The following is a 115,343-nucleotide window of genomic DNA, read 5'->3' as shown; positions in this document are numbered from 1 at the left end:
CTGCTGGTCGACGCCCAGGACGGCCCTATGCCGCAAACCCGCTTCGTGACCAAGAAAGCGTTCGAAGCCGGCCTCAAGCCGATCGTCGTGATCAACAAGGTCGACCGTCCGGGCGCGCGTCCTGACTGGGTTCTGGACCAGATCTTCGACCTGTTCGACAACCTCGGTGCCACCGACGAACAACTGGACTTCCAGGTCGTCTACGCCTCGGCCCTGAACGGCATTGCCGGTCTGGACCACACCGACATGGCTGAAGACATGACCCCGCTGTACCAGTCGATCGTCGACAACGTACCCGCACCGGCCGTTGACCGTGACGGTCCGTTCCAGATGCAGATCTCGGCCCTGGACTACAACAGCTTCCTGGGTGTGATCGGTGTTGGCCGTATCGCCCGTGGTCGCGTCAAGCCGAACACCCCGGTCGTCGCCATCGACGTCGACGGCAAGAAACGCAACGGCCGTATCCTGAAGCTGATGGGGCACCACGGTCTGCACCGTGTGGACGTCGAAGAAGCGGCTGCCGGCGACATCGTCTGCATCAGCGGCTTCGAAGAGCTGTTCATCTCCGACACCCTGTGCGACCCGAACGTTGTCGAGGCGATGAAGCCACTGACCGTCGACGAACCGACTGTTTCCATGACCTTCCAGGTCAACGACTCGCCATTCTGCGGTAAGGAAGGCAAGTTCGTGACCTCCCGTAACATCAAGGAGCGTCTGGACAAGGAGCTGCTGTACAACGTGGCACTGCGCGTTGAAGAAGGCGACTCGGCCGACAAGTTCAAGGTCTCCGGCCGTGGTGAGCTGCACCTTTCGGTACTGATCGAAACCATGCGTCGCGAAGGCTTCGAAATGGCGGTAGGTCGTCCGGAAGTGATCATCCGTGTCGTCGACGGCGTGAAGCAGGAACCGTTCGAGAACGTCACCATCGACATCCCTGAAGAATCCCAGGGCAAGGTCATGGAAGAAATGGGCCTGCGTAAGGGCGACCTGACCAACATGTCCCCGGATGGCAAAGGGCGTGTGCGCCTGGAGTACAACATCCCGGCTCGTGGCCTGATCGGTTTCCGTAACCAGTTCCTGACCCTGACCAACGGTGCTGGCATCCTGACCTCGATCTTCGATCGCTACGACACCATGAAATCCGGCCACATGTCCGGCCGTCAGAACGGCGTCCTGGTATCGGTAGAAACCGGCAAGGCGCTGACCTACTCCCTGGAAACCCTCCAGGCGCGTGGCAAGCTGTTCGTCGAGCACGGCCAGGAAATCTACAACGGTCAGATCGTAGGTCTGAACAGCCGTGACAACGACCTGGGCGTCAACCCTACCAAGGGCAAGAAGCTCGACAACATGCGTGCTTCGGGTAAAGACGAAACCATCGCCCTGGTTCCACCTGTTCGCTTCACCCTGGAACAGGCACTGGAGTTCATCCAGGACGACGAATTGTGCGAAGTGACTCCGAAGTCGATTCGCCTGCGCAAGAAGATCCTGGACGAAGGCGAGCGTACCCGCGCTGCCAAGAAAGCCAAGGCTTGATCGTTTAGCCCCGGCTGAATGAAAAACGCCCCCGGTCGTGAGACCGGGGGCGTTTTTTTATGCATGGAGTTTATGCAGTGACCGGCAGGCCGCTTTCGCGAGCAAGCCCGCTCCCACAGGCTCAGCGCTGTCCTTGTGGGAGGCGAAAACGGTAGGTCAGGCGCTAAATAGTCAAAACCGATCCAACGTCCGCGGATTACGCTCGCGCTCCACTTCCTTGGGCTTGTACGCACAGTATCCCGGCCGTGGCCCGACCCGTGGATGATTGCGGCAGGTGTCCGGGCGTTTCTCGTAAATGGTGCACAGCCGGCTCTTGCGGTCCAGATAAAGGCAATCGTTGTTGCTCATGCGCTGGAGCGTGAAGATCTCCGACTTCTGGTTGTAACGCTCGACGATCCCTTCCTTTTGCAGGCGCTTGGCGATGTTTTTCGGCGGGTCGCCCAGTTCGAACTCGTCGACGATGCCGATCCGGATCAGGTCCTTGATCTTGACCTCGACCGGGAGCGTGCAGCAGCTCGACACGCAGGAACCGCACATCGGGGCGGAGTACTTGGCCCAGGTATCGAGTCGGTCGATCTCCGCGGCGGCGATCAGGTTGGGCTTCATCATTCTAGGTATACCGGCATGCATCAGGGCGCGCGATCATACCGGGACTGGTGAAATTTTGAACGACCATCCGCCGGTTTTTTTTCGCTCCGGCAAACCCCCTCCTTGGGCGGCATGGCCCCTGCATTCATTCATCCATTGGCAATTTCCTGGCGGCAATTCTCCGGCATCGGGGGAAAACCACCGAACCAAGAGCCTTCGCCGTCTGTCAGACCGTCTAGGCTCAGACAATTCCATGCTCGTTCGAGGTCTTATTCATGACTCAAGAACCACTTGTTCGCGAAGCTGAAGTGGCCGCATTTCGCGACGCTGTGTTGACCAAACTCACTTATGCCGTCGGCAAGGACCCGGATCATGCGTTTGATCACGATTGGTTCGAAGCCATTGCCCTTGCAGCCCGCGACCACATGGTCGAACACTGGATGGATCACACGCGACAGATCTATCGCAAGGGCCAGAAGCGGGTCTACTACCTCTCCCTGGAATTCCTCATCGGGCGCTTGCTCTACGACAGCCTGAGCAACCTCGGCCTGCTGGACACCGCCCGCGAAGCCCTGACCGAACTGGGCGTCGACCTGGAGCGCATCCGCTTGCTCGAGCCTGACGCGGCGCTGGGCAACGGCGGCCTCGGTCGGTTGGCGGCGTGCTTCATGGAGAGCATGTCCACTCTGGGCATCGCCGGCCACGGCTACGGCATTCGTTACGAGCACGGCCTGTTTCGTCAGGCGATCGTCGATGGCTGGCAACAGGAGCAGACCGAGCACTGGCTGGATTTCGGCAACCCCTGGGAGTTCGAGCGGCCGGAGGTGGTCTACCCGATCGGCTTCGGCGGTAGTGTCGAGACTGTCACCGACGACACCGGCAAGACCCGTCAGGTCTGGTCCCCGGCTGAAACCGTGCGGGCCATTGCCTATGACACCCCAGTGGTGGGCTGGCGGGGTGCCAGTGTGAACACCTTGCGCCTATGGCGTGCGCGAGCCGTGGAAGACCTGCATCTGGAGCGCTTCAATGCCGGCGACCACCTCGGTGCCGTGGCCGAGGTAGCCCGGGCCGAAAGTATTTCCCGTGTGCTCTACCCGGCCGATAGCACCGAAGCCGGCCAGGAACTGCGCCTGCGCCAGGAATATTTCTTCGTTGCCGCCTCGTTGCAGGACCTGCTGCGCCGCCATCGCAACATGCATACCTCGGTCCTGACCCTGGGCGATCACGCGGCGATCCAGCTCAACGACACCCACCCGTCCATCGCCGTGGCCGAGCTGATGCGTCAACTGGTGGACGTCTACGACGTGGCCTGGGACGCCGCCTGGCAGATCACCCAAGACACGCTGTCGTACACCAACCATACGTTGCTGCCCGAAGCCCTGGAAACCTGGCCAGTTGGCTTGATGGAACGCATGCTGCCGCGGCATATGCAGATCATCTATCTGATCAACGCTCAGCACATCGATTCGCTGCGGGCCAAGGGGGTACACGACTTCGACGTGCTGCGCTCGGTGTCGCTGATCGAAGAAGACAACGGCCGCCGGGTGCGCATGGGCAACCTCGCGTTCCTCGGCTCCCATAGCGTCAACGGCGTTTCCGGGTTGCACACGCAGCTGATGCGCAGCACGGTGTTCTCGGAACTGCACAAGCTCTACCCGGAGCGGATCAACAACAAGACCAACGGCGTCACCTTCCGCCGCTGGTTGTTCCAGGCCAACTCGGAATTGACCTCGATGATGGTCGATGCCCTGGGCCCGAGCGTGCTCGACAACCCTGAGGAACGCCTGATCGAGCTGGAGCCGTTCGCCGACAAGCAGGCATTTCGCAAACTGTTCGCCGAGCAGCGCCTGCACAGCAAGAAGGCCCTGGCCTACCTGATCCATGAGCGTTTGGGCATTGCCGTGAACCCGGCGGCGATGTTCGACGTGCAGGTCAAGCGGATCCATGAGTACAAGCGCCAGCTGCTCAACCTGATGCACACCGTGGCGCTGTACCAGGCGATTCGCGCCGAGCCGGAGGTGGACTGGGTGCCGCGGGTGAAGATCTTCGCCGGCAAAGCCGCCGCCAGCTATCACCAGGCCAAGCTGATCATCAAGCTGACCAACGACATCGCCCGGGTGGTGAACAACGACCCGACCGTGCGCGGCCTGCTCAAAGTGGTGTTCCTGCCCAACTACAACGTCAGCCTGGCCGAAAGCATCATCCCGGCGGCAGACCTGTCGGAGCAGATCTCCACGGCCGGTTTCGAAGCGTCGGGCACCAGCAACATGAAGTTCGGCCTCAACGGCGCGTTGACCATCGGCACCATGGACGGCGCCAACGTGGAAATGCATGAGCGGGTGGGAGGTGAGCACATGTTCATCTTCGGCCTGACGGCCGAACAGGTGGAAGCGCGCAAGCGCAACGGTGAATTCAGCGCCGCGCCGGACATCGCCGCGTCCCATCGCCTCAGCGATGTGTTGCAGGCGATCCGTGGCGGGGTATTCTCCCCGGACGATCCGATGCGCTACACCGGCCTGGTGGATGCGCTGGTGGACTATGACCGCTTCCTGGTCTGCGCCGATTTCGACGCCTACTGGAATGCCCAGGCCAAGGTCGAGGAGCGTTGGCACGATTCCAAGCAGTGGTGGCGGTCGGCAGTACTCAACACTGCACGCATGGGCTGGTTCTCCTCTGACCGGACCATCCGCGAATATGCCACCGACATCTGGAAAGCTCTGGAATAGCATCTGTAAGAAATGTGAGCGAAGCCCAACGGCAAGTGGGCTTCGTCGATATACTGAGCGCCAGTTTCGCCGGGCTCCGATGCCATGGCTCAGTCAAAAGTACCCCCTGTGGGAGCGAGCCTGCTCGCGACAACGGTCTGTCAGTTAACGGAAATGTCGACTGATAGGGCGCTATCGCAAGCAGGCTCGCTCCCTCAGGGTGTGGGGTTGTTCCGCTAGACTGAGCCATACACCGCATCACCCGGTTATGCCCGCAATGGGCCGCTCAGGGATATCAACCATGCAATGGATTTTGACGCTGTTGGGCCTGGCAATCGGCTGGGTGGTGGATGAGTCATTCGCCGATGCGCTGATAGGCGCATTGTCGGGGCTCGGCATCGCTCTGGTCTTGCGGCTGCGCCGTCTCGGGGCCCAGGCCAGCAAACAGCAGAGTCTGCTGGAGGCGACCCAGCAAAACCTGCTGACGCTGGAGGCACGTCTTGCCGTGCTTGAGAGCGGCACGGTGTCCGCGCCGGTGTCTGCCCCCGCACCCGAGATCGTAGTGGCCCAGGCCCCGCAGCCCGAAGCTCGCAGCGAAGCAGCACCAGAGCCCGAACTGGATTTGGTCTGGGAGCTACCGCCTGACCTGGCGCCGGCCCCGGCGATGGTCACGCAAGCCAGTCAACCGCTACCCGACGACATCTGGACCCCTGCACCAGCCACCTCCCGCCGCGAGGCCCGCGCAGCCGAGCCGCTGGAGCCGATTGTCACGCCGCCTGCCCCTCGCGGCCCCGGCTTCATCGAGCGTGCCGTGGCCGTTGCGCGCAACTGGCTGTTCGGTGGCAATACCGTATTGCGGGTTGGCGTGTTGCTGTTGTTTCTCGGCCTGGCGTTTCTATTGCGCTATGCCACCGAAGGCATGGTGGTGCCGATCGAACTGCGTTACGCCGGTGTTGCGGCCAGTGCGTTGGGCCTGCTGGGCCTGGGCTGGTGGCTGCGCCAACGCAACAACAGTTATGCGCTGATGCTCCAGGGCACCGGTATCGCCGTGTTGTATCTGACGGTGTTCGCCGCCATGCGCCTGCACCCGCTGCTCGATGCGAAGGCCGCGTTGGGGTTGCTGGTGGCGGTCACGGTGTTCTCGGCGATCCTGGCGGTGACCCAGAACGCCCTGGGGCTGGCGGCTGCCGCGGCCCTGGGCGGCTTTGCCGCGCCGATCCTGACCTCTACCGGCAGCGGTAACCATGTCGCGCTGTTCAGCTATTTCATCCTGCTCAATACCGGCATCCTCGCGATCGCCTGGTTCAAGGCCTGGCGCCTGCTCAACCTGATCGGTTTTGTCGGCACCTTCGGCATCGGTATCGCCTGGGGCCTGCGGTCATATACACCGGCACTGTTTTTCAGTACCGAGCCGTTCCTGATCGTCTTCTTCCTCATGTACTTGGCGATTGGCTTGTTGTTCACCCGGCGCAAACTGCTGGAGATGAGCGACGGCCCCGAGGATGACAGCCGTGAAGCGCTGCTGCGCTGGTCGGCGCGCAAGGGTGATTATGTGGACGGCACAATGCTGTTCGGTCCGCCGTTGGTGGGCTTCGGCTTGCAGCTCACGCTGGTGATGTTCCTGGATCTGGCCGCGGCGTTCAGTGCCCTGGTCCTGGGCATGATCTACATGGGCCTGGCCCGTGTGTTGATGAAGGGGCGCGCCCTGTTGCTGGCCGAAACCTGCCTGGCGCTGGGGGTGATTTTTACCAGCCTGGCGATTCCCCTGGGCCTCGATGCCCGTTGGACCACGGCCGCATGGGCGGTGGAAGGCGCGGGGATTTTCTGGCTGGGCCTGCGTCAGCAGCGACCATTGGCGCGTGCGTTTGCTTTGTTGCTGCAGCTGGGCGCGGCGCGGGCTTTCTTCGGTGAATTGCAGATCGGCCAAAGCAGCCTGCTTCAGGGCGCTCCATTGGGTGCGTTGATGCTTGGCGGGGCCTTGCTGTTCAGCTTCTATCAATTGCGCAAGGCGCCGCCCGAGCACACCGCGAGCTGGGAGCGCCAGGTGCTACCGGCGCTGGCTGTGTTGGGCCTGGGCTCGCTCTATCTGCTGGCGCCGCTGTTTTTCTTCACCCACGGTACCGCTATCGCCTGGGCGCTGGCCGGCCTGGCGACGCTGTTCGTCGGCCTGCGCCTGCAATCTCGCGCCTTCCTGTTCACGGCGTTCGGCGTGCAGCTGCTGGGGGGCGCGCTGTTCTTGATGCGCTTGCGCGGCGCTGAAGGGGATTCGGCGGCGGTGTTCGCTGCCGGCTGGAGCGGCTTGCTCAGTGCTTCGTTGATCGGCCTGGCATTGATTGGCGGCATGTTGCTGGCCGCTCGCGACGAGATGGTGCGCAACGACGTTCGGTTGCTGCGCGGTTTGTCGGTGGTATTGCCGGCGGGGCTGGCGTTGATCAACCTCGCTGTGTTGTTCGTCCTGCCCTGGCAAACGGCGAGCGGCGTGTGGGCCGCCAGTGGCCTGTTGATCATCTGGTTGAGCCTGTACCTGAAACAACGCATGAGCTTCGTGTTCGGCCTGCTCCTGCAATTGCTGGGCGGTGCGGCATTCCTGGTGGCGGGGCCGGCCTTGCTGGGCCCGCTCGACGGCGAGGGGCTGCGGCCCCTGGCCCACAGTGGTTTCTGGACGCCGATGGTGCTGGGGCTGGCGGCGCTGGTGGGTGCGTGGCGACTGCAGCGAGGCCATCCGGCGGCGGTATTCGAGGCCCTGGGCCTGCAGCGTTTGTCCGAGCTGCTGCTGATCTGGGGCGCCGGTTGGTGGGCACTGACCTGGGTCAGCGAAGTGCTGCGCTTCGCACCGGTCCATCTGCAGGGCAGCTTGTTGCTGATTGTCGCGGCGCTCAGTGTCGCGGCGTGGACGATTTTGGCGCTGCGTTTGCGGTGGCCGGCGCTGGGATTGCTGTGCACCTTGCTGATTCCTGCGGGGGGCTGTGTGCTGGTCGCGACCTGGCACAGCCGTTACCACCCGGCGGCGGATTTCGGCTGGCTGGCCTGGCTGATCCTGTTCGGTGTGCATTTCCTGTCGCTCAAGCGCTTGGCTTCGATGCTCCCGGATCCGGTCCGCAGCACCGCCCATGTGCTCGGTTGTTGGTTGTTGATCGGCGTGTTGGCGTTGGAGCTGCGTTATGGCCTGCTACTGTTGTCCGAGCAATACAACGCCTGGCGTTGGCTGGGTTGGGCGATCCTGCCGAGCCTGTACCTGGTGCTGATGGCTGCGCCGCGGGCCTGGCCGTGGCCTGTGTCGGACCAGCAGCGGGAGTACCGCGTCTACGCGGCGGCGCCCCTGGCCGTGTTGATGCTGGGGTGGTTCTGGCTGGCCAACACCTTCAGCAATGGCGTCGCCGAGCCGCTGCCGTATGTGCCGCTGCTCAACCCGTTGGAGCTGGGCTTGCTGTTTGCCTTGTTCGGTGTCTACGTATGGGCGCGCAGTGCGGTGACGCAGTTGGCGATCCGTTGGGCCCATGCCGAACACGTCGCCCAGTTGGTCGCCGGGGTCTCGCTGTTCTCGTTCTTCACCGCCCTGGTGATGCGCAGCGCCCACCATTGGCTGGACGTGCCGTTCGAACTCGATGCGCTGCTCGAATCCATGTTCGTGCAGGCCGGGTTGTCCCTGGTCTGGACCTTGATCGCCCTGGGTCTGATGATCGGCGGACACCTGCGGCATCGCCGCGAGGTATGGCTGATCGGTGCCGCGCTGATTGCCGTGGTGGTGGCCAAGCTGTTCTTTGTCGAATTGAGTAACCGCGGTGGCCTGGCCCGGATCGTGTCGTTTATCGGCGTGGGTGTATTGCTGCTGGTGGTGGGCTACTTCGCACCGCTGCCGCCCAAACGTCCGGAAACGGTTGCGGAGGCCGAACCGTCGATGCCTGTCAGTGAGGGAGTGTCATCTTGAGTCGCAAGTTGAGTCGGATCGGCCTGGGAGTGGTCGGGTTGTGGGTGGCATTGTCGGCTACGGCCCAGGAGAAACCGACGGACTTCGCCCACCAGGTGCCGTTGACCTTGAGTGGTGAAGGACCGTGGTATCGTCTGCCATTGCCGCTGGAGGTCCAGCTGCAGGCGCGGCAGACCGACCTGAGCGACCTGCGGGTCTTCAACGCGGCCGGGCAGCCCCAGGCGTATGCGCTGGTCCGCGAGACAGCGCAGAGCCGGGAACAGCGCACCGTCACCGACGTGAAATGGTTCCCGTTGTACAACGCGGCCGATGACAACGAGCGCGCCCCCAGCGTGCGGGTGCAGTCGAACGCCAACGGCACACTGGTGGAAGTCCAGCCGGCCAGTCGGCTCGAGGCAGGTGAGGAAGAACTGCGCGGCTGGCTGCTGGACGCCAGTGCGATCAAGGCCCCCTTGCAGCAGTTGATCCTCGACTGGACCAGCGAGCGCGACGGCTTCCAGCGTTTTACCATCGAAGCCAGCGACGACCTGCAGAACTGGCAGGCGTGGGGCGAAGGTCAGGTGGCACGCCTGACCTTCGCCGATGAGCGGGTCGAGCAGCATGAAGTCAGCCTGCCGGGACAGTCGGCGCGTTACCTGCGGTTGTTGTGGGATTCGCCGTCTTCCGCGCCGGTGCTGACTTCAGCCCAATTGCAGAGCGCCAGCCGCGAAAGCCTGCCGTTGCCGCTGGCCTGGTCGCAACCATTGGCCGGCAGCACCACGAAGGCCGGCGAATACACCTGGCAGTTGCCCATGGGGTTGAATCTCGAAGAAGTGCAGGTGGAACTGAGCCAGGCCAACAGCCTGGCGCCGGTGACCCTGGCCGGCCGACGTGAGAGCAGTCATCCGTGGCAACCGATGGGCAGTGGTTTGTTGTATCGGCTCACTCAGAATGGTCAGGATGTGGTGCAGAACCAACTGCAGTTGTCCGGTCAGACCGTTCAGCAATTGAGGTTGACGGTGGACGAGCGCGGCGGTGGCCTTGGTACCGAAGCGCCGTCCCTGCGCTTTGCAGTGCGTCCGACCCAAGTGGTGTTCCTCGCGCGTGGCGAAGGGCCCTACAGCCTGGCGCTGGGCAGCGCGACGGTGAAGGCGGCCAGCCTGCCGCTGACGACGCTGGTGCCCGATTACCGTCCATCGCGCCTGGCGACCCTGGGGGCGGCGACAGTGAATGGGCCTACGACTTCAACACCGGCGGCCGAAACCGCGCCGGCCGTCGTCGGGACCAACTGGAAAAAAATCGGTCTGTGGGCGGTGCTGGTGCTCAGCGTGTTGTTCCTTGGCTCGATGGCATTCAGCCTGCTGCGCAAGCCGCCGGTCAAATCCTGAAAGCGGGTGTTTTGCACCCATCGCGAGCAGGCTCGCTCCCACATTGGATTGTGTTTCCCCTGACAGAATCCGATCAAGTGTGGGAGCGAGCCTGCTCGCGATGACGCCACTCTGTGAACTCAATCTTCCATTCCCCGTCTCATAGGAGGAATTAAGTCCCGACACGCGCTAAACTGCGCTGGTTTTTCCGTCCCCTATTCTTCGGAGCCGTCCATGTCTCGCGTTACCTTGAGTCGCTATTTGATTGAGCAGACCCGCAGCAACAATACCCCTGCCGATCTGCGCTTTTTGATCGAAGTGGTGGCGCGTGCCTGCAAGGAAATCAGCCACGCCGTATCCAAAGGCGCGCTGGGTGGTGTCCTGGGCAGCATGGGCACCGAAAACGTGCAAGGCGAAGTGCAGAAGAAACTCGACGTGATCTCCAACGAGATCCTGCTCGAAGCCAACGAATGGGGCGGTCACCTGGCCGGCATGGCGTCCGAGGAAATGGACAATGCCTACCAGATCCCGGGCAAATACCCCAAGGGTGCCTACCTGCTGGTATTCGACCCCCTGGACGGTTCGTCGAACATCGATATCAACGCCCCGGTCGGCACCATCTTCTCGGTATTGCGTTGCCCGAACGAGTACCTGAGCCAGAACGAAGCCCTGAACGAAAAGGCCTTCCTGCAGCCAGGCACCCAGCAAGTGGCCGCCGGCTATGCCATCTACGGTCCGCAGACCATGCTGGTGCTGACCTTGGGCGACGGCGTCAAGGGCTTCACCCTGGACCGTGAAATGGGCAGCTTCGTGCTGACCCACGAGAACATCACCATTCCTGAAACCACCCAGGAATTCGCCATCAACATGTCCAACCAGCGCCACTGGGAAGCCCCGGTACAGCGCTATGTCAGCGAGTTGCTGGCCGGTGAAGAAGGCCCGTTGAAAAAGAACTACAACATGCGCTGGGTGGCCGCGATGGTTGCCGACGTCCACCGCATCCTGAACCGCGGCGGCCTGTTCATGTACCCACGCGACAGCCGCGAGCCGACCAAGCCGGGCAAACTGCGCCTGATGTACGAAGCCAACCCGATGTCGTTCCTGGTGGAACAGGCCGGCGGCGCTTCCACCGATGGTCACCAGCGCATCCTCGACATCAAGCCTGAAGGTCTGCACCAGCGCGTGGCGGTGTTCCTCGGTTCGAAGGAAGAAGTGGCGCGCGCCACGGCCTATCACAAGGAATAAATCATGGCCGAGCCTTGGCAGCCGTTGCTTGATTGGTGGTTCGGTTCAGCCGAGACGCCGGACGAAATAGCGGCTGAAAAGAACAAGCTGTGGTTCGGCAAACACCATGATCGTCAGGCGCGTGAGCGTTTTGGCGATCAGGTCGATCAGGCACTGGCCGGTGGATTGACCGACTGGGCGCAGCACCCGGAAGGTTGGCTGGCCCTGGTGATACTGCTCGACCAGTTCCCGCGGATGATCTTTCGCGACACACCCAAGGCCTTCTCCGGCGATCTCCGCGCCCAAGCGTTGGTGGCCCAGGGGCTGGCGGCGGGTTTCGACCGGCAGCTCAAACCCATCCAGCGCGTATTCATCTACCTGGTGCTCGAGCACTGCGAAAACCTCGCCGTGCAGAACGAGGCCGTGTCCCGGTTTATCGACCTGGTGCGAGAGCAGCCGGAAGCGGATCGGGCGGTGTTCGAAAGCAACCTGGACTATGCCGAACGGCATCAGAAAATCATTGCCCGGTTTGGACGGTTTCCCCATCGCAACGGGGTGTTGGGGCGCGAGTCTACGGCTGAGGAAGTGGAGTTTTTGAACAGGCCTGGGTCGCGTTTTTAGTGGCTGTTTATTGATTGCCTCGAAGCAACCGTTTCATGAGTAGCGCGGGCAGGCTTTTGCGGCTATCGGCAATGATGTGGATGTAGATCGTTTTGCCTCGCACTTCATAAATGATCCTGTTCATTCCTGACAGGACCTGCCGATACTGCCCAAGATTCAGCTTTTCTATTTCGTCTGGGATCGACCCCGCGTAAGGGAGTGTCGCCAAATGACGAATCGCAACCTTAAGACTGGTATGGGTGCTTTGCCAGGTCTGAACAGAAAATCGTTCGATCAGATAAGTGCGCAGTTCTTTGAGATCGGTCTCAGCCGATTGGAGGATTACGATCTTCAAACTCATCGTTCGTCGGCCGCGTCCAGTTCTGCGAAGACATCTTCGACATCTCGGTACTTACCTTCCTCGATTTCCTTATTACCCATAGCCAACAGCTTTAATAGCGCCATGGTGTCTTCTTGCTCTTCGAAGCTTTTCACATCCATGACCACGAGCTTGGCTTCGCCATTTTGAGTGATGACTAATGGCTCCCTGGTTTCTGTGATGCTCTTTACGACTTCGGCGGTATGGCTTTTCAAATAGCTGATAGGTTTGATTTGGGATGACAGCTTCATGATGGGACCTCTCAAAACTGAGTGGACTGAGTTTAGTCCTAATTCAGTCCTGCGTCAGGTCGTGTTGACTAAACGGTCCCCAGCGGGATAGGTCCTACCGCGAGCCGGCTCGCGATAGGACCTATCCCGGCGATTAAATCCGGAAGCTGCCCACCAATTGTTTCAACCGCGCCGCCTGCTGTTCAAGGTCGGTACAGGCCCGCAACGTGGCTTGCAGGTTTTCTACGCCTTCCTGGTTCAGCGTGTTGATTTCATTGATGTCGACGTTGATCGACTCCACCACGGCGGTCTGCTCTTCGGTGGCGGTGGCCACGGACTGGTTCATGCCGTCGATCTCGCCGATGCGCTGGGTCACGCTGCCCAGGCGCTCGCCGGCCTGGTTGGCGATGCCGACGCTGCTTTCACTCTGGCGCTGGCTGTCGGTCATGGTCAGCACCGCTTCCCGTGCGCCGACTTGCAACTCTTCGATCATTTTCTGCACTTGCTGCGCCGAATCCTGGGTACGGTGGGCCAGGTTGCGCACTTCATCGGCCACCACGGCAAATCCGCGCCCGGCTTCACCTGCGCGGGCTGCTTCGATGGCTGCGTTGAGGGCGAGCAGGTTGGTCTGCTGGGAAATGCTGGTGATGACTTCGAGGATCTGGCCGATGTTCACCGTGTTGCTGTTCAGGGTTTCGATATTGCCGCACGAATCGCTGATCTTGGCCGACAGCTGCTGCATGGCAGCGATGGTTTTATCCACCACCTGCTGACCGTCTTCGGCCAGATTACGGGCTTCGCTGGAGTGTTGCGAGGCGAGGGCGGCGTTCTGGGCGATTTCCTGGGCAGCGGCGCCGAGCTGATTGATGGCCGCCGCTACGCTGCTGGTGCGTGAGGCTTGCTGGTCGGAATTGAACATCGACGAGTTGGAGGCGCTGACCACGCGCAGCGCCACTTCGTTGACCTGGCCGGTGGCCGAGGCCACTTCTCGGATCGAGGTGTGGATGCGCTCGACGAAACGGTTGAAGGACGTACCCAGGGCGCCGAATTCATCCTGGCCGTGAATGGTCAGGCGGCGGGTCAGGTCGCCTTCGCCTTCGGCGATGTCATGCATCGCACGGCCCATGGTCAACAGCGGTTGCATCAGCACGCGGATCAACATGCCCAGCAGGGCAATGATGAAGACCACGGCAATGGCCATGGCGATCAGCGCCGAGGTACGGAACTCGCTGAGCATGGCCAGCGCAGTGTCCTTGTCGAGCACCAGTGCCACGTACCAGTCTGCGCCCGGCACGCCATTGACCCGGGTAAAGGAGATGAACTGGGTCTTGCCGTCGAGTTCGACTTCCTTCATGCCCGGGCTGACTTGAGGGGCACCGTTTGGGTAGGCCTCGGCCAGGGTCTTGAGGATGCGGTTGCTGTCGGGATGGATCAGGATCTTGCCATCGGCGCTGACGATGAACGCATGGCCGTGGCCACCGAAGTTCAGCGAGTTGATGATGGCGCTGACGCTCGACAGGTCGATGTCCGCACCCGCCACGCCGATCATCTGGCCCTGACGTTGTACCGGGGTCGCGACGGTAATTACCAGTTTGCCCGACGAGGCGGCAATATAGGGTTCGGTGACAATGGTCTGCTGCGCGCTGTTGGCGGCCTTATACCAGCCACGGGCGCGGGGGTCGTAGTCGGGGGCGCGATTACCGGCCGGCACCGAGAACATCACGCCGTCGACGCCACCGAAGTAGCTGAGCTGGAAGTTGCCGGTATAGGCGGGCAGGTCGATGGCCCGCTTGAGGCTGGCAGCGCTGTTGCCGTCGATGGCGACCTGCTGGGCCAGCGATTGCAGTAACTGGATACGCCCTTCGACCCACGTCTGAATGTTGCGGCTGGTCAGGTTGCCGAGTTCCTGCATGGACGTTTCGGTGCTGTTGTGCAGGCTTTGACGCTGACGGTAGTCGTTGAACAGGATGAAACAGGCGAACGCAACGGCTACCACAAGGGCTGCGGCCAGCAGGATTTTGTGGCTGAATTTCATGTTTCTGGTCATTAAGAGCGCTATCGCATAGGAGCTGGTCAGGAAGGGGCGTCAATTTGCCATACGGCAGGGTTTCGCGCTGTTCTTTTTATCGGCCCGCAACCGCCAGAGTTCAGGCGCCAGAGCGGCAAACCCGACGAAATGCACGACGCTGTCACAAACTGGTTGATTTACCGACGAACTACCCACTTTTACCCCAATAAATACTGGGTTCCCCGGGGAACCAGATAGGGGTTTTCTCTTCTAAGCTTCAGGTTGGCACCCTGCCACCTCCTTTCCGCTCCAGGAGTTCACGATGTCCCTGCGATCTATCGCGATGTTGTCTTTGTGTGTCTTGTTGACCGCATGCAGCAAGGTCAACCAGGAAAACTATTCGAAGCTGTCAGCCGGCATGTCCAAGGCCGAAGTCGAAACGTTACTGGGAAAACCGACCGACTGTTCGGGCGCGCTCGGCATGTCCAGTTGCACTTGGGGCGACCAGAAAAGCTTTATCAGCGTGCAATATGCCGGTGAGAAGGTGTTGATGTTTTCCGGCCAAGGCCTGAAGTAATCCGGGGCGACGTGCCCACGGGAGAAAAATAATGATGCGGTTATTGTTAGTGCTTTTAGCCGGCCTGGTATTGGCTGGCTGTGCCACTTCTGGCGAAGACCCGTTGGCGCCCAAGACCGTCAACAGCGTCAATCTCAAGCGTTACCAAGGGACCTGGTACGAGTTGGCCCGCCTGCCAATGTATTTCCAGCGCAACTGTGCGCAATCGGAAGCCCATTACACCCTCAAGCCTGACGGCAACATGGGTGTGTTCAATCGCTGCCTGACCTCTGACTGGAAGTGGGAAGAGGCCAAGGGTACCGCTACGCCACAGGTACCGGGCAAGACCGACAAACTCTGGGTCGAGTTCGACACCTGGGTCTCGCGGATCCTGCCGGGCGTCTCGAAGGGACAATATTGGGTGTTGTACGTCAGCGATGACTACAAGACCGCCATTGTCGGCGACCCTAGCCGGCGCTACATGTGGTTGTTGTCCCGTACGCCGACGGTCAACAGTGTGGTGCGCGAAGAACTGCTGAGCAAGGCACGCCAGCAGGGCTATGACACGACACGACTGATCTGGCGTGCCTCGGATCGGCAGATGGCCAAGACCTCGGATTGACCAGCCACTGAGATCAATAATGTGGAAGCGGGCTTGCTCGCGAAAGCGGTGGGCCAGTTGCATTAATGCTTGCTGACACCCCCCTTCGCGAGCAAGCCCGCTCCCACATTTTTTTGCTCGGCGTCAGCCCAGAAGTTCGCGCAATACCTGGGTAAACGCCCGGGCGCTGTCCTCTTCCGCGGCGTGATGCCCGTTACGCACCACCCACTTGCCGCCCACCATGACATCTCGCACCTGGCGATCACCGCCGGCAAACAGCCAGCGATTGAGGATGCCGTCGCCCTGGGCCGTGGCCAGGTAAGGGTCGTTACCGTCGAGTACCAGCCAGTCGGCACGCTTGCCTATTTCGAGGGCGCCGATGGGTTGCCCCAATGCCTGGGCGCCACCTTCCAGCGCCGCATCGAACAACGTGCGGCCGACCATCGGTTGATCTGTCCGATACAGACGATTACGTCGTTGATCCCGCAGGCGCTGGCCGTATTCCAGCCAACGCAACTCTTCCACCACGCTTAATGACACGTGGCTGTCGGAGCCAATACCCAGGCGCCCACCTTGGGCGAGGTAGTCCACCGCCGGGAAAATACCGTCGCCCAGGTTGGCTTCGGTGGTCAGGCACAGTCCGGCAATCGCCCGGCTCCTGGCCATGAGGCTGACTTCGTGGGCATTGGCGTGGGTGGCGTGGACCAGGCACCAGCGCTGATCCACCTCGGTGTTTTCATACAACCATTGCAGCGGACGGGCACCGCACCAGCTCAGGCAATCGTCGACTTCCTTCTGCTGCTCGGCGATGTGGATATGCACCGGGCAGTGGGCGTCGCTGGCGGCCAGTACCTCCTGGATCTGTCCGGGCGTGACGGCGCGCAGGGAGTGGAAACACAACCCCAACGCCTGCTGCGGCTGCCCGGTCAGGATCGGTTGCAAGCGAGACTGAAGCTTCAAATAGTTTTCGGTGCTGTTGATGAACCGACGCTGCCCGTCATTGGGCGCCTGGCCACCAAAACCTGAATGGCTGTAGAGCACCGGTAGCAGCGTCAGCCCGATACCGGCGGTGTTGGCGGCGTGGCTGATGCGCAAGGCCAGCTCCGCCGGGTCGGCGTAGGGCGTGCCGTCGGTGTCGTGGTGTACGTAATGGAATTCGGCGACCGAGGTGTAACCGGCCTTGAGCATTTCGATGTACAGCTGTCGGGCAATGATGCCGAGTTGGTCGGGGCTGATTTTTCCGACCAGGCGGTACATCAGGTCGCGCCAGGTCCAGAAACTGTCGTTGGGATTGCCCGCCACTTCCGCCAGGCCGGCCATGGCCCGCTGGAACGCGTGGGAGTGCAGGTTCGGCATGCCCGGCAATAGCGGACCGTCCAGCCGTTCGGCGCCGTCTGCCTGGGAACCGGCCTGGATATGGGTCAGGACGCCTTGGGCGTCGACTTCAAGACGTACATCATTGGCCCATCCACTAGGCAGCAGCGCGCGTTCGGCAAAGAAGGCGGACATGGTTCAACCTCATCGTGCGTAATTTGTATATACATATACAGACGTTTGCCTGCCCGGTAAACTCCGGCAAGCTAGCAATCTTTATAAGCAGAACAGGGAACCGCCGTGCCGACTCCGCCTGCCAAACCGCCGCTGGCCTCAAACCTGGGTGACAGTCCGGCACCCTTGTATGCCCGCGTCAAACAGATGATCACCCAGCAAATCGACAGTGGAAACTGGCCGCCGCATTACCGCGTGCCGTCGGAAAGCGAACTGGTCAATCAGCTGGGCTTCAGCCGCATGACCATCAACCGTGCCCTGCGGGAAATGACCGCCGACGGCCTGTTGGTGCGCATGCAGGGCGTCGGCACGTTCGTGGCCGAGCCCAAGAGCCAGTCCGCGCTGTTCGAAGTGCACAACATCGCCGACGAGATCGCCTCCCGTGGTCACCGCCACACGTGCAAGGTCATCACCCTCGAAGAAGAGGCTGCCGGTTCCGAGCGCGCCCTGGCCCTGGACATGCGCGAAGGGCAAAAGGTCTTTCATTCGCTGATCGTGCATTTTGAAAATGATATCCCCGTGCAGATCGAGGACCGTTTCGTCAACGCGCTGGTGGCGCCCGAGTACCTCAAGCAGGACTTCACCCTGCAAACGCCCTACGCCTATTTGAACCAGGTCGCGCCGCTGACTGAGGGTGAGCACGTGGTTGAAGCGATCCTGGCCGAGCCGAGCGAATGCAAGCTGCTACAGATTGAAAGAGGCGAGCCGTGCCTGTTGATCCGTCGTCGGACCTGGTCCGGGCGTCAGCCAGTGACCGCCGCCCGCCTGATCCACCCCGGTTCCCGTCATAGCCTCGAAGGTCGGTTTCATAAATGATGAGTCAGATAAAGGTCCTGCGCGCCGCTGATTACCCACGCATGCCCTGGAAAAATGGTGGCGGCAGCACCGAGGAAATCACCCGCGACGCCGGCACCGGCCTGGAGGGTTTCGGTTGGCGGCTGTCGATTGCCGATATCGGCGAGTCGGGCGGTTTTTCCACCTTCGCCGGTTACGAGCGCGTCATCAGCGTGTTGCAGGGCGATGGCATGACGCTCAATGTCGATGGTCGGACCACGCGGGCGCTGCATCCGCTGGATGCCTTTGCGTTCAGCGGCGAGAGCCATGTGCACTGCACGTTGCTGGGCGGGCCGATTCGCGACTTCAACCTGATCTATGCACCGCAACGTTACCGTGCACGGGTGCAATGGCTGAAGGATGAGCAGCGGTTTTTCAGTGAGGCGGGGACGGTGCTGGTGTTCAGTGCGGCTGCATCGCTACACGCCAAGGTTGGCGAGCCTGACGTGGACCTGGGCCTCTACGACTGTCTGCAATTGAGCGGTAACACAGGACTGTTGGAGATTTCCACGGACGGCCAGTGCTGCGTGATCGAACTGACTGCCCGCTAGTTTCAGCGGTACATCCTTGTGGCGAGGGGATTTATCCCCGCTGGGTCGCGGAGCGACCCAAATCAGTTGGTTCCGAAGCTGTTGAATTGGCACCAAGAGGGGCCGCTTCGCAGCCCAGCGGGGATAAATCCCCTCGCCACAAAAGCACGCCTTACTGTTTCTTCAGCTGCACCAATTTGTTACCGAATGCCCCAGTGTGGCGCAACACCACGCTTCTGTCCCGCCCATCCTCACCTCTGTAACTCCTCCTCCGAAAATTTAATCCCCTTCGCCAGCCCTTCAATTCCGTGCTTTCCAGCCGTTTCCAGGAAGATTCCTGAACGAGCTTCCAACAAGTTGGCCGCTTGATTGCATATGCTTGTACATACAAGTAAAGACGTATGCGTATGAGTTACCGAGATTCAACGCAACGTTCGCTAAATCACTGCCCGCTGCCCGGGCTGGTCTGGATTGATCGCTGAGGAGTTTTTGCTGTGACCGACGCTACCCGCAAACCCGAAAAATACCGTGACGTTGAAATTCGCGCCCCTCGCGGTAATACGCTGACCGCCAAAAGCTGGCTGACTGAAGCGCCACTGCGCATGCTGATGAACAACCTCGACCCGCAAGTGGCCGAGAATCCCAAGGAACTGGTGGTCTACGGTGGCATCGGCCGCGCGGCGCGCAACTGGGAGTGCTACGACAAGATCGTCGAAAGCCTGACCAACCTGAACGACGACGAGACCCTGCTGGTGCAATCCGGCAAGCCGGTGGGCGTGTTCAAGACCCACACGAATGCTCCCCGCGTGCTGATCGCCAACTCCAACCTGGTGCCGCACTGGGCCAGTTGGGAACACTTCAACGAACTCGACGCCAAGGGCCTGGCCATGTACGGCCAGATGACCGCCGGCAGCTGGATCTACATCGGCAGCCAGGGCATCGTGCAGGGTACTTATGAAACCTTCGTCGAAGCCGGTCGCCAGCATTACGACTCCAACCTCAAGGGCCGCTGGGTCCTGACCGCCGGCCTGGGCGGCATGGGCGGCGCACAACCGCTGGCCGCGACGCTGGCCGGTGCCTGCTCGCTGAACATCGAGTGCCAGCAGGTCAGTATCGATTTCCGTCTCAAGACCCGTTACGTCGACGAACAGGCCACCGACCTGGACGACGCCTTGGCCCGTATCGAGAAATACACCGCCGAAGGCAAGGCGATTTCCATCGCACTGTGTGGGAACGCTGCCGAAATCCTGCCGGAAATGGTCCGCCGTGGCGTGCGCCCGGACATGGTCACCGACCAGACCAGCGCCCACGATCCGCTCAACGGCTATCTGCCGGCCGGCTGGACCTGGGACGAATACCGTGCCCGCGCCAAGACCGAACCCGCCGCCGTGGTGAAAGCCGCCAAGCAATCGATGGCGGTGCACGTGAAAGCCATGCTGGCCTTCCAGAAAATGGGCGTGCCGACCTTTGACTACGGCAACAACATCCGTCAGATGGCCCAGGAAGAAGGCGTCGAGAATGCCTTCGACTTCCCAGGCTTTGTGCCGGCGTATATCCGTCCACTGTTTTGCCGTGGCATCGGTCCGTTCCGCTGGGCGGCGCTGTCGGGTGACCCGCAGGACATCTACAAGACCGACGCCAAGGTCAAGGAACTGATTCCCGACGACGCTCACCTGCACAACTGGTTGGACATGGCTCGCGAGCGCATCAGCTTCCAGGGTCTGCCGGCGCGTATCTGCTGGGTCGGCCTGGGCCAACGCGCCAAGCTGGGCCTGGCGTTCAACGAAATGGTGCGCAGCGGTGAGCTGTCGGCGCCGATCGTGATCGGTCGCGACCACCTGGACTCCGGTTCCGTGGCCAGCCCCAACCGTGAAACCGAATCCATGCAGGACGGTTCTGACGCGGTCTCCGACTGGCCGTTGCTCAACGCCTTGCTCAACACCGCCAGCGGCGCGACCTGGGTGTCGTTGCACCACGGTGGCGGCGTCGGCATGGGCTTCTCCCAGCACTCGGGCATGGTGATTGTTTGTGACGGTACCGATGAGGCGGCCGAGCGTATCGCCCGCGTACTGCACAACGACCCGGGCACCGGGGTGATGCGTCATGCCGATGCCGGTTACCAGATTGCGATCGATTGCGCCAAGGAACAGGGGCTGAACTTGCCGATGATCACTGGCAAGTAACGCAAATCCCTGTGGGAGCGGGCTTGCTCCGGGCGGCGATCCGACGAATGCGGTGTGTCATTCAACACATGTGTCGAATGTGAAACAGCTTTCGCGAGCAAGCCCGCTCCCACAGGAACGCAGCAGCGCAATGAACTCCAGAACAATCCACAGAGGTTGAACCATGGCCGTCACCAGCACACGCGCAAGCAGCAAACCGTTGATCGAAAAGCGCTCGATCGACTACATCCCGGAAGCGGAGCGGCACGGCCGTTTGTTGAGCCAGTTCACCCTCTGGATGGGGGCCAACCTGCAGATCACTGCCATTGTCACCGGTGCATTGGCGGTGGTGCTGGGCGGTGATGTGTTCTGGTCGTTGATCGGTTTGCTGATCGGCCAAGTGCTCGGCGGTGGCGTCATGGCCTTGCATGCCGCGCAAGGGCCCAAGCTTGGCCTGCCGCAGATGATCTCCAGTCGGGTGCAGTTCGGTGTGTATGGCGCGGCCATCCCGATCGTGCTGGTGTGCCTGATGTACCTGGGGTTCACCGCGACGGGCACCGTGCTTTCCGGCCAGGCGCTGGGCCAGTTGTTTGGCGTCAGCGACAGTGCCGGCATTCTTATCTTCGCCAGTGTCATCGTGCTGGTCACGGTGCTCGGTTATCGGGTGATCCACTTCATTGGCCGTGTCGCCAGCATTATTGGGGTGATTGCCTTCGTTTACCTGTTCGCTCGCCTGATCGGTCAGACGGACGTGGGCGCACTCCTGCAGATCCGCCATTTCAGCTGGAGCAGCTTCCTGCTCGCGGTGTCGCTGGCGGCATCCTGGCAAATCGCCTTCGGCCCCTACGTGGCTGACTATTCGCGTTACCTGCCGAGCAAGACGTCTTCGCTGAAAACCTTCTTTGCCGCGGGCGCCGGTTCGGTCATCGGCGCACAGGTGGCGATGATCCTCGGTGTATTTGCCGCTGCCTCGGCCAATGGGCAGTTCGCGGGTCACGAAGTGGCCTACATCGTTGGCCTGGGTGGCACTGGGGCCACCGCTGCGCTGCTGTACTTCAGCATCGCGTTCGGCAAGGTCACCATTTCCACGCTGAACTCCTACGGCAGCTTCATGTGCATTGCCACCATCATCAGCGGTTTCCGTGGCCAGTTGAACGTCACGCGCTTGCAGCGTCTGCTGTTCGTACTGGTCATTGTCGGCGCGGCGACCTTGATCGCGCTGCTTGGCCAGCACTCGTTCCTCGGTGCGTTCAAGTCTTTCATCCTGTTCTTGCTGGCGTTCTTTACGCCCTGGAGCGCGATCAACCTGGTGGACTACTACTGCATCACTCGCGAGCGCTACGACGTGCCGGCACTGGTTGACCCGAACGGTCGCTACGGTCGTTGGAACGCCCTGGGCATCAGCGTTTATACGCTGGGTGTGCTGGTTCAATTGCCGTTCATCTCCACCAAGTTCTATACCGGACCACTGGTGGCAGCGATGGGGGATGTGGATATCTCGTGGATTATCGGCCTGGTGGTGCCGGCGGCGTTGTATTACGTCGCGGCGAAGAAGTGGCACAGCGCTGTACCCGATCAATTGATCCTGCCGCTCGAGCAGGACGCGGTTGACGCACAACCGAGCAGGGCGGGCCGCATCCAAGCGGTCTGATGGGACGTTGACAGGGCTGGATGCCTCTTGACTGCCGTAAGCCAATTCACTGATTAGGAGCGTCACACAATGAAATCGAACAAGACCCTACTGACCACGTTGCTTTCCATGGGCTTGCTGGCCAGCGCCGGCGCCACCCAGGCGGCGGGTTGGTGCGAGTCGGGCAAACCGGTGAAATTCGCCGGCCTGAACTGGGAAAGCGCCATGCTGTTGACCGACGTCCTGCAAGTGGTGTTGGAAAAAGGCTACGACTGCAAGACCGACAACCTGCCGGGCAATTCCATCACCATGGAGAACGCCCTGAGCAGTAATGACATCCAGGTGTTTGCCGAAGAATGGGTCGGCCGCAGCGAGGTCTGGAACAAGGCCGAGAAGGCCGGCAAAGTGGTCGGCGTCGGCGCGCCGGTGGTGGGCGCCATCGAAGGCTGGTACGTGCCGCGCTACGTGGTTGAAGGCGACGCCAAGCGCAAGCTCGAAGCCAAAGCCCCGGGGCTGAAGAACATCGCCGACCTGGGCCAGTACGCCGCCGTGTTCAAGGATCCGGAAGAACCGTCCAAGGGCCGTTTCTATAACTGCCCGGCCGGTTGGACCTGTGAGCTGGACAACAGCGAGATGCTGAAAAGCTACGGCTTGGAAAAAACCTACACCAACTTCCGTCCAGGCACCGGCCCGGCCCTGGATGCCGCAGTGCTGTCGAGCTACAAGCGTGGCGAGCCGATCCTGTTCTACTACTGGTCGCCAACGCCACTGATGGGGCAGGTGGACTTGGTGAAACTGGAAGAAAAACCGGGTGTGGATAAAAGCGTGAGTATCAAGGTCGGCCTGTCCAAGACCTTCCACGACGAAGCCCCGGAACTGGTGGCGGTGCTGGAAAAGGTCAACCTGCCGATCGATATCCTGAACCAGAACCTCGGGCGCATGGCCAAAGAGCGGATCGAGTCGCCGAAACTGGCGAAGATCTTTCTGAAGGAACATCCTGAAGTCTGGCACGCCTGGGTAAGCGCAGACGCTGCCAAGAAAATCGACGCGGCCCTGTAGGTCGAATACTTCCCGGCCAACCTTGAGCTGGCCGGGACATTCACCGCATCCCCCTGATCGAGAGTCCCTTATGTTTCCCGAAAGCTTTACCTTTTCCATCGCCGACTGGGTCAACGGTTGGGTCGACGCCCTGGTGACGAATTATGGCGATGTGTTCCGGCACATCTCCGACACCCTGCTGTGGGCCATCGTCAATCTCGAAGGCCTGCTGCGTATGGCACCCTGGTGGTTGATGCTGGCCATCGTCGGTGGCGTGGCCTGGCACGCGACCCGCAAGGTCGTGGCCACGGCGGTGATCGTCGGCCTGCTGTTTCTGGTGGGCGCGGTGGGCCTGTGGGACAAACTGATGCAGACCCTCGCGCTGATGCTGGTGGCGACGCTGATCTCGGTGTTGATCGGCATCCCGCTGGGCATCCTCTCGGCACGCAGCAATCGCTTGCGTTCGGTGCTGATGCCGTTGCTGGACATCATGCAGACGATGCCGAGCTTCGTGTACCTGATTCCGGTGTTGATGCTGTTCGGCCTGGGCAAGGTCCCGGCGATTTTCGCCACGGTGATCTACGCCGCGCCGCCGTTGATCCGTCTGACCGACCTGGGCATCCGCCAGGTGGATGGCGAAGTGATGGAGGCCATCAATGCTTTCGGTGCGAACCGCTGGCAACAGCTGTTCGGCGTGCAACTGCCCCTGGCCTTGCCGAGCATCATGGCCGGGATCAACCAGACCACCATGATGGCCCTGTCGATGGTGGTCATCGCCTCGATGATCGGCGCCCGTGGCCTGGGCGAGGATGTGCTGGTGGGCATCCAGACCCTCAACGTCGGACGCGGCCTGGAAGCCGGGCTGGCGATCGTGATTCTCGCCGTGGTCATCGACCGCATTACCCAGGCTTATGGTCGTCCTCGGCATGAGGTGAGCAAATGAACAACGCAACTGTCAGCAAAATCGAAGTCAAGAACGTCTTCAAGATTTTCGGCAATCGGTCCAAGGACGCCCTGGATCTGATCCGTCAGAACAAGACCAAGGACCAGGTGCTGGCCGAAACCGGTTGCGTGGTCGGCGTGAACGACCTGTCGCTGAGCATCGGCACCGGCGAGATCTTCGTGATCATGGGCCTGTCCGGCTCGGGCAAATCCACCCTGGTGCGGCACTTCAACCGCCTGATCGACCCCACCAGCGGGGCGATCCTGGTGGACGGCGAAGACATCCTGCAACTGGACATGGACGCCCTGCGTGAATTTCGTCGGCACAAGATCAGCATGGTGTTCCAGAGCTTCGGCCTGCTGCCCCACAAGAGCGTGCTGGACAATGTCGCCTACGGCTTGAAAGTCCGCGGCGAGAGCAAACAGGTGTGCGCCGAGCGCGCGCAGCACTGGATCAACACCGTCGGTCTGAAGGGTTACGAAAACAAATACCCGCATCAGCTTTCCGGCGGCATGCGCCAGCGTGTGGGCCTGGCTCGTGCCTTGGCGGCGGACACCGACATCATCTTGATGGACGAAGCCTTCAGTGCCCTTGACCCGCTGATCCGCGCCGAGATGCAGGACCAGTTGCTGGAGCTGCAGAAGACCCTGCACAAGACGATCGTCTTCATCACCCACGACCTCGACGAGGCCGTGCGCATCGGCAACCGCATTGCGATTCTCAAGGATGGCAAGCTGATCCAGGTCGGCACGCCCCGGGAGATCCTGCACTCGCCGGCGGATGAGTATGTTGATCGGTTTGTGCAGCGCAGGGCTGCGGTGGTTTAGAGAACTCTGGTGACTGGGCGGGCCTCTTCGCGAGCAAGCCCGCTCCCACAGAGGACCGCATTCCAATGTGGGAGCGGGCTTGCTCGCGAAGGCGTCAGTAAAGCTGCATCAATGTTCAAGTTGTAAGCATGAGGTTAAAGATGTCCCAGGCTGAAAAAATCATCATCGCCGACGCCCCCCTGCGTTGGCAGGACGTAGTCGCTGTCGCCCGCTTCGGTGCCGGGCTCGAGCTGTCGGCCCAGGCCTGGGCGCGGATCGACAATGCCCAGGCCATCGTCCAGCGCATCGTCGAAAGCGGCGAGCGCGCCTATGGCGTCAATACCGGCCTGGGGGCCTTGTGCAATGTCTCGCTCAAGGACGAACAACTCAGCCAGCTGTCGCGCAACACGTTGCTCAGCCATGCCTGTGGCGTCGGCACGCCGTTGGCCGATGAGCAGGTTCGGGCGATTCTCTGCGCCGCCATCCTCAACTACAGCCAGGGCAAGTCCGGCATTCATCGCCGGGTGGTCGAGGCCTTGCTGGCGCTGCTCAATCGCGGCATCACCCCGCAAGTGCCGTCCCAGGGCTCGGTGGGTTACCTGACCCACATGGCCCACATCGGCATTGCACTGCTGGGTGTCGGCCAGGTCAGCTATCGCGGCCAGATCGTTGCGGCGCAACAGGCCCTGGCCGCAGAAGGCCTGCAACCGGTTCAATTGGGGGCAAAGGACGGCCTGTGCCTGGTCAACGGCACGCCATGCATGACCGGCCTCAGTTGCCTGGCCCTGGCGGATGCGACGCGGCTGGTGCAATGGGCGGACGTGATCGGTGCCATGAGTTTCGAGGCCCAGCGAGGACAGATCGCGGCGTTCGACGCCGAGATCATCGCGCTCAAACCGCACCCTGGCATGCAACAAGTCGGGGCCAATCTGCGTGCCTTGCTCGACGGCAGCGAAGTCATTGCCTCGAGCCTGGGCATTCGCACCCAGGATGCCTTGAGTATCCGCTCCATTCCCCAGGTGCACGGCGCCGCTCGCGATCAATTGACCCATGCCCGGCAACAGATCGAAACCGAACTCAACGCCGCCACCGATAACCCGCTGCTGCTGGGTACACCGGATAACTTCCGGGTCATGTCCCAGGCCAATCCCCACGGCCAATCGGTGGCTCTGGCGGCGGATCTGCTGGCGATTGCCATGGCGGAAATCGGCTCCATCGCCGAGCGTCGTCTCGACCGGTTGATCAACCCGCATGTCAGCGGACTGCCGGCCTTCCTGGTAGCCAACCCCGGTGTGAACTCGGGGATGATGATCGTGCAGTACGTCGCCGCCTCCTTATGCGCGGAAAATCGCCAATTGGCGCAACCGGCGGTACTCGATAATTACGTGACCTCGGGCTTGCAGGAAGATCACTTGAGCATGGGCACCAACGCGGCCCTGAAGCTGCACAGGGCGTTGGACAACTGCACGCAGATTCTCGCCATCGAATACCTGCTGGCGGCCCAGGCCTTTGAATTTCTCAAGGCGCAGCGCTTCGGCGCCGGCACCGGGCTTGCCTGGAAGCTGCTGCGCGAGCACGTGGCTGCCTATGACCAGGACCGCTGGCTGGCGCCGGACATTGCCAGCGTCGCCGGGCTGCTTAAAGACCCGAACCTGTTGGATAGCGTGTTACCGAATTTGAATTGATCAAAAAAGCGCCAGCGTGCCAAGGCACCTCTTGCCCTAAAGCATCGCTCAAAAAGCGGGGGTGACGGATAACGGAACATTCCGGAGCGACTGGCGAGTTAGAAAACAAAACTCTCAAAAGGAGCAATAAATGACTGCCTTAAACCTGATTCCCGGTCAATTGAGCCTGGCTCAATTGCGTGACATCTATCAGCAACCCGTGACCCTGAGCCTCGACGCCAGTGCCTCGGCGCAGATCGAAGCCAGCGTGGCGTGCGTGGAGCAGATCCTCGCCGAGAACCGCACCGCCTACGGCATCAATACCGGTTTCGGCCTGCTGGCTTCGACCCGTATCGCCAGCGAAGACCTGGAAAACCTGCAGCGCTCTCTGGTGCTGTCCCATGCCGCTGGAGTGGGCGAGCCGATCAGCGATGCGCTGGTGCGCTTGATCATGGTGCTCAAGGTCAACAGCCTGAGCCGGGGCTTTTCCGGTATTCGCCGGCAGGTGATCGATGCGTTGATCGCCCTGGTGAATGCCGAGGTCTATCCGCATATTCCACTCAAGGGTTCGGTCGGGGCTTCCGGCGACCTGGCACCGTTGGCCCACATGTCCCTGGTGCTGCTGGGCGAAGGCAAGGCTCGTTACAAAGGCGAGTGGCTGCCGGCGGTCGACGCGTTGAAAGTCGCCGGCCTCGCGCCGCTGACCCTGGCCGCCAAAGAAGGCCTGGCGCTGCTCAACGGCACCCAGGTGTCCACCGCATTTGCCTTGCGCGGCCTGTTCGAGGGTGAAGACCTGTTTGCCGGTGCCCTGGCCCTGGGCAGCCTCACGGTGGAAGCCGTGCTTGGCTCCCGCTCGCCATTCGATGCGCGTATTCACGCCGCCCGTGGCCAGAAAGGTCAGATCGATGCTGCCGCCGCGTACCGCGATCTGCTGGGCGAGCGCAGCGAAGTGTCCGCTTCGCACCAGAACTGCGACAAGGTTCAGGATCCGTATTCCCTGCGTTGCCAGCCGCAAGTGATGGGCGCCTGCCTGACCCAGTTCCGCCAGGCGGCCGAAGTGCTGGTGATCGAGGCCAACGCCGTGTCGGATAACCCATTGGTGTTCGCCGCCGAAGGTGATGTGATTTCCGGTGGCAACTTCCACGCCGAGCCCGTGGCGATGGCCGCTGACAACATGGCCCTGGCGATTGCCGAAATCGGTTCCCTGAGCGAGCGTCGCATTTCCCTGATGATGGACAAGCACATGTCGCAGTTGCCACCGTTCCTGGTGGGTAACGGCGGGGTCAACTCCGGCTTCATGATCGCCCAGGTCACTGCCGCTGCCCTGGCCAGTGAGAACAAGGCGCTGTCCCATCCTCATTCGGTGGACAGCCTGCCGACCTCCGCCAACCAGGAAGACCACGTGTCCATGGCCCCGGCTGCCGGCAAGCGCCTGTGGGAAATGGCCGAGAACACCCGTGGCATCCTGGCGGTGGAATGGCTGGCGGCGTGTCAGGGCCTGGACCTGCGCGGCGGCTTGAAGACTTCGCCGAAGCTGGAACAGGCTCGCGGTCTCCTGCGTGCCGAAGTGCGGTTCTATGAGAAGGACCGGTTCTTTGCCCCGGACATCAATGCCGCGAGTGAGCTGTTGGCGAGCCGTTGCCTGAACGAGCTGGTCATGGCGAACCTGTTGCCGAGCCTGTGAGGGCCTCATCGCGAGCAGGCTCGCTCCCACATTGGAATGCGTACCCTGTGGGAGCGAGCCTGCTCGCGATTCGATTCTGAATGAGACGAGGAAACCCGGGATGAAAACCCTCTGGCAAAACTGCCACGCCGCCACCATGGCCCAGGGCGTCTACTCGATCATCGAAGACGCCGCCATCATCACCCAGGGCGAACACATCCACTGGATCGGCCCGCGCGCAGAACTGCCGGCCGGTGACTATCCGACAGTCAACGACCTCAAGGGCGCCTGGGTCACCCCAGGCCTGGTCGACTGCCACACCCACGCGGTGTTCGGCGGTAACCGCAGCGGTGAATTCGAACAGCGCCTGCAAGGCGTCAGCTACGCCGAGATCGCTGCAGCGGGTGGCGGTATCGCCAGTACCGTGCGCGCCACCCGAGCCGCCAGTGAAGACGAACTGTTCAGCAGCGCCGCCAAACGCCTGAACAGCCTGATGCGCGACGGCGTGACCACGGTGGAAATCAAGTCCGGTTACGGCCTGGACCTGGCCAACGAACGCAAGATGTTGCGGGTCGCCCGCCGTCTCGCTGCCGAACTGCCGATCAGTGTGCGCAGTACCTGCCTGGCGGCCCACGCCTTGCCACCGGAGTACAAGGATCGCGCCGATGACTACATCGAGCACATCTGCACCGAGATGTTGCCAGCCCTGGCGGCCGAAGGGCTGGTGGATGCGGTGGATGCCTTCTGCGAGTACCTGGCGTTTTCCCCGGCGCAGGTCGAGCGGGTGTTCATCACCGCGCAACGACTGGGGTTGCCGGTGAAGCTGCACGCCGAACAATTGTCGTCTCTGCACGGTTCCAGCCTGGCGGCGCGTTACCAGGCGCTGTCGGCCGATCACCTGGAATTCATGACCGAGGACGACGCCAAGGCCATGGCCGCTTCCGACACCGTGGCGGTATTGCTGCCGGGGGCGTTTTATTTCCTGCGGGAAACTCAACTGCCGCCCATGGATGCCTTGCGCAAGCACGGGGTGAAAATCGCCGTGGCCAGCGACCTCAATCCCGGCACCTCGCCGGCGCTGTCGCTGCGCTTGATGTTGAACATGGCCTGCACCTGTTTCCGCATGACGCCGGAAGAAGCCCTGGCAGGGGCGACGATTCATGCGGCCCAGGCCTTGGGCATGGCGCAAACCCATGGTTCGCTGGAGGTCGGCAAAGTCGCGGATTTTGTCGCTTGGCACATCGACCGCCCGGCCGACCTGGCGTACTGGCTTGGTGGCGATCTGGAAAAACGCGTCGTGCGTCACGGCGTTGAAATCGATTGAGGAGAATGGTTGTGGAGAAGGTCCTGAATTTCAAGCAAGGGAGCGTGCCGCTGCTAGTCAGCATGCCCCACGCCGGCCTGCGCCTGACCCCGGCAGTGAAGGCCGGGTTGATTCCCGAGGCCCAGAGCCTACCGGACACCGACTGGCACATTCCCAAGCTCTATGAATTCGCCAATGAGCTGGGCGCCAGCACCCTGGCCGCCGAATACTCACGGTTCGTCGTCGACCTGAACCGACCCTCCGACGACACACCGATGTACGTCGGCGCCACCACCGGCCTGTACCCGGCGACGCTGTTCGATGGTGTACCGCTGTTTCGCGAAGGGCTGACACCCTCTGCAGAGGAACGGGCGACGTACCTGCAGCAGATATGGATGCCGTATCACCAGGCTTTGCAACAGGAGCTGGCGCGGCTCAAGGCCGAGTTCGGCTACGCCTTGCTGTTCGACGCCCATTCGATTCGTTCGGTAATCCCTCATTTGTTCGACGGCAAGCTGCCGGACTTCAACCTCGGCACCTTCAACGGCGCCAGCTGCGACCCGGTGCTGGCGAGCCAGCTCGAAGCCATCTGCGCCCGTCACGATACCTTCACCCATGTGCTCAACGGGCGCTTCAAGGGCGGACACATCACCCGGCATTACGGCAACCCGGCCGAGAACATCCATGCGGTGCAGCTGGAGCTGTGCCAGAGCACCTACATGGAAGAGTTCGAACCGTTCAACTACCGTGCGGACCTGGCGGAGCCGACCCAGGTAGTACTCCGGGAACTGCTTGAAGGTCTGTTGGCGTGGGGACGACAGACCTACAAGCGCTGAGTCGCTTATCGCAGATCGGTTGGAACAAAGGGGCCGGTCACATCAAACACTCCCTTGATGTTGAAAGTCTCAGCGTTTGGGGCTTTCACATTGAAGTCGAATATGGCGCCCCAGCGTTGAGGGGTTAGAAAAGGTACGAAGAAAATCTTTCCTTGAGTGCAAGGGAACTCATACGCCGCATCCACTTCGTTATCGTCATCGTCAGGGCTGTCTTCCAGCTTGTAGTAGCCAGCACTGTTTGGAGCGATCTGCGGCAGGACCTTGGGCGGTATCAGGTCCAGCATCACGGGACGGTCGGTTTTGCTCAGGTAGAACTGCAGGGTATTGATCTCCGTACTCTGGGTCTCTGGATTGATGGTGTCTTCGAACCCTTTAATGGCCCAGAACGTGCCCGACTGGGTAAGGAACTCCTGCAGTTTTACCCGATTAGCCGAGAAATGTTCCAGGTGGTCCTTGAATGTCAGGGTGGCTGTAAACGTGTTCAGTGGGGCCGTGGCTGCGTTATTCATGGTGCGGTTCCTCTGATGCTCCCCCAGGGAAAGGGGGGCTCAGGCCATTAACAAGGCTTTGCGGAATGTGAACTACTGTCGGAATCGACAGTTTTTTGTAGTTTTTCGCGATAAATAAAAATGTACTGATTCGAAGTCATTTTCGGGCGTCATCCTGTCGTAGCCGATAGAGATTTCTGCAGACAGGTCGTTGGCGTCACAGGGGGGCATGCCCATCAAGGCGATTCGGGTTTATGATGCCGGACGGCAGATTAAATAGAAGTCCCTACAGGGATGACTCGACCCCTTACGGAGCGCCCAATGCAGACTTTGTACCCGCAGATCAAACCCCATGCCCGGCACGATCTGGCTGTCGATGACACCCACACGCTCTATGTCGATGAAAGCGGCTCTCCGGAAGGCCTGCCGGTGGTGTTCATTCATGGTGGTCCGGGTGCGGGTTGCGACGCGCAGAGCCGTCGCTACTTCGATCCGAACCTGTATCGCATTGTTACTTTCGATCAGCGCGGCTGTGGTCGTTCCACGCCCCATGCCAGCCTGGAAAACAACACCACCTGGGATCTGGTCGAAGACCTGGAGCGCATCCGCAAGCATCTGGGCATCGAGAAATGGGTACTGTTCGGCGGCTCCTGGGGCTCGACCCTGGCCCTGGCCTACGCCCAGACCCATCCGGAGCGGGTCCATGGCCTGATCCTGCGTGGGATCTTTCTCTGCCGCCCGCAGGAGATCGAGTGGTTCTATCAGGCTGGCGCCAGTCGCCTGTTCCCCGATTACTGGCAGGATTACATTGCGCCCATTCCCCTGGATGAGCGTGACGATCTGCTCAGCGCCTTCCACAAGCGCCTGACCGGCAATGACCAGATCGCCCAGATGCACGCGGCCAAGGCCTGGTCGATCTGGGAGGGGCGTACAGCGACCCTGCGTCCGAACCCGCTGGTGGTCGACCGCTTCTCCGAGCCGCAGCGTGCGCTGTCGATCGCTCGGATCGAATGCCATTACTTCACCAACAACGCCTTCCTCGAACCCAACCAGTTGATTCGCAACATGGGCAAGATCGCCCATTTGCCGGGCGTCATCGTGCATGGCCGCTATGACGTGATCTGCCCGCTGGACAATGCCTGGGAACTGCATCAGAACTGGCCCAACAGCGAACTGCAGGTGATCCGCGATGCGGGACATGCCGCCTCGGAGCCGGGTATTACCGACGCACTGGTGCGCGCCGCCGGGCAAATGGCCCGGCGCTTGCTCGACCTGCCGCCCGAAGAAGCATGAAAGGGCTGTTGCAACGGGTCCGTGGGGCCCGGGTCGAGGTCGCGGGGGATATCGTGGGGGCCGTGGACCAGGGGTTGCTGGTCCTGGTGGCGGTCGAACCCGAGGATACCCGGGCCAGCGCCGACAAGCTCTTGCACAAGCTGCTTAACTACAGAGTGTTCAGTGATGCCGACGGCAAGATGAACCTGTCGCTGGCGGACGTCGGGGGTGGCTTGTTGCTGGTGTCACAATTCACCCTGGCGGCCGACACCAAAAGTGGCCTGCGCCCGAGTTTTTCGACGGCCGCGCCTCCGGCATTGGGAGAGGAACTGTTCAGCTACCTGATCGGTCAAGCGAAAGAGGTGCATGGCACTGTGGCATCAGGTAGATTCGGCGCCGACATGCAAGTGCATCTGGTCAATGATGGCCCGGTAACCTTTCTGTTACAGGTCTGAAAGCGTTTGAAACACCTTTTCGGTTCTGTTTCGAGGTTAAACAGGGAGTTTTCTCGATAAATACTTCGTTGCCCCTGATGCGTTGTCACGCGGCCTGCTAGATAATCGCGCGCTACGGGGGATCGGCATTCGCTGGTCCATTTGACTTAGGTAGAGACTTGTCCTGAGCCGTTTGGGGAATCATTTTGCCCCATCGGAGTCGGAACAATGCTCGCCAACTTGGCAAGAGTGCTCCGCAAGGTCGGTTTTTCTATGCCGTTACCAAGCGGATACTTTATCTGGCCGTTGGTTTTTTGATCTGTTTTCGGCGAGGGTTGCTCGTGATTGTTAGTCCCTGTAATGCACCAAAAATGTCTGCCAAACGGTTTAGAAGCGCTCTGGTAGCGGGTTCGGCGCTGCTGTGCCTGCTCGGTGCGGGTCAACTGTGGGCATTCAGCCTGGATGATGTATCGGCGAAGGCTAAAGAACTGGCCGGGCAAAAATTCGAAGCCCCGCGCAGCAATCTGCCGAACGAATTTCGCGACATGAAATTCGGCGACTATCAAAAAATCCGTTTCCGCACTGAAAAAGCCGAGTGGGCCGACCAGAAGACGCCGTTCCGGCTGTCGTTCTATCACCAGGGCATGCACTTCGATACGCCGGTGAAAATCAACGAAATTACCGCGACCAACGTCGAAGAAATCAAATACGACCCGACGCACTTCGACTTCGGCGACGTGCAGTTCGACCCCAAGGCTACCGAGCAATTGGGCTACGCGGGTTTCCGCGTGCTGTACCCGATCAATAAGGCCGACAAGCAGGACGAAATCATGACCATGCTGGGCGCGAGCTATTTCCGCGTCATCGGCAAGGGCCAGACCTACGGCTTGTCCGCCCGCGGCATGGCGATCGATACCGCGTTGCCGTCCGGTGAAGAATTCCCGCGGTTCCGCGAGTTCTGGATCCAGCGCCCGAAACCGACCGACAAGCACCTGGTGATCTTCGCCCTGCTGGATTCGCCTCGGGCCACCGGCGCCTACCGCCTGACCCTGCGCCCTGGCACCGACACCGTCGTCGACGTGAAGGCGCGCATGTTCCTGCGCGATCGCGTCAACAAGCTGGGCGTCGCCCCGCTGACCAGCATGTTCCTGTTCGGCGCGAACCAGCCGTCCAAGGTGTTGAACTACCGTCGCGAGCTGCACGATTCCAGCGGCCTGTCGATCCATGCCGGCAACGGCGAGTGGATCTGGCGTCCGCTGAACAACCCGAAACACCTGGCCGTGAGCAATTTCTCGGTGGAAAACCCACGTGGTTTCGGCCTGCTGCAACGTGGTCGTGACTTCAGTCACTACGAAGACCTGGACGACCGCTATGACAAGCGTCCGAGCGCCTGGATCGAACCGAAAGGCGACTGGGGCAAGGGTTCTGTCGATCTGGTGGAAATCCCGACCGCCGATGAAACCAACGACAACATCGTTGCCTTCTGGAGCCCGGAAAAACTGCCCGAGCCAGGCCAGCCGCTGGACTTCGGCTACCGCCTGCACTGGACACTCGACGAAGCCAGCCTGCACTCGCCTGACAGCGCCTGGGTCAAGCAGACCCTGCGCTCCACCGGTGACGTGAAGCAGTCAAATCTGATTCGCCAGCCGGACGGCAGTGTGGCCTACCTGGTGGATTTCGAAGGCCCGTCCCTGCAGGCGCTGCCGGAAGACGCCGAAGTGCGTAGCCAGGTGAGCGTCGGCGATAACGCCGAGATCGTCGAGAACAGTGTGCGCTACAACCCTGAAACCAAGGGCTGGCGCCTGACCTTGCGCTTGAAGATCAAGGATGCGAAGCAGGCCACCGAAATGCGTGCCGCGCTGGTCCGTCCGTTGACGCCTGTCGAAGCGCCGGCCGCGTCGCACTCCGTGACCGCCACCTTGGCCAAGGCCGACAAGATCGCCAAGCAACAAGGCGAAAAAGAAGCAGAAAAAGCAAACGAACAAGCCAAAGAAGAAGCCAAGGCCGTCAAGGCATCCGAGGCTGCTGAGGCGACCCCAACCCCGCAGGAACCGGAACCGACTGAACAAGTCCTGACCGAGACCTGGAGCTATCAGTTGCCAGCCGATGAGTAATACGCCAGTACCGCCAGAGACGCTCAGCGAATATCTGGCCCATTTGCCAATGACCGACCAGCAGCGCGCCGAGTTGGCGGGCTGCAAGTCCTTCAGCGAATTGCATGAACGTCTCTCGTCTTCGACCTTCGACGGTCCCACCGAGGCGGCGCAAGCCTCGGTCGGTCGTCGGCTGGTCCTGAGCACTGCCGAAGAGCTCGAAGATGCAGAGATGCTGGGGCTCGACTCCAGCGGTCGTGTGCGCCTGAAAGCCACGCCGCCGATTCGTCGGACCAAAGTCGTGCCGGAGCCATGGCGCACCAACATCCTGGTGCGCGCCTGGCGAAGGATGACCGGCCGCACCAACCCGCCGAAGCCGCCCAAGGATGAGCGGGTGCTGCCCCATGCCCGCTGGCGAACCGTAGGCTCGATCCGCCGCTATATCCTGCTGATTCTCATGCTCGGCCAGACCATCGTCGCCGGCTGGTACATGAAAGGCATCATGCCGTACCAGGGTTGGTCGTTCGTGGACCTGGATGAAGTCCTGCACCAGCCATTGCTGCAGACCGCCACGCAAGTGCTGCCGTATGCCTTGCAAACCAGCATCCTGATCATGTTCGGGATCCTGTTCTGCTGGGTTTCGGCCGGTTTCTGGACCGCGCTGATGGGCTTTCTGGAATTGCTCACCGGTCACGACAAGTACCGCATTTCCGGCGCCAGCGCCGGCAACGAGCCGATCCCCAAGGACGCTCGCACCGCACTGGTGATGCCGATCTGCAACGAAGACGTCCCCCGGGTCTTCGCCGGCTTGCGCGCGACTTTCGAGTCGGTGAAGGCCACCGGTGATCTGGATCGTTTCGACTTCTTCGTGCTCAGCGACAGTAACGAAACCGATATCTGTGTTGCCGAGCAGCAGGCCTGGCTGGACGTCTGCCGGGAAGCCGGCGGCCTGGGCAAGATCTTCTATCGTCGTCGCCGTCGTCGCGTGAAGCGCAAGAGCGGCAACCTCGACGACTTCTGCCGTCGTTGGGGCAGCGATTACAAGTACATGGTCGTGCTCGACGCTGACAGCGTCATGAGTGGCGAATGCCTGACCAGCCTGGTACGCCTGATGGAAGCCACGCCGGACGCGGGGATCATCCAGACCGCGCCAAAGGCCTCGGGCATGGATACGCTGTATGCGCGCATGCAGCAGTTCGCGACCCGGGTGTACGGTCCGTTGTTCACCGCCGGCCTGCACTTCTGGCAGTTGGGGGAATCCCACTACTGGGGCCACAACGCGATCATCCGCATGAAACCGTTCATCGAGCACTGCGCCCTGGCGCCGCTGCCGGGCAAAGGCGCGTTCGCCGGTGCGATCCTGTCCCACGACTTTGTCGAAGCCGCACTGATGCGCCGTGCCGGCTGGGGCGTGTGGATTGCCTATGACCTGCCGGGCAGCTACGAAGAGTTGCCGCCGAACCTGCTGGACGAGCTCAAGCGTGACCGTCGCTGGTGCCACGGCAACCTGATGAACTTCCGGCTGTTCCTGGTCAAGGGCATGCACCCGGTGCACCGTGCGGTGTTCCTGACCGGGGTGATGTCCTACCTGTCGGCGCCCTTGTGGTTCTTCTTCCTGGTGCTGTCCACTGCGCTGCTGGCGGTGAACACACTGATGGAGCCGCAGTACTTCCTCGAGCCGCGCCAGCTGTATCCGCTCTGGCCGCAATGGCATCCGGAGAAGGCCATCGCCCTGTTCTCCACCACCATCGTGCTGCTGTTCCTGCCCAAGCTGTTGAGCGTCATCCTGATCTGGGCCAAGGGTGCGAAGGAGTTCGGTGGCAAGTTCAAGGTAACGGTGTCGATGCTGCTGGAGATGTTGTTCTCCATGTTGCTGGCGCCGGTGCGGATGATTTTCCACACCCGTTTCGTGCTCGCCGCGTTCCTGGGCTGGGCCGCAACCTGGAACTCGCCGCAACGTGACGACGACTCGACGCCCTGGAGCGAAGCGGTCAAGCGTCATGGTCCGCAGACCCTGCTGGGCTTCTTCTGGGCACTGCTGGTGATCTGGTTGAACCCGAGCTTCCTGTGGTGGCTGGTACCGATCGTCGGTTCGCTGATGCTGTCGATTCCGGTGTCGGTGATCTCCAGCCGTGTCGGCCTGGGCTTGAAGTCCCGTGATGAAAGCCTGTTCCTGATCCCTGAGGAATACGCACCACCCCAAGAGCTGGTGTCGACTGACCAGTACACCCACGAGAACCGTTGGCATGCATTGAACGACGGCTTCATTCGCGCGGTGGTCGACCCACAGCAAAACGCCCTGGCGTATGCGTTGGCGACTTCCCGGCACGGCCAGGCCGAGCCGATCGAATGGTTGCGGGTCGAACGTGTTCGTCATGCCTTGAAGGTCGGCCCGGCCGGGCTCAACAACGGCGAGCGACTGGCGCTACTGAGTGATCCGGTGGCCCTGTCCCGACTGCATGAGCAGATCTGGAGTGAAAGCCACCCCGAATGGCTGGCGGCATGGCGTGCATCGGTCAAGGCTGATCCCCATGCACCGCTGCTACCGCTTCAGCCGGTGAGCGGACAGATTCAAGTAGCCTGATGTACAAAAAGCCCCGCTTCCCAAAAGGAAGCGGGGCTTTTTGTTGGGTACGATTCTTGTGGACACCATACCCTGTGGCGAGGGGATTTATCCTCGCTGGACGCGTAGCGTCCCTGAACCTGACAACCCGCAATCCTGATCAGGTGAGTTGAGACTCTGGGGCTGCCACGCAGCCCAGCGGGGATAAATCCCCTCGCCACAACATCACTCGGCCTCAGCTCGTGGGTCGACCCGATCCAGCGCCCGGTCCGCCAGCAAACCACTCAACTCGATCAACTGCTGAAGGCCCAAGGCAAAATGCCGCCGGGGTCCATCCAGCTCGAACGCCAGGTCGCTGGCCATGACATTGGCCGAAGCCAGGGTCTCGCTGAGGTTGGCCAGCAGGCATTCGGTGTCGATATCGTCTACAACGGTGAAGAGCTGGCCAGGGGGTGGCGCTTTATCGGGTTCGGCGTGTTTCGGTTTCAGGTAGAAATCCAATGCCCGCTCGGTGGCTTCCTGGAGTTTTTCGGGGTCGAGGCTGGTGTAGGAAGAGGTTGGGTCCGTTTCCGGAGGATTGGGTGTGATTTTGAACATGGTGATGCTCCTTGATTGATGGAGCCGCCACGATTCGCTGCGAAACGAAGGGAGGGTGGCAGCTGTACGCAGGTTCGCAGACCGGGAATCAAGGAACCCGGCATACCCGAAGGTATCCCGCGCACAGCCGCCATGACGATCCAGTAGACGAAGCAGCGCCCACTGAAAGGAAACGGTGGCGCAAGGCGCCTTGATAATTCCAGGCTGCGAAACCTGATCGCTACAGGATGCAACGACCCGCAAACGATAGAACCCAGACCCCAAGCGCACAAGCCGGCGGATTCTGGCGCAGTTGTAGGCAATGGCGCAAGACGATGTAGCCCTGCTCACAACTTTCCACAACAGCTCCTCATTCTGTGGGAGCGAGCCTGCTCGCGATGAACGGTAACGGGGCCTGACTGGGGAACGCTGGCATGCTCTTGGTCACTAATCAGCCCGTTCTGAAAATTCACGGACACAAAAAAACCGCCCTAAAGAGGCGGTTTCTTTGACACTTTACTTTCACAGAAGAGGGTATTAGCCCTGTCGCCTGGGTAGAGTTCTGCTCTCTTTGCCAGACCATGTATGTGGATGGTATTGGCCGTTGGCGCTGGTGTCAACTCGTCTGGCCTGTTAGATATCCTCGGTTTCGGTCTCATCGGCAGCATCCAGATTCCGCTGGAATTCTAGTTCTTCCTCGAACACAAGCCCCATGTCCACTGCCCACCTTTCGGCCAGATGCTGAACAGGAACAAGTCTTTCCAAGGCCCCGTCTCGGGCTTTCAGATCAGCTTTCAGTTGATCAATGATCTCCTGCAGCTGGTCAACTTTAAGCTGTGTTTGCAGCACATCATTGTAAGGAACATAACCGGAAGCGCCCACTGCATGAATTAGGGAGGCTTTCAGCTGTTTTGTCTCAGTACCACTGAGGGCCACGGTGTACTTTACATTTCTACCCGTATTCTTTCCCTCGCTGAAGTAGCTGACCGGTGGCAGGACTCTTTGGATCGATACACATTCGAGCATGCTGCAAAGTACGTAGCAATCTTTGCCGCTGTTTTGGTACCGCGGCATTCTGTTCAAGGTTGTTCACCGTTTCGAGATAACGAACAATGATCGTCTCCATATGCGTCCTTGTGAGTTGATGAACATCGTGCGTTTGATGCTCAGAAAGCGTAATTAATCGACAGAGCCCTCAAACAATAGAAGCCAGACCCCCAGGCGCACAAGCCGGCGGATTCGGGTGCAGTTGTAGGCAATGGCGCAGGACGCTGTGGCCTCCTGCTCAACTTCCGTTCTGTGGGAGCCGAGCTTGCTCGCGATGGCGACGTGTCAGCTTGCATCTATGTTGGATGTAACGCCGCCATCGCGAGCAGGCTCGCTCCCACAGTTTTTGCGGGGTTCATGGATTGGGTGTTTGTCGCTGGCCTTTTCTGTGGGAGCGAGCCTGCTCGCGAAGCGGTGGGACGGCTTGCAGCGATGTCGACTGTAATGCCGTTATCGCGAGCAAGCTCTGCTCCCACCGGGGAGGGGGTGTTGTCTAGACCTTGAACCGCCCCACCAACGTCTGCAAATGAACGCCGAGACGTGCCAGTTCGGCGCTGGAGGCGGCGGTTTCTTCGCTGGCGGCGGAGGTCTGTTCGGAGACGTCGCGCACGTTCAATACGCTGCGGTTGATCTCTTCAGCCGTGGCGCTCTGCTGTTCGGCCGCGGCGGCGATCTGCTGGTTCATCGACTGGATGGCCGAGACCGTGCGGGTGATGTTTTCCAGCGAACCGCCAGCCCGGCGGGTGAGTTCGACGCTGCTGGCGGTCAGGCCGCGGCTGCTGTCCATGATGCTCGCGACCCTTTCAGTTCCGCTTTGCAGTCCGAGGATGAGTTCCTCGATCTCTTCGGTGGATTTCTGGGTGCGTTGGGCCAGGCTGCGGACCTCGTCGGCCACCACGGCGAAACCACGCCCGGCCTCACCGGCGCGGGCGGCTTCGATAGCGGCGTTGAGCGCCAGCAGGTTGGTTTGCTGGGCCACGGACTTGATTACGTCCAGCACGCTGCCGATCTTGTCGCTCTCGTGCTTCAAGTCACCCATGGCGGCGGTGGAGTTGCTGACTTCGTTGGCCAGGCGCTCGATCTGAGCGATGGCTTCGCCCACCACTCGCTCACCCTCGCGGGCTTGCTGGTCGGCGGCAACGGCAGCCTCGGAGGCTTCCTCGGCGTTGCGCGCCACATCCTGCACCGTGGCGGTCATTTCGTGCATGGCGGTGGCGACCTGATCGGTCTCGATCTTCTGGCTGTTGACCCCGGCACTGGTCTGTTCGGTCACGGCCGACAGCTGTTCAGCGGCGCTGGCGATCTGGGTGACACCTTCGCTGATGCCACCGATCAATTGCCGCAGGCTCACGGTCATGCGTTGCAGGCTACCTTGCAGTTGGCCCATTTCGTCACGGCGGGCGACCACAAGGTCATGGCTGAGGTCACCCGAGGCGACACGTTCGACCGCGCTCAAGGTCTGTTGCAGGGGAGCAACGATCTGCCGGGTGATGATCCATGCCGCCAGCAGACCAAAGGCTAACGCCAGGACGGCGACGATGATCAAGGTTTCCTTGGCTTGTCCGGTTTCCTGATCGCGTTTCTCGATCTGCGAAACTGTCATTCGATTATTGAGCTCACTCAAGTGGCTCTCTTGCTCCAGCATTTTCTTGAAGGCCGAGGCGCTGACCACCTGCGAGTCGCGGAACTGGCTGACAGCGGCACGATAGGCCTTCATCGATTCGGCGGCTTGCTGCAGATTGGCGGTGTGCTGTTCCGGCAATTTGCCGGGCAGGTCTTGAAGGTTCTTCAGGACGTTTTCGATGGCATCCAGGGCGGGTTGTTCGGCGTCGGCCTTGCCGCTGTAGGTGTAGCCGCGCACTTGATAGCGGGCCTGCTGGAGCAGTTTGCTCAGCTCGACCACGTTATTGAATTGCGCGACGCTGTCGCCTTGTCGCAGGGCGTTTTCGACTTCCGTCACCTTCGCCACGGCATTGTCGGCGTTGGCCCCCAGCTTGGATCGGGCCGATTCGCGGTTCTGTGTCGCCTGGGTCAGGTCGCTAAAGCTGCGTTTGTAATCATCGAGGATAGCCAGTTGCTGATTGAGCAGTTCCTGGTCGGTCGGTCGTACAAACCGTTTGAGAGCAGTCTGTATGCTTTCCTGCAGCTTGCCTACCAGGTCGCTGACGGCAGTTGGTCCTTGTTCGCCGCGCCGCATCTCGTAGTCGAGGCTGGCAATTCGTAAATCCTTGGCCAATTCATTGAGACTGGCAATGGACGCCTGTTTGTCCGAGCGACTGATCACGCTGCTCAGGCTGCTCCAGCCGGCGAAGGTGCTCAGGAGAGTCATCAGCAAGACCAGGCCAAAACCGAACCCCAGCTTGCGATTGACACTTACGTTTCCCAGCTTTTCGGTTAGCCAACTGAACATGCTGATACTCCCACGGACCTTTTTGTAGGTCTTATGAGGAGAGTATCGACCATGCCATGCAGATCTGTAGGAAATAGGTGAGGGACTGGACAGGAGGGCGCTTGCTCTTGTTCGGTTACGAATCAGTCGCACGTCCATCCAGGGCGTAGCCGGCTTGCCCAGGCGAGAGCAAGCGCTCCCGCCTCGGGTTTCTTGTAGTCGTTTTTGAGCGCTTAGACCTTGAAGCGCCCCACCAGCGTCTGCAAATGAACGCCGAGACGTGCCAGCTCGGCACTGGAACTGGCGGTCTGTTCGCTGGCGGCGGAGGTTTGTTCGGAGACGTCGCGCACGTTCAATACGCTGCGGTTGATCTCTTCGGCGGTGGCGCTCTGCTGCTCGGCCGCGGCGGCGATCTGCTGGTTCATCGACTGGATGGCCGAGACCGTGCGGGTGATGTTCTCCAGCGAACCACCAGCCCGGCGGGTGAGTTCGACGCTGCTGTCGGTCAGGCCGCGGCTGTTGTCCATGATGGTCGCGACCTGTTCGGTACCGTTTTGCAGGCCAACGATCAGTTCCTCGATCTCCTCGGTGGACTTCTGAGTGCGCTGGGCCAGGCTGCGGACTTCGTCGGCGACCACGGCGAAACCACGCCCGGCTTCACCGGCCCGCGCGGCCTCGATGGCGGCGTTGAGAGCCAACAGGTTGGTCTGCTGGGCGACAGACTTGATCACGTCCAGGACGCTGCCGATTTTGTCACTCTCGCGCTTCAAATCGCTCATGGCGTTGATGGAGTGGCCCACTTCCTCGGCCAGGCGCTCGATCTGGGCGATGGCTTCGCCAACCACTCGCTCACCCTCGCGGGCCTGCTGGTCGGCGGCAACGGCAGCCTCGGAGGCTTCTTCGGCGTTGCGCGCCACTTCCTGCACCGTGGCGGTCATTTCGTGCATGGCGGTAGCCACTTGATCGGTCTCGACCTTCTGACTGTTGACCCCGGCGCTGGTCTGCTCGGTCACGGCTGAAAGCTGTTCGGCGGCGCTGGCGATCTGGGTGACACCTTCGCTGATGCCACCGATCAATTGCCGCAGGCTCACGGTCATGCTTTGCATGGCGCGTTGCAGTTGGCCCATTTCGTCGCGACGCTCGGAGGTCAGGTTGTGGCTCAGGTCGCCGGCGGCTACCCGTTCGGCGACCTGGAGGGTCTGGCCGAGCGGGACAACGATCTGCCGGGTGATGAGCAGGGCGGCAATGACGCCGAACAACAGGGCCAGCGCGGCGGCAACGATCAGGACGGTCTTGGCCTGGGCGACGTCGTGGTCACGCTTGGCTGTCTGGGACACGGTCAGCTTCTGGCTGGAGTCGATCAGCACCTGGCCTTGCTCGGTCATGCGCTGGAGGGCGGCGCCGTTCTCGATCTGCGAGTCACGGAACTGGGCGACCGCCGCGCGGTACAGATTGAACGAATCGCTAGCCTGTTGCAGATTGGCGGCATGTTCCTGGGGCAGTTGGTCCGGCAGGCGTGCCAGCAGCTTGAGCACGGTATCGATGGCTTCCAGGGCTGGCTGCTGGGCTTCGCTCTTGCCGCTATAGGTGTAGCCGCGAACCTGGTAACGCGCTTGCTGAACTGCTTTGCTCAGGGTTACCGCGCTGTTGAACAGGGTGACGTCGCCGCCTTGCAACAGTGACTGTTCTACCTCGGCGACCCGGGCCACGGCGTTGTCGGCGCTGGCGCCGAGTTTACTGCGGGCATCTTCGCGGTTGACGGTGGCGCGGGTCATTCCGGCAAAGGCGCTTTTGTATTCGGTCACGGCGGCCAATTGCTTGTCGATCATGGCCACATCGGCCGGCTGTTCGAGCAACTGGCGAGCATCCTTCAGCCCGGCCTCAAGCTTGCCCAGCAGATCGTTGACCTGTTGTGGCCCTTTCTCGCCCCGCGTGGCGTTGTAGTCGATGCTGGCCAGGCTCAAGTCCTTGCTCAAGTCGTTCAGGCTGGCAATGAATCCCAGCTTGTCGCCCCGACTGATGACGTTGCCCAAGCCGGACCAACCGGTGAAGGCGATCATCAAAGTGAGAAACAGCACCAGGCCGAAGCCGAAGCCGAGTTTGCGATTGACGCTTACGTTTCCCAGAGCCTGGGCAAACCACCGGAACATGCTGATACTCCCTTGAGGGACCAATTGGTTTTATGGGGAGCTATATCGGCAGCTTGGGCAGAATCTGAAGGACTTTTGCGGCGAGGGGATCAGAACAGCCTTGCGAGCAATGCCGTAACGGCGGTCTCGACCCGCAGGATTCGTTCGCCAAGCTGCACCGGTTGCAGGCCGGCCTTGCCCAGCAGGTCGATCTCGTAGGGAATCCAACCGCCTTCGGGGCCAATCGCCAGGGTGACCGGTTCCGTCAATGCCCGTGGGCAGGGCGGGTGGTCGCCAGGGTGACCGACCAGGCCCAGGGTGCCACTGACGATGGCCGGCAAGCGATCTTCAACGAAGGGCTTGAAGCGTTTTTCGATGATGATCTCCGGCAGCACACTGTCCCGCGCCTGTTCCAGGCCGAGGATCAGTTGTTCGCGAATGGCCTCGGGCTCAAGGAAGGGTGTCTGCCAGAAGCTCTTCTCGACGCGATAGCTGTTGACCAGTACCACACGGGGCACGCCCATGGTGGCGATGGTCTGGAACACCCGCCGGAGCATCTTCGGCCGCGGCAGGGCCAGTACCAGTGTCAGCGGCAGCTTGGCCGGTGGCGGCTGGTCGAGGGTTACTTGCAGTTCGGCTTCGCGAGCTTCCAGGCGCAGTACCTGGGCCGTGCCCATCAATCCGCCGACGCACCCGACCCGCAGGCTGTCGCCGACGGCGCTGCGGTGGACTTCCTGCATATGGGTCAGCCGGCGATCGCTCAGGACGACCCGGTCAGGACCAACGAAATCGGCCTCTTCGAGCAGCAGCAGGTTCACGGTTGGGTCGCAGGCGGCTGGTCGTTGTGATCGTCGGCCGTTTCAGCTTCCGGCTCTTCGCTACGTTTACGCACCAGGCCGCCGAACAGCACGCCGATCTCGAACAGCAACCACATCGGTACCGCCAGCAGGGTCTGGGAGAAGATGTCCGGCGGGGTGAGGATCATGCCGACCACGAAGCAACCGATGATCACGTACGGACGGATCTTCTTCAGGTATGCGACATCGACCACACCGATCCACACCAGCAACACCACCGCCACGGGAATTTCGAATGCCACGCCGAAGGCGAAGAACAGCGTCATGACGAAATCCAGGTAGCTGGTGATGTCGGTCATCATCTCCACGCCGGCCGGGGTGGCGGCGGCGAAGAACTTGAAGATCAGCGGGAACACCAGGAAATAGGCGAAGGCCATGCCGGTGTAGAACAGCAGGATGCTGGAAACCAGCAGCGGCACGGCGATGCGTTTTTCATGCTTGTACAGGCCCGGTGCGATGAAGCCCCAGATCTGGTGCAGGATCACCGGAATCGCCAGGAACAGCGAGACCATCATCGTCAGCTTCAGCGGGGTCAGGAACGGCGACGACACGTCGGTGGCGATCATGGTCGCGCCCGCCGGCAGATATTGGCGCAGGGGCGTGGAGACGAAGGTGTAGATCTGCTGGGTGAAGGCGAACAGCCCGGCGAAGATGATGAAAATCGCCGCCACGCAACGCAGCAGGCGGGTGCGCAACTCGGTGAGGTGCGATACCAGCGGCATCGGCTGATCGTTCTCTGGGATATTGCTCATGATGCTCGCGGTGGCTGTGTTGGGTCGTGGGGGGCCGGTGTCGGCGCCGTTGGGGCTGTCGCTGCCGGTTTGACTGACTCGGCCGGTACCGCTGCGGGTTCGTCCACCGGTACCGGGGACGCCGTTGCCTGTTCGGCCGGGGGCTGGACCGGCGTCGGCTCCTGCTGGGTCGGTGCGAGGATTTTCCGCGCCTCCTGCTCCAGGGACAGGATGTGTTCGTTGTGAAGTTGCCGACGGATCTCGTCGGCACCGATTTCACGCTCGACTTCCTGTTTGATCGCATTGAAGCTGCGCTTCAGGCGCCCGATCCAGAGACCGGCGGTGCGCGCAGCACCCGGCAGGCGCTCGGGGCCCAGCACCAGCAGGGCGACGAGGCCGACGAGCAGCAGTTCAGTGAAGCTGATCCCAAACATTAGTCAGTGCTCACGGGTCTTTACGGGTCGGCTCTTCGACTTTCTGTGCCTGCACATCGATGGTGTGCGGTGTACTCACAGGCTGCGTGGCCTGAGGCTGTACGGGTGGGGCCGGTTGCGCAGGCTGGGCAGGGGCTGCCGTCGGATCGGCCGGTTTCTCGTCGTCATTCATGGCCTTGCGAAAGCCCTTGATCGATTCGCCGACATCGGTACCTAGGTTCTTCAACTTCTTGGTCCCGAATACCAGCACCACGACAACCAGGATGACGATCCAGTGTTTCCAGTCAAAAATACCCATGTGGCTATTCCTCTCGATAATTGATCAGGCGGACGGGCGCGAGGCTTTCTCGACATGCCCGGACAGACCGAAGCGACGGTCCAGTTCATCCAGTACAGCCTGCGGGTGCTGCCCCAGTTGAGCCAGCATGACCAGGCTGTGGAACCACAGATCGGCGGTCTCGTAGATCACGTCGCTGCAGTCACCGCTGACAGCGGCGTCCTTGGCGGCGATGATGGTCTCGACCGATTCCTCGCCGACTTTCTCCAGAATCTTGTTCAGGCCCTTGTGGTACAGGCTCGCGACATAGGAACTGTCGGCCGCTGCGCCTTTGCGCTCTTCCAGCACCTGGGCCAGGCGGGTCAGGGTATCACTCATGGGTATGTCCTGAATAAATGGCATGCGGGTCCTTGAGCACCGGATCGACGGTTTTCCAGTCGCCGTTCTCGAAGACGCGATAGAAGCAGCTTTGACGGCCGGTGTGACAGGCGATTTCTCCGATCTGTTCGACCATCAGGATGATGACGTCGCCATCGCAGTCCAGGCGCATTTCATGCAGATGCTGCACGTGGCCGGACTCTTCGCCCTTGCGCCACAGCTTGCCACGGGAACGTGACCAATAGATGGCGCGGTTCTCGCTGGCGGTCAGGGCCAGGGCTTCGCGGTTCATCCAGGCCATCATCAGCACGCGCCCGGTTTTGTGATCCTGGGCGATGGCCGGCACCAGGCCTTCAGCGTCCCATTTGATTTCGTCCTGCCAGTTTTTCATCTTCGACTCCGACCATGGGCCTTGCACCTCAAGTCGGTGGGCCCAGCGTTGAAACAGTGTGCCAGTGCGAACCGGTGCTGGCTATCGACGAACGACCAGATACAAACCGACGATCACCATCACGGCGGCGGGCCAATGCCCCAGTTCGCTCAACGGTCCGCCGGCCGCCAGTACCGCGCCGCCACCCAGATGCGCAGCGCCGAGCAGGCGCAGCAACCAGTCGTCATTGCGGCGTTTCCATGGCGGTGCGGGGTCCTGGGCGTGGGGCTGGGACATGCGTTCGAGCAGGTCCCGGGTCATATTGGCCAGGTGCGGGATCTGCTCGAACTGGCTCTGCACATTGCCCAGCAGGGCCTTGGGGCTGACGCGCTCGCGCATCCAGCGTTCGAGGAAGGGCTGGGCGGTGTTCCACAGGTCCAGGTCCGGGTACAACTGGCGACCCAGGCCCTCGATGTTCAGCAGGGTTTTCTGCAACAGCACCAGCTGCGGCTGAACCTCCATGTTGAAGCGACGCGCGGTCTGGAACAGGCGCATCAGCACCTGGCCGAAGGAAATATCTTTTAACGGTTTTTCGAAGATCGGCTCGCACACGGTGCGGATCGCCGCTTCGAATTCGTTGAGCTTGGTCTCGGCCGGCACCCAGCCTGAATCGATGTGCAGTTGCGCGACGCGACGGTAGTCGCGCTTGAAGAACGCGAACAGGTTGCGGGCCAGGTAATCCTGGTCTTCGGGCGTCAGGCTGCCGACGATGCCACAGTCGATAGCGATGTATTGCGGGCTCCACGGCTGCACGGTGCTGACGAAGATGTTGCCGGGGTGCATGTCGGCGTGGAAGAAGCTGTCGCGGAACACCTGGGTGAAAAAGATTTCCACTCCGCGCTCGGCGAGCATCTTCATGTCGGTACGCTGGTCGGCCAGGGTTGCCAGGTCGGTGACCTGGATGCCGTAGATGCGCTCCATCACCAGGACCTTGGGCCGGCACCAGTCCCAATAGACCTGCGGCACATACAGCAACGGCGAGCCTTCGAAGTTGCGGCGCAACTGGCTGGCGTTGGCGGCCTCGCGCAGCAGGTCGAGTTCGTCGTAGATGGTCTTCTCGTAATCCAGCACCACGTCGACCGGGTGCAGCAGGCGTGCATCGGCGGACAGTCGCTCGGCGGCGCGGGCAAGGATGAACAGCCACGCCAGGTCCTGGGCGATGACCGGCTTGAGGCCTGGGCGAATGACCTTGACCACCACTTCTTCGCCACTCTTGAGCTGTGCGGCGTGAACCTGAGCCACGGAGGCCGAAGCCAGGGGCTCGACATCGAAACGGCTGAAGACTTCGTTGATCTTCCTGCCCAGTTGTTCCTCGATCAAGGCCACAGACAGTCTGGAGTCGAACGGTGGCACACGGTCCTGCAGCAGCATCAACTCATCGGCGATGTCTTCGGGCAGCAGATCGCGGCGGGTCGAGAGGATCTGCCCGAACTTGATGAAGATCGGCCCCAGGTCCTGCAAGGCCAGGCGCAGGCGGGCGCCGCGACTCAGGTCCAGCGTTCGCCGGGGGAACCAGCGCCACGGCAGCGCGAAGCGCAGTGCCAGCAGAAACCAGGGCAGTGGCAGGGCGAACAGCAGGTCATCGAGGCGGTAACGGATCACGACGCGCTGGATGCGCAACAAACGGCGGACGGCAAGCAGCTTCATGCGTTATCGCTTGGTTTCAAGGGATCGGGAAAGGCGCTCGAAACGCGCCTCGAGACGTTCCAGATCAAGTTTGATCCGGTCCAGTTCACTAAAACGGGCTTCGGCTTCGCGTTTGCCTACGAGCGTACGCGATTCTTCGGCCAGGTATTCACTCAGATTCTGCCCCAGGGTGGCGAACCCCTGCCGATACCAGCGCGTACGACTGCGCAAATGGCCGCTGATCAACTGGGTGGCCACCGGGCCGAGCCAGCGAGACAGCTCATATTCCCAGTCCAGCTCCAGATCCTGCAGGATGGCCGCGAGGTCCAGCAGCACACCGCTGTCGCCTTCGAGTTCGACGTCGGGGCTGTGCAGCACCGCAGTCTTGTCCTTGCTCAAGGCCAGGTTCAACAAGCTCGAGGCCGGGGCGCGCAGGGTGCAATCCGCCTCGGCTTCCCAATGAGAGGCGAGCATCAGGCCTTCGTCGCTGGGCAGGATAAACAACTGCAGCGCCGGGCTGCGGCAGTCGACGGCAATCACCTTGCCGCCCAGATGTGCCAGGCGCGCCAGCGCCGTGCTGTCCAGGCGCAATACCCGGTTGATGCCGAGTTCGACGCTGGCGAGCAGGCCGGCGAACAACATCAGGGTTTGATTCCGCGGTGCAGGGCCACGATACCTGAGGTCATGTTGTGGTAGGTCACGCGGTCGAAACCGGCTTCGACCATCATCGACTTCAGGGTCTCCTGGTCCGGGTGCATGCGGATCGATTCGGCCAGGTAGCGATAACTTTCCGCATCGTTGGTGATCAGCTTGCCCATCAGCGGCATGAAGGCGAACGAGTAGGCGTCGTAGGCCTTGGACATCAGCGCGTTGGTGGGCTTGGAGAACTCCAGCACCAGCAGGCGACCACCGGGCTTGAGCACCCGCAGCATCGAGCGCAGGGCATCTTCCTTGTGGGTGACGTTGCGCAGGCCGAAGGCGATGGTCACGCAATCGAAATGGTTGTCCGGGAACGGCAGTTTCTCAGCGTCGGCCTGAACGAACTCGACATTGCCGGCGACACCCAGGTCCAACAGGCGGTCGCGCCCGACCTTGAGCATGGATTCGTTAATGTCGGCCAGCACCACATGGCCGGTCGGGCCAACGATGTGGGAGAATTTCTTCGTCAGGTCGCCCGTACCGCCGGCGATGTCCAGCACGCGGTTGCCGCTGCGCACGCCCGACAACTCGATTGCGAAGCGCTTCCAGAGGCGGTGCATGCCGCCGGAGAGCAGATCGTTCATCAAGTCATATTTGGCGGCTACCGAGTGGAAAACCTCAGCGACTTTTTCCGCCTTCTGGCTTTCCGGCACGTTCTTGAAGCCGAAGTGAGTGGTGGGTTCGGCATCGCTGCCTTTGCGCTGATCAGTCATATCGCTGTCACCAAAAAAGAATGCGGGACATTCTAATCCCGGTGGAGGGCTTTGTCTTGGCAAGGCTGAAGGTAAGATGAACCACCGCCGGGACGTTTTGACGCAGTCCGGGCAATTGTCGATATAACAGGAGTCAGCGAATGGCCAAAATCAGTGTTGAGCGTACCCATGACCTGGGCAAGGAAGCGGCCCGCGCGAAGGCCGACCAGTTGGCGCAGAAATTATCCGACAGTTATGGCCTGAAGCCGCAATGGGTCGGCGACACGCTGGAGTTCAAGGGTTCCGGAGTCGAGGGCACGGTGGACGTTGGCGAGGACTTGATTCGCGTCGACGTGAAGCTGGGTCTGTTGATGTCGGCCATGAGCGGAATGATCAAGACGGAAATCGAAAAGGCGTTGGATAAGGCATTGGCTTGATCGATCGAAAGTGTGGGGTGGAACACATCCAGGTTCACTACCTACTCCTGTGGGAGCGGGCTTGCTCGCGAAAGCGGTGGATCAGTCGACATCAATAGTGAATGGTCCACCGCATTCGCGAGCAAGCCCGCTCCCACATGAAGTCATCGCCTTCAGTGTTGTGTCAGTTGTTAGGGTGCCGTTTCTAATTATTCTCCCTACTTTGTGCCTGAGCCCGTGCGCATGCGGGCAGTTCCTCGAACCTGTTTTCAAGTGAGGTGCACCATGGCCAAAGTTATTCTGAAGAAAAAAACCGACGTTGAATCTTCCACGCTCGGCGGCGTAAAAACGTACGCGCGCAAGATCTGGCTGGCGGGCCTGGGCGCCTACACCAAGGTCGGCCAGGAAGGCAGCGAGTACTTCCAGGAGTTGGTCAAGGCTGGTGAAGTCGTTGAAACCAAAGGTAAAAAGAACATTGCCGGAAAACTTGAAGCGGCCAACAGCGAACTGATTGAAGCCAGGGCCGACGTCAATACGTTCAAGGCCCGGGTCGAAATACAACTCGATAAAGTCGAGAAGGTATTCGACGCCCGTGTTGCAAGTGCCTTGAATCGTATCGGCATTCCGTCTAAACATGACGTTGAGGCACTCTCTGCCAAGCTCGATGAGCTGACGGCACTGCTCGAACGTGTGACGCGTAAACATTAAGGAGAACGGGATGGCTGGCAAAAAAACAACTGAAAAAGAAAGCAGCTCGTGGGCCGGGAAGATTGAAAAATATTCCCGCAAAATCTGGCTTGCTGGTTTAGGCGTGTACTCGAAGATCGACACTGACGGCAGCAAACTCTTCGAGTCCCTGGTTAAGGACGGCGAGAAGGCCGAAAAACTCACCAAGACGGCGGTCGGCAAACAAGTCGATGCGGCCAAGGACTCTGCCGAGTCCGCCAAGTCGCGAATGAGCGGCGTGAAGGATCGTGCACTGGGCAAGTGGGACGAACTGGAAGGAGCTTTCGACAAGCGCCTGAACAGCGCGATCTCCCGCCTGGGCGTGCCAAGCCGCAATGAAGTCAAGGCACTGCACAGCAAGGTCGACACCCTGACCAAGCAGATCGAAAAACTCACCGGCGCCAAGGTCGCACCGGTGGCGGCCAAGACTGCAGCGGCCAAGCCGGCCACCAAAACAGCAGCCAAGCCATTGGTCAAGGCAGCGGCAAAAACCGTCGCCAAACCTGCGGTGAAAGCCGCGGCCAAGCCTGTGGCAAAAACCGCTGCGGCCAAGCCTGCAGTCAAGGCGGCGGCCAAGCCGGTAGCGGCCAAAGCGGCAGCCAAGCCTGCCGCCAAGGCTGCGGCGAAACCTGCGGCAAAAACCGCGGCGGCCAAACCGGCAGCGAAGCCGGCGGCCAAGCCAGCAGTCAAGGCAGCGGCCAAGCCGGCAACAAAAGCGGCAGCCAAGCCTGCCGCCGCGAAGAAGCCTGCCGTGAAGAAAGCGGCAGCGCCAAAAGCAGCTGCACCCAAGGCACCGGCAGCCGTCGCAAATCCGGCTACCCCGACGAGTACGGCAAATTCCGTCTCGGCGCCGACCCCGGTGGTCAACCCGACTCCAGCGCCAGCTCCATCGACGCTTACCAGTCAGTCCTGATTTTTCAGGGCACACAAGAAAACGCCCGGCCTGCAAAGGTCGGGCGTTTTTTGATGGGTAGCAAAAGACCCTTGTGGGAGCGGGCTTGCTCGCGAAGGCGGTGTTCCAGTCACTATGATGTCGGCTGAGATATCGCTTTCGCGAGCAAGCCCGCTCCCACAGTTTGTTATTCGTGGTCTTCCAGATACCGCAACGCCAATCGTTCGGTCGCTACCTTGGCCGCCGGCAGCAGATGCGGGGCCACCAGCATCATGATCTGATAGACCACCAGCCGGCCCTCCCCTTCGCGATCAAGGATCCGCTGGTAGTCCAGCGAGAACAGCAACGTCAGGGTGATCTGTTCCACCAATTGCCCCAAGGCCTGGGTACCGCTGACCAGGAATCCCTGGGATTTGAGTTGCGCCAGCAGGGACGCCAGGGTCCGCTTCAGGGCATTGAGCAACTGGCGGATACCCTTGGCCAGTTTCGGTAGGCGCCCGGCCAGGTTCGACAGGTCCTGGAACAGGAACCGGTACTGGGCCAGGCGTTCGACAATCAGGTGCAGGAACAGCCAGTAATCTTCCGGTGCCAGTTGTGCGTCGGCGGGGGGATCCAGCAGCGGTGACAATTCTGCCTGGAAGCGCTCGAACAGCCCAAGGACAAGGGGTTCCTTGCCATGGAAGTGGTAATAGAGATTGCCGGGGCTGATGCCCATTTCATTGGCAATCTCCAGGGTAGAGACGTTCGGTTCGCCCTTTTCATTGAACAGATGCAGGGCGCATTCAAGGATGCGGTCGCGGGTTTTCATCCGGTTGTCTTAATGATGGAGTCGTGCCACGGCCGAGGGCTCGACCGTGGAGTGAGCGCTTCAGCGCACGCGTACATAGGTTCCGGGCGCGGCCTCCAGCGGTGGGTATTTGGCATTGCCCAGGGCCATCTGGGTTTCACGTCGGGTACCGGAGCGCGCCTGAATCCAGTCCAGCCACTGAGGCCACCAGCTGCCATCGACATGCTTGCCGTCGTAGTACCAGGCCCGTGGGTCGCCGCTCAGTTGCGGGTTCTCGACGTAATTGGCCTTGGGGTTGCCCGGTGGGTTGATGATGCTCTGGATATGGCCGCTGTTGGAGAGCACGAAGCGTCGCTCACCTCCTAATAGCAGCGTCGAACGATACACCGCGTCCCACGGGGTGATGTGGTCGTTTATACCGGCCACGCTGAAGCTGTCCACCGTCACCTTCTGCAGGTCGATCGGCGTGCCGCACACTTCCAGCGCCCCGGGGCGGGTCAGTGGGTTGTGCTTGAAGAGATCCAGCAGCTCGCCGTGATAGGCCGCCGGCAGTCGGGTGGAGTCGTTGTTCCAGTAGAGGATGTCAAAGGCTGGCGGCTCCTTGCCCAGCAGGTAGTTATTGATGAAGTAGTTCCACACCAGGTCGTTGGGCCGCATCCAGGCGAATACCCGGGCCATGTCACGGCCATCGAGGATGCCTTTCTGGTAGGACCGGCGCTTGGCGGCTTCGAGGGCCTGCTCGTCGAGGAACAGGGTGGCCGCGCTGTCGATCTCGCAGTCCAGCAGGCTCACCAGGTACGTAGCGCTGGCGACCCGGCGCAGTTGGCGTTTGGCTTGCAGATGGCCCTGCAGGGCAGCGATGGTCGTGCCGCCGGCACAGGCGCCCATCAGGTTGACCTCGCGGGCGCCGGTGATCGCCCGGCAGACGTTCATGGCTTCTTCGGTGGCCTCCACGTAGCTGGACAGGCCCCATTCGCGGTGGCGCACGTCCGGGTTGCGCCAACTGATGATGAACACCTGCAGGCCATTCTTCAGGGCGTATTGGACGACGCTGTTGGAAGGGGTCAGGTCGAAAACGTAGAACTTGTTGATCTGCGGCGGCACGATCAGCAACGGCTTGGCGTATTGTTTTTCGCTCATGGGGCGGTATTGGATCAGCTCCAGCAGTTCATTGCGGAACACCACCGCACCGGGCGTGATTGCCAGGGTCTTGCCGACCTCGAAGGCATGGGGCGTGATCTGCCGCGGCATTCCATCGTTGTGCAGCAGGTCGTCGACCAGGTGACTGATGCCGCGGATCAGGCTGGTGCCGCCGGAGTTGAAGAACTCCTTGACCGCCAGCGGGTTGAGCAAGGTGTTCGAGGGCGCCATGGCGTCGTTGAGCAAGGAGAAGGCGAAGTGCGCGCGTGCATGATCATCAGGGGTCATGTCGCAATCGTCGATCCAGCTCCTGACCTGTTTCTGCCAGGCCAGGTAGGCCTGCAGGCCGCGACGGTAGAAGGGGTTGAGCTCCCAGGTGGGATCGGCGAAGCGCTTATCCTTGGGATTGGTCGGGTGCAGGGTTTCCCCCAGCAGCACACGGCCCAATTGGCCGCCAAACTTCAACGCGTGGCGGGCACTGTTCACCGGATTGCGCAAACCGTAGGCGGCAACGTCGCGCAAGGTGGACAACAGGTCCTTGCCGCGCAGGCCGGTGACCGCACTTTGCACACTGATGAAGCTGGCAGGGGCGGGCGTGGAACCCTTCACCGGTTTGTCGCGCATGAGTCAACTCCTTCATCATCAGGCTAAAAACAAACACACCGAACCAGACAACATAGTCGCTGTTTCGGAAGTTGCGCGTTCCGGCTTCCTGCCAGGCGCGATGAAGCTGTCAGCCGCTACCCTGCGGCGTAGGGCGCGGATGCATGACCGCACGCTGACGTTCCTCTTCCAGGAATTTCATGATGATGGGCGCCACGGCCTCGGCCCTGGTGATCAGGAAGAGGTGGCCGTCATCAATGATGTGCAACTGGGAGTTGGGAATGCGCCAGGCCAGCATGCGCATGTTGATCAATGGAATCAGCGGATCGTCGTCGCCGGCCAGGATCAGGGTCGGCTGATGGATCTTGTGCAGCCAGTGGATACTGGTCCAGCCCAGGCCGGCAAACAGTTGCCAGTAATACCCGAGCTTGCCCGCCGAGCGGACCCGGGCCGCATGGCTCGTCGCCAGGCTCGGGTCGCGGCGGAACGAGCCGCCATAGATCAGCGGCGCGATGCGCAGCACATGGGAGGGCTGCACGTAGCGCCGGGGGCTGGCCATCATCCACAGGACTTTCGGCTTGCCCGGCACCATCACCGCTCCGGCGGCCGTGGCCGCCAATATCAGCTTCTTGCAGCGCTCCGGGTAATCGTGGGCGAACTGCTGGGCCAGGGCACCGCCCCAAGACACACCGACCACGCTGACCTGCCCGTAGTCGAGGTAATCGAGCATGCGCGCGGCAAGCTTTGCCAGGCCGGGAAAGCGATAGGGACGGCTGGGTGTCGATGAACCGCCGACGCCGGGCACGTCGAAGGCGATGACTTCCAGGTCCGGGTCCAGGGCCTCGATGAACGGGAACACCAGCTCCAGGTTGGCGCCGATGCCGTTGAAAATCAGCAAGGGCGTCAAGTGAGGCTTGCCTGGGCGTACCGCGGTGCGCAAGGTCTGGCCATCCAGATCGACGGTACGGAAGATGTACGGTTGCGGCATGCTTCAAGCCCTAAGAGAGAGGGAGCGACAAGTTATGAGCTGCAAGCTGCAAGCTACAGGCGGCAGATCAGGCCGCTTGCAGCTTGGGGCTTGCAACTTGCAGCTATCGTTCATGCACGTAAGTACCGGGCGCCGCTTCACCTGCCACGTAGGTCTTGTTGCCCAGCACGGTAGGCGCCTTTTTCAGTTTGCCCGAGCGCTCGGCCTGCCAGGCTTGCCAGTGCAGCCACCAGGAGTCGGTGTGCTTGGTTGAGTTTTCCTGCCAGTCCTCGGCCTTGGCGGGCATGTCTTCACTGGTCATGTAGCGCGACTTGGGGTTGCCCGGCGGGTTGAGGATGCTCTGGATATGACCGCTGCTCGATAGCACGAAATCCACTTTGCCGCCGAACAGTTGCGCCGACTTGTAGCAGGACTTCCACGGCGTGATGTGATCGTTGGTGCCCGCGAGGGCAAAGATGTCGGCGGTGACCTGCTTGAGATCGATCGGTGTGCCGCACACTTCCAGTGCATTGGGCCGCGTCAACGGGTTGGTCTTGAACATTTCGATGAGATCGCCGTGGAACGCCGCCGGAAGCCTCGTGGTGTCGTTGTTCCAGAAGAGGATGTCGAATACCGGTGGCTCGTTGCCCAGCAGGTAGTTGTTGACCCAATAGTTCCAGATCAGGTCGTTGGGGCGCATCCAGGCGAAGACCTTCGCCATGTCGCGGCCTTCGAGCACACCCGCCTGGTAGGAATGACGCTTGGCGGCTTCGAGGGTCTGCTCGTCGACGAACAGCGCAACATCGGTGTCCAGGGTAGTGTCGAGCACGCTTACCAACAGGGTCAGGGCATTGACTTTCTTCTCGCCGAGCGCGGCGTAATGGCCCAGCAGCGCGGTGCAGGTGATGCCACCCGAGCAGGCCCCCAGCATGTTCACGTCCTTGCTGCCGGTGATGGCCGTGACCACGTCCACCGCTTCCTTGAGCGCCTCGATGTAGGTCGACAGGCCCCATTCGCGTTGCTCCTTGGTGGGATTGCGCCAGCTGATGATGAAGGTCTGCACATTGCTGCGCAGGCAGAAGCGCGCCAGGCTCTTGTCCGGGCTCAGGTCGAATACGTAGAACTTGTTGATCTGCGGCGGGACCACCAGCAGCGGCCGTTCATGGACCTGCTCGGTGATGGGGCGGTACTGGATCAGCTCCAGCACATCGTTGCGAAACACCACGGCGCCTTCGGTCACGCCCAGGCTCTTGCCGACTTCGAACGCGCCCATATCCACCTGGCTCGGCATTCCGCCGTTGTGTACCAGGTCCTTGGCCAGGTGGGACAGGCCGTCCAGCAGGCTTTTGCCGCCGGTTTCGAAGAAGCGTTTGACCGCCGCCGGGTTGGCCGCCGAGTTGGTCGGTGACATGGCCTCGGTCATCAGGTTGATCACGAAATGCCCACGGCTGATGTCCTGGGGAGGCAGATTGCTGTCATCGATCCAGGCGTGCAGTTCCTTGCGCCAGGCCAGGTAGGTCTGCATGTAGCGCTTGTAGAGCGGGTTCTGGCTCCACGCCGGATCGTTGAAGCGGCGGTCATCGGCGGCGGGTTGCAGCGCGGACTTGCCAAACAGGACGTTCTTGAGTTCGGCACCGAAATGGGCCACATGCCTGGCACTGTGCAGCGGTTGCTTGAGGGTCTGGGTCAGCACCATGCGAGCAGAGGCCAGCAGGTCTTTTCTGCGCAAGCCGACGACAGGATTCAACCCCAGGGTATTTTCCGAGGCCTGGTACTTCAGGTCATCGTTGTTCTTGTTGCTCATCTACGACGCTCCATTGTCAGACGAGTACCGGGGCCGTGCCATGACGCCACACAGCCAATACCAGGTACGCTGCTCGGGTGACCGTTAATTCCGCATCGTGGCCAATGAGGAAACATGTGCAAGGGAACTCGCAGGTTCCTTTGCAGGGAACTTGCCAGCTCCATTGGTTACCCGAGTTTAATTTTTTTCGCAAGCAGGCCAGTCATTGACCTTGCCGGGCGGACATTCAAGCAGATGAATCTAGAAAGTTCGCCCTAACGCGCCAACCCTTGAGCTAGAGCATCAGCTTGACGACGGACTCACTGGGGTCGCGGGTTTTTCCGGCGGCCTTGAGCTCGGCAAGATAATCGTTCCACAGTTCGTCCTGGCGCACGGCCAACTGGTACAGGTACTCCCAGGTGAACAGGCCACTGTCATGACCGTCGTCGAAGGTCAGTTTCAGTGCGTACTGGCCGGCGGGTTCGATCTTGGACAAACCGACGTTGAGCTTGCCGTACTGCAGGATGGGCTTGCCGTGGCCCTGGACCTCGGCGGAAGGCGAATGCACCCGCAGGAATTCAGCGGGCAGGTGGTACTCCTCGTCCGGCGCGTATTTCAGCGTCAGGGTCTTCGAGGCTTTGTGCAGGTTGATGGCGCTGGGGAGTTTGGTCATGAAAGCAGCTTAAAGCTACAAGCTACAAGCTACAAGCGGGAGCTAACCGACTTGCAGCTTGCAGCTCGAGGCTCACAGCTTCAGAGGATATACCGCGACAGATCTTCGTTCTGCGCCAATTCACCCAGGTGGCTGTTGACGTACTCGGCGTCGATGAGGATCGGCGCTTCGTCGTGTTTGCTCGCCAGGTCGCCGGCGCTGAACGACACTTCTTCGAGCAGGCGCTCAAGCAGCGTGTGCAGGCGGCGAGCACCGATGTTCTCGGTCTTCTCATTGACCTGCCAGGCGATCTGCGCCAGGCGCTTGATGCCTTCGGGCGTGAACTCGATGTTCAGGCCTTCGGTCTTGAGCAGCGCGCAGTATTGTTCGGTCAGGGAGGCATGGGGCTCGCTCAGGATGCGTTCGAAGTCTTCCGGCGACAGTGCCTTGAGCTCCACACGGATCGGCAGGCGACCTTGCAGTTCCGGCACCAGATCACTGGGCTTGCTCAGGTGGAACGCACCGGAGGCGATGAACAGGATGTGGTCGGTTTTGACCATGCCCAGCTTGGTGTTGACCGTGCAACCTTCGATCAGTGGCAGCAGGTCCCGTTGCACGCCCTCACGGGAGACGTCGGCACCGCCGACATTACCGCGCTTGGCAACCTTGTCGATTTCGTCGATGAACACGATGCCGTGCTGTTCGACGGCTTCCAGGGCCTTGGCCTTCAATTCTTCCTCGTTGACCAGACGGCTGGCTTCTTCATCACGCACCAGTTTCAGCGCTTCCTTGACCTTGAGCTTGCGGCTTTTCTTCTTGCCCTTGCCCATGTTGGCGAACAGGTTCTGCAGCTGGTTGGTCATCTCTTCCATGCCTGGCGGCGCGGAAATATCGACACCGGCCATTTCGGCCACCTCGATCTCGATTTCCTTGTCGTCCAACTGGCCTTCGCGCAGGCGTTTGCGGAACAGCTGGCGGGTGTTGGAGTCCTGGGTCGCGGCGGAATCGGCATTGAAGCCCATGCGCGCCGGTGGCAACAGGGCATCGAGGATGCGTTCTTCGGCCGCGTCTTCGGCGCGGTGGCGGACCTTGGTGATTTCCTGTTCGCGCAGCAGCTTGATGGCCGCGTCGGCCAGGTCGCGGATGATCGACTCGACGTCACGGCCGACATAGCCGACTTCGGTGAACTTGGTGGCCTCGACCTTGATGAACGGTGCGTTGGCGAGTTTCGCCAGGCGACGGGCGATCTCGGTTTTACCGACACCGGTCGGGCCGATCATCAGGATGTTCTTGGGGGTCACTTCGACGCGCAGCTCTTCGGGCAGCTGCATCCGCCGCCAGCGGTTACGCAGGGCGATGGCGACGGCGCGCTTGGCATCGTCCTGGCCGATAATGTGGCGGTTGAGTTCGTGGACGATTTCGCGGGGAGTCATGGACATAGTAATTGGCGGTCCTCAAGCAAGAATGAGCCGGGGTACGGGCTTCATTCCGCGAGATCCTGCTCCTCAATGGTTTGGGTGTGGTTGGTGAAGACGCAGATATCGGCGGCGATGCCCAGGGCGGTCTCGACGATTTCGCGGGCCGACAGCTCGGTCTTTTTCAGCAGGGCACTGGCGGCGGCTTGGGCGTAGGCGCCCCCGGACCCCATGGCGATCAGGCCATCTTCGGGCTCGACCACATCACCGTTGCCAGTGATGATCAGCGAGGCGTCCTTGTTGGCGACCGCGAGCATGGCTTCGAGGCGGCTGAGGGAGCGGTCGGTGCGCCATTCCTTGGCCAGTTCCACGGCGGCACGGATCAGATGGCCCTGGTGTTTTTCCAGCTGACCTTCGAAACGTTCGAACAGGGTAAACGCGTCGGCAGTGGCCCCGGCGAAGCCGGCGATGACCTGGCCGTGATATAGGCGGCGGACTTTCTTCGCATTGCCTTTCATCACGGTATTGCCCAGTGAAACCTGGCCGTCACCGCCCATGACGACTTTGCCGTGACGGCGGACTGAAACGATGGTGGTCAAGGGAAGAGTCTCCACGCAGCGGGGCGAAAATGCCCGGATGAAAACTCATATGGGGGTGGCGTGGGGTTTTTCAACTGTGGGGTGGGGTAGGGGACGAGCGGCATCTGGCCGTTTGTACTGATCGTTCCCACGCTCCGCGTGGGCATGCAGCCCGTGACGCTCCGCGTCACTGGACGCGGAGCGTCCCCTGAGGCGTTCCCACGCGGAGCGTGGGAACGATCAGTAAGCCACTAGCGGCTCTGGCGTTGTTGTAACAACAGGTTGCTGAAGCCGCTGCTGGCCAGTTGTTTCTGCGCCTTGGTCAGTTCCTCGCGGTTGCTGAACGGACCGACCATGACTCTGTACCAGGTTTCGTCCTTCACGGTTCCGGACTCCACCGACACGGATTGGCCCTGCAGGATGATCTGCGCCCGGACCTTATCGGCGTCGGCTTCCTTGCGGAACGAGCCGGCCTGCAGGAAGAACTTCGTCACCGGTGCAGCTTTCTGCACCGGTGGCGCCGGTGGCGGCGTGATCCCAGCCAGGGCGGCCTGGGCGCGGGCAGTGTCGATCTTCGCGGCTTCGGCCGGGGTGACCGGCGTGGCGGGCACTTGTGGCGTCGGCAGGGTCTTTTCCGGTACCGCATCGGGCGGCACGATGACTTCCGATTCCGGCAGCAGGGTATAGAAGTCGTATTTCGGCTTCACCGGTTGCGCCGGGCTCGGCGGGGTCTTGTTGGCCTCGGCGATGCGTGTGGCTTTCTGCTGCTCTTGCTTGACACGCTTGACGTCATCGCCCTGGCCCGGCTCCAGTTTCATCAGAAACACGATGAAGGCGCCGACGCTCAGGCCGATCGCCATCCACAACCAGCCCGGAATCGGTTTCTTGGCCGGGGGCTGGTAACGACTGGCGCCGCGTTTGGGTGCAGGTTTTTTCTTGGCGGCCAACTTACATGCGCTCCAGCGTTTCCAGGCCCAGCAGTTCCAGGCCTTGCTTGAGTGTGCGTCCGGTCAGCGCGGCGAGGCGCAGGCGGCTCTGCATTTGCTCCGGGGTGTCGGCGCTGAGGATCGGGCAGTTCTCGTAGAAGCTGGAGAACAGCCCGGCCACGTCATACAGATAGGCGCACAGGGTGTGGGGTGTGCCCTTGTCGGCGACGTTGTTCAGCACTTCGCCGAACTGCGCCAGCCGCGCGGCCAGTTCCTGTTCGTGAGCGGCCTGCAGGACAATCCGGCCCTCCACTTCCTCGAAGCTTTTGCCAAGCTTGCGGAACACACCGGCCACGCGGGTGTACGCATACAGCAGGTACGGCGCGGTATTGCCTTCGAAATTGAGCATCAGGTCGAAGTTGAAGCTGTAGTCACTGGTGCGGTGCTTGGACAGGTCGGCGTATTTCACCGCGTCGATGCCCACGACCTTGGCGATCTGGCGCAGCTCTTCCTCGGCCAGGTCCGGGTTCTTGCCCTTGACCAAGGTGTAAGCACGTTCCTGGGCCTCGGTCAGCAGGTCAATCAGCTTCACGGTGCCGCCGTCGCGGGTCTTGAACGGACGGCCATCGGCGCCGTTCATGGTGCCGAAGCCCATGTGCTCCATTTCCATCGGGCGCGGCACGAAGCCGGCCAGGCGGGCCACTTCGAACACTTGCTGGAAGTGCAGGGCCTGGCGCTGGTCGACGAAGTACAGGACCCGATCCGCCTTCAGCACGCCGTTGCGATAGCGCACGGCCGCCAGGTCGGTGGTGGCGTAGAGGTAGCCGCCGTCGGCCTTGACGATGATCACCGGCAGCGGTTCGCCGTCGGCGGTCTTGAACTGGTCGAGGAACACGCACTGGGCGCCATTGCTCTCTACCAGCATGCCCTTGGCCCGAAGGTCGTTGACCACGTTGATCAGGTCGTCGTTGTAGGCACTTTCGCCCATCACGTCGGCCATGGTCAGCTTGACGTTCAGCAACTCGTAGATTTTCTGGCAGTGGGACAGGGAGATGTCCTTGAACCTGGTCCACAGGGCCATGCATTCGGCATCGCCGGCCTGCAGCTTGACCACCAGGCCGCGGGCGCGGTCGGCGAACTCCGGCGATTCATCGAAGCGTTGCTTGGCGGCGCGGTAGAAATTCTCCAGGTCCGACAGTTCGTCGCTGGTAATCGGGTTTTCCTGCAGATAGGCCATCAGCATGCCGAACTGGGTGCCCCAGTCGCCGACGTGGTTCTGTCGGATCACGGTGTCGCCGAGGAATTCCAGGACCCGGGCCACGCCATCGCCAATGATGGTCGAGCGCAGGTGGCCGACGTGCATTTCCTTGGCGAGGTTCGGCGCGGACAGGTCGACCACGGTGCGCTGCAACGGGCCGGCCTTGCGTACGCCGAGGCGTGCATCGGCCAGGGCAGCGTCCAGGCGCGAGGCCAGGGCCTGGGTGTTCTGGAAAAAGTTGATGAACCCGGGGCCGGCGATGTCTGCCTTGGTGACGTTTTCGTCAGCCGGTAGCGCGGCGATGATCTTCTCGGCCAGGTCCCGTGGTTTCATGCCGGCCGGCTTGGCCAGCATCATCGCGATGTTGCTGGCGAAGTCGCCGTGGGTCTTGTCGCGGGTATTTTCGACCTGAATCGCCGGCGACAGGCCTTCTGGCAACACACCTTCAGCGACGAGTTGGGTGATGGCTTGCTGGATGAGCTGGCGAATGGTGTCTTTCATGGTCTTCTCTTTCAACCGCAGGCGCGGCGGCGCTTCGATGCGCTGGTGGAAAAACTGGGCATTATCCGTGGGGAAGACGGGCTTGCCAACTGTAGCGGGTCGGTTGGGGCGTGCGGTGACCATTCTTGCTGGCCTGGATGTATGCGATCCACCTGTGGGAGCGGGCTTGCCCGGGAAGGCGGTGGGTCAGTTGTGGTGATGTTGGCTGTGCCGCCGCTTTCGCGAGCAAGCCCGCTCCCACAGGGGGCAAAGCTTGCGATCTGATCAATACAAATCCACCGGGTCCACATCCAGCGACCAACGTACCGCTCGTCCGCTGGGCATCTGTTCCAGTACCAGCAGCCAGGCGCTCAGCAGGCGATGCAGCGGCGCCCGGGCATTGGCTTGTAACAAGAGTTGCGCCCGATAACGCCCCGCTCGCCGTTCCATCGGAGCCGGTACCGGGCCCAGTAGCTCGATTCCGCTCAGGTTCTGCTCGGCCAGCAAACGTTCGGCCTCGCTGCAGGCATCGTCAAGAAAGCCTTCGGCCTGCCCCGGCTTGTGGGCCTCGGCCCGCAACAGTGCCAGATGGGCAAACGGCGGCAAACCGGCGCTGCGGCGTTCGCTCAAGGCCTGCTCGGCGAAGGCGAAGTAGCCTTGCTCGGTCAGTTGTATCAGCAGCGGATGGTCCGCCAGGTGGGTCTGGATAATCACCTTGCCCGGTTCCTCGGCCCGTCCGGCCCGACCGGCGACCTGGACGATCAACTGAGCCATGCGTTCGCTGGCGCGGAAGTCGCCGGAGAACAGCCCGCCGTCGGCATCCAGGATCGACACCAGCGTGACCCGGGGAAAGTGGTGTCCCTTGGCGAGCATCTGCGTGCCCACCAGGATGCAGGGCTGGCCCTTCTGGATCGTGGCGAACAGCTGGTTCATCGCGTCCTTGCGCGAGGTGCTGTCGCGATCCACCCGCAGTACCGGGTAATCGGGAAAGAGAATGCCCAGCCGTTCTTCGGCGCGTTCGGTGCCGGCGCCCACCGGGCGCAGGTCTACTTTGCCGCACTGCGGGCAGTGCCTCGGCACCCGCTCGGTGTGGCCGCAGTGATGGCAGCGCAGCTCGCCGTAGCGTTGATGCACGGTCATCCGCGCGTCGCAGCGTTCGCAGCCGGACATCCAGCCGCAGTCATGGCACAGCAGGGTCGGGGCGAAGCCTCGGCGGTTGAGAAACACCAGAACCTGCTGGCCGGCAGCCAACGTCTGGCCGATGGCTTGTTGCATCGGCCCGGAAATGCCGCTGTCCAGTGGGCGGCTCTTCACGTCCAGGCGCAGGAACCGCGGCTGTTTGGCGCCGCCGGCCCGTTCGTTCAGGCGCAGGAGCCCGTAGCGGCCGGTGTAGGCGTTGTGCAGGCTCTCCAGGGAGGGCGTCGCCGAGCCGAGGACAATGGGAATGTCCTCTTGGCGGGCCCGTACCAGGGCCAGGTCGCGGGCGTGGTAGCGCAAGCCTTCTTGCTGTTTATACGAGCCGTCGTGTTCTTCGTCGATGATGATCAGGCCGGGGTTCTTCATCGGCGTAAACAGGGCTGAGCGGGTGCCGATGATGATATCGGCTTCGCCGTCTCGGGCGGCCAGCCAGGCTTCCAGGCGTTCGCGGTCATTGACCGCCGAATGCACCAGGGCGATGCGGGCGTTGAAACGTTGTTCGAAACGCGCGAGGGTCTGTGGGCCGAGGTTGATTTCCGGAATCAGCACCAGGGCCTGCTTGCCTGCTTCCAGGGTCTGGCGGATGAGCTGGAGATAGACTTCGGTCTTGCCGCTGCCGGTGACGCCTGCCAGCAGGAAGGCGTGATAACTGTCGAAGCCTGCGCGGATCGCTTCGCAAGCCGCTCGTTGTTCGGCGTTGAGCGGCAGTTCCGGCTGGGCCGGCCAATGTTCGTGACGAGCGCCCGGGGCATGCCGGCGGACTTCCACCTGGACCAGGCCCTTGGCCAACAGCAGGTCGAGGCTGTCCTTGCTGAGCATCAGCTTGCTCAGCAACTGATGCGCCACGCCATGGGGATGCTGGGCAAGTGTCGTCAGGGCTTCGCGCTGGCGCGGGGCGCGGGCGATGCGCGGGTCATCCAGCGAAGCCCCCGGCGCCACCGACCAGAACCGCTCCTGGCGTGCTTCGGCCGGTTCGCCCTGGCGCAGCAACACCGGCAATGCCCAGCTCAGGGTATCGCCGAGGCTGTGCTGGTAATACTGGGCGGTCCACAGGCATAGCTTGAACAACGAGGCCGGCAGCGGTGGCGTGGCATCGAGCAACGCCAGGGCCGGTTTGAGCTTGTCGGCCGGGACCTCGCTGTGGTCGGTGACTTCCACCAGGATGCCGATCATCTCCCGCCGACCGAAGGGCACCCGCAAGCGCATGCCCGGTTGCAGCCGGGCACGCGGGACTCCGGCCGGGGCGCGGTAGTCGAACAGGCGGCGCAGGGGCGAAGGCAGGGCGAGGCGCAGGATGGCGTCGGGCACGCGGGGATCTCAATGACAGGCATGTTCAAAAGGCTGGGCGCAATCCCTGTGGGAGCGGGCTTGCTCGCGAAAGCGGTGGCACAGTCGGCATTACTGCAAACTGATTCACCGCCTTCGCGAGCAAGCCCGCTCCCACATTGGCATCGTGCATGAGGCCGGGAGCCTAGCAGACGGTTGGTACAAGGCATAGCTTGCGTCATCGTCGATGTCTGGTAGAATTCGCGCCCTAATTACGTGCGGTATTCAACAATAGTGTTGGATGGCGGCACGCTAGCCTGAGGAAAACACCATGAAAGCCGATATCCATCCGGAATACCCAGCCGTTGCTGTAACCTGCAGCTGCGGCAACAAGTTCGAAACCCGTTCGACCTACGGCAAAGCCCTGGCGATCGACGTTTGCAACGAATGCCACCCGTTCTACACCGGTAAGCAAAAGACTCTGGATACCGGTGGTCGCGTTCAGAAGTTCGCCGACCGTTTCGGTGCTTTCGGCGCCAAGAAGGCCTGAGACTGATCATTTTGACGGGTCGTTTCGACGGCTGCGAAGTGATGAAGAAGGCGTCCCTTGCGGGCGCCTTTTTTGTGTCCGCGATTTGGCTGACCGGCGCCCAGGCTTTTTGCCCGGCACCGACGGGCGCGACCGAGGTGACGGTCCGGCGGGTGGTGGATGGCGATACCCTGCGCCTGGCAGATGGTCGCAGCGTGCGCTTGATCGGGCTCAATACACCTGAGCTGGGTCGGCAGGGGCGTTCCGACGAGCCTTTTGCCGTTGTGGCCCGCCGTCGCCTGGAGGCCTTGGTGGCTGCCAGTGACAGGCGTGTAGGGCTGGTTCCCGGCAAGGAAAGCAAGGATCGCTATGGTCGGACACTGGCCCATGCCTACGGTGTCGATGGCCGCAACCTCGAGGCGCAGATGCTCGCTGAGGGCCTGGGTTTCCAGGTGGCGGTGGCACCGAATGTCGACCTGGCGGATTGCCAGCGATCAGCCGAACGCCAGGCGCGCAAGGCGCGTCTGGGGCTGTGGGGGCGTTCACCCGTGCTCAAGGCCGGGCAGGTCAAAGCGTCCGGTTTCGCCGTGCTGAGCGGCCGTGTCAACGCGGTCAGGCGCAATCGTGGCGGTGTTTGGCTGCAATTGGACGATTCGGTTGTATTGCGCGTTGCGCCCAATCTGCTGGATCGCTTCGATGTGGCTTCCCTTGAGCGCCTTGTCGGCAGACAGATCGAGGCACGGGGCTGGGTGATCGACCGTTCGCGACGTGGGAGCACCGGGCAGGGGCAAGGCCGATGGTTACTGCCATTGACCGATCCAATGATGCTGAGTCCCTTGCCCGGATAATAAATTGTCGACATTTTTTCTGTTGATTGTATGCATTGAGCCCTTGTGTTTCGTGGCCCTTGGCCCAAAGTCGTAGGGCAGGGCGCTTGACAGCGGTGACCGGTCAGTCTTGTAGGGACTTTGCGAGGCGCGTATCCTCGGCGGTCCGTCTGTCCAACACAGTAAAAAGCGGAATGCCCACATGTCTGATCTGAAAACTGCCGCTCTCGAATATCACGCTAATCCTCGTCCAGGAAAGCTGAGTGTCGAGCTCACCAAGGCCACCGCTACTGCCCGCGATCTGTCGCTGGCCTACAGCCCCGGCGTAGCCGAACCAGTCCGCGAAATCGCTCGCGACCCTGAACTGGCCTACCGATACACGGGCAAGGGCAACCTGGTTGCAGTCATTTCCGATGGCACCGCGATTCTCGGCCTGGGTGACCTGGGGCCATTGGCCTCCAAGCCGGTCATGGAAGGCAAGGGTGTGCTGTTCAAGCGTTTCGCCGGTATCGACGTGTTCGACATCGAAGTCGACTCCGAAAGCCCGCAAGCCTTCATCGACACCGTCAAGCGCATCTCCATCACCTTCGGTGGCATCAACCTGGAAGACATCAAGGCACCTGAGTGCTTTGAAATCGAACGCGCCCTGATCGAGCAGTGCGACATTCCGGTGTTCCACGATGACCAGCACGGTACCGCAATCGTGACTGCGGCCGGCATGATCAACGCCCTGGAAATCGCTGGCAAAACCTTGCCGGAAGCCAAGATCGTCTGCCTGGGCGCTGGTGCTGCGGCCATTTCCTGCATGAAATTGCTGGTGAGCATGGGCGCGAAGATCGAAAACATCTTCATGATCGACCGTACCGGCGTGATCCATTCCGGTCGTAGCGACCTGAACCAGTACAAGGCTGTCTTCGCCCACGCGACCGACAAGCGCACCCTGGCGGACGCACTGGACGGCGCCGACGTGTTCGTCGGTCTGTCGGGCCCGAACCTGCTGAGCCCGGAGAACCTGCTGCGCATGGCGCCGAACCCGATTGTGTTCGCTTGCTCGAACCCGGATCCGGAAATCGCCCCGGAACTGGCTCACGCCACCCGCAGCGACGTGATCATGGCCACCGGCCGTTCGGACTACCCGAACCAGGTCAACAACGTGCTGGGTTTCCCATTCATCTTCCGCGGTGCCCTGGACGTTCGCGCCAAGCGCATCAACGAAGAGATGAAAGTCGCGGCCGCCAACGCCCTGCGCGAACTGGCCAAGCTGCCGGTGCCTCAGGAAGTGTGCGACGCCTACGGTGGCATCAAGCTGGAATTCGGTCGTGAGTACATCATTCCGAAGCCAATGGACGCCCGCCTGATCACCCTGATCTCCGACGCCGTGGCCAAGGCTGCGATCGAGACTGGCGTGGCAACCCTGCCGTATCCGAAGAACTACCCGCTCAAGAGCGTGGATGACGTGTTCAACGGTTAAAAGCAGTCGCCCATAAAAAAACCTGGCCTCGGCCAGGTTTTTTTATGGGCTTCGAGCGGCAAGCTTCAAGCTGCAAGTTAGAAGCGAGGCATACCGCGCTTGCTTTGGCTTTACTTGAAGCTTGCGGCTTGAAGCTCGCCGCTGCTTTCCTAGAACAAATCGATCGGCGCCGCTTCATCCGCCGGCAGCGGGCTGCCCGGCGCAACGCCGTTGCCCAGTTCATTGACTGACGGCGGGGTGTCTTCGCTCTTGAACAGTTCGAAGTAGGCGCCGGGGGTGCCTGGAGTGGCCGCGCGACCGCTGACCGGGTCGACCCGCAGGCTGAGGATGCCTTCCGGTTCCGGCTGGGTGTGCGGCGGTTTGTCCTTGAGGGCGGCACCCATGTAGCTCATCCAGATCGGCAGTGCCACGGTACCGCCGAACTCACGGCGACCCAGGCTCTCGGGCTGGTCGAAACCGGTCCAGACGGTGGTCACGTAGTCGCCGTTGTAGCCGGAGAACCAGGCGTCCTTGGATTCGTTGGTGGTACCGGTCTTGCCTGCCAGGTCGGTACGGCCCAGGGCCAGTGCGCGACGGCCGGTGCCGAGCTTGATCACGTCTTCCAGCATGCTGTTGAGAATGTAGGTGGTGCGCCCGTCAACGATGCGTTCGGCGACAGCAGGTGCCTGGGTCGCTGGAGTGGCGGTGGTGGCTTCGCCCGGCGTCGGATTCACCGTGAACGTCTCGGCGGACGGTGCGGCGATGCCGTCGCTGGCTTGCTCGCCGGTAGGCACCCGCGGCGGGTTGGCCACGAACAGTGTCTCGCCGTTGCGGCTCTCGATCTTGTCGATGATGTACGGGGTGATCTTGTACCCGCCATTGGCGAACGTGCTCCAGCCTGTGGCGATTTCCATCGGGGTCAGGGTCGCGGTGCCCAGGGCCAGGGACAGGTTGCGGGGCAGGTCCTGCTTGTTGAAGCCGAACCGGGCGATGTAGTCGATGGTGCGATCCACCCCCAGCGCCTGCAACAGGCGGATCGACACCAGGTTGCGCGATTTGTACAGCGCCTCGCGCAAACGGATCGGACCGAGGAAGGTGTTGGTGTCGTTCTTCGGTCGCCAGACCTTGTCCAGGTACTCGTCGACAAACACGATCGGCGCGTCGTTCACCAGGCTGGCCGCGGTATAGCCATTATCCAGGGCGGCGCTGTAGACGAACGGCTTGAAACTCGAGCCCGGCTGGCGCTTGGCCTGCAATGCACGATTGTAGTTGCTCTGTTCGAAGGCGAAGCCGCCCACCAGGGAACGGATCGCACCGTCCTGCGGGTCGAGGGATACCAGTGCGCCCTGGGCGGCCGGGATCTGGCTGAACTTGAGAGTGTTGTCCGGCTGGCGCTGCACCCGGATCAGGTCGCCGACCTGGGCCACGTCCGACGGCTGCCGGGGGGCGGCCCCCATGCTGTTGGTGTTGAGGAACGGACGGGCCCATTTCATGGTGTCCCATTTCACGTGTTCCTCAAGCTCACCATTGCGCGTCAGGACCTTGATGCCGTCCTTGTCCACCTGGGTGACAATCGCCGGTTCCAGGCTGCTGATGGTGCGCTGCTTGGTCAGTTCAAGGGCCCAGGCCTCCTTGGTCTTGCCCGGCAGGCGCGACTCGGGGCCGCGGTAGCCGTGGCGCTGATCGTAAGTCATCAGGCCTTCGTGCAACGCGGTATTGGCCATTTCCTGCAGGTTGCTCGGCACTGTGGTGGTGACGCGGAACCCTTCCGTATAGGCGTCGCTGCCGTAGCGTCCGACCATCTCGGCCCGAGCCATTTCGGCGATGTACGGGGCGTTCACTTCCGGTGTCGGCACGTGATAGCTGGCGTTCAACGGCTCATTGATCGCAGCGGTGTAGTCGGCTTCGCTGATCTTGCCGAGCTTGTACATGCGCCCCAGGATCCAGTCGCGCCGCTCCTTGCTGCGCGCCGGGTTGGCCAGCGGGTTGAAGCGCGATGGCGCCTTCGGCAGGCCGGCGATCATCGCCATTTGCGCCAGGCTCACATCACGGATCGACTTGCCGTAGTACACCTGGGCCGCCGCCTCGATGCCATAGGCGCGGTTGCCCAGGTAGATCTTGTTCACGTACAGCTCGAGGATTTCATCCTTGGTCAGCTGCCGTTCGATCTGCAGGGCCAGGAGGATCTCGGTGGTCTTGCGCGAGAAGCTGCGCTCGCTGGTCAGGAAGAAGTTCTTGGCCACCTGCATGGTGATGGTGCTGCCGCCGGACTGGATGTGCCCGCTCTTGACCAACTGGCTGGCGGCACGCATCAGGCTGCCTGGATCGACGCCATAGTGGTTGGCGAAATTGTCGTCTTCGGCACTGAGTAACGCATTGATAAAGTTGGGCGGGATGTCGGCGAAACGGATCGGTGTGCGGCGCATCTCGCCAAATTCGGCGATCAGCTTGTTGTCGCTGCTGTACACCCGCAAAGGAATCTGCAACTGAATACTTCTCAGCGCCTCCACGGATGGCAAACCCGGACTAAGGTAAAGAAACGCACCGCTCAGACCCAGGAGCAGTCCGCAGAAAACGGCGATGACGGACCATCCGAAAAATTTCAGCAGACGAATCAAGGCTTTTGGATATCCAGGCAAAGAATGAAAAAGGCGTCAGGTGCAGGGAAGGACCCGTGCTTGCAGCAAAGCGAAAAAGCGCTGCGCATTATAAGCATTTTTTTCCGTCGGAAACGCCATCCGGACGTCCGTCGGGCTGGGGTGATTGAACGCAATGCGTATTAGAGAGTCCGTAACTCACGGATAGTCATAGGGAATTGGTAGTGCTACGACTCTTCAATAAAAAAGCCCATACGCTTTTGGGCATCGACATCAGCTCCACATCGGTGAAGCTGCTCGAGTTGAGCCGCCAGGGCGACCGTTACCGTGTCGAGTCCTACGCGGTCGAACCGTTGCCGGCCAATGCCGTGATCGAGAAGAACATCGCCGAGCTCGAGGGGGTCGGGCAGGCGCTGTCCCGGGTCCTGGTCAAGGCCAGGACGCCTTTGCGCAGCGTCGCGGTAGCCGTAGCGGGCTCGGCGGTGATCACCAAGACCATCGAGATGGACGCCGGGCTGTCCGACGACGAGATGGAGAACCAGCTCAAGATCGAGGCGGACCAGTACATTCCTTATCCGCTGGATGAAGTGGCCATCGATTTCGAGGTCCTGGGTGTGTCGCCGCGCAACAGCGAGCGGGTCGAGGTGCTGTTGGCGGCCTGTCGCAAGGAAAACGTCGAGGTGCGCGAGGCGGCGCTGGCATTGGCGGGGCTGACGGCCCGGGTGGTCGACGTGGAAGCCTATGCGTTGGAGCGCGCCTTCGGCCTGCTCGCCACGCAACTGGCCGCCTCCCAGGAGCGGCTGACCGTCGCGGTGATCGATATCGGCGCCACCATGACCACCCTGAGCGTGCTGCACAACGGACGCATCATCTATACCCGCGAGCAATTGTTCGGCGGTCGCCAGCTCACCGAGGAAATCCAGCGGCGCTACGGCCTGACCCTCGAACAGGCCGGCCTGGCAAAGAAGCAGGGCGGCCTGCCGGACGATTACCTCAGCGAGGTGTTGCAGCCCTTTCGCGAGGCGTTGGTGCAGCAGGTTTCGCGGTCCCTGCAGTTTTTCTTCGCTTCGGGCCAGTACTGTGCAGTGGACCACATCCTGTTGGCGGGGGGCACGGCGTCTGTGGCCGGGCTGGACCGGCTGATCGAACAGCGCCTGGGCACGCCGACCCAGGTGGCCAACCCGTTTTCCAACATGGCCCTGGGCAGCAAGGTCAATGCCGGTGCCCTGGCCAGTGATGCGCCGGCGCTGATGATCGCCTGCGGGCTGGCCCTCAGGAGTTTCGACTGATGGCACGGATCAACCTTCTTCCCTGGCGCGAAGAGTTGCGCGAAGAGCGCCGCAAGCGCTTCCTGCTGGCGTTGGTGGGGGCGCTGGTCGGTGCGGTAGGGGTGACCTTGATCGGGGTGCAATACCTGCACGGCGCCATCAACCACCAACTGGCGCGTAACGGACATATTTCCGAGCAGATAGCGGTACTGGACGAGCGAATCAAGCAGATCAGCGAGCTGAAGGCCCGGCGCCAACAATTGTTGGAGCGCATGCGCATCATCCAGGACCTGCAGGGCAACCGCCCGGTCAGCGGGCGTATCTTCGATCAATTGGTGCGGACGTTGCCGGACGGGGTGTATTTCACCGAGGTGAAAATGGAAGACCGGACGCTCTCCATCAAGGGCGCGGCGGAGTCCAACCATCGGGTCTCGGACCTGATGCGCAACCTGGACGCGTCGGATCTGTTCGACGCGCCCAGCCTGACCGAAGTCAAGGCCACGACGGCTGGGCAGCTCGACCAGGCCAACGTGTTCCAGCTGACGGTCCGCCAGACCCAGCCGGCCGACGCGGAGGACGCCCAATGAAACCGGGGGAGTGGTTCGACGCGCTGCGCAAGGTCGACTTCAGCGACCTGGACACCAATAACGTCGGCTCCTGGCCGATGCCGGTCAAATGGCTGGCCGGCGTCCTGCTGGTCGTCCTGGTCCTGGGGTTGGGCTATAACTTCGCCGTGAGCGATCTGGAGGATCAGTTGCAGCAGGTGCGCGAGGAAGAAAATACCCTCAAGGCGCAATTCGCGGGCAAGGCCCACATGGCCGCGAACCTGGAGCGCTACATCGAGCAGATGAAGCAGATGGAAACCTCCTTTGGTGTGCTGTTGCGGCAATTGCCCAGCGACACCGAGGTACCTGGCCTGTTGGAAGACATCACTCGCACCGGCCTGGGCAGCGGACTGGAGTTCGAGGAAATCAAACTGCTGCCCGAAGTGACCCAGCCGTTTTACATCGAACTGCCGATCCAGATCACCGTGACCGGTGGCTACCATGACCTGGCGACATTCGTCAGCGGGGTTGCCGGGCTGCCCCGCATTGTCACGTTGCACGATTTTGATATCGCCCCCGCGGATCCCGAAGGGGGATCGAAGCTGCGCATGAGCATCCAGGCCAAAACCTACCGGTACAACGAGCAGGGGACGCAGCCATGAAGCCGCTCCACTGCATGGGCCTGCTGGCGGGGCTGGTGGTGCTGACCGGCTGTAACAACGACACTGGCTTCGAGGACCTGGACGCCTACATGAATGAAGTGCGGTTGCGTCCGCCCGGCAAGATCGAGCCGACGCCGACCTTCAGGCCAAACGAAACCTTCACCTACAACGCATCCGACCTGCGCAGCCCGTTCTCACGGCAGGTCCGGGTGGATCAGGCTGAGCGGCAAAAAGGTTCGCGCAATGTCCAGCCCGATCCGAACCGGGTCAAGCAATACCTCGAAGGCTTCAACATCGAACAGTTTGAAATGGTTGGCACGATCGCCAATGCCAGTGGCGCCTATGCGCTGCTGCGCGGTGCGGGCGGGGTGCACCGGCTCAAGGTCGGTGACTACCTGGGGCGCAATGACGGGCGAATCGTCGCCATCGGTGCCACCCAGGTCGATGTGGTCGAAATCGTTCCCGATGGCGAAGGTGCCTGGCTGGAGCGACCACGGACCATTCCTTTGAAAGAGCACTCAGTGGAACTCGAACAATGAACAGGATTTTTACCGCCTTCGGTGTTTCGCTATGGATGGCGCTGATGTCACCGATGGTGCTTGGGGCGAGCCTGAAGACGCTGGATGTCGCGGCTTTGCCGGGGGGCCGGGTCGAGTTGAAGCTCACTTTCGACGGGCCACCCCCCACCCCGCGGGGCTATACCACCGAACAACCGGCCCGGATCGCCCTGGACCTGCCAGGGGTGACCAACCAGTTGGCGCGCAAGACCCAGGACCTTGGCAGCGGCAATGCGCGCAACGCCACGGTGGTCGAGGCGGGGAACCGCACCCGGTTGATCATCGGCCTCACCCAATTGGTGCCGTATAACGCTCGGGTCGAGGGCAATAATCTGTTCGTGGTGGTCGGCAAGGGCGCGGAGCCCAGGAGTGCCGCCCAGGCCCCGCGCCCGGCGGCGGCCGGGGTGGTGCCTGCCAGGAGCAACGCGCCGGTGGGCAGGGCCATCCGTGGCGTGGACTTTCAGCGCGGGACCCAGGGTGAAGGCAATGTAGTGATCGACCTGTCGGACCCCTCCATCGCACCGGATATCCAGGAGAGGGAAGGCAAGATCATTCTCAACTTCGCCAGAACCCAATTGCCTGAACCACTGCGGGTGCGCCTGGACGTCAAGGACTTCGCCACCCCGGTGCAGTTCGTCAACGCCAGCGCCGGCTCCGACCGGGCCACCATCAGCATCGAGCCCGGCGGTACCTTCGATTATTCGACCTACCAGACCGACAACAAACTGACCGTCAGCGTCCGGCCCATGACGGTCGAGGACTTGCGCAAGCGCGACACTGACCGTGCCGCCTACAACGGTGAAAAGCTGTCCCTGAATTTCCAGGACATCGAAGTGCGCTCGGTCCTGCAACTGATTGCCGACTTCACCAACCTGAACCTGGTGGCAAGCGACACGGTGCAGGGCGGTATCACCTTGCGGTTGCAGAATGTTCCGTGGGACCAGGCGCTGGACCTGGTGCTGAAGACCAAGGGGCTGGACAAGCGCAAGGTCGGCAATGTGTTGCTGGTCGCCCCCGCCGATGAGATTGCGGCCCGCGAGCGCCAGGAACTGGAGTCCCAGAAGCAGATTGCCGACCTGGCGCCGCTGCGGCGGGAGCTGTTGCAAGTCAACTATGCGAAGGCGGCGGACATCGCCAAGCTGTTCCAGTCGGTGACCAGCGCCGAGGCGAAAGCCGATGAACGCGGCACGATCACGGTGGATGAGCGAACCAACAACATCATTGCCTACCAGACCCAGGACCGCCTCGACGAATTGCGCCGTATCGTGGCGCAGCTGGATATTCCGGTGCGCCAGGTGATGATCGAGGCTCGGATCGTCGAGGCCAACGTCGATTACGACAAGAGTCTGGGCGTGCGTTGGGGCGGCTCGGTGCAGAACCAGGGCAACTGGAACTCTTCCGGTGTGACCACCGGCAGCTCCACCACTATCGGCACGCCGGGCAGTACCAGCACCAACCAGCCATTCGTCGACATGGGCGCGACGGGCAATACCTCGAGCATTGGCATTGCGTTCATCACCGACAACGTATTGCTGGACCTGGAGCTGACGGCCATGGAGAAAACCGGCAATGGGGAAATCGTTTCCCAGCCCAAGGTGGTGACGTCGGACAAGGAGACTGCAAAAATCCTCAAGGGCACGGAAATCCCCTACCAGGAAGCCAGTTCCAGTGGGGCCACTTCGGTGTCGTTCAAGGAAGCCTCGTTGTCGCTGGAGGTGACCCCGCAGATCACCCCGGACAACCGCATCATCATGGAGGTCAAGGTCACCAAGGATGAACCGGACTACCTGAACAAGGTGCAGGAGGTGCCACCGATCAAGAAGAACGAAGTCAACGCCAAGGTGCTGGTCAATGACGGCGAGACCATTGTGATTGGCGGGGTTTTCTCAAATACTCAGAGCAAGGTTGTAGATAAGGTGCCATTTCTTGGCGATGTGCCGTATCTTGGCCGCCTTTTCCGGCGTGATCTGGTTTCGGAGAAAAAATCCGAGCTGCTGGTATTCCTCACTCCGCGTATCATGAACAACCAGGCGATTGCTGTGAGTCGTTGATTCTGTGCGAAATTTGATTCTTGTTGGGCCGATGGGCGCTGGAAAAAGCACCATCGGCCGTTTGCTGGCCAAAGAGCTGCGCCTGCCGTTCAAAGATTCCGACAAGGAAATTGAATTGCGCACGGGCGCGAATATCCCGTGGATTTTCGACAAGGAAGGCGAACCAGGCTTTCGTGATCGCGAGCAGGCGATGATCGCTGAGCTGTGCGCATTCGAAGGTGTGGTGCTGGCCACTGGCGGCGGCGCCGTGATGCGCGAAGCCAACCGTCGGGAATTGCATGCCGGCGGACGGGTGGTCTACCTGCACGCCTCCGTCGAACAGCAGGTCGGTCGTACCGCCCGGGACCGCAACCGTCCGCTGCTGCGTACCGCCGATCCGGCCAAGACCCTGCGGGACCTGCTGGAGCTGCGTGATCCGCTGTACCGGGAGATCGCCGATCTGGTGGTGGAAACCGACGAACGGCCCCCGAGGATGGTAGTGCTGGAGATTCTCGAACGTCTGCAGCAACTGCCTCCCCGTTAATGCACCACGGGAAATGCGCTATCCTCGGCGTCTCGCCGTCATCCGCCCGGATGTAGCAGATGGCCGTCGAGTGGCGTCAGAGCAGACACCGTGGACTTTTCGTTAACTGCAGGCAGGACGCCTGATTCCATCTTTGACCGTGGGGACACATGCAGACACTAAAGGTTGACCTGGGCGAGCGCAGCTACCCGATTCACATTGGCGAAGGCTTGCTGGACCAGCCACAACTGCTGGTGCCGCATATCGCCGGGCGGCAAGTGGCGATCATCTCCAACGAAACCGTCGCCCCTTTGTATCTGGAGCGCCTGACCCGCAGTCTGTCGGCCTTCTCGGTCATTTCCGTGGTGTTGCCAGACGGCGAGGCGTTCAAGAACTGGGAAACCCTGCAACTGATTTTCGACGGCCTGCTGACCGCGCGGCATGACCGGCGCACCACGGTGGTGGCCTTGGGCGGTGGGGTGATCGGCGACATGGCCGGTTTTGCCGCGGCCTGCTACCAGCGCGGCGTCGACTTCATCCAGATCCCTACCACGTTGCTGTCCCAGGTCGACTCGTCAGTGGGCGGCAAGACCGGGATCAACCATCCGCTGGGCAAGAACATGGTCGGCGCTTTCTATCAGCCCAACGTGGTGCTGATCGATACCGCTACCCTCAATACCTTGCCGTCCCGTGAGCTGTCCGCAGGGCTCGCTGAGGTCATCAAGTATGGGCTGATCTGCGACGAGCCGTTCCTGGGCTGGCTCGAAGAGAACGTCGATCGCCTGCGGGCGCTGGACCAGGCAGCCCTGACCTACGCCATCGAGCGCTCCTGCGCGGCCAAAGCCGCGGTGGTCGGAGCCGATGAGCGGGAGTCGGGTGTACGGGCCACGCTCAACCTGGGCCACACCTTTGGGCACGCCATCGAGACCCACATGGGGTATGGTGTCTGGCTACATGGCGAGGCGGTAGCGGCCGGTACGGTCATGGCCCTGGAAATGTCCGCGCGCCTGGGCTGGATCAGCGAGCAAGAGCGTGATCGCGGCATTCGTCTCTTCCAGCGCGCCGGGCTGCCGGTGGTGCCTCCCGAGGAAATGACCGAGGCCGATTTCCTCGAACACATGGCAATCGACAAGAAAGTGATCGATGGTCGTCTGCGTCTGGTGCTGCTGCGCCGCATGGGCGAAGCGGTGGTGACCGACGATTATCCGAAAGAGGTTCTACAGGCCACGCTGGGCGCGGATTACCACGCCCTGGCTCAGCTTAAAGGTTAATGAGATTCCGATGACTAGTTTGCATGCCGACGAGGCTTTCCTCGGCCATTTCCAATTGAGTCACGACCCCTTCGCTCCACGGGTCCCCGGCTTCAAGTTTTTCCCGGCCCAGCGCAAACCGGTGCTGGGTCAGTTGCATCACCTGGCGCGCTACAGCCAATTGCTGCTGGTCGTCACCGGTCCTCAGGGCAGTGGCAAGACCTTGCTGCGCCAGGCGCTGGTGGCCAGCACCAACAAACAGTCGGTGCAAAGCGTGGTGGTCTCGGCCCGTGGTGCCGGAGATGCCGCCGGTGTGTTGCGCCAGGTCGCACAGGCGCTGAACCTGGCCCAGGCCGAAGTGGGCGCGATTCTCGACCAGATCGTCCAGTTGGCGCTGACCGGGCAGGAGGTCTATCTGCTGGTGGATGACGCCGAGCAGCTCGACGAGTCGGCCCTGGAGGCCCTGCTGGCGCTGGCGGCCGGTGCGCCTGAAGGGCGTCCCCATGTGTTCCTGTTTGGCGAGTCGTCGCTGATCGCCGATCTGGACCAGCTGGAGCTCGAGGAAGAGCGCTTCCATATCATCGAGCTGGCGCCCTACACCGAAGAAGAGACCCGCGAATACCTGGATCAGCGTCTTGAAGGCGCGGGTCGGGGTATCGAACTTTTTACCGCCGATCAGATCTCTGAGATTCACGAAGGTTCCGGCGGCTGGCCTGGCAACATCAACCAGGTCGCTCGTGATGCCTTGATCGAAGTCATGATTGCCAGCCGCTCAGCGGTGAAGCGTCCAACCATGGGGTTCAACATGCCGAAGAAACACGTATTGGCGATTTCCGCCGTCGTCGTGGTCGCGGTCGTCGCGGCCTGGCTGATGCCGGGTCGCAACAAGGCGCCGACGACCGGCGCGCCTGCCAACGAACAGGCACAACTGCCCCTCGGCCAGGGGGCGCCGAAGCCCAATGGCGGTGCGCCAGCGGTGGAATTTGCCGGCAGCACCCAGCCGATGCCGCTGCCGCTGGTCGGCCAGTCGCAACCGGTCATGCGCGGGCCATTGGCTGAAGCCGCCGGTGGAATCACCGAGGGCGACGATGGCGCGGCGCCACCGATCGACGACGGCGACACGCCGCCGACCGTGACCACCACGGCGCCGCCTGAGGGCGTGCCTGCCGGTCCGGCTCCGACACCCACGCCTGCTCCGGCCGCCAAGCCGACCCCGGCGCCGACCCAGGTGGCGACGGCCAAGCCTGCCCCGGCGCCGGCCGCCAAGCCGACACCTGCCCCGGCGGCCAAGCCTGCAGCACCGGCCAAGGCCGCGGGTGGCAACTGGTATGCCGGTCAGGCACCGGGCAACTACGTCGTACAGATTCTCGGCACCAGCTCCGAAGCCACCGCGCAGAACTTCGTCAAGGAGCAGGGCGGCGAGTATCGTTATTTCAAGAAAGTCCTCAACGGCAAGCCACTGTATGTCATCACTTATGGCAGTTTTGCCAACCGTGATGCAGCTGTTTCCGCTATCAAGGCCTTGCCAGCGAAGGTTCAGGCTGGTAAACCTTGGCCTCGCACTGTCGCCAGCGTCCAACAGGAACTGGCTGCAACCCGCTGAAGATTCGGCGGCCTTACCCAGGCCGCCTCTCCCGGCAACCTCAACATTTCCGCAAGAGCGAGCGACCTGTCAGGCCGCGCGCCTTGTGGTGTCTGCGTCACAGTAGCGTTTGAGTCGTAGCGGTCGAACCCAAAAAAGTTTTGACTAGCACAGCATATAGCTTTAAACCTTTCACAAATGCGACATGAATTTGCGACGTTTCGTCGTCAAATTTGTGGGCGTCTGTGTCGGCATGTACAATGACCTCCCTTTTGCCCCCGCAAAGCCGGCGTACGTTCGGCGCGACATGCAACTGGCTGAATTGAAAAGAAATTTGTCTCGAAAAGAGGCAGCCTGGTGAGAAAGTGTCTATGAAAGCAGGTCTGTACCAACCAGATGAATTCAAGGATAACTGTGGTTTTGGCCTGATAGCCCACATGCAGGGCGAGCCTAGCCATACCCTTTTGCAAACGGCCATTGAGGCCCTGACCTGCATGACCCACCGTGGTGGGATCAACGCCGACGGCAAGACTGGTGACGGTTGTGGCTTGCTGATTCAAAAGCCTGATGAGTTCCTGCGTGCCATTGCCCAGGAAACGTTCGGCGTCACCCTGCCCAAGCAGTACGCCGTAGGCATGGTGTTCTTCAACCAGGACCCGGTGAAGGCCCAGGCCGCTCGCGAGAATATGGACCGCGAGATCCTGGCCGCCGGTCTGCAACTGGTCGGCTGGCGCAAAGTGCCGATCGACACCAGTGTCCTCGGTAGCCTGGCCCTGGCGCGCCTGCCGCAGATCGAACAAGTGTTCATCGCCGGCGAAGGCCTGAGCGACCAGGAAATGGCGATCAAGCTGTTCAGCTCCCGTCGTCGCTCGTCCGTGGCCAACGCCGCCGACACCGACCACTACATCTGCAGCTTTTCCAACAAGACCATCATCTATAAAGGCCTGATGATGCCGGCGGACCTCACCGCCTTCTATCCGGACCTGAGCGACGAGCGCCTGAAAACCGCGATCTGCGTGTTCCACCAGCGCTTCTCCACCAATACCCTGCCGAAATGGCCGTTGGCGCAGCCATTCCGCTTCCTCGCCCACAACGGCGAGATCAACACCATCACCGGCAACCGTAACTGGGCTCTGGCCCGTCGCACCAAGTTCGCCAACGACCTGATGCCCGACCTCGAGGAGCTCGGCCCGCTGGTCAACCGCGTGGGCTCGGACTCCTCGAGCATGGACAACATGCTCGAACTGATGGTGACCGGTGGCATCGACCTGTTCCGTGGCGTGCGCATGCTGGTTCCACCAGCGTGGCAGAACGTCGAGACCATGGACCCGGACCTGCGGGCGTTCTACGAATACAACTCCATGCACATGGAGCCGTGGGACGGCCCGGCCGGTATCGTCATGACCGATGGTCGCTATGCCGTGTGCCTGCTGGACCGTAACGGTCTGCGCCCGGCGCGCTGGGTCACCACCACCAACGGTTTCATCACCCTGGCTTCGGAAATCGGCGTTTGGAACTACCAGCCCGAAGACGTTATTGCCAAGGGCCGCGTGGGCCCGGGCCAGATCTTTGCCGTGGACACCGAAACCGGCCAGATCCTTGACACCGACGCCATCGACAACCGCCTCAAGTCCCGTCATCCATACAAGCAATGGCTGCGCAAGAACGCCCTGCGCATCCAGGCGACCATGGAAGACAACGACCACGGCTCGGCTTTCTACGACGTCGATCAGCTCAAGCAGTACATGAAGATGTACCAGGTGACGTTCGAAGAGCGTGACCAAGTGCTGCGTCCGTTGGGTGAGCAGGGCTACGAAGCGGTCGGCTCGATGGGTGACGACACGCCGATGGCGGTGCTGTCGCAGCGCGTGCGCACGCCATACGACTATTTCCGCCAGCAGTTCGCCCAGGTGACCAACCCGCCGATCGACCCGCTGCGCGAAGCGATCGTGATGTCGTTGGAAATCTGCCTGGGCGCTGAACGCAACATTTTCCAGGAGTCGCCGGAGCACGCCTCGCGGGTGATCCTCAGCTCGCCGGTCATTTCCCCGGCCAAGTGGCGTTCGCTGACCAACCTTGACCGTCCGGGCTTCGCGCGTCAGGTCATCGACCTGAACTACGACGAAAGCGTCGGCCTCGAAGCGGCCATCCGCAATGTGGCCGATCAGGCTGAAGAAGCCGCGCGCGCCGGTCGCACCCAGATCGTGCTCAGCGACCGTCACATTGCGCCGGGCAAGTTGCCGATCCATGCATCCCTGGCTACGGGGGCGGTGCATCATCGCCTGACCGAGAAAGGCCTGCGCTGCGATTCCAACATCCTTGTCGAAACCGCCACCGCCCGCGATCCACATCATTTCGCGGTACTGATCGGTTTCGGTGCCTCGGCGGTGTATCCGTTCCTGGCCTACGAAGTGCTCGGCGACCTGATCCGTACCGGTGAAGTGCTGGGCGATCTCTACGAGGTGTTCAAGAACTACCGCCGGGGTATCACCAAGGGCCTGCTCAAGATCCTCTCGAAAATGGGCATCTCGACCATCGCCTCGTACCGCGGTGCGCAACTGTTCGAGGCCATCGGCCTGTCCGAAGAAGTCTGCGAGCTGAGCTTCCGTGGCGTGCCGAGCCGCATCAAGGGGGCGCGTTTCGTTGACATCGAAGCCGAGCAGAAAGCCCTGGCCGCCGAAGCCTGGAGTCCGCGCAAGCCGATCCAGCAAGGTGGCCTGCTGAAGTTCGTCCACGGCGGCGAATACCACGCCTACAACCCGGATGTTGTGAACACCCTGCAAGCCGCTGTGCAGCAGGGTGACTACGGCAAGTTCAAGGAATACACGGCGCTGGTGGACAATCGCCCGGTGTCGATGATTCGCGACCTGCTCAAGGTCAAGACCCTCGATACCCCGCTGGACATCAGCGAAGTGGAACCGCTGGAATCGGTGCTCAAGCGCTTCGACTCCGCCGGTATTTCCCTTGGCGCCCTGTCCCCGGAAGCCCACGAAGCCCTGGCCGAAGCCATGAACCGCCTAGGTGCGCGTTCCAACTCCGGTGAAGGCGGCGAGGATCCGGCGCGCTACGGCACCATCAAGAGCTCGAAAATCAAACAGGTTGCCACCGGCCGCTTCGGTGTGACGCCGGAGTACCTGGTCAACGCCGAGGTGCTGCAGATCAAGGTCGCCCAGGGCGCCAAGCCTGGTGAAGGCGGCCAACTGCCCGGCGGCAAGGTCAACGGTCTGATCGCCAAGCTGCGCTACGCGGTTCCCGGCGTGACTCTGATTTCGCCACCGCCCCATCACGACATCTACTCGATCGAAGACTTGTCGCAACTGATCTTCGACCTCAAGCAGGTGAACCCGCAGGCACTGGTCTCGGTGAAGCTGGTCGCGGAAGCCGGCGTGGGCACCATCGCCGCCGGTGTGGCGAAGGCCTATGCCGACCTGATCACGATTTCCGGCTATGACGGTGGCACCGGCGCTTCGCCGCTGACGTCTATCAAGTACGCCGGCGCACCGTGGGAACTGGGCCTGGCGGAAACCCACCAGACCCTGCGCGGCAACGACTTGCGCGGCAAGGTCCGGGTGCAGACCGACGGTGGCCTGAAAACCGGTCTCGACGTGATCAAGGCAGCCATCCTCGGCGCCGAGAGCTTCGGCTTCGGCACCGCGCCGATGATTGCCCTGGGCTGCAAGTACCTGCGCATCTGCCACCTGAACAACTGCGCCACCGGCGTGGCGACCCAGAACGAGAAGCTGCGCAAGGACCACTACATCGGTACCGTGGACATGGTGGTGAATTTCTTCACCTACGTGGCCGAAGAAACCCGCGAGTGGCTGGCGAAGCTGGGCGTGCGCTCCCTCGAAGAGCTGATCGGCCGTACCGATCTGCTGGAAGTGATCGAAGGCCAGACCGCCAAGCAGCATCACCTGGACCTGACTCCGCTACTGGGCAGCGACCTGATCCCGGCAGACAAGCCGCAGTTCTGCCAGGTCGACCGCAACCCGCCGTTCGACAAGGGCGAGCTGGCCGAGAAGATGGTCGACATGGCCGCTTCGGCGATCAACGACCTGAGCGGTGCCGAGTTCAGCCTGGACATCTGCAACTGCGACCGTTCCATCGGCGCGCGGATCTCCGGCGAAATCGCCCGCAAGCACGGCAACCAGGGCATGGCCCAGGCGCCGATCACATTCCGCTTCAAGGGCACTGCCGGTCAGAGCTTCGGCGTCTGGAACGCCGGCGGCTTGAACATGTACCTGGAAGGCGATGCCAACGACTACGTGGGCAAAGGCATGACCGGCGGCAAACTGGTCATCGTTCCGCCCAAGGGCAGCGTCTACAAGACCCAGAACAGTGCCATCATCGGCAACACCTGCCTGTACGGCGCCACGGGTGGCAAGCTGTTCGCCGCCGGCACCGCGGGCGAGCGTTTTGCCGTGCGTAACTCCGGGGCCCACACCGTGGTGGAAGGCACCGGCGATCACTGCTGCGAATACATGACTGGTGGTTTTGTCTGCGTGCTGGGCAAGACCGGTTACAACTTCGGCTCTGGCATGACCGGCGGTTTCGCCTACGTGCTCGACCAGGACAACAGCTTCGTTGACCGGGTTAACCACGAGTTGGTGGAAATCCAGCGGATCAGCGGCGAGGCGATGGAAGCCTACCGCAGCCACCTGCAACGCGTGCTGGATGAGTACGTCGAGGAAACCGACAGCGAGTGGGGTCGTGAACTTGCGGAAAACCTCGATGACTACGTGCGTCGTTTCTGGCTGGTCAAGCCGAAGGCTGCCAACCTGAAGTCGTTGCTTTCCAGCACTCGTGCCAACCCGCAGTAAACGACGCAGCTGCAAGCGGCAAGCTACAAGCCGCAAGCTAACAGCAGTGCGCGATGTGCCTGCACAGTGATTTTCTTGCAGCTTGAAGCTCGTAGCTTGAAGCTGCTGTGATGAGGTTTTAACAATGGCTGAACGTCTGAATAACGACTTCCAGTTCATCGATGTCGGGCGCAAGGATCCGAAGAAGAAACTGTTGCGTCAACGCAAGAAAGAGTTCGTCGAGATCTACGAGCCTTTCAAACCCCAGCAGTCGGCCGACCAGGCCCACCGCTGCCTGGGGTGCGGTAACCCGTATTGCGAATGGAAGTGCCCGGTGCACAACTTCATTCCCAACTGGCTGAAGCTAGTGGCCGAGGGCAACATCCTCCAGGCCGCCGAGTTGTCCCACCAGACCAACACCCTGCCGGAAGTCTGCGGCCGGGTGTGCCCGCAGGATCGCCTGTGCGAAGGCGCCTGCACCCTGAACGACGGTTTTGGCGCGGTGACCATCGGTTCGGTGGAGAAGTACATCACCGACACCGCGTTCGCCATGGGCTGGCGCCCGGACATGTCCAAGGTCAAGCCAACCGGTAAGCGTGTGGCCATCATCGGTGCGGGCCCGGCGGGCCTGGGTTGCGCCGACGTGCTGGTGCGCGGCGGCGTGACCCCGGTGGTGTTCGACAAGAACCCGGAAATCGGTGGTCTGCTGACGTTCGGCATCCCCGAGTTCAAGCTGGAAAAGACCGTGCTGAGCAACCGTCGCGAAGTCTTCACCGGCATGGGCATCGAGTTCCGCCTGAACACCGAAGTGGGCAAGGACGTGACCATGGAGCAACTGCTCGAAGAATACGACGCCGTGTTCATGGGCATGGGCACCTACACCTACATGAAGGGCGGTTTTGCCGGTGAGGACCTGCCGGGCGTGTATGACGCGCTGGACTTCCTGATCGCCAACGTCAACCGCAACCTGGGCTTTGAAAAGTCGCCGGAAGATTTCGTCGACATGAAGGGCAAGAAGGTGGTGGTGCTCGGTGGTGGCGATACGGCGATGGACTGTAACCGTACTTCGATCCGCCAGGGTGCCAAGTCGGTGACCTGTGCCTACCGTCGTGACGAAGCCAACATGCCCGGCTCGCGCAAAGAGGTGAAGAATGCCAAGGAAGAAGGCGTGAAGTTCCTCTACAACCGCCAGCCGATTGCCATCGTGGGTGAAGACAAGGTCGAAGGCGTGAAAGTGGTCGAGACCCGTCTTGGCGAGCCGGACGCCCGTGGCCGCCGCAGCCCCGAGCCGATCCCCGGCTCCGAAGAGATCATCCCGGCCGACGCCGTGGTCATCGCCTTCGGCTTCCGTCCAAGCCCGGCGCCATGGTTCGAGCAGTTCAGCATCCAGACCGACAGCCAGGGCCGCGTCGTTGCCCCGGAACAAGGCCAGTACAAGCACCAGACCAGCAACCCGAAGATCTTCGCCGGTGGCGACATGGTCCGTGGTTCCGACCTGGTGGTGACGGCGATCTTCGAAGGCCGCAATGCGGCGGAAGGGATCCTGGATTATCTGGGGGTCTAAAGACCCCAGCGGCAAGCTGCAAGCTGCAAGATTGAAGCTCTCTTGCTTTTAACTTGCGGCTTGTAGCTTGCCGCTTGCCGCTGTCTTTTGAGACCATGCCCGCACTTTTTTTCCGGATGCCGACATGACTGCCCTGAAGAACGACCGTTTCCTGCGCGCCCTGCTCAAGCAACCCGTAGACGTTACCCCTGTGTGGATGATGCGCCAGGCCGGCCGCTACCTGCCGGAGTACCGCGCCAGCCGCGCCAAGGCCGGTGACTTCATGAGCCTGTGCATGAACGCCCAGTTCGCCTGCGAAGTGACCATGCAACCGCTGGATCGCTACCCGCAGCTGGACGCGGCCATCCTGTTCTCCGACATCCTCACCATTCCCGACGCCATGGGGCAGGGCCTGTACTTCGAGACGGGCGAGGGTCCGCGTTTCAAGAAAGTCGTCAGCACCCTGGCCGATATCGAAGCGCTGCCGATTCCCGATCCGCAGAAGGACCTGGGCTATGTCATGGACGCGGTCAGTACCATCCGCCGCGAACTCAACGGTCGCGTGCCGCTGATCGGCTTCTCCGGCAGCCCGTGGACCCTGGCCACCTACATGGTCGAAGGCGGCTCGTCGAAGGATTTCCGCAAGACCAAGGCCATGCTCTACGACAATCCGCAAGCCATGCACCTGTTGCTGGACAAGCTGGCGCAGTCGGTGACGGCCTACCTCAACGGCCAGATCCTGGCCGGTGCACAAGCGGTGCAGATCTTCGATACCTGGGGCGGCAACCTGTCGGCGGCGGCATACCAGGAATTTTCCCTGGCTTACATGCGCAAGATCGTCAGCGGCCTGATCCGCGAGCATGAGGGTCGCAAAGTCCCGGTGATCCTGTTCACCAAGAACGGCGGCCTGTGGCTGGAAAGCATCGCCGAGGCCGGTGCCGACGCCTTGGGCCTGGATTGGACCTGCGACATCGGCAATGCCCGCGAGCGTGTCGGTCACAAGGTCGCCCTGCAAGGCAACATGGACCCCACCGTGCTCTACGCCAAGCCTGAAGCCATCCGCGCTGAAGTCGGGCGTATCCTCGCCAGTTATGGCAAGGGCAGCGGTCATGTGTTCAACCTCGGCCATGGCATTACCCCGGAAGTCGATCCGGAACATGCTGGTGCATTCCTGCGGGCGGTGCATGAGTTGTCGGCGCAATATCACGCCTAGCAGCCTGCGCGGATCCCGCCCAAAAGCCTGTCCGGCCCTGTGTCGGACAGGCTTTTTTTGTGTGTGCTGTTTATCTATTCAACGTCAACTAGCCGGTTATTAAAGCCAGCGTGTTTGTTGTTTATGCTGGTTAGCGTCTTATGTGTAAGAAGTTTCTTTCGCCATGTAAGAAAAACAGATTCAGAGATCCTTCCTTCTATCTAGAGAGATTTACCCTACATAGCAAGTTTTAAGTTTTCGATAAGGTTCGGCGCTTGAGAGGTACGGTGCTGAGCACTCCTGCTTGCCTTTCAAGACGACGGTGATACGTCTTTCCCAATCTCGAATGACTAGTCTGGAACTTATATGAAAAACAACTTCAACAAGAGCACGATACTAAAGGGATGTGCTTCTTCCTTAGTTCTCCTATCAAGCTTGATGGTGTCCCAGGGAACGCTTGCCCATGGCTTCCTTGAGGTTCCGCCTTCGCGTGCTCTGTTGTGCCAGAAAGGTGAAAACCAGAACTGCGGTGGTGCGCAATTCGAGCCCCAGAGCACGGGTGAAACCTTCAAGGGATTCCCCAACGGAGCGGGCGGTGCTCCCCTGCAAGGGCCCATCGACGGAAAAATTGCCAGCGGTGGTCACCCGCTGTTTTCCGCCCTCGATGCGCAGTCGGCCACGCGTTGGCACCTGACCGAGATCCGCGATCGCAACATCGCTTTCCAGTGGCAATATACCGCCGTACACCCGGCGACCCGGCATGAATACTTCATTACCCGCGATGGCTGGAACCCGAACGAAGCGCTCAAGCGTGCTTCGTTCGACAGTACGCCGTTCTGTACCGTGGATGGCGGCAACCAGACCCCGAAGCCGGGTGACAGGCACAACTGCGTCATACCCGACAGCAAGACGGGACATCATGTAATCCTGGCGGTCTGGACGGTGGGGGACACTGACAATGCATTCTACGACCCGGCGGATGTGAACATCCTCGCCGAAGCCGCGCTGCCGGGCGGTTGGTCGCCGGTGGGCAGCATTGCGTCGTCGACCCCATTGCTGGTGGGTGACAAGGTCAAGGCGCGGGCGTTCTCCGCCACTGGCGAAAATCCCCCCTACAGCGTGACTATCGGCATTGACTCCGCCGAGGAAGGCCGGCCTGAGAACTGGTCGTTCAAACTGGCCGAAGCGATCAACACGGCCCATCCGCTGATTCGTGCGGGTATTCGCGACGATGAGGGCAATATCACCCCGGTTCGAGGTACCAACAATCTGTATGCCCAGAAAGAAAGCGGCGTAAGCCGGTATGAAGTGCAACTGGATATGCAGGAAGACGCTGGCGCCAGCATGACGATTGCTTCCCTGCAACCGGAATATGTACTCGACAAGGGCCGCGTCAACATGACGTTCGCTGCGCAGACAAACCGCAGGATGAACCTGGAAGCCACGTTGCTCGATGAGAAGAACAAGCCGGTCGGGGTTGTGAGCCAATCCGCAGGTGAAGGCAACACCGGGCTGAGCATGGACGTGCGCAGTGCCCCGGGTGTCCACACCCTGACGCTGGTGGGTACCACCGAGGACGGGCGGACCACGCGCCAGGAGACTCGCAGTGTCACCCTGACCGGCGAGGGCGCAGACGTCGAATACGATTTCGTATTCCCTGAAAACCTCGGTGAATACACCGCCGGTACCAAGGTGCTGCAGCCCAAGACCAACGAGGTCTTCGAGTGCAAGCCGTTCCCCGCGTCCGGTTACTGCAAGCAGTACAGCCCGACGGCGAACGGTTTCGAGCCCGGGGTCGGTGCTTCCTGGCAGAGCGCCTGGGACAAGCTGTAAGTCCTGACAGGACGACGCCAGGCAATCCGTAGGGGTTGCCTGGCGTCTTCAAGCGAGAGCGCGGTGATGCATTCAAGTTATTTTTTCGCACGGCACGCACTGTGGCTCGTGCCGCTGTTGCATGGCGTATTCCTGGCCGGGCAGGAGTGGCGTTTTCGCCAGGCATTGGATCATGAAGTACCGGTGGTCGCCGAGTCGCCGGCCGTTCCGGTTGACCGCTCGCCCAACGTCCAAGCCGTGGCGACCGTGCTCGGCCTCACGCCTGCAGGCGTCCATGCACCCAGCACCGAGACGATGACCTTGCAAGCCAGTTTTGTCGTCGCCCAGGGCTTGTCGCGGGCGTTGCTGGCTGACGCTGCGGGCGCGCGCATCTACCGGGTGGGCGAGCGCCTGCCCAGTGGCAGCGTGCTGCGCCGGGTGGAGGCCGATCATGTGACGTTGTGGCGCAACGGGCGTGAAGAACGCCTGGCCCTGAAACAAGAGGCAAAGCCTTGGCTGCGCCGGGTGGGTCTCGAAGATGAGCGCCCTGCAACAGCCTATTCCTCGCAATACATACGCCCGGTGGCCGGGCATTCAGAGTGATCGAATTGATGAACAGCGTTATCCGCAGCCGTGTTTCCCACGTGTTGCTCTGTCTTGTCGTGTCCTGTCCGTGGGTGTTTGCCGACGTGGCGCGGGCCGAGGAGGCGCGTTGGCAATTGGCGATGAACAATGCCGAATTGCGCGACGTGGTCGAAGAAATATCCGCAATCCTGGGCAAGACCGTAGTGCTCGATCCGAGGGTGTCAGGGCGCATCTCCGTCATGTCTCGTGAAGCCTTGGATCGCGAAGGCGTGCGGCGGTTGTTTTATTCGGTACTCGATGCCCACAACTTCACCGTGATCGATGAAGGCGAGCGGATCCTGATCACTCCGGTTGCCGATGGCAGGACCCGGGCCGGTGCCGACGATACGAAGGACCCGGCACCCTCGCAGTTCGTCACTCGGGTCATCGACTTGCAGTCGACCGTTGCGGCCGACGTTGCCGGACTGATCCGCCCGCTGGTATCGGGCGCGGGCTACATCGGGCCTTCGGTTTCCTCCAACGCGCTGGTGGTAACCGACACGGCCGCCAATGTGCAGCGCATCACCCGGGTCGCGCAGCAGCTGGACTCGGGACGCAACCGCAATCATGAGGTGGTGCAGTTGCGTCATGCCAGGGCGGGGGATGTCGCGTCGATCCTGGAAGCTTCCGGCAGTAAGCGCGAGGGCGATACCGCCGGCTCGGTGATTGCCGACGCGCGCGGCAATCGCCTGGTGATCATCGGCGCACCGCGGGTGCGTCAGCGCCTGTCCGAGCTGGCCCGGACCCTGGACGTTCCGGCCTCTGTAGCCGAGGACACTGCGCGGGTCATCCGCCTGCGCCACAGCGATGCCAAGCAATTGGCCGAGGTGCTGGAAGGCGTCGGGCAAGACAAGAAGGCCGCACCGACCCAGGCCGGTCTCCGGGAAAGCACTGCCGCCAACCCGTTCATGATCAAGGCCGACGAAAGCCAGAATGCCCTGGTGTTGATCGCCGAACCGGCCCAGGTCCGCACCATCGAAAATATCGTCCGGGAGTTGGACCAACCCCGGGCCCAGGTGCTCATCCATGCCGCCATCGTTGAAATTTCCGGAGACATAGCCGAAGCGCTGGGGGTGCAGTGGGGGATCAAGAGTGGCAGCGCGGAGGGGGTCATCAATTTTTCGGGAACCAACACTCCGATCATCGGCGAGCTGAACCCCAAGGACGTCGATGGCGTACTCCTGCGGTTGGGCGGCGATCGCTTCAGTGCGCTGATATCGGCCCTGGCGAGCAATACCCGCAGCAACCTGCTGTCTACGCCCAGCCTGCTGACTCTGGATAACCAGGAGGCGGAGATCATGGTCGGCAAGAACGTGCCGTTCAAGACCGGCTCTTACTCCACCAGCGGTAGCGGTGCGGACAATCCCTTTACCACGGTGGAGCGCAAGGACGTCGGCATCAGCCTCAAGATCAAGCCCTACATCAACCAGGGTTCCTCCTTGCGTCTCGAGGTCCAGCAGGAAGTCTCGGACATCGCCCCGTCTGTTGCTGGCGTGGATTCCTCGGACTTGATCACCAACAAGCGTGCCCTGAAGAGCACGATCCTGGCGGACGACGGCGAGATCATCGTGATCGGCGGTCTGATCCGCGACGATGTCCGCTCCCAGGAAAGCGGCGTTCCGCTGTTGCGCAGCATTCCGTACCTGGGTGCGCTGTTTCGCTGGACCCGCGACACCCAGACCAAAAGCAACCTGATGGTGTTTCTGCGGCCGACCATCGTGCGCGGCAAGGAAGACCTCGCGGATGTCAGTCGCCAGCGCTACGACGCGCTTCGGGAATTGAGCAAGCCGGGCGCGCGGCAGAATAATTCGCTGTTGCTGCCCCGCGACGCTCGCCAGCTGTTCGAGTCCTCCATGGAGCCGTCGTCGACAGATCCGCTGCTGCAGAATCGGGGGAATCTGTGAGCGAGTCCCTGGCCCCGCTGCCCTTTGGTTTTGCCCGGCGCCACGGCGTGCTGCTGGACGGCGAAGGGGCGACCGCGAGTCTGGTGATGCGTTGCGATACGCCGCTGACTGCGCTGGCTGAGGTTCGCCGGCGATGTGGTCGGGAACTGCCGATCCAGGTGCTGGAACCTGCGCAATTCGCCACGCGCCTGGCCTGTGTCTATCGCCAGGGCCAGAGCGCTGCCGAACAGGTGGCTCAAGGGCTGGACGAGGAACTGGACTTGCTCAGCCTGGCTGATCAGCTGCCACAGACCGCCGATTTGCTGGAGCAGCAGGGCGATGCACCGATCATCCGCTTGATCAACGCACTGCTCAGCGAAGCGGTCCGCGAACAGGCGTCGGACGTGCATCTGGAAACCTACGAGCAATACCTGTCGGTCCGCATGCGGGTCGACGGCCAACTGCGGGAAATGCTGCGTCCGCGCCGTGAGCTGGCCAGCCTGCTGGTCTCGCGGATCAAGGTCATGGCGCACTTGGATATCGCTGAAAAACGCCTGCCTCAGGACGGTCGGATGGCGTTGCGGCTGGCCGGGCATGAGGTCGATGTACGGGTCTCGACGCTGCCGTCGGCCCATGGCGAGCGAGTGGTGTTGCGCCTGCTCGACAAGCAGGCCGGGCGCCTGGATCTGCCACGCCTGGGCCTGCCGGACGATACCCTGGCGAGCCTGCGTCGGTTGCTCGCCAAACCCCACGGTATCGTGTTGGTGACCGGCCCCACGGGCTCGGGGAAAACCACCAGCCTGTACGCGGCGCTCAGCAGCCTCAACCACCAGAGCCGCAACATCCTCACCGTCGAAGACCCGATCGAATACCACTTGCCGGGCATCGGCCAGATGCCGGTCAATCAGAAGGTCGACATGACCTTCGCCCGTGGCCTGCGAGCCATTTTGCGCCAGGACCCGGATGTGGTGATGGTGGGCGAGATCCGTGACCGCGAGACGGCCGAAATCGCGGTCCAGGCTTCCCTGACCGGTCACCTGGTGTTGTCGACCCTGCATACCAACAGCGCCGTCGGCGCGATCACGCGGCTGGTGGACATGGGCGTGGACGCCTACCTGCTGGCCTCGTCCCTGGCCGGTATTGTCGCTCAACGGTTGTTGCGAGCCCTGTGTCCATCCTGCAAGACGCCCTATGTCGCCGATGCCGCCACCTGTCGGCGCCTCGGGCTCGAGGCCGAGGCTGGACCTCGGCTGTTCAGGGCCCGGGGGTGCGATGAATGCCAGGCAGGTTACCGGGGGCGTTTCGGCATTTATGAGCTGGTCAGTGTCAGCGGCCCGTTGTCGCAACTGATTCACCAGGGGGCTGCCGAACCGGCGCTGGCGGCCGAGGCGCGCAAGACCTCCCGCAGCCTGTTCCAGGACGGGCGCCAGCGGGTCCTGGAAGGCCTGACCAGTGTCGATGAACTGCTACGCATCACTCAGGAGGATTAGCGCGATGCCGACTTTCGACTATCGGGCCGAGGATGCCCAAGGGCGGCGCTGCAAGGGGCGGGTGGAGGCCGATAGTGCCCGTCATGCCCGTCAGTTATTGCGCGAACGCGGGTTGCTGCCTTGGGAGCTGCGCGAGGGCGAGGCGCAAGCCACCCTGGGCGCGGGCTTCGTCGGAGGGCGTCTGAGCTCGGCCGACCTGGCGTTGTTGACGTTGCAGCTCTCCACGCTGATCCAGGCCGGGCTACCCCTCGAAGAGTCCCTGCGGGCCGTGGCGCAACAGAGCCAGAAGCGTCGCGTCGTCCACCTGTTGTCGGCGGTGCGCACGCGGGTAATGGAAGGCCACGCATTGGCCACGGCACTGAAAGCGTTTCCCCAGGCATTTCCTGAACTGTTCTGCGCCACCGTCGCGGCGGGCGAACAGTCCGGTCATCTGGGTCAGGTGCTGGAGCAGCTGGCGACTTATACCCAGGCGCGCCAGGCGTCTCGCCAGCGCATTCAGTTGGCGCTGGTGTATCCGCTGATTCTGCTGCTGGCCTGCGTTGCGATTGTCGCTTTCCTGCTGGGCTATGTGGTGCCGGACGTGGTGAAGATTTTCATCGACAGTGGCCAGCGATTGCCCTGGCTCACCCAGACGCTGATCGCGGTGAGCGATGGGTTGCGCCGCTATGGGGCGCTGATGTTCATGGCCCTGGTCGGAGGGCTCGGGTTGTGGCGCTGGAGCCTGCGCCAACCGCTGTGGCGCCTGCGCTGGCATCGTCTGCTGCTCAGGTTGCCGTTGTTGGGCGACGGGTTACGGGCGATGGAAGCCGCCCGATTCGCCAGCACCCTGGCGATTCTGAGCCAAAGCGCCGTGCCCCTGGTCGAGGCCTTGCACATCGCCGCACAGGTCATCGGCAACCTGACTATCCGCGCCCGCATGGCCGATGTCGCCCGTTCGGTGCGTGAGGGCGGAACCCTGACCCGAGGCCTGGAACTCGGCGGTGATATTCCGCCGCTGATGCTGCACATGATCGCCAGCGGTGAACGGGTCGGCGAACTGGATCGCATGCTGGCCCGTGCCGCCGAACAACAGGAGGCCAGCCTCGCGGCGCGGATCGCGCTGGTGGTGAGCCTTTTCGAACCGGCCATGTTGGTGGTGATGGGCGGCGTTGTGCTGCTGATCGTCATGGCCATTCTCCTGCCTATCTTGAGCCTCAACCAATTGGTGAACTGATCGATGAAACTTCAAAACAACCGGTCCGCACGGCTACAACGCGGCTTTACGCTGATCGAAATCATGGTGGTGGTGGTCATCATCGGCGTGCTGGGCGCCATGGTGGTGCCACAATTCATGAGCCGACCCGATCAAGCCAAGGTCACGGCCGCCCGCACCGATATCCAGGCGATTTCCACCGCGCTGGAAATGTACCGGCTCGACAACTTCCATTATCCCTCGACCCGGCAGGGTCTGGAGGCACTGAGTAAACGTCCGTCCGGCACGCCGGCGGCAAGAAACTGGAACCCCCAGGGCTATCTGAAAAGCCTGCCGATCGATCCCTGGGGCACGCCCTATCAGTATCTCAACCCTGGTCTCAAGGCCGCCGATGGCAGCTACGACCTGTACTCGCTGGGGGCCGATGGCGAACCGGGCGGTGACGGCGCGGCGGCCGACATCGGCAACTGGAGCGAATGAGCATGCACCGTCGCTGTCGGGGTTTCACCCTGCTGGAGTTGATGGTGGTCATCGTCCTGATCGGCGTGTTGGCGGGCATGGTCAGCCTCGCCATCGGGCCGAGCCCGGCGCGTGAGGCCCGGCAGCAAGCCCAGGACTTCATTGGTGTGGTGCAGCAGTTGCGCGAGCGGGCGGTATTGGATGGGTTGGAATACGGTGTGCGGGTACAGCCTCGTGGCTATCAGGCATTGCGACTCGATGCCCGGAGCTGGACCGCGGTGGCGCCCATGCACCGGTTACCTGAAGGCATGACATTCGGGTTGGAGCAGGACGGCCACGCCTGGGGCCTCGACGAGACATCAGGCGCACCGCAATTGCTGATGCTCAGCAGCGATGAGATCAGCCCGTTCAGGTTGCTGGTTAAAGTCGCCGGTCAGCGGATTGCGCGGGTGTCGAGCGATGGACTGGCGGAGCCGTCGATCGATGAGTGAGATTCGCGGACCGGCCGCTTGCAAGGGATTTACCTTGCTGGAGGTCATGATCGCCCTGACGATTTTTGCCACGGTGGCAGCTGCAGCGCTGTCGGCCAGCCAATTCGTGCTCAGACAAAGTGTCGCGCTCGAGGACCGTCTGTTCGGTGCCTGGCTGGCCGACAACCAGTTGAGCGAGCTGCGCCTGCAAGCCGCCACTGCACCGGGCCGACAGCAGCTGACCCGGTCTCTGGATCGTCGCGACTGGACGCTGCAACAGCGCATTGTCCCGGTCCGCGACCCGCGTCTGCTTCAAGTCGAGATCCAGGTCAGTTGCGCCGGCGGCTCGTCCGCCGTACATCAAATGACCGGGTGGATCCGCAATCGTCATGAATAGACAGTCGGGGTTCACCTTGTTTGAACTGGTCATCGCCATCGCTCTCTTTGCGCTGCTCGGCCTCGCCGGTTGGCGTCTGTTCGACACCGTCGTGCGTACTCAGCAAGGGGCTGGTCAGCATGAGCGGGACATCAGGGCGTTGCAGCGCGCCGTGGGCGTGATCGAGCGCGATGTATGGCAGGCCGTGGCCGGGTCCGTCGTGCTCGCGCCGGGGCAACTGCAATTGCAGCGTAGCCATTGGCGCAATCCGCTGGACCAGCCCCGCAGCGAACGGCAGATGGTGAGCTATCGACTCGAAGACGCAGCGTTGTGGCGCGACAGCTTTGGCGAGGGAGCGGCCACCGTGCAGCGGCAGAAACTGCTCGATGATGTACGCAGTTTGAGCTGGCGCCTGTTTGACCCGCAACGGGGTTGGCACGGCGAAACCGCGGGCGACGACTGGCCGCTGGCATTGGAACTGAATGTATCGGCAGGGCGCTTCGAACAGATCCGTCGGGTGCTGCTGTTGCCGGGAGTGTTGCCATGACGCATCAACGTGGGGTGGCATTGATCAGTATGCTGCTGGTGTTGAGTCTGGCGTTGCTGCTGGTCGGTGGAATGCTGCGCAGCCATCGCCTGTTGTTGAGCAGCAGCGCGCAGCAGTTGCAGCAGGTCCAGTTGCGCCAATTGGGCCTGGCCGCTGAGGCCTGGGCGCACGCAGTGCTGGAAGACAGCGTGAACACCCAGGCCGGGCACATTGGCCTGAGCCAGGACTGGGCCCGGCTGGCGCCTGTCCTGACGCTGGACGACGCCGGGATCGAGGTCGATATCGAAGACCTGTCCGGGCGCCTGAACCTCAGTCCATTGTTGGCCCGCGGGCAAGTCGATCAAGTGACCTTGGGACGCTGGGCCCGGTTGCTCAGCCTGCTGGATTTACCGGAGCTGTTGTTGCCCCAGGTCGGCGCCGTTCAGGAGTTGAGTCAGTTGCGTCTGTTGCCGGGTATCGACGGTCAGACCCTGCAACGCCTGGAACCTTGGGTGGCGGTGTTGCCCATGGACGCGCAGCTGAATATCAATACCGCACCGCAGCGTGTCCTGATGACCCTGGACGGCATGGATGCCGGCGCTGCAAACGCCGTGATTGCGCGGCGTGCCGACACTCCCTACACGAGTGTCCAGGCCTTCACCAGTGACCCGTTGTTGTCCGGCCTGGGCCTGAGCAGCCATGGCCTGGGTGTGAGCAGCCGCTGGTTCCGGATCACCGTGAGCGTGACTCACGCGGACCGTCACCTGCGCCTGGCCTCGGACATCGAACGCGATCCCGTGACGGGGCAGTGGAATATTCGTCAGCGCCGTTTCTTACCCATCAACTCCAGTGAGCTTCCTTGATGAAAACCTGGCTTTACCTGACCGCCGAAGGCATGGGCATCCCAAGTGCGAATTGGCGTTGTTGTGTGTGGTCGCCCTCGGGTGAACGCCGTTGCCTGCCTTTGCACGAAGCCGCTCGCGAGTTGAGCGGGCGGCTCGTCGATGTCCTGTTGCCGATGGAAATGTGCAGCTGGATGCGCAGCGATCCCTGGCCCTCTCGACGCCAGCCCCGATCTCAGGCCCTGGCATTCGCCATCGAAGAGCAGTTGAGCGAGAACCTGGAGGTGCTGCACATCGGCATCGGTCTACGGGACCGTCAGCAGCGCTATCCGCTGCTGGTGATCCAGCGGGCCCGGTTCCAGGCGCTGCTGGCGTTGCTCGACGAACATGGCATCGATGCACGAGCGATACATGTCGATGCCGAGCTGATCGCCGAGGACAAGGCTTTCGGGGTGCGCTGGTTCGGCCGCTGGCTGTTGGGCGGGGCGTTGCCGGCGCGGATGGCGCTGTCGGCCCAAGCCTTGGCAACACTCAAGCCGAGCCTGTCCGCAGACATCCACTGGCTGGACGAGGCCACCGACCGCCCTGGCATCGACGAGTGGCTACTGAGCAACGAGGGGCATCCCATCGATCTGCTGCAGGGCGAGTTCCGGCGGCGTCAGCGTCTACCCTGGCGCGGTGCGGCGGCGGCCGCGCTGGGCATGTTCCTGCTTGCCTGGGCGTTCACTGAAGTTCGCATCGGTTTTCTGCAAAACGAAACCCGCCGTCTGCATGTGCAAGCCGAACAGCAATTCAAGTCGCTGTATCCCGGACAGGATCCTGTCGTTGACCTGGCAGCTCAGTTCCAGGCATTGCAGCAGCGCCGTGTTGAGAATCCGCTCACCCAGGTCGCTCGGCTGGTCCGCCTGACGGAACAGGTGGTTGGCGCCAGCCATGTCGAGGTACAGCACATTGAGTTTCGCGAGCAAGAAGGCTGGAAAATCCAGCTGACCGCCAACAGCTTCATCGAACTTGAGCAACTGCGTGAGCGCGGGCAGCAAAACGGTCTGCCGCTCACCTTGGGCAGCGCCAGCAAGCACAACAACCGGGTACAGGCGACGCTTACCCTGGAGGACAGTTGATGAGCCTCAATGGATGGACACACCTGAAGCAGGCCTGGGAAAGCATGTCCTGCCGCGAGCAACGGTTGTTGCTGGGCCTCGCCGGGCTGGTCCTGGTGGTCGTGGGTTATACCTCGGTCTGGCAACCCACCCGTCAACGCCTGGAGATCGCTGAGCGACAGTACCGCCAACAGGTGCAACTGACTGCACGAATCCAGCGCGCCGAGCCCGACCGGGATGCCGGCGCCGCGCTGCGTCCGTTGTCGGTACGAGTCAACGACAGTGCGACCGCGGCGGGCTTGGAAATAGCCGAAATGGAGATCGAGGGCGATGCGTTGCGGCTGACCGTCACGGGCGATGCCAATCCATTGCTCCATTGGTTGGATCGTCACGAGCGGGACGGCGCGGTCGTGCGATCGCTGGCCTTGGAAACCCGTGATGGCGTGCTGGAAGCGCGGGTGATGTTGCGTCAATGATTGGCTGGACAGGTGTCCATCATATCCCTTCACCACAGGGGTCAGACTTGGGTGTTACCTGGCAACACCGGCAACTTCGCCAGTTTTAGCGCCACCGACAACGCCACCAGCAGCAACGCGCCGATGAACAGGCCGACACCGTTCCATCCACCCAGGTGCCAGGCCACGCCGCCAGCGGTGCCGGCCACGCTCGAGCCAGCGTAATAGCTGAACAGATAAAGCGACGATGCCTGCCCCTTGGCGGTCAGGGCGCGACGGCCGATCCAGCTGCTGGCGACCGAGTGGGCGCCGAAGAACCCGAACGTGAAGACCAGCATGCCCGGGATCACCAGCACCAGGGGTGTGGCCATGGTCAGGGCGAGCCCGGCGAGCATCAGTGCGATGGTGGCCCAGAGCATCTTGCGTCGGCCAAGCTTGTCAGCCAGTGCGCCGACTTTGGCCGAGCTGTAGATGCCCGACAGGTACACCACCGACAGCAGTCCAACGAAGGCCTGATCCAGATGATAAGGCTCGGCCAGCAGGCGATAGCCGATGTAATTGAACAGCGTCACGAAGGCGCCCATCAGCACGAAGGCTTCGAGGAACAGCAATGGTAAGCCAGCATCGCGAAAGTGCCGGGTGAAGCCGTCCAGCAAGCTGCGTGGGTGCAGCGAGCGCGGGCGGAAGTTGCGCGACTCGGGCAGGATCCTCCAGAACACCGCCGCGGCAATCAGGGCGAGGCCGCCAATCACCAGCATCGCGGTGTGCCAGCTGACGAAATCGATCAGCACGCCGGTGATCAGGCGTCCGCACATGCCACCGATGGCATTGCCGGCGATGTACAGACCCATCGCCAGGCCGATGTGCTTGGGATGGATCTCTTCACTCAGGTAGGTCATCGCGACGGCGGCCAATCCACTCAAAGACAGCCCCACCAAGGCCCGGAGCAGTAGTACGCCATGCCAAGTCGGCATCATGGCGCTGGCCACCGTGCACAATGCGGCGGCGAACAGTGCGGTGACCATCACCGACTTGCGGCCGATGCGATCGGATATCGGTCCGGTGATCAACAGGCCGACGGCGAGTAGGCCAGTGGCCACCGACAGGATCAGGCTGCTTTGCGCCGCATTGACGGAAAACTCCCTGGACAGCAACGGCATCATCGGTTGCACGCAATACAACAGGGCAAAGGTCGCAAAACCACCGCAGAACAACGCCAGGACCGTACGCGTGAACATCGGCGTGCCTTTCTCGATGTAGATGTCCTTCAATTCGGTAACGACGTCGCCCTGCACGCGGGGTGGTATTTCATGGGCCAGTGGCGCGACAGCAGTTTTCACGATGGACCTCGCAGGAGCACGATCAGGGCAGGCAGTGAAAAAAGCATATAGCCGGCTAATGTTTCTATCCAATATATTGTTCGACCTGTTTAAGACGTTCTTCGACCTATTGGGTAGCCTATGGAATTGCGTCACCTGCGTTACTTCATCGCCGTGGCTGAGGAGCTGCATTTCGGCCGCGCGGCGCTGGCGTTGGGGATTTCCCAGCCGCCTCTGAGCCAGCAGATCCAGGCGCTGGAACAGGAGATCGGCGCACGTCTGTTTGAACGTACCAATCGTCGGGTCGAGTTGAGCCAAGCCGGGCGGCTGTTCCTCGAAGAGGCCCGGCGGGTACTGGCCCAGGTTGACAAGGCCGCCGACGTGGCTCGTCGTGCCCAACAGGGGGAGCTGGGTGAGCTGAAGATCGGTTTCACCTCTTCGGCGCCGTTCAACTCCACCATTCCCCAGGCGATCTTTGCGTTCCGTCAGCGGTTCCCGGCCGTGCACTTGAACCTGCGGGAAATGAGCAGTACCCAGGTGGCCGATGCGTTGCTGGACGAAACAATCGAGATCGGCATCATGCGGCCCCTGCCGCTGCCCGATGCCTTGGCCGAAATCGAACTCAGCCGCGAACCGCTGGTGGCGGTGCTCAGTTCCAAGCACGCTCTGGCGCAGGGCAGTGGCGAGGGACTGTTTCTCTCGGCACTGGCCCAGGAGCCATTCGTGTTCTTCCCCCGCAGCTACGGCAGCGGTCTCTATGCGCAACTACTGAGCCTGGCCCGCGATGCCGGTTTCAGTCCCCACTTTGCCCAGGAAGCCGGCGAAGCCATGACCATCATCGGTCTGGTGGCGGCGGGGCTGGGCGTCTCGGTACTGCCGGCGTCCTATCAGCGGATACGGGTCGATGGCGTGGTCTACCGGCCATTGCTCGATCCGGCGGCGGTGTCGGCGGTGTGGCTGGTGCAGCGTAAGGACCAGCGTTCGCCGATGGCGAAGGCGTTTGTGGAGTTATTGGCTAAAAATACGGGTATTTCCGGTTCTGGAAGGACGGCTTGAAAAAGGGTGCCTTTCGGCTAATGCCGATCAGTTAAGCCATAAACCTGTGGGAGCAAGCTTTACTCCCACAGGGTTTGTGCCGTTTGATCTTTAACTGACTGGCATTATTCGCCTTTCGGCGCCCTTTTTCTTAGCCTTCCCAAACCGTTGCTGGGCCATTGGCGTGGTAATCGTAGAACCCTCGGAGTATCCAGCTATCGCCCTCGCGTTCAAACGCGGCGCGCCATGCGCCTTTGCCTCCTCCTGGAGTCAGTTGGGCCATGGTGTACCAGTAATATCGGTTGATCTTCTTGGTGGTGACCCTTCCCGCGCGGATATCTTCCGTGATGACTCCGATTCTGGTTTTAGCCGCCTCCGAGAAGCTGGCGTATGACATCTGGGCTTCGGCCAATGGGCTGTTGGTGACGGTGAACTTGTCCGGTGCCGGCGATGGGGTGGGTAGAGTCGGGGGAGTAACGGTGGGCAGGGTACCTTCCACTTTGTGGGTTCGAGCCTGGGTCACGATCTCGATATCGAACGGTTCGTAGTTGGCGAGTGTACGGCTGAAGTTCGTGATGTCTTCGCCGGTGAGCAACATGACGTTGCGTTGGGTCCGGCCTTTGTTGGCGATGATGTAGGGCACTCGATTGTTTCTGATCTCCGTCAGCAGCCCGGGCTTGTGCCGGCGCTGTTTTTCCTCCCGAAGAGCAGCGATCAACTCGTCATAGCATTCGTCCGAGGCCAGGTATTTTTTCCGGGCGGCCTTTGCTTCTGGCTCATTACCCGGGAATAGCGCCTGTGCCTTGGCAGCCAGCTTGGCCTCCACGGCATTGAGCATTTCCCGGGTGTCTTGCGCGATCTTGTCCATGGCCACCTTCTTCCTGCTGCCTTTGGAGGTGAAAGCCATGAATACGGCGCCAGTGATGTTATCCGTGATGATCGTTGTATTGACCCGAATCCGGTCTTCGGTAAAGAACATGCTCCTGTGTGAGAGTATCGTGTCGTAGATTTTTATTTTCTGAATGTCGTTCAGGGTAACGTTGAATACGTTTGCTTCGATATCCTTACTGCTAAGGGCCACGATGCTCCACGTGTTCATCTTGTCCAATAATTCCTGCTGGAAGGCTTTGCGCCTGGACAGGTTGCCTCGCCCCTGAGTCCAATCGAGTATTTGGGTGTGGTAGCGGTTTATGTCGAGTGCACCTATATCCGCCATGCTCTCGCGAAGAAGGCGTTCGGCCAGTGCTTCAGGCATGGACTGGAAAATGTCCCTGGCGGTATTGACTGCTTCGAGGGAGGGGTAGCGATTCATGACCAGCACGCCCTCCACCAACGCATTGCAGGTTCGTTGTTGCGGGGTTTCCGGAGACCGGCCGAGCAGGCTCTGGATCGCACCGCCTCCGCGTAACCGATACCGCTCTTCAACGCGCCAGCCGTCATTTTCCCAAGTGACTGTCCGCTGGTCCGTGCGATTGTTCGGTGAGTAAATGATTTGCTCGCCTGCCTGGACCGCCGTTTTGTAGTAACCCTTGCCCAGCTTCAGGTAGCCCTGTCCGCTTGCGTCGCGGTAGCGGTGGCGTCCCTCGGCTATCAATTCATGTCCGTCAAACCCTTTGAGACGATAGGGCTCCAGCTCTGGATCCGGCATGCGGGGAAGGGAAGACAGGGCCGGGCGTGCTTGCCTGCGGCGACGTCCCGCGCGGGCCATGATCAGATCCTGTCCGGCCTCGGCCATGACCTCTCCCAGCCCGCTGAGGAAATCAGACGTCCACTGGCGAAGGCTGCCATTTTCATCATTTATCGCCGACACCGCGGCACCGCCCGCCATTGTCGGCAGGATCGCGCGACCCAACAGACCGCCCAAACGCCCTACCGGGAACATCGACATGGCGCCGGTCAACAGCATGACCCCGTTTCGGCGTCCCTCCTGCGCGGCAGCGCTGTCGCGCTCGGCATTGCTCACCGTCAGCATTTCCGTGGTTTTAATTGCGTGGGTTATCTGGGTTTCATGCAGCACCTGGAGCAGGTTCGCTTCAACCGCGGGTGAAGCGATCTTCCTGGCGAAATCGTTCTGAGCCCGGTCCTTCACCCAGGCGAAGACGGACTGCGCGACTTTCTTGATCTTCTGCTCGAATGTCAGGTCTTCCGACAGCGGTACCAGGCTCGCGAACTGCTCGGCCTGTTCCAGTAATGGCAACTGCGAGATGAGCCAGCGGGTCATCTCCGGGGTGGCGGTAAGCGTCTGCACCAGGGTGGCTTCCAAGGTCCGGCTGCTGGTCGCATCCACGTCACGGAACGTTTTGCCGTCCGGCGCGCCCGGCGTGTACAGCGTCAGCGAGGGGCGGCTCGCCAGGGCCTTGACTCCAAACGCCAGTATTTCTTTCAGTACGCTATCGCCCCAGTGCAGTTGATGGACCACCACTTCGTGCCCGCCGACCTTGCCGCGGCCTGTCGCCGTGGGGCTGTCCAACGCCGCCAGCACCAGTTTCAGCCCGGTATTGTCACGGTCGTGCCGCAGGTCGCCGGAGATGTGGGCCGCCCACACCTGGGCTCGCATCTGTTGTGCTTTCAGGGTCATCCATTGCGCCTGCGTTTGCCGGGCGACAGCCTGCAGCTCGGTCGGCAGCCGGGCGCCGACATTGGCCCTTTCGATGATCTCTACAATCTGCGCAAAACTCATCGGCCCTTCTACGGTGGGCCGAGAGGCATTGCGTTCATCCAGCGTCAGGTTGGACATCGCCCACTCTGTCAGGGAGCGACGGTCATCGATGACCCCCCTCACGCTGCCTTGGGATATCCCGGAGCCAAACGGCGAACCGCCGGTGGGGGCATGCGGATCGATCACCTGTTTTCTGATACTCAATGACACGTCTTCAGGGTCGACCGGTAGGTATTTCTCGCGGATGACGCCGGCCAACAAGGTGCGGGTCCGGGCATGCAGCGCATCCGGGGTCGCCAGCGCCACGGGGTCTTGCGCGGGAACCGTTTCCGCCATGGTCGTCTGCAATGCCCGGGTCGCCTCCCACCACGCCAGACGGTCGCTGCCGGTGACGTGGCGGTTGGCGTGCAACCAATCATCGAGTTTTTTCAGGCCCAGCCGCAGTTCGCGTTCATCCAGGGCGGCCGCCAGATCCAGCCGATTCGCCAATTTCGCCGTCGCATCCAGCCTGCTCACCCAGGCGTCGATTTCCTCCGTTTCTGCAGGACCATAGAGAAAGACGCCACCTACGGCGTTCTTTTGCGCGGTCCGTAGTTCGCTGACCAAGCGCATGAGAAAGTGCTCGGTGATCGGTGCCGTTTCGATCTCGTCTCCCGGGTCGCCGTCTTCTTGCAGGCTGGCCTTGAGCGCAGCAAGGTCCTCGTGGATGTACAGCGGTTCGCCCGGACGGTACAGCACTGCGCCTCCCGAATGGCTGGCATCGTCATGCTGGGTCAGCGCCACGCACATCGGTACCGGCACGCTGACGGCCCACCCCTGGGGAATCACGCTCAAGCCATGGACGCCGGGTCGCTGGTAATGCGCCATCCGCGCGCGAGACGCCGCGTCTGGCGCCGACAAGACGCGCTCCACCAAGGCCTTATGCATCGACGGGCTCAACGTGCCGTCCAGCTTGTGGAGGTCTGCCTGGGCCTTGAGTTGTACGGCCAATTCTTCGGTCAGCCAGATGCTGACGCTGCGTCCCTGGCTGAAATCGGCAGGCCCGGTCCAGAAGTCATCCAGCGCCAGGGCCAACAGTTGTTTGCACGCGGCTGGCGTGATGCTTAACAGCTGCTTGAGTTCGTGCTTCGCATCGCTGCTATTCAGGGCAGCTGGCATGTCCGTGGCGTCATTCTGATGAATGACGAGGTTAATGTTGCCAGGCTCGTCGAAGAACTCGCGCACGTTCAACTTACCCGCAATCGCTCGCCAGAAAAGCGTGTCCAGGCGGGTCGTGGTCCTGCCCTTTTCCTTTCGCCTGCACACGAATATTTCCTTGGCAATGACGTTGTCAGGCAGGGCGGGGAAGGTTCTGTTGAACCAGTCATCAAGATGCTCCTCCAGCACCCTGGAGGCACGTGGGAAGGCACCGTTCAGGCGGATCATCTGTTGCTGCGAAGTTTCCAGCAGGTTTAACAGTGGGGTACTCGGGTTTGTCGGGCTATCAGTCCGTGAGGGGGTGTTCTCCAACATGTGCTCTTCCTGAGAGGTTTTCGGAAGAACAACCTATTGGAGATAGGAGATGACTGGGTGGTAGATAGATACCGCACGTGGCGGTGTCGGGCAGGGTAGGAGGGACAGTGGATCGTTGTGGAACCGAGCTTGCTCGCTCCCACAGTGGATTCTCAGTGGGCCAAACGCCTGAGCCGGGCACAGAACCCGTGTGGGAGCGAGCCTGCTCGCGATGGCGGCAGGCCAGGCTACATCAATGCCGGAAGGCTCACTGCACCTTCGACAGATCCCCTTTCAATGCCACCCCCGCCATGATCGCACCGGCATGGCATTCATAGGTTGTAGCGTCCTTGCGCTCGTTGCTCTTGTAGAAGCTGACGATGTTGGTCACGGCGTTGGCGCCAGCATTCTTGGCCGCCTGGTGCAGACTGATCAGCGCCGATTGCAGCACCCATTCGCAGGCCGCTTCGTCGGACTTGTTGAAGGCATTGGTTTTCTTGTTGGTCACCGCCCCGGGACTGATCACGGTGACGTTGCCGGCCGGCTTGTTGCCCGCCAGGTAGAACTTCACGCTGCCATCGATCTTGCCGGTGCGGATGGCTTCGGCGACGACCTTGTCGAAAGGCAGGTACAGCGCGGTATCACGGGCCTGGCTGAGGGTCGGCAGGGTGCTGAGCAACAGGGCGGCGCAAACAGCGATTTTCTTCAGCGACATCATGGTCTCCTTGACCAGAGGGAAGGGAAGTCAGTGCCAGCGACGGAAGATCAACGAAGTGTTGACCCCGCCAAAGGCGAAGTTGTTATTCATCACATACTCGTTGCTCATCGACCGGAACTCGTTGCGCAGATAATCGAGCTGGCCGCATTGAGGGTCGATTTCGTCGAGATTGCAGGTATGCACATACCGGTCGCGGTTCATCATCTCGATGCTGAACCAGGACTCCAATGCCCCGCAAGCACCCAAGGTATGGCCCAGGAAGCTTTTCTGCGAACTGATGGGCATGTGTTCACCGAACAGGCTGCTGGTGGCCAGGGTTTCGGCAATGTCGCCCTGTTCGGTGGCGGTGCCGTGCCCGTTGACGTAGCCGATGGCAGAGGGTTCGAGGCCCGCATCTTCCAGGGCCAGCTCCATGGCCCGGCGCATGGTGACCAGCTCGGGACGGGTGGCATGCTGGCCATCGGCGTTGCTGCCGAAGCCGACGATCTCGGCGTGGATTCGCGCGCCGCGAGCCAGGGCATGTTCCAGTTCTTCAAGGACCAGCATGCCGGCACCTTCGCCGATCACCAAGCCATCGCGGCCCTTGTCGTAAGGGCGTGGGCTGGTCTGCGGCGCATCGTTCTTCAGGCTGGTGGCGTAGAGCGCATCGAAGACCATCGCTTCGGTCGGGCACAGTTCTTCCGCGCCGCCGGCAATCATCAACGGCAGGCGCCCGAACTTGATGGCCTCGTAGGCATAGCCGATGCCGTGGCTGCCACTGGTACAGGCGCTGGAGGTGGGAATCATCCGTCCGGTAAGCCCGAAAAAAATGCTGATATTGGCCGCCGTGGTATGGGGCATCATCCGCACATAGGAGTTGGCGTTCAGGCCTTCGGCCACGCTGTTGAGCAGCATGTTGCCGAACGCCTTGACCTCGTCGGTACTGCCAGTGGACGAGCCGCAGGACACGCCCATGCGCCCGTCCTTGATCGACTCGTCGCCCAACAGGCCGGCGTCGGCCAGGGCTTGTTCCGCCGCGGCGACCGCCAGGCGCGAGACCCGACCCATGCTGCGCAACTGTTTGCGCGTCCAGTGGGCCGGGACCTGGAAATCGTCGATGGGGCCGGCCAGACGGGTGTTCAGTTCCGTGAAGCGGTCCCATTCGTCCATGCGCCGGATGCCGCTGCGGTTGGCGGCGAAGTTGGCGGCGATGGTCTCCCAATCACTACCCACAGAGGTGATGCCGGCCATGCCGGTGACGACGACACGCTTCATCAGCACAAGCCTCCATTGACGGCCAGGACCTGCCGGGTGATGTAGCCGGCCTCGGCGGACATCAGGAAGTTCACCGCGCCGGCCACTTCTTCCGGAGTGCCCATGCGCTGGGCGGGAATCATTTTCATCAGTTCTTCCACGGGTACGTTTTCATCGAGCATGGCGGTGTCGATCAGCCCTGGCGCGACGCAGTTGACGGTGATCCTGCGCTTGCCGAGTTCGATTGCCAACGCCTTGGCCGCACCGATCAGCCCGGCCTTCGAGGCACTGTAATTGACCTGACCACGGTTGCCGATCAACCCCGAAACCGAGGTGATGCAGACGATCCGTCCGGCGGCGCGACGACGGATCATCGGCATCATCACCGGATGCAGCACGTTGTAGAAACCGTCGAGGTTGGTGCGCATCACCGCGTCCCAGTCTTCTTCACTCAGGGCTGGAAACGCACCATCGCGGGTCAGACCTGCATTGAGCACCACGCCATAGTAGGCGCCGTGGGTTTCGACGTCGGCCTCGAGAATGGCCTTGCAGGCGGCACGGTCGGACACGTCGAACTGCAGGACCCGGCCCTGGCGACCGAGGGCCTGGATCTCGGCCTGGACGGCATCGGCCTCAGCACGGCCGCTGCGGCAGTGCAGCACGATGTCATGCCCGGCCTGGGCCAGGCGCAGGGCGATGGCGCGGCCGATGCCACGGCTGGAGCCGGTGACCAATACGGATTCAGTCATGGCTGGTTTCCTGTTGCGGATGGTTCATGGAGGTAGTGGGCGGACTTGGGTGGACGGAACACGTTCAACCGGGCTGTGGCATGTATGCCGGGCGCTTCGATATGGCACTCGAACACACCCATGCCGTTGTCGTCTTCCAGCGAGCGCATACCGCGGATGTCCAGCTCGGTACCGACTGGAAAACAGTCGACGTTGCATTCGAACTTACGGGTGCCGAGCAAAAAACCCAGCTCAACGGCGTCGCCACGTCGGCGCGCATGGCAACCGGCAAACGCGGCGACGCTCTGGGCCATCAACTCGATGCCGACCCAGGCCGGCAGGCCACCGTCGTCACGGTTGAACAATCCCCCGGGTTTGACGATGGCGTGGGTATGGATCTGCTCGTCATCGAATGCCACGACGCGATCGATGAGAATCATGTCGCCTGCGTGGGGCAGCAGTTCGGCGAGTGGCCAGTCAATCATGGGGCATCTCCGATAATCAGGCTGACGTTGTTGCCGCCGAAGGCAAACGAATTGCTCATCAGGCGACGGGGGGCGGTCGGATTCAGGCGGCTGTCGGCGCGGGTCCAGGCCAAGGCCGGCAGGTCGGGATCGGCCTGACCGTCCCAGACATGAGGCGGCAGAGCCCCGGTGGGGTTTTCGGCGCTCAGGCTCAACCAGCAGAAGGCCGCTTCCAACGCTCCGGCCGCACCCAGAGTGTGGCCGGTCATGGGCTTGGTGGATGAACACGGCACCCCCTGCGGAAACAGGCTGGCCACCGCGTGGCTTTCCATGGCGTCGTTGTGTTGCGTGGCGGTGCCGTGCAGGTTCAGGTAGTCGATCTGGCTGGCCTCGAGACCCGCGCAGAGCAAGGCTTTCTCCATGGCTTGGCGGGCGCCGCGCCCGCTGGGCTCCGGGGCGGAAATATGATGGGCATCGGAGCTGGCACCATCGCCGAGCAAGGCAATCGGCGTTCCAGTGCCCGGCGTATTGCTCATGAGAAACAGCACGGCCGCCTCGCCGATGTTGATGCCGTTGCGGTTTACCGAAAACGGATTGCAGCGCTCGTTCGACACCGCTTCCAGCGCCGAAAAACCGTTGAGGGTCAGCTTGCACAGGCTGTCCACCCCGCCACAGAGCACCGCATCGCACAGGCCCAGTTCGAGCAGGCGCCGGGCGCTCATCAAGGCGCGGGCGCTGGAGGTGCAGGCGGTGGAAATCACATAGGACGGACCGCTAAGGCCGAGCCAGTCGGAGAGGAAATTGGCCGGCGCGCTGAGTTCCTGCTGCTGGTAGTCGTAACCGTCCGGGAAGCGCTGTTCGCGCAGATAATGGGCAATGCCCTGGCTGGCCTCGTCGATCCCCGAGGTGCTGGTGCCCAGGACGATGCCGATACGCGCACGGCCATAGGTCTGGATGGCCCGGTCGATCTCGGGCCGGATCTGCAATCCGGCCTCCAGCAGCAACTGATTGTTGCGGCTGCCATGGGCGGCCAGGGTCTCGGGGATGCGGGCCAGTTCACCTGTTACCGAGGCAACCGGCAAGGCACGCTCGACCACCCACCCGGCTTCGATACGCAGGCCCGAGCAATCGCCGGCGAACAGGTTGCGCGCCACTTCATGTTTATCGCGGCCCAAGGCACAGATCACGCCGAGGGCATTCAAATAGGCGGTCATGGAGTGCTCTCGGTCAGCGGTGTGATGCGGTAATGGGGGCCTTGGGGCAGGCTCAGTTGGAAATCCAGCGGCTGCTTGTAGCGCACCTGCCAGCGGGAATCCAGGGTTCGTTGCGCAGCCTGTTGCCGGGCCGTCGGGTAATTGCCGGACAGTTCGGTTTCAGGAGTCAGGGCGAACAATAGCGCGGCAAACAGCTCCCGCGCTTCGGCGTTGGGTGGCAGCAGGCCGTCGGCTTGCCACTGGCCGTCGATCAGGCGCTGACGGGCCAGGGGAATACCCAGCGGATCCATCATCGACCAGCGAATGCCTGCGTCTTCGCGTTGGATCACCAGCAGCCAGTCCTGGTGCTGCCCGGCCAGTTGTCGCTCGATGTGCAATTGCAGCGGCAGCGCCAGGGTGGGCGTGCGCTCGGGCAGCGGCGCGTGGCTGGCGCAGGCGCCGAGCAACAACAGGCAGCCGATCAGCAGGCCGCTGAGGCAGGTACGGATCATCCTCCAACCCCTTCGACGGGCTTGCGGGCCACGACGTTGACCAGGGTCTCCTCCCGCTCGCCGAACGGCCGGGGGCGGCGCAGGCCAAAACGCTCCAGCAGGCCGAAGTCCTTGGCGCGACTCCACCACAGGTAGGGATAGGACACGTTGCCGGCTTCGAATTGGAACCCTTGCCGGCGGATCATCTCCAGGTACTGCGCGGCACTTTTCTGTACGTGCATGGGATGGCGGAACAGCCAGCGGATGACCCAGGTATCGATATAGGCCTCGGTGGACTCGGCGAACATCAGGTAACCGCCGGGCTTGAGCACGCGATAGAACTCGGCCAGGGCTTTCTCCTGTTCCACCAGGTGATGAAAGGTCTGGTGGCAGAACAGCAGGTCGACGCTGGCATCCGGTACCGCCAGGGTCGCGCAGTCGCTGCCGATCAGCTCCACGGCCATGCTCTGGCGGGCCGCTTCTTCGGCGCTCAGCGCCAGGCTGTGGGGATCGGCATCGACGCCGATCAGCCGTTGTGGCGCGAACACCTGGCGCAGGTACTGGAACGATTTGCCCTGGCCGCAGCCGGCATCCAGCAGCACCGGGGCGGCCGGCAATGGTGTGCTGAACAGGCTGCGCAGGTCATTGATCGCCACGCGCAGCACATGGTGTTGCCAGGTGTGGCTGCGCAGGAACCAGAAACCGAAGCGGGTTTCTTCGACGTAGTTGTCGCTGAGGTAGTTCATCTCGTTCATGGGGCCGGGCTCGCACAGATTTCCGAGAGCATGCGCAGGCGACGCTTGGGTTCGCTGACGAACGGGTTGCGTTGATCCCAGGCATAACCGGCCAGGATCGAGCTGATCATGCGGCGGATATCGGCAGAACCTTCGGTATAGAAGATCACGTCCTGGAAGGTGCCGGCGTACCAGCCTTCGACGTAGCAGCGGAAGGTATCGACGCCGCGCTTGAGCGGTTCGGCGAATTCACTTTGCCAGTCCACGCTTTCGCCTTGCAACTGACGATGCAATACGTCGGCCGCCATGCTTGCCGAACGCATGGCGATGGTCACGCCGGAGGAAAACACCGGGTCGAGGAATTCCGCGGCGTTGCCCAGCAGGGCGAAACCTGGGCCATGCAGGGTTGTGACGTTGGCCGAGTAGCCGCCGATGGTCCGTGCCGGGGTGTCCCACACGGCGTTCTGCAGCACCTTGGCCAGGCTTGGAGTCTCATCGATGAAACCGCGCAGGCAGGCGTCGAGGTCGTCGGTACGGCCGGCAAAATGTTCCGCCGCCGCGACCACGCCAACCGAGCAGCGCCCGCCACTGAACGGAATGGTCCAGAACCAGACGTCGCGCTGGGTCGGGTGGGTGGTGATGAGGATTTTCTCCCGATCGAAGGCCGGCGTATCGATGCGGTCCTCGACATGGGTGAATACGGCCTGGCGCACCGGGAAGTTCGACGGCGCCTCAAGATCCAGCAAGCGCGGCAGCACTCGACCATAACCGCTGGCGTCGAGGACGAAATCGGCCTCGATCCGGTACTCGCTGCCGTCCTCGCGCTGCACGCCGAGTTGCGGCTTGGCGAGGTTGAAGTCGACCCTGGCGATGGCTTCGCCATAGCGGATCTGCACCCCTTGCAATGCGGCCTGATCGGCCAACAGCTTGTCGAAATCGGCGCGTTGTACCTGAAAAGTGGTGGGCTTGCCTTCGCTGAAGGTGTCGCCGAAATCGAAGGCACTGTAGCGCTCGCCCCAGGCGAAAGCCGCGCCGTTCTTGCGCTGGAAACCGGCGGCATTCACCGCGTCGAGCATGCCGGCCTCTTCGACGAAGTCCAGGCAATGGGACAACAGGCTCTCACCGATGGAGAACCGGGGGAAATGCTGGCGTTCGATGACCAGCACATCGTGGCCCTTGCGCTTGAGCAATGCAGCGGCGATGGCGCCGGACGGCCCTGCACCGATGATGACGACCTGGCGACGTTCCATTTCAGTTGCAGGCATTTGGACTCCTTGCCGAGGCAGTGATGTTCGAATGAGAAGGGGGCGTAATCATCATTGGGCGGGGTCCAGCACAGGCGTTGCATGCGCCTGGCGCCCGGCCCACGGTGCCAGCATGAAGCTGAATGCCAGCCCCAGGCTTACCGCCAGGCCAAAGTTGCTCACCGCCGGCGTACTGGAAAGCGCCAGCAGGCCGAACGACAGCCACGTGGTGACCGCCGCGAGCAGGGTGCCCAGCAGGCTCACGGCGGCGCCGCCGATCTGCTCGCGCATCAGGATCGCGTAATCGACACCGATGGCCGTCACCAGCAACAGACCGAACAGGCTGAACAGCGTCAGCGGCTGCCCCAGCCAACCCAGGCTCGCCAGGCTGCACAGCGCGGCCAGCAGCGGCAGGGCGACGATGCGCAACGCTGCCCTGGCGCCGAACGGCCAGATCAATACCAGCACGATCAGTACGCAGGAAGCCAGCTTGAGCTCGGCGGCGCTGATCTGCGTGGCGGCGAACACCCGGTTCAGATCGCCCAGGCGATCCACCAATTGCACACCGGGCAGGTCCACCGCCTGCAAGCGCAGCAGCGCAGCGTCGTTCAAGCCTTGCAAGCTGACCATCGCGGCTACGCCTTGCGCCGTCGGGCCGAGCCAGAGGGGACGGTACGGCTCGGCCAACGGACCGGACAGTGCGGCATCGATGTCTTCCACCGGCAAGGCCTGCAATTGGGCCAGTTCCGCCTGCAAGGCAGCGACCGGCACGCCGAGGTCCAGCAACGGTTGCCAGAACGCCGGGAGCCGCGCCAGGGCTTCACGTACCTTCTGCTGTTCGGCTGGCGGGCTGACCAGTTGGTTCAGCGACAGGTAGCCCTGGAGTTTATCCAGGCCGATCAACTGTTCCAGTCGTTCGTTGAGGGCGGTCTGGCGTTCCAGCAGTTGGGATTGATTGTCGGCACGGATCAGGAAGAACTGGCTGGTGGGTTGGAAACCGGTGATACGGGCGATATCGCGGGCCTCGTCGGTCAGGTGCTGAGGCGTGCCGATCCACTGGCGGATGTCGTTCTTCGTGCTCAGGTGCCAAAGCCCTCCGGCGCAGAAAATCAGCAGCAACGCCAGCAGGATCGGCGTGGGAACCCGAGCCAGCAATGCTTCGCGGACCTTGAGCAGATGTTCGCAGAGCCGCAGCGGCCATTGGGCGGGACGCAGGTCCGTGCCCTTGAGCAGCGCCGGCAGCAGGCAGACCGCCGTCAGGTAGGCACCGACCAGCCCTGCGGCGGAAAATACCGCAATCTGGGTCAGGGCCGGGAAGGGCGTCCAGGCCAAGGCCAGGTAGCCGATGCAAGTGGTCGCCAGGCTCAGGCTCAGCCCCGGCAGGGTCAGGCGCAGGGCCGGCCAACTGCGCCACGGCTTGAGGCTCCAGCTCTTGGACAGGTAGTGCAGCGGATAGTCCACCGCCACACCGATCAGGCTCGAGCCCAGCACCAGAGTCATGACATGCATGCGCCCGAACAGCGCCACGCAGGCCACCGCGCCGAACAGCATGCCGACCAGCACCGGTACGAACGCCAGCCATACCCGCAGGCGTCGGAAAGCCAGCAACAACAGCAACAGAATGCCGACGGTGGCGCCACCGCCGACCCAGGTGATTTCTCTGGATGCCTGTTGCTGACCGCTGGCGGCGTACAGCAGGCCGCTGGCCGCCAACAGTTGGCCCTGGGCCTGGCTTGCCTGGTCGCGGCTGCGCTGCAGCAGATCGGCCACTTGCAGCGGCAGGTTCATGTCGAAAGCGTTGCCTTGGGCGCGAGCCCGTAGCATCACCCAGCTTTTGCCGTCGGCATCGGCGATCAATGCACCGCTGCCCACATCCAGCTGTATCGCGCCGCGCTGGGGCTGGCTGTTCTGGATGCGCCCGGTCAAGCCCAGCCAGTCATCCTGGCTCGGTACCAGGCTGAAGCCGCTGAACGGGTCGAACAGGGCTTGCACCCGCTGCTGGATGAACGCCTGGGGCTGCTCGATCAGTTGCTGACGGTCTGCAATCGAGAGCATCGCCAGTCGCCCGTTCAGCAGTTGCGTGCGTAGCGCCGGCAAATCGGCTTGCAGTGTCCATTGGACCTTATCGAACAGACCGCTGGCCTGCCATTGTTCGCCAAGGGTTTGCGCCAGGGCGATGGCTTGCCGGCGGTCGGCATGACCGACCAGCACCAGCACCTCGCGATTCAGCGGTCCCTGCATGCGTTGCTCTGCGACAAGCTCCAGGGCATCGGGGGACGTGCCCGGCACCAGCTCCATGAGATTGACCGACAGTGGCGCACCGCTGCGCCATTGCCAGCCGGCGAGGGCCAGCACCGCCAGCAGCAGGATCAGGAACAGCCGTGGCAGGTTGCGTTCACTCGGCAAAGTCATGTTGCTCCGCTTCGCTCAAGGGTTGCGTGGCGACGCTATCTTGCATGCGCAGCACCGTGCGGTCGCCCTGGGTTTCCAGCAGCTCGATGCGCTGCACCAGCTCGCCGCCGTCGATGTTGATCTGGTTGAACACCTGTTTGAGCAGCACCGAGCGCGGGGTCAGGGTCAACTTCCACTGTTGCGGCTCGCCCGACAGGCTCAGTTCGAAGTCCCGCAGCAGGCCACTGCTGTCGCCCTGCAACACCGCCAGGAACAGACGGTTCTGCTCGGCGCCGGCGCTCTTGTTCGGCAGCATTTGCCAGGCGCTGCCATCCCGTCGGGCGATGCCCTGAGGGGTAATGCGGTAGTCCTGTTGCAGCGGCGTCCGCAGTAGCCACAGCAGACCTTGTTTTTTCGCCAGCACGAAACTCCCCTTGCTGACGAGCGGTTGGGGCAGGGCGCGCAGGTGCTTTTCCTGTATGAACTGGCCGTGGATGACATCCGGGCGGGCCAGCTGTTCGCTCAGTTGCTGCAAGTCGAAGGCCTGCGCCAGGGGCGACAGGCAGAACAGCAGCAACCAGAGGGGCAGGCGTTTCATGACAGTTTCCTTCCGACGGCGTCGACAAACACCTTGGGCGAGGCCAGCAGCATCTCGCGGGTCGTGACGTCCACGGCCACCTGCACCGAACTGGCACGGGTCAGGCGTTCGCCAGTGAGCGAGTCGCTGATCAGGTAGTTGATCTTCAATCGGTTCTCCCACTCCACCAGGCTGGCGCGCACGGTCAGGGCCTGGCCGAACACCGCGCTGCGCACGTAGCGCAGCTGCAGGTCGATCACGGGCCATGCATACCCGGCGGCGAGCATGTCGTTGTAGTTGTGGCCGATCTCATCGAGCAAGGCGCAGCGGGCCATTTCCAGGTATTTGACGTAGTGGCCGTGCCAGACCACGTGCATCGAATCGACATCGAAAAACGGCACGACAATCTGCGTCTCGACATGCAGCACGCCCTGGCTACGCATGCAGCCTCCAGTGTTGCTCGGCGATACGTTGCAGGCACAGGCGCAGTTCGCCTTCCAGGGCGCGGTCTTCGATGACCGGCGGGAAATCCGCGGCCAGTTGTTCGTGCATGGTGGCCAGGGCCGGTGGCAGCGGACGCGCGTCCTCGGCACGGCTGCGCAGCCACACGCCCTGGTTGGCCGCCAGCAGTGTCGCGGCGGCGACCTGTTCGGTCAGCTCCAGCACGCGGATCGCATCCCGGGCGGCGATGGTGCCCATGCTCACCTTGTCCTGGTTGTGGCACTCGGTGGAGCGCGAAAACACGCTGGCCGGCATGGTGTTTTTCAGGGCTTCGGCGGTCCAGGCGCTTGCGCCGATCTGCACGGCCTTGAAGCCATGGTTGAGCATCGCCCGCTCGGCGCTGGCGCCGGACAGGTTGCTCGGCAGGCCATGGTTGTAACGTTCGTCCACCAGCAGGGCGAGTTGGCGGTCGAGCAGGTCGGCGACATTGGCCACCAGGTTCTTCAGGCTGTCCATGGCGAAGGCGATGTGCCCACCATAGAAGTGCCCGCCGTGCAGCACCCGCTCGGCTTCGGCATCGATGATCGGGTTGTCGTTGGCGCTGTTGAGTTCGGTTTCGATGAACGCGCGCAGCCAGCTCAGGCTGTCGGCCAGCACGCCGAGCACATGGGGGGCGCAGCGCAGGGAGTAGCGATCCTGCAGGCGGTGCAGCGGTGCGGTTGGGGCGTCGATCGCCAGGTCCCTGCGCAGCCACGCGGCGACCTGCATCTGCCCCGGGTGTGGCTTGGCGGCGAACAGGCGCTCGTCGAAATGTTCGGGGTTGCCTTGCAAGGCGACGACGTTCAGCGCGGTGATGCGGGTCGCCAGTTGCAGCAGGTAGTCGGCCCGGGCGAAGGCCAGGCAGGCGAGGCCGGTCATCACGGCGGTGCCGTTCATCAAGGCCAGGGCTTCCTTGGGCCGCAGCACCAGCGGTGTCCAGCCCAGTTCGCGGTGTACATCGGCGGCCAGCCGGCGCTCGCCACGGTACATGACTTCACGTTCGCCGGAGAGTGTCGCGGCCACATAGGACAGCGGCGTCAGGTCGCCGCTGGCGCCAACCGAACCTTCCTCTGGAATCAGCGGCAGGATGTCGTGTTCGAGAAACGCCTGGAGCCGTTCCAGCAGTTCCACGCGAACCCCGGACACA

The 115,343-nt window shown here is 61.9% G+C and carries 96 protein-coding genes and 2 pseudogenes (2 of these 98 running past the window's edge); 53 read left to right on the top strand and 45 right to left on the bottom strand.

Annotated elements, in window-relative coordinates:
* Window positions 1-1,533: the 3' portion of a translational GTPase TypA gene (gene typA, locus FBX99_RS06280; protein ID WP_144928863.1), read on the top strand. 288 nt of this gene lie to the left of the window's left edge; only the last 1,533 of its 1,821 coding nucleotides appear in the window; its start codon lies beyond the left edge, outside the window; its stop codon occupies window positions 1,531-1,533.
* Window positions 1,534-1,704: 171 nt separating this feature from the next.
* Here the strand turns inward: typA and FBX99_RS06275 are convergent, their stop codons facing one another.
* On the bottom strand, window positions 1,705-2,142 hold the full coding sequence (locus FBX99_RS06275; protein ID WP_024778075.1) for a YkgJ family cysteine cluster protein: 438 nt from the start codon (window positions 2,140-2,142) through the stop codon (window positions 1,705-1,707).
* Window positions 2,143-2,396: 254 nt separating this feature from the next.
* Here FBX99_RS06275 and FBX99_RS06270 point away from each other — a divergent pair, with 254 nt between their 5' ends.
* From FBX99_RS06270 to FBX99_RS06245, 5 genes are all read left to right on the top strand, one after another.
* On the top strand, window positions 2,397-4,847 hold the full coding sequence (locus tag FBX99_RS06270) for a glycogen/starch/alpha-glucan phosphorylase (RefSeq protein WP_144928867.1): 2,451 nt from the start codon (window positions 2,397-2,399) through the stop codon (window positions 4,845-4,847).
* A 280-nt stretch (window positions 4,848-5,127) separates the two neighbouring features.
* The gene (locus FBX99_RS06260; RefSeq protein ID WP_145130948.1) at window positions 5,128-8,754 is read left to right on the top strand and encodes a DUF2339 domain-containing protein; all 3,627 of its coding nucleotides are present in this window, start codon (window positions 5,128-5,130) and stop codon (window positions 8,752-8,754) included.
* Window positions 8,751-10,121: a DUF3999 domain-containing protein gene (locus FBX99_RS06255; RefSeq protein WP_145130947.1), complete on the top strand. Its 1,371-nt coding sequence runs from the start codon at window positions 8,751-8,753 to the stop codon at window positions 10,119-10,121. Before FBX99_RS06260 ends, FBX99_RS06255 begins: the two co-directional genes overlap by 4 nt.
* Window positions 10,122-10,334: 213 nt before the next feature.
* Window positions 10,335-11,345 carry a class 1 fructose-bisphosphatase gene (locus tag FBX99_RS06250; RefSeq protein ID WP_144928875.1) on the top strand — a complete coding sequence of 337 codons (1,011 nt, stop codon included), beginning with the start codon at window positions 10,335-10,337 and terminating at the stop codon, window positions 11,343-11,345.
* 3 nt (window positions 11,346-11,348) lie between these two features.
* Window positions 11,349-11,945, top strand: coding sequence for a DUF924 family protein (locus FBX99_RS06245; protein WP_145130945.1), 597 nt, complete (start codon window positions 11,349-11,351; stop codon window positions 11,943-11,945).
* A 7-nt stretch (window positions 11,946-11,952) separates the two neighbouring features.
* Here FBX99_RS06245 and FBX99_RS06240 read toward each other — a convergent pair whose 3' ends face one another.
* The 3 genes from FBX99_RS06240 to FBX99_RS06230 all read right to left on the bottom strand — a co-directional run bounded on the left by FBX99_RS06240 (window position 11,953) and on the right by FBX99_RS06230 (window position 14,580).
* A complete protein-coding gene (locus tag FBX99_RS06240; RefSeq protein ID WP_144928879.1) occupies window positions 11,953-12,285 on the bottom strand; it encodes a type II toxin-antitoxin system RelE/ParE family toxin in 333 nt (110 codons plus the stop codon).
* On the bottom strand, window positions 12,282-12,554 hold the full coding sequence (locus tag FBX99_RS06235; protein ID WP_053147824.1) for a type II toxin-antitoxin system Phd/YefM family antitoxin: 273 nt from the start codon (window positions 12,552-12,554) through the stop codon (window positions 12,282-12,284). Before FBX99_RS06235 ends, FBX99_RS06240 begins: the two co-directional genes overlap by 4 nt.
* A 133-nt stretch (window positions 12,555-12,687) precedes the next feature.
* Window positions 12,688-14,580, bottom strand: a complete 1,893-nt coding sequence (locus FBX99_RS06230; protein ID WP_218570571.1) for a methyl-accepting chemotaxis protein — start codon at window positions 14,578-14,580, stop codon at window positions 12,688-12,690.
* A 283-nt stretch (window positions 14,581-14,863) separates the two neighbouring features.
* Here FBX99_RS06230 and bamE point away from each other — a divergent pair, with 283 nt between their 5' ends.
* Window positions 14,864-15,118: an outer membrane protein assembly factor BamE gene (gene bamE / locus FBX99_RS06225; protein ID WP_047699781.1), complete on the top strand. Its 255-nt coding sequence runs from the start codon at window positions 14,864-14,866 to the stop codon at window positions 15,116-15,118.
* 31 nt (window positions 15,119-15,149) lie between these two features.
* Window positions 15,150-15,719 (top strand): lipocalin family protein, encoded by a 570-nt coding sequence (locus tag FBX99_RS06220; RefSeq protein ID WP_139646426.1) that lies wholly within the window; start codon window positions 15,150-15,152, stop codon window positions 15,717-15,719.
* A 123-nt stretch (window positions 15,720-15,842) separates the two neighbouring features.
* Here FBX99_RS06220 and FBX99_RS06215 read toward each other — a convergent pair whose 3' ends face one another.
* Entirely contained in the window at window positions 15,843-17,207 is a 1,365-nt protein-coding gene (locus FBX99_RS06215; protein WP_145130943.1) for a formimidoylglutamate deiminase, read from the bottom strand.
* 105 nt (window positions 17,208-17,312) lie between these two features.
* Here FBX99_RS06215 and hutC point away from each other — a divergent pair, with 105 nt between their 5' ends.
* From hutC to hutG, 11 genes are all read left to right on the top strand, one after another.
* Entirely contained in the window at window positions 17,313-18,062 is a 750-nt protein-coding gene (gene hutC / locus FBX99_RS06210; protein WP_145130941.1) for a histidine utilization repressor, read from the top strand.
* Entirely contained in the window at window positions 18,062-18,631 is a 570-nt protein-coding gene (locus tag FBX99_RS06205) for a HutD family protein (protein ID WP_144928951.1), read from the top strand. Before hutC ends, FBX99_RS06205 begins: the two co-directional genes overlap by 1 nt.
* 473 nt (window positions 18,632-19,104) lie before the next feature.
* A complete protein-coding gene (hutU, locus tag FBX99_RS06200; protein WP_047699772.1) occupies window positions 19,105-20,793 on the top strand; it encodes a urocanate hydratase in 1,689 nt (562 codons plus the stop codon).
* 163 nt (window positions 20,794-20,956) lie between these two features.
* Window positions 20,957-22,423: a cytosine permease gene (locus tag FBX99_RS06195; RefSeq protein ID WP_144928887.1), complete on the top strand. Its 1,467-nt coding sequence runs from the start codon at window positions 20,957-20,959 to the stop codon at window positions 22,421-22,423.
* Between the two features lie 69 nt (window positions 22,424-22,492).
* Window positions 22,493-23,461, top strand: coding sequence for an ABC transporter substrate-binding protein (locus tag FBX99_RS06190; RefSeq protein WP_144928889.1), 969 nt, complete (start codon window positions 22,493-22,495; stop codon window positions 23,459-23,461).
* Between the two features lie 70 nt (window positions 23,462-23,531).
* On the top strand, window positions 23,532-24,383 hold the full coding sequence (locus tag FBX99_RS06185; RefSeq protein WP_144928891.1) for a proline/glycine betaine ABC transporter permease: 852 nt from the start codon (window positions 23,532-23,534) through the stop codon (window positions 24,381-24,383).
* Window positions 24,380-25,210, top strand: coding sequence for a glycine betaine/L-proline ABC transporter ATP-binding protein (locus FBX99_RS06180; protein WP_052126355.1), 831 nt, complete (start codon window positions 24,380-24,382; stop codon window positions 25,208-25,210). Before FBX99_RS06185 ends, FBX99_RS06180 begins: the two co-directional genes overlap by 4 nt.
* Before the next feature lie 140 nt (window positions 25,211-25,350).
* Window positions 25,351-26,874, top strand: coding sequence for a histidine ammonia-lyase (gene hutH, locus FBX99_RS06175; RefSeq protein ID WP_144928893.1), 1,524 nt, complete (start codon window positions 25,351-25,353; stop codon window positions 26,872-26,874).
* Window positions 26,875-27,004: 130 nt separating this feature from the next.
* On the top strand, window positions 27,005-28,537 hold the full coding sequence (hutH, locus tag FBX99_RS06170) for a histidine ammonia-lyase (RefSeq protein WP_144928895.1): 1,533 nt from the start codon (window positions 27,005-27,007) through the stop codon (window positions 28,535-28,537).
* 100 nt (window positions 28,538-28,637) lie between these two features.
* Window positions 28,638-29,840 carry an imidazolonepropionase gene (hutI, locus tag FBX99_RS06165; RefSeq protein ID WP_144928897.1) on the top strand — a complete coding sequence of 401 codons (1,203 nt, stop codon included), beginning with the start codon at window positions 28,638-28,640 and terminating at the stop codon, window positions 29,838-29,840.
* Between the two features lie 11 nt (window positions 29,841-29,851).
* Entirely contained in the window at window positions 29,852-30,655 is an 804-nt protein-coding gene (gene hutG, locus FBX99_RS06160; protein ID WP_144928899.1) for an N-formylglutamate deformylase, read from the top strand.
* Window positions 30,656-30,660: 5 nt separating this feature from the next.
* On the opposite strand, the gene FBX99_RS06155 is transcribed toward hutG, so the two are convergent.
* A complete protein-coding gene (locus FBX99_RS06155) occupies window positions 30,661-31,164 on the bottom strand; it encodes a hypothetical protein (RefSeq protein ID WP_144928901.1) in 504 nt (167 codons plus the stop codon).
* A gap of 300 nt (window positions 31,165-31,464) precedes the next feature.
* On the opposite strand from FBX99_RS06155, the gene pip reads away from it, so the two are divergent.
* The 4 genes from pip (at window position 31,465) to mdoH (ending at window position 37,526) form a co-directional block, all read left to right on the top strand.
* Window positions 31,465-32,436 (top strand): prolyl aminopeptidase, encoded by a 972-nt coding sequence (gene pip, locus FBX99_RS06150; RefSeq protein ID WP_145130939.1) that lies wholly within the window; start codon window positions 31,465-31,467, stop codon window positions 32,434-32,436.
* Window positions 32,433-32,870 carry a D-aminoacyl-tRNA deacylase gene (dtd, locus tag FBX99_RS06145; RefSeq protein ID WP_145130937.1) on the top strand — a complete coding sequence of 146 codons (438 nt, stop codon included), beginning with the start codon at window positions 32,433-32,435 and terminating at the stop codon, window positions 32,868-32,870. Before pip ends, dtd begins: the two co-directional genes overlap by 4 nt.
* Window positions 32,871-33,190: 320 nt before the next feature.
* A complete protein-coding gene (locus FBX99_RS06140; protein ID WP_145130935.1) occupies window positions 33,191-34,963 on the top strand; it encodes a glucan biosynthesis protein G in 1,773 nt (590 codons plus the stop codon).
* Window positions 34,956-37,526 carry a glucans biosynthesis glucosyltransferase MdoH gene (gene mdoH, locus FBX99_RS06135; protein ID WP_144928905.1) on the top strand — a complete coding sequence of 857 codons (2,571 nt, stop codon included), beginning with the start codon at window positions 34,956-34,958 and terminating at the stop codon, window positions 37,524-37,526. The genes FBX99_RS06140 and mdoH overlap by 8 nt, the downstream gene beginning before the upstream one ends.
* Before the next feature lie 204 nt (window positions 37,527-37,730).
* On the opposite strand, the gene FBX99_RS06130 is transcribed toward mdoH, so the two are convergent.
* The 14 genes and pseudogenes from FBX99_RS06130 to ubiE form a co-directional block, all read right to left on the bottom strand.
* Complete coding sequence (locus FBX99_RS06130) at window positions 37,731-38,102, bottom strand: DUF6124 family protein (RefSeq protein WP_144928907.1); 372 nt, start codon at window positions 38,100-38,102, stop codon at window positions 37,731-37,733.
* A gap of 612 nt (window positions 38,103-38,714) precedes the next feature.
* Window positions 38,715-39,164 carry a hypothetical protein gene (locus FBX99_RS06125; RefSeq protein ID WP_144928909.1) on the bottom strand — a complete coding sequence of 150 codons (450 nt, stop codon included), beginning with the start codon at window positions 39,162-39,164 and terminating at the stop codon, window positions 38,715-38,717.
* A gap of 457 nt (window positions 39,165-39,621) precedes the next feature.
* Window positions 39,622-40,335: a methyl-accepting chemotaxis protein gene (locus tag FBX99_RS29520; protein ID WP_371923842.1), complete on the bottom strand. Its 714-nt coding sequence runs from the start codon at window positions 40,333-40,335 to the stop codon at window positions 39,622-39,624.
* A 141-nt stretch (window positions 40,336-40,476) separates the two neighbouring features.
* Window positions 40,477-41,457, bottom strand: a pseudogene (locus tag FBX99_RS29515) (methyl-accepting chemotaxis protein); the annotation flags it as partial.
* 293 nt (window positions 41,458-41,750) lie between these two features.
* Window positions 41,751-43,667 (bottom strand): methyl-accepting chemotaxis protein, encoded by a 1,917-nt coding sequence (locus FBX99_RS06115; RefSeq protein WP_145130933.1) that lies wholly within the window; start codon window positions 43,665-43,667, stop codon window positions 41,751-41,753.
* 89 nt (window positions 43,668-43,756) lie between these two features.
* Window positions 43,757-44,464 carry a 16S rRNA (uracil(1498)-N(3))-methyltransferase gene (locus tag FBX99_RS06110; RefSeq protein ID WP_144928915.1) on the bottom strand — a complete coding sequence of 236 codons (708 nt, stop codon included), beginning with the start codon at window positions 44,462-44,464 and terminating at the stop codon, window positions 43,757-43,759.
* On the bottom strand, window positions 44,461-45,255 hold the full coding sequence (tatC, locus tag FBX99_RS06105) for a twin-arginine translocase subunit TatC (protein ID WP_144928917.1): 795 nt from the start codon (window positions 45,253-45,255) through the stop codon (window positions 44,461-44,463). Before tatC ends, FBX99_RS06110 begins: the two co-directional genes overlap by 4 nt.
* A complete protein-coding gene (tatB, locus tag FBX99_RS06100; protein ID WP_144928919.1) occupies window positions 45,252-45,668 on the bottom strand; it encodes a Sec-independent protein translocase protein TatB in 417 nt (138 codons plus the stop codon). Before tatB ends, tatC begins: the two co-directional genes overlap by 4 nt.
* A 10-nt stretch (window positions 45,669-45,678) precedes the next feature.
* Window positions 45,679-45,966, bottom strand: coding sequence for a twin-arginine translocase TatA/TatE family subunit (locus tag FBX99_RS06095; RefSeq protein WP_144928921.1), 288 nt, complete (start codon window positions 45,964-45,966; stop codon window positions 45,679-45,681).
* Between the two features lie 24 nt (window positions 45,967-45,990).
* Window positions 45,991-46,323 carry a phosphoribosyl-ATP diphosphatase gene (locus tag FBX99_RS06090; RefSeq protein WP_047699744.1) on the bottom strand — a complete coding sequence of 111 codons (333 nt, stop codon included), beginning with the start codon at window positions 46,321-46,323 and terminating at the stop codon, window positions 45,991-45,993.
* A complete protein-coding gene (gene hisI, locus FBX99_RS06085) occupies window positions 46,316-46,714 on the bottom strand; it encodes a phosphoribosyl-AMP cyclohydrolase (protein ID WP_144928923.1) in 399 nt (132 codons plus the stop codon). The genes FBX99_RS06090 and hisI overlap by 8 nt, the downstream gene beginning before the upstream one ends.
* 81 nt (window positions 46,715-46,795) lie before the next feature.
* Window positions 46,796-48,400, bottom strand: coding sequence for a ubiquinone biosynthesis regulatory protein kinase UbiB (ubiB, locus tag FBX99_RS06080; protein ID WP_144928925.1), 1,605 nt, complete (start codon window positions 48,398-48,400; stop codon window positions 46,796-46,798).
* Window positions 48,397-49,021 (bottom strand): annotated as a pseudogene (locus tag FBX99_RS06075) (SCP2 domain-containing protein). Before FBX99_RS06075 ends, ubiB begins: the two are co-directional and overlap by 4 nt.
* Window positions 49,021-49,791, bottom strand: a complete 771-nt coding sequence (gene ubiE, locus FBX99_RS06070) for a bifunctional demethylmenaquinone methyltransferase/2-methoxy-6-polyprenyl-1,4-benzoquinol methylase UbiE (protein ID WP_024779926.1) — start codon at window positions 49,789-49,791, stop codon at window positions 49,021-49,023. Before ubiE ends, FBX99_RS06075 begins: the two are co-directional and overlap by 1 nt.
* A 140-nt stretch (window positions 49,792-49,931) precedes the next feature.
* Between ubiE and FBX99_RS06065 the strand changes: the two genes are divergently transcribed.
* The 3 genes from FBX99_RS06065 (at window position 49,932) to FBX99_RS06050 (ending at window position 51,825) form a co-directional block, all read left to right on the top strand.
* Window positions 49,932-50,207: a polyhydroxyalkanoic acid system family protein gene (locus FBX99_RS06065; protein WP_041024755.1), complete on the top strand. Its 276-nt coding sequence runs from the start codon at window positions 49,932-49,934 to the stop codon at window positions 50,205-50,207.
* Window positions 50,208-50,471: 264 nt separating this feature from the next.
* Complete coding sequence (locus tag FBX99_RS06055) at window positions 50,472-50,894, top strand: phasin family protein (protein WP_144928929.1); 423 nt, start codon at window positions 50,472-50,474, stop codon at window positions 50,892-50,894.
* 10 nt (window positions 50,895-50,904) lie between these two features.
* Window positions 50,905-51,825, top strand: coding sequence for a phasin family protein (locus FBX99_RS06050; RefSeq protein ID WP_144928931.1), 921 nt, complete (start codon window positions 50,905-50,907; stop codon window positions 51,823-51,825).
* A gap of 166 nt (window positions 51,826-51,991) precedes the next feature.
* On the opposite strand, the gene FBX99_RS06045 is transcribed toward FBX99_RS06050, so the two are convergent.
* The 10 genes from FBX99_RS06045 to FBX99_RS05995 form a co-directional block, all read right to left on the bottom strand.
* Window positions 51,992-52,612 carry a TetR/AcrR family transcriptional regulator gene (locus tag FBX99_RS06045; protein ID WP_144928933.1) on the bottom strand — a complete coding sequence of 207 codons (621 nt, stop codon included), beginning with the start codon at window positions 52,610-52,612 and terminating at the stop codon, window positions 51,992-51,994.
* Window positions 52,613-52,672: 60 nt separating this feature from the next.
* Window positions 52,673-54,355 (bottom strand): class II poly(R)-hydroxyalkanoic acid synthase, encoded by a 1,683-nt coding sequence (phaC, locus tag FBX99_RS06040; protein WP_145130929.1) that lies wholly within the window; start codon window positions 54,353-54,355, stop codon window positions 52,673-52,675.
* Window positions 54,356-54,464: 109 nt separating this feature from the next.
* Complete coding sequence (phaZ, locus tag FBX99_RS06035; protein WP_047699728.1) at window positions 54,465-55,322, bottom strand: poly(3-hydroxyalkanoate) depolymerase; 858 nt, start codon at window positions 55,320-55,322, stop codon at window positions 54,465-54,467.
* Window positions 55,323-55,425: 103 nt separating this feature from the next.
* Entirely contained in the window at window positions 55,426-57,105 is a 1,680-nt protein-coding gene (gene phaC, locus FBX99_RS06030) for a class II poly(R)-hydroxyalkanoic acid synthase (RefSeq protein ID WP_144928937.1), read from the bottom strand.
* Between the two features lie 274 nt (window positions 57,106-57,379).
* Window positions 57,380-57,757 carry a gamma-butyrobetaine hydroxylase-like domain-containing protein gene (locus FBX99_RS06025; RefSeq protein ID WP_144928939.1) on the bottom strand — a complete coding sequence of 126 codons (378 nt, stop codon included), beginning with the start codon at window positions 57,755-57,757 and terminating at the stop codon, window positions 57,380-57,382.
* A gap of 80 nt (window positions 57,758-57,837) precedes the next feature.
* Window positions 57,838-59,175, bottom strand: coding sequence for an ATP-dependent protease ATPase subunit HslU (gene hslU / locus FBX99_RS06020; protein ID WP_144928941.1), 1,338 nt, complete (start codon window positions 59,173-59,175; stop codon window positions 57,838-57,840).
* 44 nt (window positions 59,176-59,219) lie between these two features.
* Entirely contained in the window at window positions 59,220-59,750 is a 531-nt protein-coding gene (hslV, locus tag FBX99_RS06015) for an ATP-dependent protease subunit HslV (protein WP_144928943.1), read from the bottom strand.
* A gap of 230 nt (window positions 59,751-59,980) precedes the next feature.
* On the bottom strand, window positions 59,981-60,676 hold the full coding sequence (locus tag FBX99_RS06010; RefSeq protein WP_144928945.1) for an SPOR domain-containing protein: 696 nt from the start codon (window positions 60,674-60,676) through the stop codon (window positions 59,981-59,983).
* A gap of 1 nt (window position 60,677) precedes the next feature.
* Window positions 60,678-62,414: an arginine--tRNA ligase gene (gene argS / locus FBX99_RS06005; RefSeq protein WP_145130927.1), complete on the bottom strand. Its 1,737-nt coding sequence runs from the start codon at window positions 62,412-62,414 to the stop codon at window positions 60,678-60,680.
* Window positions 62,415-62,678: 264 nt separating this feature from the next.
* Window positions 62,679-64,898: a primosomal protein N' gene (locus FBX99_RS05995; protein WP_145130923.1), complete on the bottom strand. Its 2,220-nt coding sequence runs from the start codon at window positions 64,896-64,898 to the stop codon at window positions 62,679-62,681.
* A gap of 289 nt (window positions 64,899-65,187) precedes the next feature.
* Here FBX99_RS05995 and rpmE point away from each other — a divergent pair, with 289 nt between their 5' ends.
* The 3 genes from rpmE to FBX99_RS05980 all read left to right on the top strand — a co-directional run bounded on the left by rpmE (window position 65,188) and on the right by FBX99_RS05980 (window position 67,683).
* Entirely contained in the window at window positions 65,188-65,406 is a 219-nt protein-coding gene (rpmE, locus tag FBX99_RS05990) for a 50S ribosomal protein L31 (protein WP_007936818.1), read from the top strand.
* 41 nt (window positions 65,407-65,447) lie between these two features.
* Entirely contained in the window at window positions 65,448-66,233 is a 786-nt protein-coding gene (locus FBX99_RS05985; protein WP_144927849.1) for a thermonuclease family protein, read from the top strand.
* Between the two features lie 181 nt (window positions 66,234-66,414).
* Window positions 66,415-67,683 (top strand): malic enzyme-like NAD(P)-binding protein, encoded by a 1,269-nt coding sequence (locus FBX99_RS05980; protein WP_144927853.1) that lies wholly within the window; start codon window positions 66,415-66,417, stop codon window positions 67,681-67,683.
* A gap of 149 nt (window positions 67,684-67,832) precedes the next feature.
* On the opposite strand, the gene FBX99_RS05975 is transcribed toward FBX99_RS05980, so the two are convergent.
* Window positions 67,833-70,277, bottom strand: a complete 2,445-nt coding sequence (locus FBX99_RS05975) for a penicillin-binding protein 1A (protein WP_371921419.1) — start codon at window positions 70,275-70,277, stop codon at window positions 67,833-67,835.
* A 206-nt stretch (window positions 70,278-70,483) separates the two neighbouring features.
* Between FBX99_RS05975 and FBX99_RS05970 the strand changes: the two genes are divergently transcribed.
* The 23 genes from FBX99_RS05970 (at window position 70,484) to gspM (ending at window position 97,460) form a co-directional block, all read left to right on the top strand.
* Window positions 70,484-71,548 carry a pilus assembly protein PilM gene (locus tag FBX99_RS05970; RefSeq protein ID WP_144927859.1) on the top strand — a complete coding sequence of 355 codons (1,065 nt, stop codon included), beginning with the start codon at window positions 70,484-70,486 and terminating at the stop codon, window positions 71,546-71,548.
* Window positions 71,548-72,114, top strand: a complete 567-nt coding sequence (locus FBX99_RS05965; protein ID WP_144927862.1) for a PilN domain-containing protein — start codon at window positions 71,548-71,550, stop codon at window positions 72,112-72,114. The genes FBX99_RS05970 and FBX99_RS05965 overlap by 1 nt, the downstream gene beginning before the upstream one ends.
* Complete coding sequence (pilO, locus tag FBX99_RS05960) at window positions 72,111-72,734, top strand: type 4a pilus biogenesis protein PilO (protein WP_144927865.1); 624 nt, start codon at window positions 72,111-72,113, stop codon at window positions 72,732-72,734. The genes FBX99_RS05965 and pilO overlap by 4 nt, the downstream gene beginning before the upstream one ends.
* Window positions 72,735-72,748: 14 nt before the next feature.
* Complete coding sequence (locus FBX99_RS05955) at window positions 72,749-73,273, top strand: pilus assembly protein PilP (RefSeq protein WP_371921420.1); 525 nt, start codon at window positions 72,749-72,751, stop codon at window positions 73,271-73,273.
* Window positions 73,270-75,342, top strand: a complete 2,073-nt coding sequence (pilQ, locus tag FBX99_RS05950) for a type IV pilus secretin PilQ (RefSeq protein WP_145130921.1) — start codon at window positions 73,270-73,272, stop codon at window positions 75,340-75,342. The genes FBX99_RS05955 and pilQ overlap by 4 nt, the downstream gene beginning before the upstream one ends.
* A gap of 4 nt (window positions 75,343-75,346) precedes the next feature.
* On the top strand, window positions 75,347-75,865 hold the full coding sequence (gene aroK / locus FBX99_RS05945; RefSeq protein WP_041020548.1) for a shikimate kinase AroK: 519 nt from the start codon (window positions 75,347-75,349) through the stop codon (window positions 75,863-75,865).
* A gap of 149 nt (window positions 75,866-76,014) precedes the next feature.
* Entirely contained in the window at window positions 76,015-77,115 is a 1,101-nt protein-coding gene (aroB, locus tag FBX99_RS05940) for a 3-dehydroquinate synthase (protein ID WP_047700487.1), read from the top strand.
* Window positions 77,116-77,125: 10 nt separating this feature from the next.
* Entirely contained in the window at window positions 77,126-78,697 is a 1,572-nt protein-coding gene (locus FBX99_RS05935) for an AAA family ATPase (RefSeq protein WP_144927873.1), read from the top strand.
* 350 nt (window positions 78,698-79,047) lie between these two features.
* Window positions 79,048-83,496 (top strand): glutamate synthase large subunit, encoded by a 4,449-nt coding sequence (gene gltB, locus FBX99_RS05925; RefSeq protein ID WP_144927876.1) that lies wholly within the window; start codon window positions 79,048-79,050, stop codon window positions 83,494-83,496.
* 124 nt (window positions 83,497-83,620) lie between these two features.
* The gene (locus FBX99_RS05920) at window positions 83,621-85,039 is read left to right on the top strand and encodes an FAD-dependent oxidoreductase (RefSeq protein WP_039592434.1); all 1,419 of its coding nucleotides are present in this window, start codon (window positions 83,621-83,623) and stop codon (window positions 85,037-85,039) included.
* Between the two features lie 124 nt (window positions 85,040-85,163).
* The gene (gene hemE, locus FBX99_RS05915) at window positions 85,164-86,231 is read left to right on the top strand and encodes a uroporphyrinogen decarboxylase (protein ID WP_144927879.1); all 1,068 of its coding nucleotides are present in this window, start codon (window positions 85,164-85,166) and stop codon (window positions 86,229-86,231) included.
* 345 nt (window positions 86,232-86,576) lie between these two features.
* The gene (gbpA, locus tag FBX99_RS05910) at window positions 86,577-88,043 is read left to right on the top strand and encodes an N-acetylglucosamine-binding protein GbpA (RefSeq protein ID WP_144927882.1); all 1,467 of its coding nucleotides are present in this window, start codon (window positions 86,577-86,579) and stop codon (window positions 88,041-88,043) included.
* A 66-nt stretch (window positions 88,044-88,109) separates the two neighbouring features.
* Window positions 88,110-88,625, top strand: coding sequence for a type II secretion system protein N (locus tag FBX99_RS05905; protein ID WP_144927885.1), 516 nt, complete (start codon window positions 88,110-88,112; stop codon window positions 88,623-88,625).
* Window positions 88,626-88,633: 8 nt separating this feature from the next.
* The gene (gspD, locus tag FBX99_RS05900; protein ID WP_178111843.1) at window positions 88,634-90,550 is read left to right on the top strand and encodes a type II secretion system secretin GspD; all 1,917 of its coding nucleotides are present in this window, start codon (window positions 88,634-88,636) and stop codon (window positions 90,548-90,550) included.
* Window positions 90,547-92,019 carry a type II secretion system ATPase GspE gene (gene gspE, locus FBX99_RS05895; protein WP_144927891.1) on the top strand — a complete coding sequence of 491 codons (1,473 nt, stop codon included), beginning with the start codon at window positions 90,547-90,549 and terminating at the stop codon, window positions 92,017-92,019. Before gspD ends, gspE begins: the two co-directional genes overlap by 4 nt.
* A 4-nt stretch (window positions 92,020-92,023) precedes the next feature.
* Window positions 92,024-93,232: a type II secretion system inner membrane protein GspF gene (gene gspF, locus FBX99_RS05890; RefSeq protein WP_145130917.1), complete on the top strand. Its 1,209-nt coding sequence runs from the start codon at window positions 92,024-92,026 to the stop codon at window positions 93,230-93,232.
* Between the two features lie 3 nt (window positions 93,233-93,235).
* Window positions 93,236-93,691: a type II secretion system major pseudopilin GspG gene (gene gspG / locus FBX99_RS05885; protein WP_145130916.1), complete on the top strand. Its 456-nt coding sequence runs from the start codon at window positions 93,236-93,238 to the stop codon at window positions 93,689-93,691.
* A gap of 2 nt (window positions 93,692-93,693) precedes the next feature.
* Window positions 93,694-94,161 carry a type II secretion system minor pseudopilin GspH gene (gene gspH / locus FBX99_RS05880; protein ID WP_144927900.1) on the top strand — a complete coding sequence of 156 codons (468 nt, stop codon included), beginning with the start codon at window positions 93,694-93,696 and terminating at the stop codon, window positions 94,159-94,161.
* Window positions 94,154-94,537 carry a type II secretion system minor pseudopilin GspI gene (gene gspI, locus FBX99_RS05875; protein WP_145130914.1) on the top strand — a complete coding sequence of 128 codons (384 nt, stop codon included), beginning with the start codon at window positions 94,154-94,156 and terminating at the stop codon, window positions 94,535-94,537. The genes gspH and gspI overlap by 8 nt, the downstream gene beginning before the upstream one ends.
* On the top strand, window positions 94,530-95,063 hold the full coding sequence (locus FBX99_RS05870; RefSeq protein ID WP_144927905.1) for a type II secretion system protein GspJ: 534 nt from the start codon (window positions 94,530-94,532) through the stop codon (window positions 95,061-95,063). The genes gspI and FBX99_RS05870 overlap by 8 nt, the downstream gene beginning before the upstream one ends.
* A complete protein-coding gene (locus FBX99_RS05865; RefSeq protein WP_145130912.1) occupies window positions 95,060-95,905 on the top strand; it encodes a general secretion pathway protein GspK in 846 nt (281 codons plus the stop codon). The genes FBX99_RS05870 and FBX99_RS05865 overlap by 4 nt, the downstream gene beginning before the upstream one ends.
* Entirely contained in the window at window positions 95,905-97,005 is a 1,101-nt protein-coding gene (gene gspL / locus FBX99_RS05860; protein ID WP_145130910.1) for a type II secretion system protein GspL, read from the top strand. The genes FBX99_RS05865 and gspL overlap by 1 nt, the downstream gene beginning before the upstream one ends.
* Window positions 97,005-97,460, top strand: coding sequence for a type II secretion system protein GspM (gene gspM, locus FBX99_RS05855; protein WP_144927914.1), 456 nt, complete (start codon window positions 97,005-97,007; stop codon window positions 97,458-97,460). The genes gspL and gspM overlap by 1 nt, the downstream gene beginning before the upstream one ends.
* A gap of 41 nt (window positions 97,461-97,501) precedes the next feature.
* On the opposite strand, the gene FBX99_RS05850 is transcribed toward gspM, so the two are convergent.
* A complete protein-coding gene (locus FBX99_RS05850; RefSeq protein WP_144927917.1) occupies window positions 97,502-98,779 on the bottom strand; it encodes an MFS transporter in 1,278 nt (425 codons plus the stop codon).
* Between the two features lie 120 nt (window positions 98,780-98,899).
* Here FBX99_RS05850 and FBX99_RS05845 point away from each other — a divergent pair, with 120 nt between their 5' ends.
* Window positions 98,900-99,814, top strand: a complete 915-nt coding sequence (locus tag FBX99_RS05845; protein WP_144927920.1) for a LysR family transcriptional regulator — start codon at window positions 98,900-98,902, stop codon at window positions 99,812-99,814.
* A 130-nt stretch (window positions 99,815-99,944) separates the two neighbouring features.
* On the opposite strand, the gene FBX99_RS05840 is transcribed toward FBX99_RS05845, so the two are convergent.
* The 13 genes from FBX99_RS05840 to hutH (FBX99_RS05780) all read right to left on the bottom strand — a co-directional run.
* Window positions 99,945-103,964, bottom strand: coding sequence for a dermonecrotic toxin domain-containing protein (locus tag FBX99_RS05840; RefSeq protein WP_145130908.1), 4,020 nt, complete (start codon window positions 103,962-103,964; stop codon window positions 99,945-99,947).
* 247 nt (window positions 103,965-104,211) lie between these two features.
* Window positions 104,212-104,658, bottom strand: coding sequence for an excinuclease (locus FBX99_RS05835; protein ID WP_144927926.1), 447 nt, complete (start codon window positions 104,656-104,658; stop codon window positions 104,212-104,214).
* 30 nt (window positions 104,659-104,688) lie between these two features.
* Window positions 104,689-105,915: a beta-ketoacyl-ACP synthase gene (locus FBX99_RS05830; RefSeq protein WP_055127149.1), complete on the bottom strand. Its 1,227-nt coding sequence runs from the start codon at window positions 105,913-105,915 to the stop codon at window positions 104,689-104,691.
* Window positions 105,915-106,643 carry a 3-oxoacyl-ACP reductase FabG gene (gene fabG / locus FBX99_RS05825; RefSeq protein WP_145130906.1) on the bottom strand — a complete coding sequence of 243 codons (729 nt, stop codon included), beginning with the start codon at window positions 106,641-106,643 and terminating at the stop codon, window positions 105,915-105,917. The genes FBX99_RS05830 and fabG overlap by 1 nt, the downstream gene beginning before the upstream one ends.
* A complete protein-coding gene (locus tag FBX99_RS05820; RefSeq protein ID WP_139646914.1) occupies window positions 106,640-107,107 on the bottom strand; it encodes a hotdog family protein in 468 nt (155 codons plus the stop codon). The genes fabG and FBX99_RS05820 overlap by 4 nt, the downstream gene beginning before the upstream one ends.
* Window positions 107,104-108,300, bottom strand: coding sequence for a beta-ketoacyl-[acyl-carrier-protein] synthase family protein (locus tag FBX99_RS05815; protein ID WP_145130904.1), 1,197 nt, complete (start codon window positions 108,298-108,300; stop codon window positions 107,104-107,106). The genes FBX99_RS05820 and FBX99_RS05815 overlap by 4 nt, the downstream gene beginning before the upstream one ends.
* Complete coding sequence (locus FBX99_RS05810; protein ID WP_145130903.1) at window positions 108,297-108,791, bottom strand: DUF3261 domain-containing protein; 495 nt, start codon at window positions 108,789-108,791, stop codon at window positions 108,297-108,299. Before FBX99_RS05810 ends, FBX99_RS05815 begins: the two co-directional genes overlap by 4 nt.
* A complete protein-coding gene (locus tag FBX99_RS05805; protein WP_145130979.1) occupies window positions 108,788-109,516 on the bottom strand; it encodes a class I SAM-dependent methyltransferase in 729 nt (242 codons plus the stop codon). The genes FBX99_RS05810 and FBX99_RS05805 overlap by 4 nt, the downstream gene beginning before the upstream one ends.
* A 5-nt stretch (window positions 109,517-109,521) precedes the next feature.
* Complete coding sequence (locus FBX99_RS05800; RefSeq protein ID WP_144927945.1) at window positions 109,522-110,769, bottom strand: NAD(P)/FAD-dependent oxidoreductase; 1,248 nt, start codon at window positions 110,767-110,769, stop codon at window positions 109,522-109,524.
* A 51-nt stretch (window positions 110,770-110,820) separates the two neighbouring features.
* Window positions 110,821-113,160, bottom strand: coding sequence for an MMPL family transporter (locus tag FBX99_RS05795; RefSeq protein WP_145130901.1), 2,340 nt, complete (start codon window positions 113,158-113,160; stop codon window positions 110,821-110,823).
* Window positions 113,144-113,737, bottom strand: coding sequence for an outer membrane lipoprotein carrier protein LolA (locus FBX99_RS05790; protein ID WP_144927954.1), 594 nt, complete (start codon window positions 113,735-113,737; stop codon window positions 113,144-113,146). Before FBX99_RS05790 ends, FBX99_RS05795 begins: the two co-directional genes overlap by 17 nt.
* Entirely contained in the window at window positions 113,734-114,159 is a 426-nt protein-coding gene (locus FBX99_RS05785; protein WP_144927957.1) for a thioesterase family protein, read from the bottom strand. The genes FBX99_RS05790 and FBX99_RS05785 overlap by 4 nt, the downstream gene beginning before the upstream one ends.
* Window positions 114,152-115,343, bottom strand: partial view of a histidine ammonia-lyase gene (gene hutH, locus FBX99_RS05780; RefSeq protein WP_144927960.1) — the 3' portion only. It continues 353 nt past the right edge of the window; 1,192 of the gene's 1,545 nt are visible here — the last part of the coding sequence; its start codon lies beyond the right edge, outside the window; it ends in the stop codon at window positions 114,152-114,154. Before hutH (FBX99_RS05780) ends, FBX99_RS05785 begins: the two co-directional genes overlap by 8 nt.

Origin of the sequence: Pseudomonas sp. SJZ074, from assembly GCF_007828215.1 — a bacterium.
In the GTDB taxonomy this organism is placed as follows: domain Bacteria; phylum Pseudomonadota; class Gammaproteobacteria; order Pseudomonadales; family Pseudomonadaceae; genus Aquipseudomonas.
The sequence above is the reverse complement of the archived record's forward strand: the minus strand, read 5'-3'. Positions and strand labels throughout refer to the sequence as shown.

Coding starts and splice junctions, on each gene's coding strand:
- FBX99_RS05805 (WP_145130979.1), bottom strand. CDS start 109,516: ATGAACTACCTCAGCGACAACTACGTCGAAGAAACCCGCTTCGGTTTC.
- FBX99_RS05935 (WP_144927873.1), top strand. CDS start 77,126: ATGACTAGTTTGCATGCCGACGAGGCTTTCCTCGGCCATTTCCAATTG.
- FBX99_RS06095 (WP_144928921.1), bottom strand. CDS start 45,966: ATGGGTATTTTTGACTGGAAACACTGGATCGTCATCCTGGTTGTCGTG.
- gspI (WP_145130914.1), top strand. CDS start 94,154: ATGAGTGAGATTCGCGGACCGGCCGCTTGCAAGGGATTTACCTTGCTG.
- FBX99_RS06155 (WP_144928901.1), bottom strand. CDS start 31,164: ATGAATAACGCAGCCACGGCCCCACTGAACACGTTTACAGCCACCCTG.
- FBX99_RS06130 (WP_144928907.1), bottom strand. CDS start 38,102: ATGTTCAAAATCACACCCAATCCTCCGGAAACGGACCCAACCTCTTCC.
- argS (WP_145130927.1), bottom strand. CDS start 62,414: ATGAAAGACACCATTCGCCAGCTCATCCAGCAAGCCATCACCCAACTC.
- FBX99_RS06220 (WP_139646426.1), top strand. CDS start 15,150: ATGATGCGGTTATTGTTAGTGCTTTTAGCCGGCCTGGTATTGGCTGGC.
- tatB (WP_144928919.1), bottom strand. CDS start 45,668: ATGTTTGGGATCAGCTTCACTGAACTGCTGCTCGTCGGCCTCGTCGCC.
- hisI (WP_144928923.1), bottom strand. CDS start 46,714: ATGAAAAACTGGCAGGACGAAATCAAATGGGACGCTGAAGGCCTGGTG.
- FBX99_RS06275 (WP_024778075.1), bottom strand. CDS start 2,142: ATGATGAAGCCCAACCTGATCGCCGCCGCGGAGATCGACCGACTCGAT.
- FBX99_RS06190 (WP_144928889.1), top strand. CDS start 22,493: ATGAAATCGAACAAGACCCTACTGACCACGTTGCTTTCCATGGGCTTG.
- ubiE (WP_024779926.1), bottom strand. CDS start 49,791: ATGACTGATCAGCGCAAAGGCAGCGATGCCGAACCCACCACTCACTTC.
- phaZ (WP_047699728.1), bottom strand. CDS start 55,322: ATGCCGCAACCGTACATCTTCCGTACCGTCGATCTGGATGGCCAGACC.
- FBX99_RS06025 (WP_144928939.1), bottom strand. CDS start 57,757: ATGACCAAACTCCCCAGCGCCATCAACCTGCACAAAGCCTCGAAGACC.
- pip (WP_145130939.1), top strand. CDS start 31,465: ATGCAGACTTTGTACCCGCAGATCAAACCCCATGCCCGGCACGATCTG.
- FBX99_RS05840 (WP_145130908.1), bottom strand. CDS start 103,964: ATGTTGGAGAACACCCCCTCACGGACTGATAGCCCGACAAACCCGAGT.
- FBX99_RS06230 (WP_218570571.1), bottom strand. CDS start 14,580: ATGACCAGAAACATGAAATTCAGCCACAAAATCCTGCTGGCCGCAGCC.
- hutH (WP_144928893.1), top strand. CDS start 25,351: ATGTCCCAGGCTGAAAAAATCATCATCGCCGACGCCCCCCTGCGTTGG.
- tatC (WP_144928917.1), bottom strand. CDS start 45,255: ATGAGCAATATCCCAGAGAACGATCAGCCGATGCCGCTGGTATCGCAC.
- FBX99_RS06115 (WP_145130933.1), bottom strand. CDS start 43,667: ATGTTCCGGTGGTTTGCCCAGGCTCTGGGAAACGTAAGCGTCAATCGC.
- pilO (WP_144927865.1), top strand. CDS start 72,111: ATGAAACCGGGGGAGTGGTTCGACGCGCTGCGCAAGGTCGACTTCAGC.
- FBX99_RS05810 (WP_145130903.1), bottom strand. CDS start 108,791: ATGATCCGTACCTGCCTCAGCGGCCTGCTGATCGGCTGCCTGTTGTTG.
- hslU (WP_144928941.1), bottom strand. CDS start 59,175: ATGTCCATGACTCCCCGCGAAATCGTCCACGAACTCAACCGCCACATT.
- FBX99_RS06180 (WP_052126355.1), top strand. CDS start 24,380: ATGAACAACGCAACTGTCAGCAAAATCGAAGTCAAGAACGTCTTCAAG.
- FBX99_RS05980 (WP_144927853.1), top strand. CDS start 66,415: ATGTCTGATCTGAAAACTGCCGCTCTCGAATATCACGCTAATCCTCGT.
- bamE (WP_047699781.1), top strand. CDS start 14,864: ATGTCCCTGCGATCTATCGCGATGTTGTCTTTGTGTGTCTTGTTGACC.
- gspG (WP_145130916.1), top strand. CDS start 93,236: ATGAAACTTCAAAACAACCGGTCCGCACGGCTACAACGCGGCTTTACG.
- FBX99_RS05835 (WP_144927926.1), bottom strand. CDS start 104,658: ATGTCGCTGAAGAAAATCGCTGTTTGCGCCGCCCTGTTGCTCAGCACC.
- FBX99_RS05920 (WP_039592434.1), top strand. CDS start 83,621: ATGGCTGAACGTCTGAATAACGACTTCCAGTTCATCGATGTCGGGCGC.
- FBX99_RS06270 (WP_144928867.1), top strand. CDS start 2,397: ATGACTCAAGAACCACTTGTTCGCGAAGCTGAAGTGGCCGCATTTCGC.
- gspD (WP_178111843.1), top strand. CDS start 88,634: ATGAACAGCGTTATCCGCAGCCGTGTTTCCCACGTGTTGCTCTGTCTT.
- dtd (WP_145130937.1), top strand. CDS start 32,433: ATGAAAGGGCTGTTGCAACGGGTCCGTGGGGCCCGGGTCGAGGTCGCG.
- FBX99_RS05965 (WP_144927862.1), top strand. CDS start 71,548: ATGGCACGGATCAACCTTCTTCCCTGGCGCGAAGAGTTGCGCGAAGAG.
- gspM (WP_144927914.1), top strand. CDS start 97,005: ATGAGCCTCAATGGATGGACACACCTGAAGCAGGCCTGGGAAAGCATG.
- FBX99_RS06235 (WP_053147824.1), bottom strand. CDS start 12,554: ATGAAGCTGTCATCCCAAATCAAACCTATCAGCTATTTGAAAAGCCAT.
- FBX99_RS06065 (WP_041024755.1), top strand. CDS start 49,932: ATGGCCAAAATCAGTGTTGAGCGTACCCATGACCTGGGCAAGGAAGCG.
- FBX99_RS06185 (WP_144928891.1), top strand. CDS start 23,532: ATGTTTCCCGAAAGCTTTACCTTTTCCATCGCCGACTGGGTCAACGGT.
- FBX99_RS06090 (WP_047699744.1), bottom strand. CDS start 46,323: ATGAGTGATACCCTGACCCGCCTGGCCCAGGTGCTGGAAGAGCGCAAA.
- FBX99_RS29520 (WP_371923842.1), bottom strand. CDS start 40,335: ATGCACGAAATGACCGCCACGGTGCAGGATGTGGCGCGCAACGCCGAG.
- FBX99_RS06055 (WP_144928929.1), top strand. CDS start 50,472: ATGGCCAAAGTTATTCTGAAGAAAAAAACCGACGTTGAATCTTCCACG.
- hutH (WP_144928895.1), top strand. CDS start 27,005: ATGACTGCCTTAAACCTGATTCCCGGTCAATTGAGCCTGGCTCAATTG.
- FBX99_RS05955 (WP_371921420.1), top strand. CDS start 72,749: ATGGGCCTGCTGGCGGGGCTGGTGGTGCTGACCGGCTGTAACAACGAC.
- gspF (WP_145130917.1), top strand. CDS start 92,024: ATGCCGACTTTCGACTATCGGGCCGAGGATGCCCAAGGGCGGCGCTGC.
- FBX99_RS05790 (WP_144927954.1), bottom strand. CDS start 113,737: ATGAAACGCCTGCCCCTCTGGTTGCTGCTGTTCTGCCTGTCGCCCCTG.
- FBX99_RS05905 (WP_144927885.1), top strand. CDS start 88,110: ATGCATTCAAGTTATTTTTTCGCACGGCACGCACTGTGGCTCGTGCCG.
- FBX99_RS06045 (WP_144928933.1), bottom strand. CDS start 52,612: ATGAAAACCCGCGACCGCATCCTTGAATGCGCCCTGCATCTGTTCAAT.
- FBX99_RS06215 (WP_145130943.1), bottom strand. CDS start 17,207: ATGTCCGCCTTCTTTGCCGAACGCGCGCTGCTGCCTAGTGGATGGGCC.
- ubiB (WP_144928925.1), bottom strand. CDS start 48,400: ATGAAGCTGCTTGCCGTCCGCCGTTTGTTGCGCATCCAGCGCGTCGTG.
- phaC (WP_145130929.1), bottom strand. CDS start 54,355: ATGCGCGACAAACCGGTGAAGGGTTCCACGCCCGCCCCTGCCAGCTTC.
- FBX99_RS06205 (WP_144928951.1), top strand. CDS start 18,062: ATGAGTCAGATAAAGGTCCTGCGCGCCGCTGATTACCCACGCATGCCC.
- FBX99_RS06050 (WP_144928931.1), top strand. CDS start 50,905: ATGGCTGGCAAAAAAACAACTGAAAAAGAAAGCAGCTCGTGGGCCGGG.
- gbpA (WP_144927882.1), top strand. CDS start 86,577: ATGAAAAACAACTTCAACAAGAGCACGATACTAAAGGGATGTGCTTCT.
- pilQ (WP_145130921.1), top strand. CDS start 73,270: ATGAACAGGATTTTTACCGCCTTCGGTGTTTCGCTATGGATGGCGCTG.
- FBX99_RS06195 (WP_144928887.1), top strand. CDS start 20,957: ATGGCCGTCACCAGCACACGCGCAAGCAGCAAACCGTTGATCGAAAAG.
- FBX99_RS05820 (WP_139646914.1), bottom strand. CDS start 107,107: ATGATTGACTGGCCACTCGCCGAACTGCTGCCCCACGCAGGCGACATG.
- gspH (WP_144927900.1), top strand. CDS start 93,694: ATGCACCGTCGCTGTCGGGGTTTCACCCTGCTGGAGTTGATGGTGGTC.
- rpmE (WP_007936818.1), top strand. CDS start 65,188: ATGAAAGCCGATATCCATCCGGAATACCCAGCCGTTGCTGTAACCTGC.
- FBX99_RS05800 (WP_144927945.1), bottom strand. CDS start 110,769: ATGCCTGCAACTGAAATGGAACGTCGCCAGGTCGTCATCATCGGTGCA.
- FBX99_RS05815 (WP_145130904.1), bottom strand. CDS start 108,300: ATGACCGCCTATTTGAATGCCCTCGGCGTGATCTGTGCCTTGGGCCGC.
- phaC (WP_144928937.1), bottom strand. CDS start 57,105: ATGAGCAACAAGAACAACGATGACCTGAAGTACCAGGCCTCGGAAAAT.
- hemE (WP_144927879.1), top strand. CDS start 85,164: ATGACTGCCCTGAAGAACGACCGTTTCCTGCGCGCCCTGCTCAAGCAA.
- FBX99_RS06240 (WP_144928879.1), bottom strand. CDS start 12,285: ATGAGTTTGAAGATCGTAATCCTCCAATCGGCTGAGACCGATCTCAAA.
- gltB (WP_144927876.1), top strand. CDS start 79,048: ATGAAAGCAGGTCTGTACCAACCAGATGAATTCAAGGATAACTGTGGT.
- FBX99_RS05985 (WP_144927849.1), top strand. CDS start 65,448: ATGAAGAAGGCGTCCCTTGCGGGCGCCTTTTTTGTGTCCGCGATTTGG.
- aroB (WP_047700487.1), top strand. CDS start 76,015: ATGCAGACACTAAAGGTTGACCTGGGCGAGCGCAGCTACCCGATTCAC.
- hutI (WP_144928897.1), top strand. CDS start 28,638: ATGAAAACCCTCTGGCAAAACTGCCACGCCGCCACCATGGCCCAGGGC.
- gspL (WP_145130910.1), top strand. CDS start 95,905: ATGAAAACCTGGCTTTACCTGACCGCCGAAGGCATGGGCATCCCAAGT.
- FBX99_RS06250 (WP_144928875.1), top strand. CDS start 10,335: ATGTCTCGCGTTACCTTGAGTCGCTATTTGATTGAGCAGACCCGCAGC.
- FBX99_RS05865 (WP_145130912.1), top strand. CDS start 95,060: ATGACGCATCAACGTGGGGTGGCATTGATCAGTATGCTGCTGGTGTTG.
- FBX99_RS05785 (WP_144927957.1), bottom strand. CDS start 114,159: ATGCGTAGCCAGGGCGTGCTGCATGTCGAGACGCAGATTGTCGTGCCG.
- FBX99_RS06245 (WP_145130945.1), top strand. CDS start 11,349: ATGGCCGAGCCTTGGCAGCCGTTGCTTGATTGGTGGTTCGGTTCAGCC.
- FBX99_RS05870 (WP_144927905.1), top strand. CDS start 94,530: ATGAATAGACAGTCGGGGTTCACCTTGTTTGAACTGGTCATCGCCATC.
- FBX99_RS05795 (WP_145130901.1), bottom strand. CDS start 113,160: ATGACTTTGCCGAGTGAACGCAACCTGCCACGGCTGTTCCTGATCCTG.
- FBX99_RS05830 (WP_055127149.1), bottom strand. CDS start 105,915: ATGAAGCGTGTCGTCGTCACCGGCATGGCCGGCATCACCTCTGTGGGT.
- FBX99_RS06260 (WP_145130948.1), top strand. CDS start 5,128: ATGCAATGGATTTTGACGCTGTTGGGCCTGGCAATCGGCTGGGTGGTG.
- mdoH (WP_144928905.1), top strand. CDS start 34,956: ATGAGTAATACGCCAGTACCGCCAGAGACGCTCAGCGAATATCTGGCC.
- fabG (WP_145130906.1), bottom strand. CDS start 106,643: ATGACTGAATCCGTATTGGTCACCGGCTCCAGCCGTGGCATCGGCCGC.
- FBX99_RS05845 (WP_144927920.1), top strand. CDS start 98,900: ATGGAATTGCGTCACCTGCGTTACTTCATCGCCGTGGCTGAGGAGCTG.